Below are 115,343 nucleotides of genomic sequence, written 5' to 3' on the forward strand. Positions count from 1 at the left end.
GACATTCTGATCCCGCGCAACGAAGTGGATGGCGTCAACCTTGATGACCCCATGGAAATGATCATCGAACGCCTGATCATTTCACGGCACACGCGCCTGCCGGTCTATCACAACGACATCAATCAGGTGCAAGGCGTCATCAATACCCGTGACATCAGCCACCTGCTGCCCAAGGGCACGTTGACCAAGGAGCAGTTGCTGGCGGTCTGCTACGAGCCTTATTTCGTGCCGGAAAGCACCCCGTTGCAGTTGCAGTTGCTGAACTTCCACAAACAGCAACGGCGTCTCGGCGTGGTGGTGGATGAATACGGGGAAGTACTGGGCATCGTCACCCTCGAGGATATTCTCGAGGAAATTGTCGGCGAGTTCGAAAGCGAACAGCGACTGGATAACCCGCACGTCAAACAACAGGACGACGGGCGCCTGGAAGTCGAAGGCGCAGCGTCCATTCGCGACTTGAACAAGAGCCTTGGCTGGCACCTGCCTTCAGACGGCCCGAAAACTGTCAACGGGTTGGTTACCGAGGCACTGGAAACCATCCCGGACGCTCCAGTGTGCTTGAAGATAGGGCCTTACCGACTGGAAATCCTCGAGACCGAGGACAACCGCGTCAAGCGAGTCGCCATGTGGCAGAACACGCTGGTCCGCACCTTCAAATAGATATCTGCTTTCAAATAGATCCCCGCTCTACCCTTGCCTCTCGACCCATTCGGGTTACTCTGCTCGACGCTGCACCCACAATCACAATAAATGCATGCTTGCCGGAATACGGTCGTTGCCGACCGGCAAGTCGACTGTCAGGGAATCCGCATGACCAGCACCCCGCTCTCTCGCGAAGATCACGACGCGCCCGCAAAGCCGGTGAATTCAACGACCCGCGTCGCTACGGCCAGCTTCATCGGCACAGCCATCGAGTTCTACGACTTTTACGTTTATGCCACCGCCGCCGCTCTGGTGATCGGCCCGGTATTTTTCCCGCAGACCTCGGGCACCGCCCAGATGCTGTCGTCATTTCTGACCTTCGGCATCGCCTTTCTCGCTCGCCCTCTGGGGTCGGCGCTGTTCGGTCACTTCGGCGACCGGATCGGGCGCAAGTCGACGCTGGTGGCCTCGCTGCTGTTGATGGGGATCTGCACCACACTGATCGGCGTATTGCCTGGTTACGCGACGATCGGGGCATGGGCGCCGATTCTGCTATGTGTGCTGCGCTTCGGTCAGGGGCTTGGCCTGGGTGGCGAATGGGGTGGCGCGGCGCTGCTGGCGACCGAGAATGCCCCGAAAGGCAAGCGCGCCTGGTTCGGCATGTTTCCGCAACTGGGCCCTTCGATCGGCTTTCTCGCCGCCAACGGCCTGTTTCTGGCGCTGGCCATGACCCTGGATGACGAGCAGTTCCGCTCATGGGGCTGGCGGATTCCATTTCTGCTCAGTGCCGTACTGGTCATGGTCGGGCTGTACGTGCGACTGAAGCTGGAAGAGACGCCCGTCTTCGCCAAGGCCATGGCTCGCCACCAACGGGTCAGCCTGCCAATCGTGGAAACCTTCAGCCAGCACTGGAAACCCATGCTGCTCGGTGCAGCGTCGATGGTGGTCTGCTACGCGCTGTTTTATATCTCGACGGTGTTTTCGTTGAGCTACGGCGTGGCCACTCTGGGCTATACCCGTGAGACATTCCTGGGGCTGCTGTGCTTTGCCGTGCTTTTCATGGCGGCGGCCACACCACTGGCCGCATTGGCGAGCGATCGCTTCGGGCGCAAGCCGGTGTTGATTGCGGGTGGCGTGCTGGCGATCCTGTCAGGTTTCACCATGGAGCCGCTGTTGACCCACGGCAGCACCTGGGCTGTGGCGCTGTTTCTGTGCATCGAACTGTTTCTGATGGGCATCACGTTCGCGCCGATGGGCGCGCTGCTACCGGAGCTGTTCCCGACACAGGTTCGCTACACCGGGGCATCGGCGGCCTACAACCTGGGAGGAATCGTCGGAGCGTCGGTCGCCCCCTTCTTCGCCCAGAAACTGGTGGCGATGGGCGGCCTGAGCTGGGTGGGCGGGTATGTGTCTGCAGCAGCGCTGATCAGCGTGCTGGCGGTGTTGAGCCTGAAGGAGACGAGAGATAGGGAGCTTTGAGCTGCAAGCTGCAAGCTGCAAGCCTCAAGAAAAAGCGTGGTGCTCTTTCTTGTAGCTTGAGGCTTGCAGCTACCAACCTACAACTCGACGACTACCGCACTGGATGCCCGGGTCGCCTTGGCACGAGCGGCTTCGATGGACTCGTCACGCGCCAGGGCAACGCCCATGCGCCGCTGACCGTTGACTTCCGGCTTGCCGAACAGACGCAATGCAGTATCAGGCTCGGCCAGTGCAGCGCCGAGGTTGGCGAAAGCGGTTTGCGTGGACTGGCCTTCGACCAGAATCACTGCCGAAGCCGAAGGGCCGAACTGACGGATCAACGGAATGGGCAGGCCAAGAATCGCCCGCGCGTGCAGGGCAAACTGCGACAGGTCCTGAGAAATCAGCGTCACCAGACCGGTGTCGTGCGGGCGCGGCGAGACTTCGCTGAACCACACCTGATCACCCTTGATGAAAAGTTCGACGCCAAACATCCCGCGCCCACCCAATGCCTCGGTCACCGCCTTGGCAACACGCTCGGACTCTGCCAGCGCAACCGGGCTCATGGCCTGCGGCTGCCAGGATTCCTGATAGTCGCCCTTTTCCTGACGATGCCCAACCGGCGCGCAGAACGTGGTGCCACCGATGTGACGCACGGTCAGCAGGGTAATTTCGTAATCGAAGTCGATGAACCCTTCAACGATGACGCGCCCCTTGCCAGCACGACCGCCCTCTTGCGCGTAATCCCAGGCTTTCTGTACGTCATCGGTGCTCTTGAGCAGGCTCTGCCCTTTGCCCGAAGAACTCATGACCGGCTTGACCACGCAAGGGAAACCGAGGTCTTCGACCGCCTTGCTGTACGCCTCGAAAGTGTCGGCAAAGTGGTAATGCGAGGTCGGCAGCTTCAGCTCTTCGGCTGCCAGACGACGAATGCCTTCGCGGTTCATGGTCAGTTGCGCGGCGCGTGCAGTCGGGATCACGGTGAAGCCTTCGGCCTCAAGCTCGACCAGCGTCGCGGTGGCGATGGCTTCGATTTCCGGAACGATGAAATGCGGCTTTTCGGCCTCGATGACTGCGCGCAGTGCCGCACCGTCGAGCATGTTGATAACATGGCTGCGATGCGCGACCTGCATGGCCGGCGCGTTCTCGTAACGGTCAACAGCGATCACTTCAACGCCAAGGCGCTGCAGCTCGATCACGACTTCCTTGCCCAGTTCGCCGCTGCCGCAGAACAGTACGCGCGTCGCAGTGGGCGACAGTGGAGTTCCGATTTGAGTCATCTCAGGTCCTCGTGAAGCAGATGTCGAGGGCTGCCCGCCGTATGCAAGCAACCGCTGTGGAGAAAGGCGCGCAATTTACCACGAAGCCCCGGCAAATGGGCGCTCAGCCTGGACACGCACTGTTGCGCGCCCGCCAGGCCATGATCATCCAGACAATGGTAACGCCGGCGAACTTCGATGCCAGCGCGGTGAGCACGACCGGTGCCGTCAGGGCGTCGATCATGCCGAAGAAGATAAAGGTATCCAGCGGAATGCTGAGTGCCGAGCTGATCCACAACCGGTCACGTAACGGGCGCCTGGTAATGCTGAACACCAGCCAGTCAATGCATTCGGAAACCGCAAACGCCGTGGCGCTGGCCAGGGCGATGGTGGGGTCGCTGGTGACATAGGACAGGACCAGCGCCACCAGCATGGCAATGATCGCGCCGTGGCCAAAGCGAATCTGCACCATGTCCCGCAACACGAACACCAACCCGCCCCAGGCAGACCAGATCATGTCCAGATGCGGCGCACTGGAAAAGGCGAAGTTGATCAGCACGACACTGCTGATGTAGGCGATCAGGAAAAGCATGGAGGGTTTGGGCCTGTGCAAGCGAGCGGCAATGATAGCAAACGCGGACAAGAGCCGCGCCCAAGCGAAAACGAAAGCATTATTTCTGACGCAGGAAATGCATCGACTGCACCGCCCTCTTCGTTAACAAGTTCGCTCCTACAAAAGCTCGCGGATAACCTGTAGGAGCGAACTTGTTCGCGAAAGCGCTATTCCTGACGCAGGAAATGCATCGACTGCACCGCCCTCTTCGCGAACAAGTTCGCTCCTACAAAAGCTCGCGGATAACCTGCAGGAGCGAACTTGTTCGCTGCTACAAGGCCATCGGAACATCAGCGTGCTTCGCCCACTGTCCACATCAGGCCGCTGGCTCGAGCGCGCTCGTCGCACAGGCCGAGCACCACGCGGCGCTCGTCGTTGCTCATGCGGCTCCAGCGGGTGATCTCGGTGACGGTTCGCTGGCAACCGGTGCATATATCCTGCTCATCCAGTGCACAAATACTCACACACGGGGAACGGACCGGTTTTTCGATCGGGGTATCAGTACTCATCAATCTTCCTGCACCGCCAGGTCACGGGCGTAACGCTGGGCATTGTGTACGTAATGGGCTGCGCTGGCTTCCAGCATCTTCTTCTGCACATCGGTGAGTTCGCGCACCACTTTACCCGGTGACCCCATGACCAGCGAGCCATCAGGAATGACCTTGTTTTCTCCGATCAGCGAATTGGCGCCGATGATGCAGTATTTGCCGATCTTCGCGCCGTTGAGGATGACCGCATTGATGCCGATCAGGCTGTAATCGTCAACGCTGCAGCCATGCAGCATGGCGTTGTGGCCGATGGTCACGCCCTTGCCGATACTCAGCGGCGACCCCATATCGGTGTGCATCACCGTACCGTCCTGCACATTACTGTTTTCACCGATGTGAATCAGCTCGTTGTCGCCCCGCAATACCGCGTTGAACCACACACTTGCCCCCGCCTCGAGCCTGACATTGCCGATCAGCGTTGCATTGGGAGCCACCCAGCTCTGCGGATCGGTCTGGACACGGGATTCTCCCAGGCGAAATTTCATGCAGCCTCCTCGGGCGGGTCGTACTCATGGGGACGAACTATAAACAGTGACGCTTCAGGTGCCAGCGACTCAGATCGTCGACCGTTCAGGCGGATGATGCAGGCTGATTCTGGTGTCGTACAGCACGTTGACCAGCTCGACGATCATGATCGCGGTAAGCCCCCAGATCTTGTACTCGCCATAACGGTAACTGGGCACGTACCAGCTGCGGCCTTCGTAATCAATGCGGTGAGTGTGCTCACGCGTGTCCTGACGAAAGAATTCCAGCGGCACGCTGAACACTGCAGCAATCTCGCCGTCATTGGGCTGGTATTCGACGAAGTCAGGTATCACCCCTACATAAGGCGTGACCTTGATACCGTGCTTGGAGATCAGCGGGCTTAACGGCCCGATCACCTCGACCAGCCCGGGAGGCAGGCCGATTTCCTCCTCGGCTTCGCGCAACGCAGTAAAAATCAGATCGGGGTCGCCGGGGTCGCGCCGGCCACCCGGAAATGCCACCTCACCGCCATGCGTCGACAGGCCACTGGCGCGCAGGGTCAGAATCAGCTCGGGTTGCTCGCTGCGGGTAATCGGCACCAGAACAGCCGCCTCGGGGAATTGTCGATCCGAGTCGAGGGTTTCTGGCGTGTGCCTGACTACACGGCGAAGTAGCTCATCCAGCATGGGAAATCTCGATCTGTTGCCTGTCTGGCATCATGCACCAAAGCAACGCTGCGCCCAAGCCCTTGTAGGACAACTCCTGTCACACAGAGGGTTGCCGAGCCGCTGCACGACAGGCCAAGATAGCGACTGCGTTCACTATCGACTGATCCCATGAAATTTTGCAGCCAGTGCGGCAACCCTGTTATCCAGCGCATTCCCGAAGGCGACAGCCGTTTGCGCTATGTCTGCGAGCATTGCCACACCGTTCATTACCAGAACCCGAACATCGTTGCGGGCTGCCTGGTGACGCTGGGCGGCAAAGTGCTGCTGTGCCGAAGGGCCATCGAGCCGCGCCTGGGTTTCTGGACGCTGCCGGCCGGTTTCATGGAAAACGGCGAAACCATCGAGCAGGCTGCACGACGCGAAACCATGGAGGAAGCCTGCGCCACCCTGAGCGAACTGCATCTGTACACCTTGATCGACGTGCCGCATATCAATCAGGTGCATGTGTTCTATCGTGGGGAGATGGCGAATGAGGCATTCGCCGCAGGCACCGAGAGCCTGGAAGTGCAGTTATTCGACGAAGCAGACATTCCATGGTCGGACCTGGCTTTCATGACAGTCGGGCGTACCCTAGAATACTTCTTTGCGGATCGGCTTCGGCAGGCCTACCCGGTTCATACCAGCGCCCTTCCCCCGTCACGTCCGTTGCTGGACACCTGAACGCCAGGGTCGCACACAACATCGGCGCTTTTGTTAAAGAAGTATCTTCAGGGAAATCGTAATGCGCTGGTTGCTCGCACTCTTTTGCATGTCGTTCATGCCGCTTTCGCAGGCCGCATTTACTCAGACCATCGTGCCCAAGGGCAGCGAACAGAAAATCATCAATAACAAGGTCATCAATACCGAGAGTATCGCCAGCAAGCCGATCGATAAGGTGCTGGTGCTCAAGTCAGCGCGCCAATTGCAGCTGATCAGCGGTGGCGAGGCCTTGAAGACCTACCGAATCTCGCTGGGCAAGAACCCCAAGGGCACCAAGCTGCAGGAAGGCGACCAACGCACGCCGGAAGGTTTCTACTGGATCGACTGGCGTAAACCCAGCAATAACTACAACCTGTCGATGCACATTTCCTACCCGAATGTCTCGGACTCGGCACGCGCACGCTCCGAGGGCGTGAAACCGGGCAGCATGATCATGCTTCATGGCACACCGGTGGATGAAGAGTATCCGGAATGGTATTTCCACACGCTGGACTGGACCAACGGCTGCATTGCGCTGAAGAACAACGACATGCGGGAAATATGGGATCTGGTGAAAGACGGGACGATGATCGAAATTCGACCTTGAATGTGCGGCGTTGCGCATTCGCGAGCAAGCTCGCTCCCACGAGATACTCTGAACGATGTTTATCGTCCCCACGCTCCAGCGTGGTGACGCATTTCCGGACGCTCTGCGTCCGACTTCAGAACTCTGCCAGCCGCCATACTTCGTAAGCAGGCGTTTCGTAAGGATGGCTCTGCTTGAGCGCCACCACCACGTGCTGAATCAGCTCGTCAGCGACGACAAGCTCGACCTTCCACTCTTCCACCGACTCGACCACACCGCTCTGCCCGATAAATGGCTGACTGCCATCCAGCGGGCGGAACTGACCCTGGCCGAGCACTTGCCACGAGCAGTGATCGTAAGCGCCGATTCGCCCTGCACCAGCAGCGAATACGGCGTTCTTGACCTCGTCCACATGGCTCGATGGAACAAAGAAGGCGAGCTTGTACACGCGCCTTAGTTAACCCAGGCCCGCGCGTTGCGGAACATGCGCATCCAGGCACCGTCCTCGTTCCAGTCCTCGGGACGCCACGAGTTCTGCACGGCACGGAATACACGCTCCGGGTGCGGCATCATGATGGTCACACGACCGTCGAGGGTGGTCATGCCGCCGATACCGCGTGGCGAGCCATTCGGGTTGGCCGGGTAGGTTTCAGTGACCTTGCCGTGGTTATCGACAAAGCGCAGTGCCACGGTGCCGGACACGTCCGCCTCGAGCAGTGCGTCGTCATTGCGGAACTCCGCGTGCCCTTCGCCATGCGCGATAGCGATTGGCATGCGCGAACCGGCCATGCCCTGCAGGAAAATCGACGCCGACTCCTGAACCTGAACCATGGCCACGCGCGCTTCGAACTGCTCGGAGCGGTTACGCACGAAATGCGGCCAGAACTCGCTGCCCGGAATCAGCTCGTGCAGGTTGGACAGCATCTGGCAACCGTTGCACACGCCAAGCGTGAAGCTGTCGGAACGCTCGAAGAAGCCCTGGAACGCATCACGCGCACGGCTGTTGAACAATGCCGACTTGGCCCAGCCTTCGCCGGCGCCCAGTACGTCACCGTAAGAGAAGCCACCGCAGGCGACCATACCCTTGAAGTCGTTCAGGTCGACACGACCGGCCAGGATATCGCTCATGTGCACGTCGATTGCGTTGAAGCCGGCACGATCAAAGGCTGCCGCCATCTCGACCTGACCGTTGACACCCTGCTCGCGCAAAACGGCAACCTGAGGACGAACACCCGTCTTGATGTACGGCGCGGCTATATCTTCGTTGACGTCGAAGCCCAGCTTGACGGTCAGGCCCGGGTTGTCTTCTTCCAGCAGCGCATCGAATTCCTGATCCGCGCATTCGGCGTTGTCACGCAGGCGCTGGATCTGATAGCTGGTCTCGGCCCACTGACGTTGCAACAGACGGCGCTGGCCAGTGAATACCGGCTCGCCATGGAAGCTGATCGACACTTCATCGTTGTTGATCGGCTGACCGATCACCGCCACGCAGTCTTCCAGACCGGCCGCGCTGAATTGCGCCAGCACCAGTGGAGTAGCGTCCTGACGTACCTGAATGACCGCGCCCAGCTCTTCGTTGAAGAGGATCGCGCTCAGTTCGGAGACGTTGTCGGCCACACCGTCGAGGTGCAGGTTCAGACCGCAGTGACCGGCGAAAGCCATTTCCAGCGTGCTGACCAGCAAACCACCGTCGGAACGGTCGTGATAGGACAGGATATGACCGTCGGAATTGAGGCCCTGAATCACGGCGAAGAAGGCCTTGAGGTCTTCAGCATCGTCGACGTCCGGAGCGACGCGGCCGAGCTTGCCGTGAGTCTGCGCAAGAATCGAGGCGCCCATGCGGTTCTGGCCACGCCCCAGATCGATCAGAATCAGGTCGGTGATGCCCTTGTCCATGCGCAGCTCGGGCGTCAGGGTCTGACGGATGTCGACCACTGGCGCAAAGCCCGTCACGATCAATGACAGCGGCGAGGTCACGCTCTTTTCGGTGCCCTCGTCGCTCCAGCGGGTCTTCATGGACATCGAGTCCTTGCCCACTGGAATGGTGATCCCCAGTTCCGGACACAGCTCCATGCCGACCGCTTTCACGGTGTCATAAAGACGCGCGTCTTCTCCAGGGTGACCAGCCGCCGACATCCAGTTGGCCGACAGTTTGATGTCAGAAAGCTTTTCAATACGCGAGGCCGCGATGTTGGTCAGCGTTTCGCCGATCGCCATACGGCCCGACGCCGGAGCATCCAGCAACGCCAGCGGAGTCCGCTCGCCCATCGCCATGGCTTCGCCGGTGTTGACGTCGAAGCTGGTGGCGGTCACGGCGCAGTCAGCCACAGGCACCTGCCATGGACCGACCATCTGATCGCGAGCGACCAGGCCGGTAATGCTGCGGTCACCGATGGTGATCAGGAAGCTTTTGCTGGCAACTGCAGGGTGGCGTAATACGCGCTGGACACTTTCTTCGATGTCCAGTGTGCTCGGGTCGAAATCATCGCCGATCTCTTCTTCGCGTGCGACCGAACGGTGCATGCGCGGCGCCTTGCCCAGCAGGACTTCCAGCGGCATGTCTACCGGACTGTTACCGAAATGGCTGTCGGTGACGGTCAGTTGCGGCTCTGCTGTGGCTTCGCCGACAACCGCAAACGGGCAGCGCTCGCGCTCGCAGATAGCCTTGAAGCGCTCGAAATCCTCGACGCCCACGGCCAGCACGTAACGTTCCTGGGATTCGTTACTCCAGATTTCCAGCGGGGCCATGCCCGGCTCGTCATTGGGTACGTTACGCAGTTCGAAACGTCCACCGCGATCGCCATCGTTGACCAGTTCAGGGAAGGCGTTGGACAGACCACCGGCGCCGACGTCGTGGATGAAGCTGATCGGGTTACGATCGCCCAACTGCCAGCAGCGGTCGATGACTTCCTGGCAACGACGCTCCATCTCGGGGTTTTCACGCTGAACCGAAGCGAAATCCAGGTCTGCAGAGCTGGTGCCGGTCGCCATCGAGGAAGCCGCGCCGCCGCCCAGGCCGATCAGCATCGCCGGGCCACCCAGTACGATCAGCTTGGAACCTACAGTGATCTCGCCCTTCTGGACGTGATCTTCGCGGATGTTGCCCATACCCCCCGCGAGCATGATCGGTTTGTGGTAACCACGCACCTCGTCACCGTGCGGTGTGGTGATGGATTGCTCGAAGGTACGGAAATAGCCGGTCAGCGCCGGGCGACCGAACTCGTTGTTGAACGCCGCGCCACCCAGCGGGCCTTCAATCATGATGTCCAGCGCAGTCACGATGCGCTCGGGCTTGCCGTACGGCACTTCCCAAGGCTGCACGAAACCGGGGATCTGCAGGTTGGAGACGGTGAAACCGGTCAGCCCGGCCTTGGGCTTGGCACCGCGACCGGTTGCACCTTCGTCGCGAATCTCGCCGCCGGAGCCGGTCGCTGCACCAGGAAACGGCGCAATGGCGGTCGGGTGGTTGTGCGTCTCGACCTTCATCAGAATGTGCACCGGCTCCTGAACCGCGCCGTACTGACGGGTTTCAGGGTCCGGGAAGAAGCGACCGGCGACGTTGCCGACGATCACCGAAGCGTTGTCCTTGTAAGCGGACAGGACGCCTTCGCTGTGCATCTGGTAGGTGTTCTTGATCATGCCGAACAGGCTTTTTTCCTGGCTCTGGCCGTCGATGTCCCAACTTGCGTTGAAGATCTTGTGGCGGCAGTGCTCGGAGTTCGCCTGGGCAAACATCATCAGCTCGATGTCGTGCGGGTTGCGCCCCAGACCGTTAAAGCTGGTGATCAGGTAATCGATTTCATCTTCGGCGAGGGCCAGGCCCAGCTCGACGTTGGCTTTTTCCAGCGCCGCGCGGCCACCACCCAGAATGTCCACGGCGGTCAGCGGCTTGGGCTGAGCGTGGCTGAACAGGTTGGCAGCCTGCTGGAGGTCGCCCAATACCAGTTGCGTCATGCGGTCGTGCAGGCTGTCGGCTATTGCCTGGGCCTCGGTCTCGCTGAACTGGCCTTCTACATAGAAGGCAATCCCGCGCTCGAGGCGCTGGATTTTGCTCAGGCCGCAATTGCGAGCGATGTCGCTGGCCTTGCTCGACCAGGGTGAAATGGTGCCAAAACGCGGCAACACCAGAAACAGACGGCCGCTCGGCTCTTGAACCGGCACGCTGGGGCCGTATTTCAGGAGACGGTCGAGAACCTGCTGTTCTTCGCTGGTCAGAACGTCGTTGACGTCAGCGAAGTGGGCGAATTCGGCGTACAAGCCACTGACAGCTGAAACTTTTTGTTTCAGTTGTTCTAGTAATTTGCTGTGGCGGAAAGCAGAAAGGGCAGGAGCACCGCGCAGGATCAACATCTTCGGGACAGCCTCGAGAAGGGGGTGTGCTTTGAGGCCGCATATTCTAGCCTAAACCGGGCATTTGATCACCCAAAACGGCGTCATCCGCTGCGCCCGAATGTCGCCCCACGCAAAAAAACTCCGGAAATGCCGGTAAAAGCCACTCGCCTATCAGACGCAAGCTTCACTGTCGAGATATGGCGCCCGGTGCGCTTTGCGTATACTGCACCGATGTTCTTCAAACCAGATTTCCGCCCACGTTGCGCCAAATGGCTCATCGCAACCGGACTCTTCCTGATGCTCGGCGCCTGTGTGGAAAAACCCACCACACTGGAGCGAGTCAAGGAGGACGGCGTACTGCGGGTGATCACCCGCAACAGCCCGGCGACTTATTTCCAGGATCGCAACGGTGAAACCGGCTTCGAATACGAGCTGGTCAAGCGCTTTGCCGAGGACCTGGGCGTCGAATTGAAGATAGAAACGGCTGACAATCTGGACGATCTTTTCGACCAGATGAACAAACCGGGCGGTCCGGTACTCGGTGCCGCCGGCCTGATCGAGACGCCAAAGCGCAAATTGCAGGCGCGTTTCTCGCATTCCTATCTGGAAGTCACCCCTCAGGTGGTCTATCGCAACGGCCAGTCGCGGCCGACCGATCCCGGCGATCTGGTGGGCAAGCGCATCGTGGTGCTCAAAGGCAGCGCGCATGCCGAGCAACTGGCGGCGCTCAAAGCGCAGAATCCCCGCATTGAATATGAAGAATCTGACGCGGTCGAGGTCGTTGATCTCCTGCGCATGGTCGACGAAGGCCAGATCGACCTGACCCTGGTCGACTCCAATGAGCTGGCAATGAACCAGGTCTACTTCCCCAACGTGCGCGTCGCCTTCGACCTGGGCGAAGCCCGTGCACAGCGCTGGGCCGTCGCGCCGGGTGAAGACAACAGCCTGCTCAACGAAATCAACGCCTACCTCGACAAGGTCGAAAAGAACGGCACGCTGCAACGCCTGAAGGACCGTTACTACGGCCACGTCGACGTACTCGGCTATGTGGGTGCCTATACCTTTGCCCAGCACCTTCAGGAACGCCTGCCCAAATACGAGAAGCACTTCCAGACATCGGCCAAGAAAGAACAGGTCGACTGGAGACTGCTGGCCGCCATCGGCTATCAGGAATCGATGTGGCAGCCGACCGTGACCTCGAAAACCGGCGTGCGCGGCCTGATGATGCTCACCCAGAACACCGCGCAAGCCATGGGCGTATCCAACAGGCTGGACGCGCGCCAAAGCATTCAGGGCGGGGCAAAGTATTTTGCCTACATCAAGGATCAGATGGACGACTCGATTAAAGAGCCGGATCGTACGTGGCTCGCTCTCGCTTCCTACAACATTGGCAGCGGCCACCTCGAAGATGCGCGCAAATTGGCCCAGAACGAGGGGCTGAATCCTGACAAATGGCTCGACGTGAAAAAAATGCTGCCGCGTCTGGCACAGAAGAAGTGGTACAGCAAAACGCGTTACGGCTATGCCCGGGGCGGTGAGCCGGTGCATTTCGTGGCCAACATTCGCCGTTATTACGACATTCTGACCTGGGTGACGCAGCCCCAGCTTGAAGGGAGTCAGGTCGCCGATGGCAATCTGCATGTTCCTGGTGTCGACAAGACTCAACCGCCCGTCCCGCCAGCTTCTCCCGTCCCCTCGTCCAGCAGCGGCACGGACGAATCTGCGCTCTAAACGTTGCCTTGGCCTTTGCCAGCGTCCTTGGCTGCCCGTCGCATTCTGAAAAACTCGCTCAACATCATCCCGCACTCCTCGCCCAGCACGCCGCCTTCGAACAGCACGCGGTGATTGAGAAATGCCTGACTGAAAAACTGCCCCTGGCTCTGTACGATGCCCGCCTTGGGCTCGAGCGCACCGTAGACCACACGCGCCACCCGTGAGTGCACGATCAGCCCCGCGCACATGCTGCACGGCTCCAGCGTTACGTAAAGCGTGCTGCCCGGCAGGCGATAATTGTCCAGCGCCTTGGCGGCGTCACGAATCGCGACCATTTCGGCATGCGCGCTGGGGTCGCTGCCGCTGATCGGGCAGTTGTAACCACGACCAATGATCTCGCCGTTCTGCACCACCACTGCCCCGACGGGCACCTCACCCAACAGCGCGCCTTGCGCGGCGAGCGCCAGCGCCTCGCGCATGAAGTGCTGATCCTTGCTGCGGTCGATGATCTGCGGTTGCCGCATCATGCCACCTCGATGGCGGCCATCAGGCCGGTTTCCATGTGATCGATCACGTGGCAATGGAACATCCATACACCGGGGTTATCGGCAACCAATGCAACCCGCGCCCGCTCGTTACGACCCAGCAAGAAGGTGTCGGTAAAGTACGGGATGATCTTGCGCCGGTTGGAGGCGATCACCTTGAAACTCATGCCGTGCAGGTGAATGGGGTGCTGATATTGAGTCATGTTCTTCAGCTCGAAGATATAGCTCTTGCCCAGCTTCAACCTGGCGATAGGCCGATCAGCGCAGGTCTTGTCGGTAATGTCCCAGGCTTCGCCATTGATCTGCCACAGGCTGGGCGGCTTGCCATTGTCGGTGTTGACCGACATCGAGCCCACCCACTCGAAGTTGAAATTGATCTTCTCGGCGTTATTCATATCAGGCTCGGCCACCGGATTGGCCGGCAGCTCGGGCGGCCACTGGCCGGGCGCGTCGTTATTGACGACTGAGCGAAACGTACCCAGGCGCACCGGACCGTTACGCAGCGAGATCTCCTCGCCCGCCGGCGGAGCCTTGATCGCCAGACAAATGCGCATGCCCGGCCCCAGCCAGTATTCGTCGCCGAAGGGACGCGGTTTCACCGGGTTGCCATCCAGCGCGTAGATCTGCGCCTCGGCGTCCGGCAGGTTGAGTCGATAGGTCACGGTATTGTCGAGATTGAGCAAGCGCACGCGAGTGATCTGCCCGGCAGGCAACTCAATTACCGCCTGCGGAATGCCGTTCAACGTTGAAAGACGCCCCGCCGTGCCCTCACGTGCCGCTTCACGCAGCACACTGAACTCGGTGAACGCACCCACTTCGTCCACATGCCAGCTTTTCAGGCTGACCGTGCGCTCATGGGCAAAACCGGTCGGCTCGCGCTCTTCGACAATCAGCGGCCCGACCAGCCCGCGGCCCAGCTCTTCGCTGCTGCTGACGTGCGGGTGATACCAGTAGCTACCCGCGTCCGGCACACGGAATTTGTAATCGAAGTATTCGCCTGGCTTGACCGGCAACTGCGACACGTAAGGCACGCCGTCCATCTCCAGCGGCAAGCGAATGCCATGCCAGTGAATGGTCGTCTCGACCGGCAACTGATTGATGAAACGCAGCCGCAGCCACTCGCCTTGGCGCACGCGCAATTCCGTGCCCGGCGCAGAACCGCCAAAGGCCCAGGCAGGCGTCTTGTGGCCAGGCACCAGTTCCACATCCAGCGGCGCGGCGATCAGCACAAAGTCCGTACCCGCTTCAGACTCGCGACGCCCCATCCAGTAACGCGAAGCCCCACCGGCGCCAAGGCCGACTACGGCCAGACCGGCGATGCCTGTAAGGATTTGACGACGGGTAAAGGACATGAACGGCGCAACCTCGAAAACGACGACTGAGCGCATCTGCGAGCAAATGCGAGGGGCGAATACGATACACCTGCATTTGCGTAAAGATAAGGGTGGATACCACGAACTGAAGCCGAGGCGTAAAAAAGCCGGGCAAGGCAGTGACGCCCGCTCCGGCTTTTTGTATCCATCAACCGCTATGCCTGACTAACCCGCGCCAGCCATTCGATATAGGCCGGCTCTGCATCAAGCAGTAGATTGGCGCGCTAATCCTCCAGCTCTGCCTGCACGCCAAACACCTTTCACACCAACGGTGCCAGGCGCGATGCAGGGCTGTTCCCGGCAGTATTTCGGCGGTGGGCTGCTGGTAAAAAGCATCAGTGGCTGCTCACACAGGCACTTCCAACGAATATTCAGACTCACCTGCAGGACTATGACAACGCCACTATCGCACTGGGCGTTATCACAACGTTTCACAACTTTTCACAACGATTTGCAGGTGATCGCAGTAAGAATCGCAGAACTCCTTTTTTCGCTTTCTTGCGGCCTTACCTTTCAAGGCTCGCCTTAACTGACGAGGCGCTCATGAACATCACGCCCAAAAACGACACGCTCCCCCGCGAAGGTCTTGCAGATTTCGAGTCGAGGCTTAAGCGCAGCATTGTCTCCGCCAAAGGCGATGAGCAGAAAAAGCCAGACCGCACCGCGACCGACAATGAGCAATGGCCGCCGATTGAGGGCACCACTGTTTCGGTCACGGACAAAGGTGACATGCGTTACGAGCGTGATGGGCAAGGTGTTGTCGTGGCGGCGTCGACCAATCCGAAGTTGTATCAGTTTCTCAAACAACTCGATGACCTGAGCCAGTCTCCGACACAAAAATCTCAGGTCGAAAAAGCCATCGCCGACGGGACCCCTATCGCAGATCGAAACACCGAGCTACCTGCTTGGGGCGATATCAAGAATTTCGAATGGCAAGGTCAGCTGGAAACAGCCGAGGTGGTCACTTACGTCAAACAGGATGGCGAGAAGGTCACTGTTTCAAAAGCACTCACACCGGAATTGTTCACTGCGGCGCAGCAAATGGGCCTCTCGCGCGTTACCGTGGAAAACCGCGTCAATAACAACGGGCGCGAAGTGGCAGATGAGAATGTCTATGTCGCGGATCACGACATCATCAAAGCCGGCACCAAGGACGAACTGGGTAACGGCGTGATCGAGTTCGAGAGCCGCGATGGCAAGCAATACGTGGTCTCCGAATATCAGAACAAGGAACTGTATGACCGGGTTGCCGACAAGAGCAGTTCCGGGGTTCAGGGCGACGTGCAGAAGATCCGTGACGAACACGGCCTGGGCAATCTCGATGAACTGGATATTCTCAGTAAACCCACAGGCGTGAAGTCCGACGAAAAAGACAAGGACTCCGAAGACCTGACCGTGGTCGAGCTGGCCACCAAAAACCTGATGGACAAGTATCAGAAGCTGGTCGATGACAAGAAAGTCGACAAAGACAGCGACGTCTACAAACTGGTCATGGCGATCCAGGCCAAGGCCGGGATGGAAAGTGGACGCACCATCACGCCTTATATCGAAGAACCCCGCGGCGCCGAGTCCTGGCGCAGGTTCGACAGCGAAGGCGAAACCCTGACAAGCGCCGATATGCAGGACATCCTCGACGGCAATAACATCGATAAAGCGTTGACGGAGCTGTTTGCCAATGGCAATGGCGAGAAGGACAAGATCGGCAAGGAATACCAGGCCGAGATGGACTCGGCCATCGAGAAAGTCAGCGGTGGCGATAAGGAAGCGTTGGCCAAGGACCTGCACGACAAGTTGGTCAGCAGGGAGTTTGTCGACTACCTCTCTGATCTGGATAAAGCCGGTAAAAAGTCCGAAGGACAATCCGATGTAGCCCGCCTGCTTTCCAGTCTGGAACTGCTCGATCCGCAATTGGCAAAAGACGCCCAGAATGAACTGCAGAAAAACAGCGTCATGGCCGAAGTCGACAAGTTGATGGCCGACCCTGGCGGCATCCCGGATGAATATAAAGAACTGGCGCTGAAGGACATTTTCTCTGCACTTAAGCAGGGAATCAAAGGTATGGCGGATATACCCCGCCGTACTCAGGAGACGATCGAGAAATTCATCAACGAGTTGCTACAAGACAAAACCAAACTCAGCGATTTTTCGGACCAGATGGTCAAGGTCAAATCAGGCGAAATGACTCAGGCGCAGCTCGAGGAAAACCTGGCAGGTAAATACGTGGGTGCCGAAGACAAGGAAGGCTTCAAGAAAGCCATCGGCAAGCTTAATCAGAGCGGCGTATTCGGCACCGCTGCGGGCTTTACCTCTCTCGGTGGCGCTATCTATATGCTGACGGCCAAGAACGGCCAACTTGCTGATGATCCACTGGAACGCCTGGCTATCGCCAAGGACTTCATCACCTTCCTGGGCTCCGGTGCGCAGTTTGAAAAGACTGGCATCTTTGATTTGATGACCCACACCAAAACTGCGGATTTGCTCGGGTTGAGCAAGAGCATCCCGGAGATCTGGGGCAAGGAAGGTTTGTGGGGCAAAAAGATTGAAACGGCGCAGGCTGCCAATAACGTGCCAGACGTTGCGGACGGTCTGGAGAACCGGCTGGCCAGCGTTTATGAGCTGGACAGCATCAGAGCAGGTAGCAGTATCGGCGACGTAATGGATCAGATTGGCCTGATCAATGAGGTCAACGACGCCGGTTCGCTTTCCGAGGACGTCAGTCGCGAACTGCTGGACGAGATCGTGACACGATCTGGCGGCACTCCACCCGCAGATTATTCGAAGTACGGCAATCTGAACGAACTGGCCGAAGATCTGAGGCTGAATATCGATCAGGATGCGGTGGTGCAGAGCATCAATTCTCAGCGCGCATCAGTCGACCTCCCCGCCCTGGATGCTGAAAGCCTGAACAATATGGCCGTCGAGGTGGAGCGTGCTGCCAGCACGCCGGTTCCGGACTCTGCTTCCGGCTCCGGTTACGCCAGCTACAGCGACTCGTTGTACGAACTCTACGACGATGCCGTGCAGCGCTTCGTCGCACAAGACATCACCCCGCCAAGCCGTGAAGCGTTTGCTGCCGGCATTGAGGACCAGCTGGAGCGCAACGGTCAGCCGGTCCCGGCGGAAAACGATCGGGTCAACCTGAGTGAAATGCTTGGCAGCGACGAGATCGATCGCGAGTCGATCAACGTGATGCTCGAAGCCGATAATCAACCAATCCCGGCTGATGACATCGTCGATAACATGCGCAACTCGGTCGGCCAGGCCGTGGCGGGTAATGCAGGGGGGGCGGGCCTGGTAGACCCACAATCTGTTGCACAAGGCGTTCAAAGTGCCGCACCGGAAGGAGCGGACAAAGTGGTGTCCGGCGTCTCTGCGCGCATTGCCGGTTCAGTGGTCAAGGTACTCGGCGTAGCACCGGACATCATGAGCATCGCCGACATCGTCATGGGCGGGATTGCCATCAAGGATGGCATCAAGTCCGGCAGCGATCTGGCAATTGCCAATGGCAGCCTGCAAATTGTTTCAGGTGTGGCGGGCACAGCCGCCGCCGGGATCGGGATCGCCGGTTTGCTCGGCCCTATTGGAGCGATCGCAGGTGCAACCGCGCCGCTATTTCTGGTGACGGCGGGCCTGGGGATCATTACCGGCATCATCAGCGTGTTCGTCGATCATCAGAAGAAACAAAAGGCCACCGACAAGGAAGGCCAGTGGTTCAAGGATCAGGCCGAACTGGGCTTCGCGCAGGACGACTGGGGCGACAAGCTTGAATACGGGCGCTACAGCTTCTACGAATACGAAGGCCGGGATGCACCCGACGATCAAAGCATATTCGACTACCAGACCGAAGAGTGGAAACACTTCCAGGAAACCCCGCAGGATCAGGGCTCGTCAATGATTCGTCTGGACGAAAGCTCGCACAAGGATAAAAACGGCATCGTCGGCGAGAACACCAACGGCTTGCCGATGGACGTTTACAACAAGGCGTACTACGACGCGCACAAGGAAGAGATCGAAACCATCCGCGAGAAGTGGGACGAATGGAACGGCAAGGACGATATCGTCAGCAAAAAGGACTTCGAGAAGATTCTGAGTGGCGGCGACGAGAAGGAAAAAGCTGCGGCCGAGTTTATTCTCAGTGACCAAGGCTTCTTCGACTTGCTGGATAACCTCTGGAAGAAAGACAAGCGCGATACGAAGATCAGCACGGATGATCTGGATACCTGGCTCAAGCTGATTGATGTGATGGATCGAACACCGGGTGAGACGGTGTTTTATGAGAAGCCCAAGTCGACTGTTTTTCCGGGCAGATGAGTTATTGATTGATGGGATGGATGTGGTGTCGCTTCTGCGGGATAAATGACTGGCCGGTGGAGGCAGTGGCTGAGACTTTCTGAAAAGACAGTCTCAGCCATGTCACGATGCAGGCGACTGTGCACTCCTCCGTATGCTCGCGGGCGCGAAAATCATGCCCTTCCAAGGCCTCACAGGTTCGTGTCATCGGCGGCAGCGTGACCTGCCCTTGATCAGTCTCGCACCAGCTTCAGCAGTCCGCCGTCATACCAGGAAAGAGCTAACGACCCGTCCTGTGCCAGGAAAAATGCCGGCGTTTCTTTATCAAAAGGACCCCAGCTTCCAGATTTGCATTCAACGCTATAGCGCACAGCTCTTTCGATGCCAAGCTTGTGGAGTTGCGGCTCCAGTTCAGCTCCAGTCATCGCCGGAAGCTTATGAAAAACAGGCCCCTTACACACATCTTCCGTAGAGTCTGTGGACGCTTTCCATGCAAGCTGGTCGTGATTGAAGTTGAGACGTCGCCCCATAAAACTCGGATCATCATCCCCCAGTGCCTGCACGCCCGAGTCTGATACCGCTACGCCTGCAACATGCCAACTGCCGTAAAGCGCGCTCTCTCCAGACTGATCGTGCTTTGGAGCATCCATATTCGCTGCGCATCCTGTCAGCGACAACAGGATCAGAAAAGATGAACTGAGAGAAAATCGGGTTTTCATGAACGGGGGTCCTTGGTTTTTGGGGATGTGAATATCGAATCTTTTTGCTGGGCGACCCCTGCGTCGATGTTGGGGCTTGGGGTGCCTTTGAGCGGATTTTCCTCGAACTTCAAGCCAGTTTCAAATGAGGTGCTTTGCGGTCGGCAAGGAGCTGAGACGTCCGTCACGACGGCAGCCTCTTACGCGAAAGTGCTCATTGGGACGTATCACCAGCGGGTAAAGTAGCGCTGATTCCTTTGCGTTCTCGGGCCGTTTGATAGATCACATAAGCCCCAACCCTGATTGATTTTTGCCCAGCATCTAGCGTGAAGTTCGAGGTGGTGATTGGCGGAAGTTCCGTTATAGCTCACCTGTTAGAAATTGAGCGCGCCCCAGACCGAAACTCCAGTCTTCGTCACTGTTGATCACTATCGAAACCATGACGTCCTCTGCTGCGATGCCACAGTTGCGCTCCAATCCTTCTGCTATCAGGGCATAAAACCGCTTTTTCATCTCTGCTGGACGCGGCCTGCTAATGGCGGTGATGACAACGACTTTGTCGGACCGCGTAAATCCAAGCCCCGTATCCTGAATGATCAGTCGATTTCTTTTGTGTTCATTCAACACCTGGTATCGGTCACGTTCAGGAACCTGGAATGCGTTCACCATCGCGTCGTGGATCGCATCCAGCAACGTCTCGATTTCCTGATCCGAACGGCCCTCTATTACATCAATTTTCAGCAATGGCATTGATTGTCTCTCTACAGGAAGGTTGTGGATTTAGACGCTGAACGCATCTCTTCCACCAGGGTTTTGATCAATTCTGCTGCAGGGAGTGCGCGTGCGAGCGGCGCCCCTTGCCCGGCCCATTGAGCGGCAAAATCATGACAGCCTTTTAGAACAGCGGCGGCGTGCAGTGCTTTGGTCACATCATAAGCCAAGGGATATTCGGCTGGGACAGGGATCTGCTGTCCAGTGCTTTCCAGGTACAAACGATTCGCCAAGCCACGGGCAGGACGGCCGGATACATAGCTGGTTACTCGAGTTTCATGGGCTCTTGCGGAGATAAGCGCTGCGCGATGCTCGGGCGTAGCTGAGGACTCCGGACACAGGATAAAGGCGGTTCCCATTTGTACCCCTGCGGCCCCTAGTGCCAATGCTGCATTAATGCTTGCGCCGTCCATGATCCCACCGGCTGCGATCACCGGTAAGCGTATGTGCGTTGTCAGCATGCGGGTCAATGGGAACAACCCAAGCTCGTTGTCCTGATTGGGCGCATCGTCGAATACGCCACGGTGCCCTCCTGCCTCATAGCCTTGCGCGACAATGGCATCTACGCCGGCCTTCTGAAGCATTTGTGCTTCTTTAAGCGTGGTGGCACAACCCAGCGTAACAATGCCAGCCTCTCGCAGCTCAGCTACCCAGGCCGAGCCGGGTGTGCCGAAGTGGAAGCTGACTACGGCGGGCCGCTCGGCTAACAGCACTTCAAGCATCACCCGGTCACTCAGAAAACTTTTATAAATTTCGCGTATTTCTTGAGGAGGCGCTGCATCGAATTCTGAAAACCATTTTGCAATATAAGCCAGCCAGGTATCGTTCTGCGTTTGGTTAAAACGGGCAGGTCTGTGGCAGAACATGTTCACGTTGAACGGTTGGTCAGTCAGTTCGCGCGTCTGTTTTATAAGGGCTCGTGCCTGATCCGGGGTGCTGGCGCCAAGGCCGATCGATCCCAGGGCTCCTGCGTTACTAACCTCGGCAGCAAGTACTGGAGTTGAAACGCCAACCATCGGCGCCTGAATAATGGGTAGTCGAACCCCTATGCTGGACCAGAAATTAGTGGTGTTCATTTAACTACCTGTCTGTCTGGAGTGGGGAAGGAAGTCGAACGGTCAGCAGTGTTGAGAGCAATAGGCCAACGCCTGCGGCGATCAGCGAAGTGTTAAACGAGCCGCTGTATGCGAACAGGCAGCTCGCTAATAACGGTCCAATGATTTGACCTATGCCGTAGGCTGCCGTCATGACAGCGATAAGATTGTGCTTAATCGTGTGTGAAACGCGTTTTGCGGCGGGCATGGCTATGGTTACGGTGCCCATGAATGTTCCGCCGACAATTATCGCGCTGCCCACGTATCCCACCACGGTAGGGGATATGACTGGCAGAATGACGCCGAACGCTTGAAGCAGAAGGTTTGCACGGAGCGCAACGTGAGTGCCAAATCTCAGGTGAAGTGTGTGCCAGAGGTAGCAGGAGGGCGCGGCTCCAAGACCGAAAATAGCCCAGATGTGAACGGGGTTCATATCTCCAAAGGCGCTTTTCACCAGCATCGGAAGGTACGTCGCCGTAATAATGTAGCCAAAACCCGCCAACCCATAGGCCGCAATTAAAGGCCACGCGCCTAACACCATATGACGCCCAGGAGCCTCACTGGCTGATGGGGCTATTAAATGGGTGGAGCGCTTATCCAGTTTCTTTATGGCAATGCCGCTTAGTACGGCGCTGCTCGCGCCCAGCGTAAGCCACAGACTATAACTGTTAAGTCCGACGCCTTGAGCAATGGCCAGAATTTCTGCTGACAAGAAGATTCCTATGCCCACACCTGAAAAGAGTATGGGGGCTCCCTCATGATGCCCCTTGTGCTGCAACAACCACTGCGATGCGGCGATCATGGACAGCGCACTGAAGAGCCCTGCCACGCCTCGAATGCTGATAATTAGCCAAGGCAGTGCGGTATAGGCCAGCGCAATCAGGCACGCCACGCTGGCGAGGATAGAGACCACTATCCACCTGCGTGAATGACCGCTTGATAAGCGCGCAGCCAGTAAAGCGCCTAACAAGTATCCGGCATAATTGGCTGATGCAGCCAAAGTGCCGTCATGCAGGCTCACTATGCCCTCGTGAACCATCACAGGATAGACGCCGGTATAAGCAAAACGTCCAAAGCCCATGCCAATGGCCATTACCATGGCCGCAGCGACCGCAGACCATAGCAAGTTCTGGTTTTGATTATTTCGTGCAGGTAACGCCTGGTTATGCATCACTCTGATCTCATTTATTGTCTTTGAGCCGAATCTGCCAAAGCAAATACGAACTCTTTAGCCACTGCCCTAGAGTTGCCTTGCAACCTCACGCCAAGGCTTGCGCGGGACCGAAAAACTCATACCGGGCCTGCTTCTCTGGTACTCCCAGATCCTTTAAGGCCCGTTTCATGAATGCCATGAATGGTTTGGGTCCCAGGAAATAAACGTCGACATCGCGGTCGGCCGGCAGCCATTGTTCAAGGTGAGTGATTAAGGGAAAGCCAATGGCGTCTGGCGTGTAGACCTCATGATCGGCTCGCTCTGCATAAACGACATGAGCCCTGAACAGCGGATAGCGTTGTTGCCAGTCTCGCAGGAGGTCTGAGAACGCATGCACCTGACCATTACGTGCATAGTGAATGAAGGTTACTGGTCGCTCCCCGGACTCCAGCGCTTGCTCGGCCATTGCCAACGTTGGCGTGATACCGACGCCGCCGCTGATAAGTATCAGTGGCTTGATATGGTCGTTAAGCGTGAAATCCCCGGAGGGAGGAAACACATCGAGGGTGCTTCCCTCTTCCACATAATCATTCAGATAAGTAGACGCGAGTCCCCCCAGCTCACGCTTGACGCTGATTCGATATCGAACACCGTTAGCCTGCTCACTCAAAGAGTAGTTACGCCGCACCTCCTTACCATCGATCATGAGCCGTACGCCGATGTACTGGCCGGCTTTATGCCGGATAACGGGCTGATGATCAGCGGGCGCAAGATAAAATGACGTAATTTCAGCGCTTTCGGCCACCTTTCTCAGGACTGTGAATGGGCGGGCACCCCGCCATCCGCCCGGTGCTGCAGCAATGGCGTCATAGGCACTCTGCTCACCGGCGATGAGGATATCTGCAAGCTGTTGATAGGCTGCGGCCCACGCTGCGATGACTTCATCTGTCGCGATTTCTGCGCCCAGCACCTCGCGGATAGCCTGCAAAAGGCAGGAGCCGACAATAGGGTAATGCTCGGGAAGGATCTGCAGCGCCACATGCTTGTTGATTATCTGGCTCGCCAACCCGCCCAGGTTTTCGAGCCTGTCGATGTTCCTGGCATACATCAGCACGCCATTGGCAAGCGCGCGGGGCTGCGACCCGTTAACTTGATGCGCTTGATTGAACAACGGACGCACTTCAGGGTGCGTGTCGAGCATGAGTTTATAAAAATAAGTGATCAACGCTTCCCCTCCGGTTTCAAGCAGAGGCACAGTTGCTTTGATGATGTCGCGCTGGGCTGAGGTCAGCATGGTGGGCTCCAGAGGGAAGGAATCTATACCCTGGTTAGAGCAACCGCCGTGCCAGGCATAAAAGCCTTGTAAAACAACAAACCGAAGGCGTATAGAGTCTTTATGACTGTGTTATTAAGACCTGATCTATGAAAAAAGATGTCATTTCGACTCATCAATTGAAGGCGTTGCATGCCCTTCTTCCGCTCTTGGGGGATTTAGCAGTAGAGCTGCCTGCCGAGCATCGTTACTACCGCGTTCTGGACGCGTTACGAGAGCTGGTCCCCTCGGATGCTGTGGCATTACTGCGCTTGGAGCAGGGCGAACTTATTCCTGTTGCCGCGCATGGCTTGGCCGGTGACGCAATGGCCCGACGCTACCGTGTCGCAAACCATCCTCGACTGAAGGCAATCATTGAAGCGCAGGGGGCCATTCTATTCCCCACAAACTGTGATTTCCCGGATCCCTATGACGGCCTGATCGGTTCAAGCGCCTTGCCCGTGCACGACTGCATGGGCTGCTCGTTGCGGATCAATGACAAAACCTGGGGGGTTCTGACCCTGGACGCCTTGACCGTGGGGCAGTTCTCCGAGCAGGATCTTCAAACCGTCGAGACCTTTGCCATGTTCGCTGCGGCGACCGTCGTAGCGGCATCCCGATTTGATGATCTATTGCGCACCGTTGCCGGAGAACGGAAACGAGCAGAAGCCTATCGACTCTCTGCACGCAGGCCCAAGCCTGAAATGATTGGGAACAGCGACAGTTTCAGGCAACTCCTCTCTGAAATCGATCTGGTCGCTTCAAGCGACCTCACGGTTTTGATTACCGGCGAAACCGGAGTAGGTAAGGAACTGGTTGCCCAGCGGTTGCACGATCTCTCGGCGCGAGCGGACAAACCGTTCATAACGGTCAATTGCGCCGCCCTTCCTGAGCACCTGATTGAAAGCGAGCTTTTCGGACACGTCAAAGGCGCCTTTTCGGGAGCCATCGAAAATCGGCTGGGTAAATTTGAAGTGGCCAGCACTGGCACACTATTTCTGGATGAGATCGGCGAGCTGCCGTTGGCCGCACAAGCCACCCTGCTTAGAGTACTTCAGGGCGGCCAGCTTCAGCGGGTCGGTTCCGACAAGCTCCATGTCGTCGATATTCGTTTGATTGCCGCCACCAACCGAGACCTGATTGAGGAAGTGCGTGCGGGTCGCTTTCGAGCAGACTTGTATCACCGACTAAGCGTCTACCCATTACGCGTCCCCTCTTTGAAAGAACGTCGGGACGACATCATGTTGCTGGCCGGAGCTTTCGCGGAAGAAAACCGCTGGAGGGTCGGCGTACCTTCGTTGCGATTTTCCGACTCTGCCCGCCAAGCATTAGTCGGCTACTCGTGGCCAGGGAATATTCGGGAGCTGGAACACCTGATGGCACGGGCGGCGCTGAAAGCAAAAAAACGGGCGGCGTCTTTGAAAAGGCAGAGTGTATTGTCGCTGGAGTTGCAGGACCTTGACCTCCTGGAATCGCCCTCCGAGAGGGTTGCGGAAAAGTCAGGCTCTATCCTTGCACAGCAGCTCCCGTCTCACGATTTCAAATCATCTGTCGACGGATACAAGAAAGCGATATTGGAAGAGGCTCTCAGGCTTTCAGAAGGCAATGTTTCTGCTGCAGCTAGAGGTCTTAATCTGGATCGCGCGAACCTGACTCGGCTCGCAGGTAGGCTGGGGGTGAGCATATTGCGTGAAAAGTAATCACATCATTCTCAAAAAGAGATCGGCCAGACCCAAAAAGCCCGCAATTAAGCGGGCTCCATGGCATTTCTTGCTAGTGGGTGCCGGACAATGCCGGACGTCCAATCATTCCCACTCAATCGTAGCCGGCGGCTTGCTCGACACGTCATAAGTAACCCGCGAGATCCCTTCGATCTCATTGATGATCCGGCCGCTCACCGTCTCCAGCAGCTCATAAGGCAGGTGCGCCCAACGAGCAGTCATGAAGTCGATGGTTTCCACCGCACGCAGCGCCACAACCCAGGCGTAACGGCGGCCGTCGCCGACGACGCCGACTGATTTGACCGGCTGGAACACGACGAACGCCTGGCTGACCTTGTGGTACCAGTCGGCCTTGCGCAGTTCTTCGATGAAGATGTGGTCGGCACGACGCAGGATGTCGGCGTATTCCTTCTTCACTTCGCCGAGGATGCGCACGCCCAGGCCTGGGCCTGGGAATGGGTGGCGGTAGACCATGTCGTAGGGCAGGCCGAGTTCGAGGCCCAGGCGGCGGACTTCGTCCTTGAACAGCTCGCGCAGTGGCTCGACCAGCTTGAGGTTCATTTCTTCCGGCAGGCCGCCCACGTTGTGGTGCGACTTGATGACGTGGGCCTTGCCGCTTTTCGCGCCAGCCGACTCGATGACGTCCGGGTAGATGGTGCCTTGCGCCAGGTACTTGATGTTGTCCAGCTTGCAGGACTCGGCATCGAACACGTCGATGAAGGTGCGGCCGATGATCTTGCGCTTCTTCTCTGGATCGCTCTCGCCTGCCAGGTTGTTCAGGAACTGCTCTTCGGCGTTGGCGCGGATTACCTTGACGCCCATGTTCTCGGCGAACATGGCCATCACTTGCTCGCCTTCATGCAGGCGCAGCAGGCCGTTGTCGACGAATACGCAGGTCAGTTGATCGCCGATGGCCTTGTGCAGCAGCGCCGCAACCACGGAGGAGTCAACGCCGCCGGACAGGCCCAGCAACACGTTGTCAGTACCGACCTGAGCGCGAACCTGAGCGATAGCGTCTTCAGCAATCTTCGATGGGGTCCACAGTGCTTCACAGCCGCAGATGTCGAGGATGAAGCGCGACAGGATGCGACCGCCCTGCTTGGTGTGGGTCACTTCCGGGTGGAACTGCACACCGTAGTAACCGCGAGCGTCGTCAGCCATACCGGCAATCGGGCAGCTCGGGGTGCTGGCCAGAATGTGGAAGTCTTCCGGCAGTTTGGTGACCTTGTCACCGTGACTCATCCATACGTCGAGGCCAAACAGGCCGTCGGCGTCGATATGGTCTTCGATACCATCAAGCAGACGGCTTTTGCCGACTACGTCAACGCGAGCGTAGCCGAACTCGCGCAGCTCGGAACCGGCAACCTTGCCGCCCAACTGCTCGGCCATGGTCTGCATGCCGTAGCAGATACCGAAAACCGGCACACCCAGGTCAAATACCGCTTGCGGGCAGCGCGGGCTGTCGGCTTCGTGTACGGACTCGGGGCCGCCGGCGAGGATCACGCCTTTTGGAGCGAATTCGCGGATCGCTTCGTCGTCCATGTCAAACGGATGCAGCTCGCAATACACGCCGATTTCGCGCACGCGGCGGGCGATCAGCTGGGTGTACTGGGAACCGAAGTCGAGGATCAGGATACGGTGGGCGTGAATGTCGAGGGCCATGGAAACTCTCTGAGCAGCTGCAAGCTATACGCTGCAAGCGGCAAGTTGTCGGAATCAATGCGGTAGTTACACTTGCGTAACTACCGCTTGTAGCTGATTGCTTGGGGCTTGAAGCTGGAGGCTTTAGCCGACGCGATAGTTCGGCGCTTCCTTGGTGATCTGCACGTCATGGACGTGGGACTCAGCCATACCGGCGCCAGTAATGCGAACGAACTCGGGCTTGGTGCGCATCTGCTCGATATCGGCACTGCCGGTGTAACCCATGGAGGAACGCAGGCCGCCCATCAACTGATGGATGATGGCCGACAACGGACCTTTATAGGCCACACGGCCTTCGATACCTTCCGGCACCAGCTTCTCGGCACCTGCGGACGAATCCTGGAAGTAGCGATCGGACGAGCCTTGCGCCTGGGACATCGCACCCAGCGAGCCCATGCCACGATAGGCCTTGTAGGAACGGCCCTGGAACAGTTCGATCTCGCCTGGCGCTTCTTCAGTACCGGCGAACATCGAGCCCATCATCACGCAGGAGGCGCCAGCCACGATGGCCTTGGACAGGTCACCGGAGAAGCGGATACCGCCGTCGGCGATCATCGGCACGCCAGTGCCTTCAAGGGCAGCGGAGACGTTGGCGATGGCGCTGATCTGCGGCACGCCGACACCGGCAACGATACGCGTGGTGCAGATGGAGCCCGGGCCGATACCGACCTTGACTGCATCGGCGCCTGCGGCAACCAGTGCCCTGGCCGCTTCGCCAGTGGCGATGTTGCCGCCGATGACCTGCACCTGAGGGAAGTTTTCCTTGACCCAGCGGACGCGGTCGATCACGCCTTTGGAGTGGCCGTGAGCGGTATCGACGACCACGACGTCAACGCCAGCCGCGACCAGTGCGGTGACACGTTCGCCGGTGTCCTTGCCAGTACCGACTGCAGCGCCGACACGCAGGCGAGCCTGATCGTCCTTGCTGGCCAGCGGGTAAGCCTTGGCTTTCTCGATGTCCTTGACGGTCATCATGCCCTTGAGCGCGAAATTGGCATCCACGATCAGGACTTTTTCAAGGCGGTGCTTGTGCAGCAGTTCGCGGACTTCGTTCTTGTCGGCGCCTTCACGCACGGTGACCAGACGCTCTTTGGGCGTCATCACTTCGCGAACAGGGACATCAAGACGGTTTTCGAAGCGTACGTCGCGGGACGTCACGATGCCGACCAAGTCACCATTGTGCAGGACCGGTACGCCGGAAATGTTGTGCATGCGGGTGAGTTCGAACAGATCGCGAACAGTGGCGTCGGCTTCGATCGTGATCGGGTCCTTGACGACACCGGCCTCGAACTTCTTGACCTTGCGCACTTCGGCAGCTTGCTGCTCGATGGTCATGTTCTTGTGGATGATACCGATACCGCCTTCCTGGGCCATGGCAATTGCCAGACGGGCCTCGGTGACTGTATCCATTGCAGCAGAGACCAAAGGTATATTCAGCTCGATGCCACGGGTCAAACGGGTTTTCAGACTGACTTCGTTAGGGAGTACCTCGGAATAACCGGGCACAAGGAGAATGTCGTCGAATGTAAGGGCTTCTTGACTGATACGCAGCATCGCGGGGGCTCCCGGGCGGGAAATTGGAAGCGCGCCATTATACCCACAGACCCCGCCCGGCTCAATGTAAACCTCAGCCTATTATCAAAGCTGTTTATAGACGCACATTAACGCAGGAGACCGGGCGATCCAGACGTTCGGCGAAGTCATCCAGAAAGGTCTGCGTGAACGACGCATCCAGCCAGTTGTTGAAGATGAAGCCGAGGTTGGAAAACCCGCAGGCGTCGAGAAAAAGAAAGCCGTTGATGTCATCTTCGTGGCGGCATTCAGGGCAAGTGAAGTTATCAGTGTGACCGGGCATCCAGTCTTCCAGGCTGTCGAACAGCGCCTCCCCCACTTCGCGGCGACACTCCGGGCAACCGGCCTCTTCGGCAAAGTCGTTCAGCGGGTTATAGATGCAGCGCTTGGTGACGATTTCCAGGCCGTTGACGACCTGCCCGAACGGCAGCGCGTCGGGATTCTTCACCACTCGCTTCGCGCCCGGTGCCACCGCGTAGGCCATCTTGTTATAGGTACGTCCGCACGTGGTCAGCTCTGGCTCGACCACATCGAGCTTGACCAGCCAGCGCAGGATCAGCCGCGCCTTGGCCTCGTGCCCGGGAAAGGTGGAGATTTGCGGGACGATGATGCTTTGGGTGTTCATAACGGAGCGTCGCTTAAAGCTGTTCGAGGCCGCAGCTTAATGGGCTGGCCATTCAGGTCAAGAAGCAATCCTGCCTTTACCGACGAGACAGACCTGTGCGCCAGACCGGCATTGCCATTATGATGCCCGACATGATCAAAGACCCTTTCGCAAGACTCGGCCTCGACCGGGAAGTCCTTACTGTCAGCCAGCTCAACGGCCGCGCCCGCGTGCTGCTGGAAGACGTGTTCAGCAGCATCTGGGTCGAGGGCGAGATCTCCAACCTCTCGCGCCCGGCATCGGGCCATGTGTACTTCACGCTGAAGGACTCTGGCGCGCAGGTACGCTGCGCGTTGTTCCGGCAGAGCGCAGCGCGGGTGCGTCAGGCGCTCAAGGACGGCTTGCAGGTCAAGGTGCGCGGCAAGGTTTCGCTGTTTGAAGGCCGTGGCGACTATCAACTGATTCTCGACACCGTGGAACCTGCCGGTGATGGTGCGTTGCGCCTGGCGTTCGATGCGCTGAAAGCCAAGCTCAGCGACGAAGGCCTGTTCAGCGCCGAGCGCAAGGTCGCTTTGCCACTGCACCCGCAACGTATCGGGATCATCAGTTCTCCGACCGGTGCGGTGATCCGCGACATCATCAGCGTGTTCCGCCGTCGCGCGCCGCGGGTCGAGCTGACCTTGATTCCCACAGCCGTTCAGGGTCGCGAGGCGATCAACCAGATTGTCCGCGCACTGAAGCTAGCCGACAGCAGGGGCTTCGATGCGCTGATCCTGGCCCGTGGCGGCGGCTCGCTGGAGGACCTGTGGTGCTTTAACGAAGAAGCCGTCGCCCGTGCCATCGACGCGTGCGTGACGCCGATCGTCAGCGCTGTCGGGCATGAAACCGATGTGTCCATCAGCGATTTTGTCGCCGACGTACGCGCACCGACGCCCTCCGCTGCCGCCGAACTGCTCGCTCCGGATTCCAGCGACCTGCATCGACGCGTCGACAACCTGCACCGGCGACTGGTCAGCCGCATGCAGGACCGCCTGATGCGCGAGCGGCTGCGTCTTGAGGGTATTTCCCGGCGTCTGCGTCACCCCGGCGAGCGCTTGCGTCAGCAGTCGCAACGGCTGGACGACCTGGACATGCGCCTGCGCCGCGCCTTCGAACAGAACATGCATCAACGTCAGCTGCGTCTGGCGCACATGCAGAGCCGCCTTGCTGCCCAGCACCCAGGCCGGACCCTGGCCTTTTTGCGCCAGCGTCTGGATGCCCTGGCCGAGCGTCTGCCGAGGGCCATTCGTGAACAGATCAAGGCACGCAAGCTACAACTGCAAAGTCAGGTGCAGACCCTAAACGTGGTCAGCCCGCTTGCCACACTGGGACGCGGTTACAGCATCCTGCTCGACGAGCGCGGCCACGCGATCCGTAACGCTGCACAGACGCAAACGGGCCAACGGCTTACCGCCAGGCTCGGCGAAGGCGAACTGCACGTGCGCGTCGAAGACAATCACCTCACACCTGTGACCCTCTCCCTTCTGGACTGACTGCCTGATGCTACGTTTTATCGCCCCGCTGTTCGCCCTGCTGTTCTGCCTCCCGGCCCACGCCGACAGTTTCATCACTCGCGCACTCGACAAGCCGGTGCCCGGCGGCGTGGCGGTTATCGATCTGGGCACCGGCGCTCAGGCACCGACCGCCACCTATCAAGGCAAACCGGTGCTGGTGGTCAAGGAACAGGGCACGCGCTGGCTGGCCATCGTCGGCATTCCGCTGACCGTCAAACCCGGCACTCAGCAAGTGACGTCCGGCGGGCGTACGCTCAACTTCACCGTTGGCAGCAAGAAATACCCGGAGCAGCACATCACGCTCAAGAACAAACGTCAGGTCAATCCCAACCCTGAAGACAACAAACGCATCGAGGGCGAACTGGCGGAGCAACTGCGCGCCTACCGCAGTTTCAGCCCAGGCACGCCAAGCAACCTGATTCTGGACAAGCCGGTCAACGGCCCGCTGTCGAGCAAGTTCGGCGTACGTCGCTTCTTCAATGGCGAAGAGCGCAACCCGCATTCGGGCCTCGACTTCGCTGTGCCGGCCGGTACGCCGATCAAATCCCCGGCAGCGGGCAAGGTCATCCTGACCGGCAATTACTTCTTCAATGGCAACACGGTATTCGTCGATCACGGGCAAGGCTTCATCAGCATGTTTTGCCACATGTCGAAGATCGACGTGAAGGTCGGCGACCTCGTCCCGCGTGGCGGAGTGGTCGGCAAAGTCGGCGCCACCGGTCGCGCAACCGGGCCGCACATGCACTGGAACGTCAGCCTCAACGATGCGCGCGTAGACCCGGCGATCTTCATCGGCGCTTTTCAACCGTAAGCCTGTTGGTGAGCGAGCGTTACGGCGCTCGCTCACCTGCCCCCTCATTGCGCACATCGCTTTCGCCCAACAACAACAACCCGCACATAAAGCTTCATATTTCGCTATAAAAAATCGCTAAAGACGCCTTTTCGAGAATTTATTCCAATCTTTTTCAAATGCTTGCCATCATCCATGCCAATGGTTACGGTTGGCCTCATGAAAACCTCTCAAACCCTTATTCTGTTGCGCCAACACCGGTGCCTCAGCCTGGTCAGCGCCCGACTGCCTGGCTAGCATGCTGTGCCTCGTCCCTGTGTTCGCAACTCCCTGTGCTATTTATCCAGAACGGCAGGCCGCCCAACCCCGGCCCCGTGAATACAAAAGGATTTCCTGATGACCATGCTCAAAGACCCGTCGAAGAAGTACCGCGCGTTCCCGACCATCGATCTGCCTGACCGCACCTGGCCTTCGAAGACCATCGATGCAGCGCCGATCTGGTGCAGCTCCGACCTGCGCGACGGCAACCAGTCGCTGATCGAGCCGATGGACGCGGCCAAGAAGCTGCGCTTCTGGAAAACCCTGGTCAGCGTTGGCGTCAAGGAAATCGAAGCATCCTTTCCATCGGCTTCGCAGACTGACTTCGACTTCGTGCGTACCCTGATCGAAGACGGCCACATCCCGGATGACACCACCATCCAGGTACTGACCCAGGCTCGCGAAGACCTGATCGCCCGCACCTTCGAATCACTGCGCGGCGCCAAAAAAGCCATCGTTCACCTGTATAACGCGACCTGCCCGTCGTTCCGCCGCATTGTCTTCAATCAGGACAAGGCCGGGGTGAAAGAGATCGCGGTCAACGCGGCCAAGCTGTTCGTCAAATATGCAGCACAACAGCCTGAAACCCAGTGGACCTTCGAGTACTCGCCGGAAACCTTCAGTGCGACCGAGCTGGAATTCGCCAAGGAAGTCTGCGATGCGGTAATCGAGGTGTGGAACCCGACGCCCGAGAACAAGGTAATCCTTAACCTCCCGGCCACCGTGGAAGTGGCGACACCCAACATTTACGCTGACCAGATCGAATGGTTCGGCCGCAACATTACCCGCCGCGACAGCGTGCTGATCAGCCTGCACACCCACAACGACCGTGGCACTGGCGTGGCCGCTACCGAACTGGGCCTGATGGCCGGCGCGGATCGTGTCGAAGGTTGCCTGTTCGGCAATGGCGAGCGGACCGGCAACGTTGATCTGGTCACCGTGGCGCTGAACCTCTACACCCAGGGCATCAATCCAGAGCTGGACTTCTCGGACATCGACGGCGTGCGCAAGGTCGTCGAAGAGTGCAACCAGATTCCTGTGCACCCACGTCATCCGTACGTTGGCGACCTGGTTCACACCGCGTTCTCCGGCTCGCACCAGGATGCGATCCGCAAGGGTTTCACCCAGCAGAAGGAAGGCGAGTTGTGGGAAGTGCCCTACCTGCCGATTGACCCGGCCGACATCGGTCGCAGCTACGAGGCGGTGATTCGCGTCAACAGCCAGTCGGGCAAAGGTGGTATCGCTTACCTGCTGGAACAGGAATATGGCATTTCCCTGCCACGCCGCATGCAGATCGAGTTCAGCCAGGTGGTCCAAGGTGAAACCGATCGTCTGGGCCTGGAGATGACGGCCGAGCAGATTCACTCGCTGTTGCGTCGTGAATACCTGCAAGCCAACGTTCCTTATGCGCTGATCAGCCATAAGTTGCAGGAAGAGAACGGCAACAGCTCGGTGGATGCCGAGGTGCATGTCGACGGTGAAACCCAGCACTGGCGTGGCAAGGGCAAGGGCGCCCTGGAAGCACTGGTCGCCGGTCTGCCATTGGCCGTGGAAATCATGGACTACAACGAGCATGCGATCGGTTCGGGTACCACCGCCAAGGCGGCCGCCTACATCGAGCTGCGCGTGAATGGCGAACGCGCCGTGCATGGTGTGGGCATCGATGAAAACATCACCACAGCGAGCTTCCGTGCCCTGTTCAGTGCCCTGAATCGTTCACTCAGCCAGACCCAGGCCAAAGCTGCCTGATTCGATAGCCGGATGGCGGACGCAGGTCCGCCATCCGCATCGTCCTCTTCCCTCCCCGCCTTACGCTGCACCAGCCTCTTGCATTCCGCGCATGACCCTGCCTGTTTCGGCATAATCTTTTTCATTTATGCTGTGGTAGCATGCTGCCCTTACTCCAGAGCGCGCCCAATCCAACAGCAATTCATATGCTGACGATGCCTGCTCGGACTTACCTGCCAGCTGCACCTTTCCTATAAAACCAAGACGACTATTGCATTGATTTCCGGACGAAAAGAATGCTCGGGCAGACCCACCGTGCATTGAAATTACCATCGGCCTCGGTACGCTGAGCTGATCCAATCACATTTGGAGCGATTATGCCCAAGGCTTCCCATCAAGATTTGCGCCGCAGCTTCCGTGCGCTCACCTCGTCGAACGCTTGCTTTCACACAGCCTCGGTGTTCGACCCCATGTCAGCGCGAATCGCAGCGGATCTGGGCTTTGAAGTAGGCATCCTCGGCGGCTCCGTGGCGTCGCTGCAAGTCCTGGCAGCCCCTGACTTCGCCCTGATCACCCTGAGCGAATTCGTTGAACAGGCCACGCGCATCGGCCGTGTCGCACAGCTCCCGGTCATCGCGGACGCAGACCATGGTTATGGCAATGCCCTTAACGTCATGCGCACCGTTGTCGAACTGGAACGTGCCGGTATTTCTGCACTGACGATCGAAGATACCCTGCTGCCGGCGCAGTTCGGACGCAAATCCACTGATCTGATTTCCACTGCAGAAGGTGTTGGCAAGATCCGCGCAGCGCTGGAAGCGCGTGTCGATCCGGAGATGTCGATTTTCGCTCGTACCAACGCGGCGATCATTCCGGTTCAGGAAGCCATCAGCCGGGTTCAGCAGTACCAGGCTGCCGGGGCTGACGGCATTACCATCGTCGGCATTCGTGACTTCGATCACCTGGCGCAGATATCCGAAGGCGTGACCGTGCCGCTGATGCTGGTGACGTACGGCAACCCGGAACTGCACGACAACGCGCGTCTTGCCGAGATGGGCGTAAGGGTCTGCGTACATGGTCACGCGGCATACTTCGCGGCGATCAAGGCCACCTATGACTGCCTGCGCGAGCAGCGTCAGATCCTGGGCAGCGAATCGAACATGAGCGCGACCGAACTGACCCACACCTATACGCAGCCTGAAGACTACGTAGAGTGGGCCCGCAAGTTCATGAACGTCAACGAGTGACAGGCAACGCTGGACGCTGCGCCGCCTGATCAGGGGCGCAAGCAGCTGAATGCCCACGCAACACTGTGCGTGGGCATGATGAGCGTCACTTCGGGCGCTCGGCAGGAGATATCACGCAGTGGTATTCACGCCACCTTCAGTCTCTAGTTGCAACAACGACGCTTGCAAGGTCTGCAAGTTGGCGCTGGTGGACGCTATCTGGCCCTGAATCGCCATGGATTTCTGCGCCTTCTCTTCCGCTGAGCCTTTACCGCTTTGAGCAGCAGCCAACTGCGCCTTCTGCTCGGCGAGTTGCTTCTGAGCATCCTTGATCTGCTGCTTTATCTGTTCGATGGTCTGATTGAGCGACGATTCGCTGGAGCCACCCACGCTGCCGCCACCACCCGCCGCACCGGCCTTGCCACCTTCGGTGGACGCCTGATCAGAGCTTTTCTCTGTTTCAGTAGTCGTGGTGGCAGCAGCAGTCGCGGCCTTGGCTGTTTCAGCCTCGGTAGGTTTGATCGCTAAGGTCAACGAGCTCGAGTAACTGTTCAGTGTGGATGTATTGATGGTAGTCATGGCGGTCTCCAGGAATTCTGGAGAGGCTATCGGCCGATCAGAAACATTCTGAAGTACTTTTACTCAATATTAAACGAATCAGCATCCAGCCCGGCTGGAAACCGTGTGCGGTAGGCATGCAAGTCTGCCGCGCCAAGCGTCGCCTTGAACACCCCGTCCGCTTCGCCCACGCTCAACAGGCTCTCGCCCTGGAAATCCAGAACCTGACTGTCACCGGTGTACGCAAAGCCCTTGCCGTCCGACCCAACGCGATTGACTGCCGCCACATAGCACAGGTTTTCAATGGCTCTGGCAGGCAGCAAGCGGTTCCAGTGCAGACGCCGCGCACCCGGCCAGTTGGCGGTGTACAGCAACAGGTCGGTGTCCTGAGCGTCACGGCTCCAGACCGGAAAGCGCAGGTCGTAGCAGATCAGCGGGCGCACGCGCCAGCCTTTGAGTTCGAACATCACCTGGCGATCACCCGGCGTGTAATGCTCGTGCTCACCGGCCATGCGAAACAGGTGGCGCTTGTCGTAATGCAGCAGCTCACCATCCGGTCGCGCCCACAGCAGGCGATTGCGATGACTGCCATCGGCAGCGCGCATCATGACGCTGCCGGTCACCACAGCGTCGATACGCTTGGCCTGAGCCAATAGCCATACCGATGTAGGCCCGGCCTCCGGCTCTGACAGGGCCTCGGACTCCATCGAGAATCCGGTGGTGAACATCTCTGGCAGGATTACCAGATCCGCGCCGCGCGCCTGATCCAGTAATGGCTCGAAATGCTCGAGATTGGCCTCGCGATCATGCCACGCCAGCGTGGTCTGGATCAGCGCGAGGTTGAGGTTCGGCAGCCCGCTTATATCGCGCATAGTTTCTCCGCCGCCAGACGTAGCGTCTCTTCCTGTTTGGCGAAGCACAGGCGGATCAGGCGCTGCCCTGCTGGCGGGCTCTGGTAGAACACAGAAATCGGAATGCTCGCCACACCATGCTCGCGGGTCATCCACAAGGCCATGTCGACGTCGTTGAGGTCGGGCCTGATCTGCGAGTAGTCGACCAACTGGAAATAAGTCCCGCCCACCGGCCGGAAGCTGAAACGCGACTCGGCCAGATGACCACAGAAAAAGTCACGCTTGGCCTGATAGAAGCCTGGCAGCTCGTCGACATGTTCCGGGTGTTCGGCCATGAAGTCGGCCAATGCGTACTGCAACGGCGTGACACCGCAGAAGCTCACATATTGGTGCACCTTGCGCAGCTCGGACGTCAGCGCAGGCGGCGCGACCACGTAACCGGTTTTCCAGCCAGTAACGTGATACGTCTTGCCGAACGAGCTGACGACGAAGGCGCGCTGATACAACGCTTCGTGGTCAAGCACACTGACATGGCGTGCGCCGTCGAACACCAGGTGTTCATAGACTTCGTCGCTGAGCAGGTAGATGTCGCGATCGGCGATCAGCGCGGCCAGCCGATCGAGCTCTGCACGGCTGATCAACGCGCCGCTGGGGTTGTGCGGGCTGTTGATGACGATCATGCGGGTACGCGGGCTCAGCGCATCGCTCAGCTTTTGCCAGTCGATGGAGAAGTCATCCAGCCCCAGTTGCACATGAACGCAGCGCCCACCGGCCAGTTCGACGGCAGGCTCGTAACTGTCATAGCAAGGGTCGAAAATGATCACTTCGTCGCCGGCGCGAATCACGCTGTGGATCGCGCAGAAAATCGCCTGCGTGGCACCCGGCGTGATGGTGATTTCGCTGTCCGGATTGACCGTACGCCCATAGCTGCGGGCGATCTTTGCCGCAACTTGCTGACGAAGCGCAGGCAGCCCGGTCATCGGTGAGTATTGGTTATGGCCTTGAGTGACGTGTCGGCAGACCGCATCACGCAGCGCCTGCGGCCCGTCGAAATCGGGAAACCCCTGGGACAGGTTGATAGCCCCGGTTTCGGCGGCCAGCTGTGACATGACGGTGAAGATAGTGGTGCCCACGTTGGGCAACTTGCTGTCGATCATGGAACCCTTTCCCTGCAATCTCCCGGCACCGGGCGGCACGGGTCAAGCAGGATAGCCCATTAAACGGCCACAAAAAAAGGCGCCGAAGCGCCTTTTTCCCGATGCTGACTCAGCGCTTGTCGCGGCGCTTCTTGTCGGCCTTCTTGTGGTGCGACATCATCCGACGCTTCTTGTTGACCTGACGGTCAGTGAGCGTGTTCTTGTTGCCTTCATATGGGTTCTCGCCGCCCTTGAACTCGATACGGATCGGCGTACCGACCAGCTTGAGCACACGCCGATAGGTGTTTTCCAGATAACGGACGTAGGACTTGGGTACCTTCTCGACCTGGTTACCGTGGATCACGATCAGCGGCGGGTTGGCACCACCCAAGTGGGCGTAGCGCAGCTTGATGCGGCGGCTGCCGACCATCGGTGGCGCATGCTCGCTGACCGCATCTTCGAGAATCTGCGTCAGGCGGCTGGTTGGCCAGCGTGTGACCGCGGACTTGAACGAGTTCTGTACCGACTGATACAGGTTGCCCACGCCCGTGCCGTGCAGCGCGGAGATGAAGTGGATGTCGGCGAAGTCGACGAAGAACAAGCGGCGCTCCAGCTCGATCTTCACGAAATCGCGTTCGCCCGGCGTCATGCCGTCCCACTTGTTCAGCGCGATGACCAGCGCACGACCCGCTTCAAGGGCGAAGCCCAGCAGGTTCAGGTCGTGGTCGACCACACCTTCGCGGGCGTCCATCACAAAGATCACCACGTTGGCGTCCTTGATGGCCTGCAGCGTCTTGACCACCGAGAACTTTTCGACTTCCTCGTGGATCTTGCCGCGCTTGCGCACACCGGCGGTGTCGATCAGCGTGTACTTCTCTTCGTTACGCTCGAAGGGAATGTAGATACTGTCACGCGTGGTGCCTGGCTCGTCATAGACGATAACCCGGTCTTCACCCAGCATACGGTTGACCAGCGTCGACTTGCCGACGTTGGGACGACCGATGATGGCGATCTTGATGCCGTCTTTCTCGCTCGGGCCGGGGATGCGCTTGGCTTCCTGACCTTCGGCGACTTCCTCGACCTCAGCGCCCTCTTCAGGCTCGTCCTCGTCCCTGGGGAATTCCCGCAGGGCGATTTCGAGCATCTGCGAGATGCCACGGCCGTGGGCACCGGCCACCGGAATGGCGTCGCCCAGACCCATCGGGCTGAACTCGGCACGCGCCAGGTTCTCGTCGATGTTGTCGATCTTGTTGGCAACCACATAGGAACGCTTGTTGCGCTTGCGCAGGTGCTCACCAATCATCTGATCAGCAGCGGTGTAGCCCGCACGGGCGTCCACCAGAAACAGCACCACATCGGCTTCTTCAATGGCCAGCAGCGACTGCTCGGCCATCTTTTCGTCCATGCCATGCTCGTCACCGGAGATACCGCCGGTGTCGATCAGAATATAGGAGCGCCCTTGCCACTTCGCCTCTCCGTATTGGCGATCACGGGTAAGACCGGACAAATCGCCGACAATGGCGTCGCGAGTCCTGGTCAGGCGGTTGAACATGGTGGACTTGCCGACGTTCGGTCGACCCACCAGGGCGATTACGGGAACCATGCGGCTCTCCACTTCGTTATTTCAGAAAATACAAAAGCCGCTGCAGGGCAGCGGCCGGAGTTCGGGGCGATGCCACAAAGGCACCGCAGCCTTGCCGAAGCAAGGGCACCCGGGGCCATTGGCCCCGGGCATGGACACTTATTGCTTGATGGTCAGGGCTTCCAGTTTGCCGCTGTTGCCATACACGTAAATCATGTCCCCAACCACCAGCGGACGCGCACGCAGGCCGTCGCTGTCGATACGTTCGCGACCGACAAAACGACCGTCCACCTGGCTCAACAGGTGCAGGTAGCCTTCCATGTCACCGACCGCTACGTAGCTGGAATACACTTCCGGCGCGCCGAGCTGGCGGCGAGCCAGTGATTCGTTGCTCCACAGTGCAGAGGACGAACGCTCGTCGATACCTTCGACAGTGCCGGAGGCCAGAGTGGCGTAGACGCTGCCAAAGCCTTGGGCGACACCCGAGTAGCTCGAAGCATCACGCTGCCAGAGCACACGACCGCTTTCCAGATCGAGACCGGCGACGCGACCCTGATAGGTAGCGACGTACAGCGTACCGCCGGACAGCAGCAGGCCGCCGTCGATATCGACGACACGATCCAGTTCCGAGCGACCTTGCGGGATGGCAACGCGCTGTTCCCAGACCGGCACGCCGTTGGTGATATCCAGCGCGACGACCTTGCCGGTCGACAGACCCGCTACGGCAAGACGGTTGGTTGCCAGTGGAGCACCGGTGCCGCGCAGGGTCAGCACCGCTGGGGTACTTTCGTAGATCCAGAGCTGCGAACCGGTCGAAGCGTCAAAACCGACGATGCGGTCATCCTGAGTCTGGACAACGACCACAGAACCGTTGGTGGCAGGCGGAGCCAGCACTTCGCTGGTGACACGAGCGCGCCACTTTTCCTCACCGGACGTGGCGTCCATGGCAATCACTTCACCCTTGAGGGTGCCGATCATTACCAGGCCGTAACCCACGCCGACTGCGCCGGAAACGGGCAGATCGAGATCTTTCTTCCAGATCACGTCGCCGGTCAGACGGTCCAGCGACACGACTTCGCCCGTGACGTCAGCCGCATAGATGCGGTCGCCATCAATGGCCGGCACGAGCATGTTATAAGTCTTGCCCTGACCGTCGCCAACGGAACGGCTCCACTGCTTGTGCAAAACCACTTCTTCTTTGAAGTCGGTCAGCTCGGCCGGAGGCAATTCCTTTTTGCTGTTGCTGCTGCAACCCGCGGCCAGAATGGCCAGAGCCAGCAATGCTGCATGTTTCCAACGAATCACGTCACGCATCCCCTTTCGCCAGATCGTCGAGCTTCATTTGCAGGCCACCCACTGCTGCGTCTTCGGACAGAGCAGATTTGGCCTTTTGGTATGCAGCATACGCCTCGTCGGTACGACCCAGCTGTACCAGCAGGTCACCCTTGAGTTCTTCACGACTGGCGAGGAAAGCCTTGTCGGCATCGCCGTCGAGCAGCTTCAGCGCGTCATCGGTCTTGTTCTGCGCAGCCAGCACGCGTGCCAGACGCTGACGGGCAATCTCGCCCAGCGTGTCGTTGGCAGGTTTGTCGGCCACGGGTTTCAGCTCGGCTGCAGCATCATCCAGCTTGCCGGCATCGACCGCCACCTTGGCGACGAACAGGCTACCGAACTGTGCGTAGGTAGTGCCACCGAATTCGCTTTTCAGTTTGCCGGAGATCTCGGCGACACGTGCAGTGTCTGCCTGGCCACTGGGCGTCAGTGCGGTTTCCAGCAATTGCTGATAAAGCATCGAGGCGCCTTGCGACTGGCTGGCCTGATACCTGTGCCAGAACTGCCAACCCAGAACCACGACCAGCGCAAGCAGACCGCCGGTCAACAGAGGTTTGCCGTTGCGCTGCCACCAGTCCTTCATTACCGCCAGCTCTTCATCTTCGGTACCCGACACCCCAATACTCCTATTCGCTAAACGGCTGTTAAATCAGCTTCAACCCTGCACGACGCAGGAGGCCAGGTGCTCTGACAGAGCATCCCAGGCAATATTTTGTTGTTCACCCTGGCCACGCAGGGGTTTGACGCCAATGACCTTGGCCGCCAGTTCTTCTTCGCCGAGGATCAGCGCGTACAGCGCACCGCTCTTGTCGGCTTTCTTGAACTGGCTCTTGAAGCTGCCGGCACCGGCGTTGACTTGCAACCGCAGAGTCGGCAGCTGATCACGGACCTTTTCGGTCAGTGCCAGTGCCGCCAGTTCGGCCGCTTCGCCAAATGCGCACAGGTAGACATCGACCTGACGGGCAATCTCTTCCGGGACCTGCTCAAGGGTTTCGAGCAGCAGAACCAGTCGCTCGATGCCCATCGCGAAACCGACGCCTGCAGTAGGCTTGCCGCCCATCTGCTCGACCAGACCGTCGTAACGACCGCCCGCACAGACCGTACCCTGGGCACCGAGCTGATCGGTGACCCATTCGAAAACGGTCTTGCTGTAGTAATCCAGGCCACGCACCAGCTTGGGATTGATCACATAAGGAATGCCAGCGGCGTCCAGACGGGCCTTCAGGCCTTCGAAGTGAACGCGGGATTCGTCATCCAGGTAGTCCGCCAGCTTCGGCGCATCGACCAGCACAGCCTGGGTTTCAGGGTGCTTGGTGTCCAGCACGCGCAGCGGGTTGGTTTTCAGGCGGCGCTGGCTGTCTTCGTCCAGTTGGTCGAGACGTGCCGAGAGGTATTCGACCAGCGCCTCGCGATAACGCGCACGCGCCTCGCTGGTGCCCAGGCTGTTCAGCTCGAGCTTGACGGCGTTGCGAATGCCCAGCAGGCCCCACAGGCGCCAGGTCATGACGATCAGTTCGGCGTCGATATCCGGACCGTCGAGGTTGAAAACCTCGACACCGATCTGGTGAAACTGACGATAACGGCCTTTCTGTGGACGCTCGTGACGGAACATCGGACCGATGTACCACAGTTTCTGAACCTGGCCGCCGCCAGTGATGCCGTGCTCGAGGACCGCACGCACGCACGCGGCAGTGCCTTCAGGGCGCAGGGTCAGAGAGTCGCCGTTGCGGTCGGCGAAGGTGTACATCTCTTTCTCGACGATATCGGTCACTTCACCGATGGAGCGCTTGAACAGCTCGGTGAATTCGACGATAGGCATACGAATCTGCCGGTAACCGTAGTTATCCAGCAGACGGGCAACAGTGCCTTCGAAGTGACGCCACAGCGGCGTCTGCTCGGGCAGGATGTCGTTCATGCCACGAATGGCTTGTAGAGACTTACTCACAGAAAATCCTTAGCAATCCGGGTTAGCCGCGCACGATGACCGAGGCGTCGGCTTCGGCTTTTTCAGCCGCTTTCTCGCGAATCAAGCGTTCCAGCTCATTCACGAGATTGTCATTGGTCAGTTTCTGCGCGGGTTTGCCGTCGATGTAGATCAGGTTCGGCGTGCCACCGGTCAGGCCGATATGCGCCTCTTTGGCTTCGCCCGGACCGTTGACCACACAACCGATAACCGCGACATCGAGCGGAACCAGCAAATCCTCGAGTCGACCTTCCAGCTCGTTCATGGTCTTGACCACATCGAAGTTCTGCCGCGAGCAGCTCGGGCAGGCGATGAAGTTGATTCCACGCGAACGAAGGCGCAACGATTTGAGAATGTCGTACCCGACCTTCACTTCCTCGACCGGGTCAGCCGCCAGCGAGATGCGGATAGTATCGCCAATTCCTTCGGCAAGCAGCATACCGAGACCGACAGCCGATTTCACCGTACCCGAACGCAAGCCACCGGCTTCGGTGATGCCCAGGTGCAGCGGCTGAACGATCTCCTTGGCCAGCAGCCGATAAGCAGCGACCGCCATGAACACATCGGAAGCCTTGACGCTGACCTTGAAGTCCTGAAAGTTCAGGCGTTCCAGGTGCTCGACATGGCGCAGCGCAGACTCTACCAGGGCCTCTGGCGTAGGCTCGCCGTACTTCTTCTGCAGGTCTTTTTCCAGCGAACCGGCATTGACGCCGATACGGATCGGGATGCCGCGATCACGCGCAGCATCGACGACCGCCCGCACACGGTCTTCACGACCGATATTGCCCGGGTTGATGCGCAGACAATCGACGCCCAGCTCCGCCACACGCAAGGCGATGCGGTGATCGAAGTGAATGTCGGCGACCAGCGGCACCTTGACCAGCTGCTTGATGCGGCCGAAGGCTTCGGCAGCGTCCATGTCCGGCACCGAAACACGCACGATGTCGACACCTGCCGCTTCGAGACGATTGATCTGTGCCACGGTAGCGGCGACATCGTTGGTATCACTGTTGGTCATGCTCTGCACCGCGATCGGCGCATCACCGCCGACAGGTACGGAACCGACCCATATTTTCCGGGATTCGCGACGCTTGATTGGAGATTCGCCGTGCATGACTTATTGCCCTAGCTTCAGGCGAGCAGTTTCGCCGCTGGTAAAAGGTGCTACATCCACAGGCTGACCGTTGTAGCTGACCTGCGCACCACGCGCGTAACCCAGACGCAGGGTCAACGGCGGCTTGCCGTTGACATCCAGACTCTCGCCCTTGCGCTTGAGGCCGCTGACCAGCACCTTGCCGTTCCCGTCAGTGACCTGGGTCCAGCAGTCGGCAACGAACTGTACGGTCACCTGACCGGCACCCGCCACGACAGGCGCTGGCTGCTCGGCAGGTGCAGTCGGCATCGACGGTACGTTCGGCGCAGCAACGGGGGCTTGAGGCGCGCTCGCCGGCGGCGTAGCGGCAGCAGGTGTCTGCGGTTGTGCGGTTGCGTGACCTGTGACGCTGGAAGCCGGGGCCGCAGGCGGAGCAGCTGGCGCCTCACTGGCAGGCGCACCGGTATTCAACGGCAAGGAAGTTTGTCCGGAGGCAGGCGTTTCAGCCACAGCAGGCTCTTCCGGCTCGTCGAGCGGGTGAATCTGCGTGGTGCCGTCGGCGCTTTCGACTTCGACGTGCTCCATGTTCAGCCCGGACTGATCCTTGCCGCGCAAGGTCGCCTGATCCTGCCACCAGAAGAAACCACCACCGACCAGGATCACCAGCAACAGCAGGCTGACGATACGCAGAATGTTGTGCGACAGCCTGACCGGCTCTTCGATACGGCCCAGCGCGTGAACCGAACTGCCCTTACCGTCAGTGCCGGTGAACTGGTCGAACTGTTCGACCAGCGCCGCCTGATCGAGGTCAAGCAGTTTGGCGTAGGCACGCACGTAGCCCCGGGCAAACGTATGCCCAGGCAGCTTTTCAAACTGGCCGTTCTCCAGATTGGTCAGGGAGGTCACGGTGAGATTGAGTCTCAAGGCCACATCTGGCAGCGACCAGCTCCTGCTCTCGCGGGCCTGGCGCAGGGTTTCTCCAGGATTCACGCGATTGGTTGCTACAACTTCGGGATGCGCCGCTTTCATCATTGCTCCGACAGGTATTGCTGATATTCCGGCGTACCGGGATAGAGTCTTTTCAACAGCAGGCCAAAGCTGGCCGCCTTGTTACGATCATCATATATCTTCGCCAGCCGTGTACCGAGCAATAGACTACGTGCATTTTGCTCGCTGAGTTGGCTAAAACGGTCGTAATAGTCACGCGCCGGCACATATTGCTTGTCTTCGTAGGACAGCTGAGCCATTTCCAGCAAGGATAACGGCAACTGACGGTCCAGGCGCAATGCCTTGGTAAAATGCTCGCGAGCCTGCTCGCGGTTGCCCAGCTTCAGCGAGGTCATGCCCAGGCTTTCAAAAACCCGTGACCGCTCAGGATACAGGTTGTCGGCAGCCGCCTGTTCAAAACGCTCGTAGGCTTCCTTGTAACGCTTTTGTTCGAACAGAAAACTGCCGTAATTGTTGACGATACGTGTTTCGTTATTGCTGGCGGCCAACGCCTTGCGAAAGTACTGCTCTGCCAGCTCCGGCTCCATCTCTGTCTGGAACACCAGGGCCAGCGCGGCGTTGGCCTGCGCATCGGAACTGTCGAGTTCAAGCGCCTTTTTCAGCGGAACCTTGGCTCGCTCGGTCTGGCCCTGCTGAAAATAACCCAGCCCCAGTTGCACGTAAGCCTTGCGCGCTTCCTCGCGCCCCTGGGCCGTCGTCAGCGGGTTGACGTTGCCGGTGGACACGCACGCTGTCAGCAAAACGACAACACAGAGCAGCAGCGAGGCACGCACAGGCATGGAGTCTCTCTCGATCAGGTTCGCAGTCAGGTTCGAGTCACCGCGACAGGGGCCGCATCGGCCTCGGCGCTCAACTCACGCACGGCTATATAGCGTTCGCTACGACGTGTGCGGTCCATCACCTGCCCGACCAATTGGCCGCATGCAGCATCGATGTCTTCACCACGCGTGGTGCGCACAGTGACGTTATAACCGGCCTGATGCAACAGGTCCTGAAAACGACGGATTGCGTTATTGCTGGGACGCTCGTAACCGGAGTGCGGAAACGGGTTGAACGGGATCAGGTTGATCTTGCAAGGCGTGTCCTTGAGCAGTTCGATCATCTCGACCGCGTGCTCTACCTTGTCGTTGATGTCCTTGAGCATGGTGTACTCGATGGTGAGCACACGCTTTTCGCCCAGACTGGACATGTAGCGACGGCAGGACTCGAGAAGCACTTTCAACGGGTATTTCTTGTTGAGCGGCACCAGCTGGTTGCGCAGCGCATCGTTCGGCGCGTGCAGCGACAAGGCCAGGGATACGTCGATGTGCTTGGAAAGCTCATCGATCATCGGTACCACACCGGAAGTGGACAAGGTCACCCGGCGTTTGGAAATGCCATACCCCAGGTCATCCATCATCAGATGCATGGCGGCAATGACATTGTCGAAATTCAGCAGCGGCTCACCCATGCCCATCATCACCACGTTGGTGATGGCACGGTCGACGGTCGCCGGGACGCTGCCAAAGGATTTGTTGGCAATCCACACCTGACCGATGACTTCGGCGGCGGTGAGGTTGCTATTGAAGCCTTGCTTGCCCGTGGAGCAGAAACTGCAATCCAGAGCACAGCCCGCTTGGGACGAAACACACAAGGTGCCACGCTTGCCCTGCGGAATATAGACGGTCTCGACACAGCTGCCGGACTCTACGCGCACCACCCATTTACGGGTGCCGTCGCTGGAGATGTCCTCGCTGACCACTTCAGGACCGCGAACTTCAGCACAGGCCTTGAGCTTTTCGCGCAGGGCCTTGCTGACGTTCGTCATTGCGTCGAAATCGTCGACGCCGAAGTGGTGAATCCACTTCATGACCTGACCGGCACGGAAGCGCTTCTCCCCGATAGAGTCGAAGAATTTCTCCATTTCCTGTTGAGTCAGCCCCAGCAGGTTGGTTTTACCAGTCGATGCAATCATGAATTCACCCTTCACTCGTCAGTCAAAAATGACTTAGCGAGCGGTTACTTCGGTAGCTGCGAAGAAGTACGAGATTTCGCGAGCGGCGGCTGCTTCGGAATCGGAGCCGTGAACAGCGTTGGCGTCGATGGAATCAGCGAAGTCAGCACGGATGGTGCCGGCAGCAGCTTCTTTAGGGTTGGTAGCGCCCATCAGCTCACGGTTCAGAGCGATAGCGTTTTCGCCTTCCAGAACCTGAACGACAACCGGACCGGAGATCATGAAAGCAACCAGGTCGCCGAAGAAACCGCGAGCGCTGTGCTCAGCGTAGAAACCTTCAGCTTCGGCCTTGGACAGCTGCTTCAGCTTGGAAGCGACAACGCGCAGACCGGCTTTTTCGAAACGAGTGGTGATCTCGCCGATTACGTTCTTGGCAACGGCGTCAGGCTTGATGATGGAGAAAGTACGTTGAACAGCCATGGTGAAACTCCAGAAGCAGTGATTGAAGCGAAAAATTAAACCCGCGAATTATACGCGGGTTCTGGTGTATTGCCTAACTGCGCGCGTTACTGAACGTCAATCCAGCTCTTCGATCCACAATGTCTGGATCGCTTCCAGGACCTTTTCCCCGCTACGGTCCGGATGGTCATCGAATTCAGGCAAGGCCATGACCAGACCACGTAACCTGGGGAAGCTCACGGTGAGCGGATTTACTTCCGGGTGGCTTTCAGCCAGCTGGATGGCGATTTCCTGCACATCAACCCATTTGAGACTCATGAGCAATCCTTGAATCAGTGCGGCGCTTCAGCGGCGTGGTTGAGCGAATACTTGGGTATTTCGACCGTGAGGTCTTCGTTGCCGACAATGGCCTGACAGGACAGACGCGACTGCGGCTCCAGCCCCCACGCCTTGTCGAGCATGTCTTCTTCCAGCTCATCGGCTTCATTCAGCGAATTGAACCCTTCGCGAATGACGCAATGGCAGGTGGTGCAGGCACACACGCCACCACAGGCGCTTTCAATCTCGATGTGGTGCTCGTGGGCAATCTCGAGAATAGACGTGCCGGGCTCCACTTCTACAACCAGCCCGTCCGGGCAATGCTCGGCGTGGGGCAGAAAAATCACCTGCGGCATCAGTTATTCCTCAATTTCATTCAAGTTGCGCCCGGCCAGTGCGGCTTTTACCGTCGAATCGAGGCGTCGGGCAGCAAATGCATCGGTCACCTGCGACAGACGCTTGGTCTGCTGCTCGATGGCATAACCATCGGTGCCTTGCATCAGTTCACGGAGTTCGTCCATCTGCAGGTTGATGACCAGGCGCTCTTCTTCGTCGAGAAGACGCTCGCCATCGGCATCCAGGGCACCCTGAACAGCTTCGAGCAGGCGCTCGGCATCAACCTGATGCTCACGCAGCACACGAGCAACCTTGTCGTCGCCGGCATACTCGAAGGAATCCTTGAGCATGCGAGTGACCTCGTCATCGGTCAGCCCGTAGGACGGCTTTACCTGGATGCTCGACTCGATACCCGAGCCCATTTCACGCGCCGAAACGCTGAGCAGACCGTCTGCATCGACCTGGAAGGTGACACGAATCTTTGCCGCACCCGCGACCATCGGCGGGATGCCACGCAGCTCGAAGCGCGCCAGAGAACGACAGTCGCTGATCAATTCACGCTCGCCCTGCAGGACATGAATCTTCATGGCCGTCTGGCCATCCTTGTACGTGGTGAATTCCTGACCACGCGCCACAGGAATGGTGGTGTTGCGCGGAATGACTTTCTCCATCAGCCCGCCCATGGTTTCCAGCCCCAGCGAGAGCGGAATCACATCGAGGAGCAGCAGTTCGCCACCGTCGCGCTTGTTGCCGGCCAGCGTATCGGCCTGGATCGCAGCCCCGATGGCCACCACCTGATCCGGGTCGATCTCGGTCAGCGGCTGACGACCGAACAGCTCGGCCACCGCTTCGCGCACGCGTGGAACACGGGTCGAACCGCCGACCATGACCACCGCCTCGACTTCTTCAAGCTCGATGCCGGTGTCACGCACCGCTCGGCGGCAGGCCTTGAGGCTGCGCGCAATCATAGGTTCGATCAGCGCATTGAGCGACTCGCGCGTCAGCGTGCCGCGCCACTCACCGTAGGCGACCTCGACAGACTCGGCGTCAGTCAGCGCTTCCTTGGCCGAGCAGGCGGCCTGCAGCAGGCTGCGCTGCGCGGAAGGGTCGATATCGGCAGACAGACCGGCATCGGTGACAATCCAGCTGGCTATCGCATGATCGAAGTCATCGCCGCCCAGAGCGGTATCGCCGCCTGTGGCCAGTACCTCAAACACACCACCGGTCAGGCGCAGGATCGAGATATCGAAGGTCCCGCCGCCCAGGTCGTAGATGGCAACCACGCCTTCGGCCTTTTGATCCAGGCCGTAGGCGACCGCCGCAGCCGTAGGCTCATTGAGCAAACGCAGTACGTTGAGGCCCGCCAGTCTGGCCGCGTCCTTGGTCGCCTGACGCTGAGCATCATCGAAGTAGGCAGGAACGGTGATCACCGCGCCTACCAGCTCGCCACCTAGCGAGGCTTCTGCGCGCTGGCGCAGGACCTTGAGGATGTCGGCAGACACTTCGACCGGGCTTTTCGGCCCCTGCACGGTGTCGATGAACGGCATGTGCGACTCACCGCCAACAAACCGGTACGGCAGTTGCTCGCCCAGTTGCTTGACGTCGGTCAGACCACGACCCATGAGACGCTTGACCGAAAGAACGGTATTGAACGGGTCCTGGGAGGCGGCGATCTTCGCTGACTGCCCTACTTCGACACGATCAGCGTGATAGCGCACGGCAGACGGCAGAATGACCTGCCCCTCTGCATCGGCCAGCGGTTCGGACAGGCCGCTGCGTACTGCAGCAACCAGAGAATTGGTAGTGCCCAGGTCGATACCCACAGCCAGACGACGCTGGTGCGGTTGAGGACTCAGGCCGGGTTCGGCGATCTGCAGTAAAGCCATGCTGTTCAGAATAATCACTGGCGCGCGGCAGAAGCCGCGCGGGGTTAATCGTCGAGGCGCTCTTCTAACTGGCGCACTTCGTGAGAGAGCTTGTCGAGAAACTGCATACGCCGCATCAGCTTTTCAGCGTGCTCGCGTTGTGCAGCATCATTCCAACAGGCTGCGAAGCTCTGGTTCAGTTCGTCCTGAGCGATCTTGAGCTGACGCTTGAAGGTCGCAACGCCGGCCAGATCAGCCTCGTCCTGCAAGTCCTCGAGGTCTTCGCGCAATTGCATCTGCTGCAGAAGAAACTCGGGATCATGCACCGTGACTTCGAGCGGCACTTCGTTGCCGTTCATGGCCAGCAGATAACGCGCCCTTTTCGGCGGGCTTTTCAGGGTCTGATAGGCCTCGTTGAGGCTGGCCGAGCGCTCCAGCGCCACACGCTGTTCACGCTCGGGCGCATCCGCAAAACGATCCGGATGCACGTTGCGCGCAAGCTCACGGTAGCGCGTGGCCAGCTGGTCAAGATCAAGCTGAAACTCGGGCTTGAGGTCGAACAGGGCGAAGTGACAGGGAGTACCCACAATAAAAGCCTCAGACGTTGAAGCTTTCGCCACAGCCGCACTCACCGCGCGAGTTGGGATTGTTGAACTTGAAGCCTTCGTTCAACCCTTCGCGCACGAAGTCGAGTTCGGTGCCATCCAGATAGACCAGACTCTTCGGGTCAATGATCACCTTGACGCCGTGCAGTTCAAACACGGTGTCTTCGCTGGCCGCCTCATCGACGAACTCGAGCACATAGGCAAGACCTGAACAGCCTGTGGTGCGAACACCCAGACGAACGCCGTCACCCTTGCCGCGCCCCTCGAGGGAACGTCGTACGTGGTTAGCGGCAGCTTCTGTCATGCTGATAGCCATCGGAACTCCTTAGCCTGTTGCATTAGCCTGTTGCAGTTAACTCTGTCGCAAGCTTCTGTAGAAAAGCCTGCTTACAGCAGACCTTTCTTCTGCTTGTAATCGCGAACGGCTGCCTTGATGGCGTCTTCAGCGAGTACCGAGCAGTGAATCTTCACTGGCGGCAGTGCCAGCTCTTCAGCCAGCTGAGTGTTCTTGATGGTCTCTGCTTCATCCAGAGTCTTGCCTTTCATCCACTCGGTCGCCAGAGAGCTGGACGCAATGGCCGAACCACAGCCATAGGTCTTGAACTTGGCGTCTTCGATAACGCCCTGCTCGTTGACCTTGATCTGCAGGCGCATCACGTCGCCGCACGCAGGAGCGCCGACCATGCCGGTGCCCACATCAGGATCTTCCGCGTTCATCTTGCCGACGTTACGTGGATTTTCGTAGTGGTCGATGACCTTTTCGCTGTAAGCCATGATTCTATTCCTCTCACATCAGGGAGCCGCTCTGCAGGTCACGCGCAATTGCCCATGACCTGTCTTGGAGGCGACTTTAAATTAGTGCGCCGCCCACTCGATCTTGGAAATGTCGACGCCGTCTTTGAACATGTCCCACAGCGGCGACAGTGTGCGCAGCCGGGTAACAGCCTCGCAAACCTTCTGCGCGGCGTAATCGATTTCTTCTTCGGTGCTGAAGCGGCCGAAGGTGAAACGAATCGAGCTGTGTGCCAGCTCATCGTTGCGACCCAGGGCACGCAGCACGTACGAAGGCTCAAGCGACGCCGAGGTACAGGCCGAACCGGACGATACCGCCAGATCCTTGAGCGCCATGATCAGCGACTCGCCTTCGACGTAGTTGAAGCTCAGGTTCAGGTTGTGCGGTACGCGGGCAGTCAGGCTGCCGTTGACGTACAGCTCTTCCAGATTTTCGACCTGTTTGAAGAAACGATCGCTGAGTGCCTTGATGCGCACGTTTTCAGCAGCCATTTCTTCTTTGGCGATACGGAATGCTTCGCCCATGCCGACGATCTGGTGAGTCGCCAGGGTGCCGGAACGCATGCCCCGCTCATGACCACCGCCGTGCATGGTCGCTTCAAGGCGAACACGTGGCTTGCGGCTGACGTAGAGTGCGCCGATGCCTTTAGGGCCGTAGGTCTTGTGTGCAGAGAACGACATCAGGTCAACCTTGAGGCTGGCCAGATCGATTTCAACCTTGCCGGTCGACTGCGCGCCATCGACGTGGAACAGTACACCGCGCGAGCGGGTCAGTTCACCGATCGCGGCGATATCGTTGATGGTGCCGATCTCGTTGTTCACATGCATGATCGAAACCAGAATGGTGTCGTCGCGCAGTGCCGCCTCAATCATGGAAGGCGTGATCAGACCGTCTTCACCTGGCTCGATGTAGGTCACTTCGAAACCTTCGCGTTCCAGCTGGCGAGTGGTGTCGAGAACAGCCTTGTGTTCAACCTTGGAGGTGATCAGGTGCTTGCCTTTGCTGGCGTAGAAATGCGCAACACCCTTGATAGCCAGGTTGTTGGATTCGGTAGCACCCGAGGTCCAGACGATTTCGCGCGGATCGGCGCTGACCAGATCAGCGACCTGACGACGGGCGTTCTCGACCGCTTCTTCGGCTTTCCAGCCAAAGACGTGGGAGCGCGAGGCCGGGTTGCCGAAGTTTCCTTCGACGGTCAGGCAATCGATCATTTTCTGCGCGACACGCGGATCGACCGGGGTCGTCGCGGAGTAGTCGAGGTAAATTGGCAATTTCATTGAAGCTCTCCTATCAGGCAGGCGCACCGCTCATTCATCTGCGTTCATTCGACGGCGGACGTTTCGATCTTACCCAGTTGCGACATGTGGTTATGACCACGGCGCATATCCTGGCGCTGAGCGACTTCTTGTACCTCACGGCGAGTGACAAGATCCGCCAAGCTGATACCGCTTAGAAATTCGTGAATCTGCTGGCTCAGGTCACACCACAAGTGATGGGTCAGGCAGGTATCGCCGGCGTGGCAATCGCCCAGACCCTGACACCGCGTGGCATCAACCGATTCATTGACTGCATCGACAACCTGAGCAACCTGGATGCCTTTCATGTCGCGCGACAGCTGATAACCACCACCCGGACCACGAACACTGGAAACCAGATTGCCGCGACGCAGCTTGGCGAACAGCTGCTCGAGGTAGGACAGGGAAATACCCTGCCGCTCGGAGATGTCGGCCAGAGACACTGGCCCGTTCTGCGCATGCAACGCCAGGTCAAGCATGGCTGTTACAGCGTATCGGCCTTTAGTAGTCAGTCGCATGGCGTATACCGCAGAGGTTCGGAATGAGAGCGAGTATGCTATTCCCGAGTAAAAGAGTCAACTATTAGACCAAGCAAAACAGTCGGGATTAGCAAAAAGTGCGGCTGCATCATAGCAAAGGTGCGGCGCAATGGCACGCACCCTGCCCGTCGTGAGCGCTAGCCGACCTTGCCTTCCTGGCAGTCCTTGACGCAGTCGAAAACCTCGTCGCGCAACTCCGGCAGTTCCTTGGCGCGGTAGTCGCTGCCAAGCCTGCCGAGCGCATCGCACATGCCTTCAAGACGACCGTCGACAGCCTGCAAATGGTCAAGCAACTGGCCAATGGCGCGCGCGACCGGATCAGGCATATCTGCACTGACACCGTAGGCATCAAAGCCGAGCTTCTCGGCCATGGCTTTGCGCCTGGCCTCAACCTCGTCGTCCGACTTGACGATGATCCGCCCCGGGATGCCCACTGCGGTTGCGCCCGCAGGCACAGCCTTGGTGACCACTGCGTTGGAGCCGATCTTGGCACCCGCCCCTACCGTGAAAGGCCCGAGCACCTTGGCCCCCGCCCCGACCACTACACCATCTTCCAGCGTCGGATGGCGCTTGCCGGCATTCCAACTGGTGCCGCCCAGGGTCACGCCCTGGTAGAGGGTGACGTCATTGCCGATCTCGGCGGTTTCACCGATCACGATGCCCATGCCGTGATCGATAAAAAAACGGCGACCGATGCGCGCACCCGGATGGATCTCGATACCAGTCATCCAGCGGCCGAAGTTCGACACCACCCGGGCCGGCCATTTCCAGCCGGTGCGCCACAGAATATGGGCGAAGCGGTGCAGCCAGATGGCGTGCATTCCTGGATAGCAGGTCAGGACTTCAAAGGCGTTGCGCGCCGCAGGATCGCGGTGGAACACGCTTTGAATGTCTTCTCGCAGACGCTCGAACATTACTGATCCTTTCGCTTGTAGGGTTCACCACGTGCGGCTTTCTGGGTTTCGGTGAGCACACCGCGCAGGATACTCAGCTCGGATCGCTCGACTTCGCTACGCCCGTACAGCCTGCGCAGCCGGGCCATCAGATGCCGTGGCTTTTCCGGATCAAGAAAGCCGATGGCCACAAGCGTGGTCTCAAGATGGGCGTAGAAACCTTCCATTTCGTCCATCGTCGCCAGCTCGGCATTGTGCGCCGACGCAGGTCTGGAAGCCTCGCCCTGCTCCGTGGCAGCCAGCCAGGCCACGCGCACCTCATAACTGAGTACCTGTACGGCAGCCGCCAGATTGAGCGAGCTGAACGCAGGGTCTGACGGGATGTGCACATGGAAGTGGCAGCGCTGCAGCTCTTCGTTGGTCAGGCCCGCATGTTCGCGACCGAACACCAGCGCCACTTCGGCACCCTCGCCGGCCTGCTCGATGACTTTTTCACCCGAGGCACGGGGATCCAGCATAGGCCATGGCAGACTTCGATCCCGAGCACTGGTGCCCAGCACCAGACGGCAGCCGACCAGTGCGTCTTCAAGGGTCGCCACCACCTGCGCGCCCTCGAGAATGTCGGTAGCGCCGGACGCACGTGCATCGGCATCGGGCGAAGGGAAAATGCGCGGATCGACCAGCACCAGACGCGAAAGCCCCATGTTTTTCATGGCGCGAGCAGCCCCGCCGATATTTCCGGGATGGGTAGTGCCGACCAGGACAACACGAATGTTCTGCAACAAAGCGAACGCTCACTGATACGAATTAGGGGGGCAAATCTTACAGAAACGGCTCGGCTAACGCTATGAAGCTGTACGGAGCGCAACCGCAGAAGCGACCGCGCCGGACGCAAAAAAACACACACGAACCCGACAACCGTAACAACGCAAGGCTGGAAATAATTCGATTCAGCCCATAGAATGCCCGGCTCTCTTTAACAACCTTAGGTGAATTATCCATGCAGCCCATGCTGAATATCGCGCTGCGCGCCGCCCGCAGCGCCAGCGAATTGATTTTCCGCTCCATCGAGCGCCTGGATACCATCAAGGTTGACGAAAAAGAAGCCAAAGACTACGTCACAGAGATCGACCGCGCTGCTGAGCAAAGCATCATCACCGCTCTGCGCAAGGCCTACCCGACTCACGGCATTCTCGGCGAAGAAAGCGGCCTGCACGAAGGTAGCGGCGAAGGCACCGACTACCTGTGGATCATCGACCCACTGGACGGCACCACCAACTTCGTTCGCGGCATCCCGCACTTTGCCGTCAGCATCGCCTGCAAATACCGCGGCCGCCTTGAGCACGCCGTGGTTCTCGACCCGGTCCGCCAGGAAGAATTCACCGCCAGCCGTGGTCGTGGCGCTGCCCTGAACGGTCGCCGTCTGCGCGTCAGCCAGCGCAAGAGCCTGGAAGGCGCCTTGCTCGGCACCGGCTTCCCGTTTCGTGACAACCAGATGGACAACATCGAGAACTACCTGGGCATGTTCCGCAGCCTGGTAGGCCAGACCGCCGGCATCCGCCGTGCAGGCGCTGCCAGCCTCGACCTGGCTTACGTCGCTGCCGGCCGCTTCGATGCGTTCTGGGAGTCGGGCCTGTCCGAGTGGGACATGGCCGCAGGCGCCCTGCTGATTCAGGAAGCAGGCGGTCTGGTCAGCGATTTCACCGGTGGTCACGACTTCCTCGAGAAAGGCCACATCGTTGCTGGCAACACCAAGTGCTTCAAGGCGGTACTGACCGCGATCGCACCGCACCTGCCAGCTTCACTCAAGCGTTAAGCCGCAGGCATAAAAAAACCGGCGCAAGCCGGTTTTTTTATGTCTTGTGAAGCCCAGCGGCTGGCGTTACTGCGCCTGACCCAATATCAGCTGACCGTTCTTGTCGACCGGAATCTGGCTACCCGGATCACGCTCCATACGAACCTGACCCACCTTCTCGTTCAACTTGTACTTGACGTTGTAGCCCACAACCTTGTCGCTTACATCGTTGACCGTCGTGCAGCGGTTCTGCGTAGTGGTGTAGGTGTCACGCTCCTGCATGCCTTCCTGAACCTTGTTACCCGCATAACCACCACCTACCGCGCCCGCGACTGTAGCGATCTTCTTGCCGTTACCGCCACCGATCTGGTTACCCAGCAAGCCACCGGCAACCGCGCCAATTACGCTACCGACGATCTGATGCTGGTCCTTGACCGGCGCCTGACGGGTAACGGTTACGTCCTTGCAAACTTCACGGGGGGTTTTGATCTGCTGATTGATCGGCTCTACCGCCAATACATCCGCATACTCAGGACCACCCTTGACCAAGCTATAGGTGGCAACGGCGCCGCCAGCAGTCACGACAGCAGCACCTAACACAGCACCAACAAGCATAGACTTGTTCACTTGAACCTCCTGACCAATCGAAACGCAGCATGGCTGCGCAATGCCTAGCCTTGGAGCATAAAAAAAGGCGCGAGTTCAGCACTCGCGCCTTTTTTATGATGGCCGGACCTACGGGAGGTCGTCAGCCTTCTCGACGACCACTGGAGGAATCAGATCCTCGGTGGTCAGGTTCAGCCAGATCAGCACCACGTTGGCGATGTAGATGGACGAGTAGGTACCCGCCAATACACCGATGAACAACGCGATGGAGAAGCCTTCCAGGCTGTCGCCGCCAAACACCCACAATGCCACGATCGCCAACAGGGTCGAAACCGAGGTGGCAATGGTACGCAGCAGCGTCTGCGTGGTAGAGATGTTGATGTTCTCGATCAGCGAAGCCTTGCGCAGCAGGCGGAAGTTTTCGCGTACCCGGTCGAAGACCACAATGGTGTCGTTCAGCGAGTAACCGATGATCGCCAGCACCGCCGCCAGCACCGTCAGGTCGAAGGTGATCTGGAAGAACGACAGGATACCCATCGTCACCACCACGTCGTGAATCAGCGAGACGATCGCACCGACTGCGAATTTCCACTGGAAGCGGAATGCCAGGTAGATCAGAACACCGCCCAGCGCCATCAGCATGCCGAGGCCGCCCTGATCGCGCAGTTCTTCACCGACCTGCGGGCCGACGAACTCGACACGCTTGACCACTGCCGGGTTATCGGCACCGGCCTTGCGCAGAGCCTCGGCAACCTGAGTACCCAGTTGCGGGTCTTCACCCGGCATGCGCACCAAAAGGTCAGTGGTGGCGCCAAAGCTCTGTACAACGGCTTCGTGATAGCCCGCCGAAACCAGCTCCTGACGGACCTTGCCGAGGTCGGCGGGACGTTCGTAGGTCAGCTCGATGAGCGTACCGCCGGTAAAGTCCAGACCAAAGTTGAGCCCTTTATGGAACCAGCTGAACAACGCCAGTGCGGTAAGGAGCATCGTGATGGCGAACGCAACATTGCGAACGCCCATGAAGTTGATGGTACGTAACATGGCAGCCCCTTAAATCCACAACTTCTTGAAGTCACGACCGCCGTAGATCAGGTTGACCATAGCGCGGGTCACCATGATGGCCGTGAACATCGAGGTAAAGATCCCGAGCGACATGGTCACCGCAAACCCTTTGACCGGGCCGGTGCCCATCGCAAAGAGAATGCCGCCGACCAGCAGCGTCGTCAGGTTGGCGTCGAGGATCGCCGTGTAGGCACGATCGAAACCTTCGTTGATAGCACGCTGAACCGTCATGCCGTTGGCGATCTCTTCACGAATCCGCGAGAAGATCAGCACGTTGGCGTCCACCGCCATACCCATGGTCAACACGATACCGGCGATACCCGGCAGGGTCAGTGTGGCACCCAGCAAGGACATCAGTGCCAGCAGCATGACCATGTTCAGGGCCAGTGCCACGGTCGCGATCAGACCGAAGAAGCGGTAGATCGCCATGATGAACAGCGAGACGAACAGCATGCCCCACAGGGATGCATCAATACCCTTGGTGATGTTGTCGGCACCCAGGCTAGGACCGATGGTGCGCTCTTCAGCGAAGTACATCGGTGCCGCCAGACCACCGGCACGCAACAGCAGCGCCAGCTCGGAAGACTCACCCTGACCGTTCAGACCGGTAATCCGGAACTGACTGCCCAGTGGCGACTGAATGGTCGCCAGGCTGATGATTTTCTTGTCTTCCTTGAAGGTCTGCACCGGCACGTCTTTTTCGACGCCGTTGACCATCTGTTTGGTGTAGGTGGTGGTCGGACGCTGTTCGATGAAGATCACCGCCATGCTGCGGCCCACATTGCTGCGGGTTGCACGGCTCATCAGTTCGCCACCGTGACCATCGAGGTTGATGTTCACCTGTGGACGGCCATGCTCGTCGAAGCTGGCCTTGGCGTCAGTCACCTGGTCACCGGTAATGATCAGACCACGCTCCACCGCCGCTGCCGGACGACCGCCTTCGCGGAATTCGAACATCTCGGTGGTGCCTTTCGAATCATCCGGGCCTGCACCCAGACGGAATTCGAGGTTGGCGGTCTTGCCCAGAATACGCTTGGCTTCGGCCGTGTCCTGCACACCCGGCAACTCGACCACGATGCGGTTGGCACCCTGGCGCTGAACCAGCGGCTCGGCAACACCCAGCTCGTTGACCCGGTTACGCACGGTGGTCAGGTTCTGCTTGATCGAGTATTCGCGAATCTCGGCCAGCTTGGCCGGCGTCAACGCCATGCGCAGCACCGGAATACCGTTCAGCTCGGCAGGCGTGATTTCGAAATCGGTAAAGGTCTTGCGTACCAGTGCACGCGCCTGCTCACGCTCTGCATCGTCGGTGAAGCCCAGCTGAATCACATTGCCCAGCTGCGGCAGGCTGCGATAACGCACCTTTTCCTTGCGCAACAGGGATTTGACTTCGCCTTCGTAAACTTTCAGACGTGCATCGATCGCCTTGTCCATGTCGACTTCCAGCAGGAAGTGCACACCGCCGGACAGGTCGAGACCAAGCTTCATCGGGCTTGCACCCAGGTTACGCAACCAGGTCGGCGTGGTACGCGCCAGGTTCAGTGCAACGACATAGTCGTCACCCAACGCCTTGCGCACGACATCCTTGGCTGGCAACTGGTCTTCCTGCTTGCTCAGACGCAACAAACCGCCCTTGCCATTCTCGGCCAGAGAAGAAGCCTTGACCGAGATGCCGGCATCGGCAAGCGCCTTGGCTGCACGATCCACGTCCGCCTGATTGACTTGCAGCGCAGTGCTTGCGCCGCTGATCTGGATGGCAGAATCATCAGGGTAGAGATTGGGTGCGGAATAAATAAAACCGACCACCAGCACCGCCAGGATCAGTACGTATTTCCACAGAGGGTATTTGTTCAGCATCACGCCGCCCGCTTAAAACGCGGGGCGCCTTGCGCGCCCCGTCGATGGGTAAAAAGTTGTTGCTCAGATCGCTTTCAGGGTGCCTTTAGGCAGAGTGGCCGCGATGGCGCCCTTCTGGATTTTCAGCTCAACGGTGTCAGACACTTCGATGACCACGAAGTCATCGGTCACTTTGTTGATCTTGCCCGCGATACCGCCACTGGTGACAACTTCGTCGCCTTTCTGCAGGTTGCCCAGCAGGTTTTTCTGCTCTTTGGCGCGCTTGGCCTGTGGACGCCAGATCATCAGGTAGAAGATGACCAGGAAGCCGACCAGGAAGATCCACTCGAAACCACTGCCCGCAGGACCGGCAGCCGGTGCAGCAGCATCCGCAAAAGCGGGAGAGATGAAAAAGCTCATTTGTCGCTCCAGTTACATAATTAGTATAAAAAGCAGGAAAAACTCGTTCTGTTTCAACCCAGAGGCGGCGTTGGGAGGCCGCGTTTGGCATAGAAGGCATCGACGAAGGCGGCCAATGTACCCTGTTGAATAGCCTCGCGCAAACCAGCCATAAGCAGCTGGTAGTGCCGCAAATTGTGGATTGTATTGAGCATGCTCCCCAGCATTTCCCCGCACTTGTCCAGGTGATGCAGATAAGCGCGCGAGAAGTTCTGGCAGGTGTAGCAATCGCAGGTCGGATCCAGCGGCGTATTGTCGTGGCGATGGAACGCGTTACGGATTTTCAATACACCGGTATCGGTGAACAGATGGCCATTGCGGGCATTGCGGGTCGGCATCACGCAGTCGAACATGTCGACGCCACGGCGCACACCTTCGACCAGATCTTCCGGCTTGCCTACACCCATCAGGTAACGAGGTTTGTCTGCCGGCATGAGGCCTGGCAGGTAGTCCAGCACCTTGATCATCTCGTGCTTGGGTTCGCCCACCGACAGACCGCCAATCGCCAGACCGTCGAAACCGATTTCGTCCAGACCCTCCAGCGAGCGCTTGCGCAGGTTCTCGTGCATGCCACCCTGAACGATGCCGAACAGCGCGGCGGTGTTTTCGCCGTGGGCGATCTTGGAACGCTTGGCCCAGCGCAGCGACAGCTCCATGGAGACACGCGCCACATCTTCGTCGGCCGGGTACGGTGTGCATTCGTCGAAGATCATCACAACGTCTGACCCCAGATCACGCTGGACCTGCATCGACTCTTCCGGCCCCATGAACACCTTGGCACCATCGACCGGCGAAGCGAACGTCACGCCCTCTTCCTTGATCTTGCGCATGGCGCCCAGGCTGAACACCTGAAAGCCGCCGGAGTCGGTCAGAATCGGCCCCTTCCACTGCATGAAATCGTGCAGGTCGCCGTGGCCCTTGATGACCTCGGTACCCGGACGCAGCCACAGGTGAAACGTATTGCCCAGAATCATCTGTGCACCGGTCGCCTCGATATCACGGGGCAGCATGCCCTTGACCGTGCCATAGGTGCCCACCGGCATGAACGCCGGGGTTTCCACCACACCACGCGGGAAGGTCAGCCGACCACGACGGGCCTTGCCATCGGTGGCCAACAACTCGAAAGACATACGACAGGTGCGACTCATGCGTGATCCTCTGGTGCCGATTCCTGTGGGGCCGTCGGCGCGGGATTGCGGGTGATGAACATCGCATCACCGTAACTGAAGAAGCGGTAGCCGTGCTCGATGGCCGCCGCGTAGGCCGCCATCGTCTCGGGATAACCGGCGAACGCCGAAACCAGCATCAACAGCGTGGATTCAGGCAAATGAAAATTGGTCACCAGGGCATCGACCACGTGAAACGGCCGGCCTGGATAGATGAAGATGTCGGTATCGCCACTGAACGGCTTCAGTTCGCCATCACGCGCGGCACTCTCCAGCGAGCGCACGCTGGTGGTCCCGACCGCAATCACCCGCCCGCCCCGTGCACGGCACGCGGCCACGGCGTCGACCACATTCTGGCCAACTTCCAGCCATTCGCTGTGCATGTGGTGATCTTCGATCTGCTCGACGCGCACCGGCTGGAACGTCCCTGCGCCAACATGCAGGGTGACGAACGCGGTTTCCACACCCTTGGCGGCAATCGCCTCGAGCAGCGGCTGATCGAAATGCAGGCCGGCAGTCGGCGCAGCCACCGCACCGGCACGCTGCGCGTAAACGGTCTGATAGCGCTCGCGATCCGCACCTTCATCCGGACGGTCTATATAAGGAGGCAACGGCATATGGCCGACACGCTCCAGCAACGGCAGCACTTCTTCGGCAAAGCGCAGCTCGAACAGCGCATCGTGCCGCGCCACCATCTCGGCCTCGCCACCGCCATCGATCAGAATCGACGACCCAGGCTTGGGCGACTTGCTCGAGCGAACATGCGCCAGCACACGATGGCTGTCCAGCACGCGCTCGACCAGAATCTCCAGCTTGCCGCCGGAAGCTTTCTGCCCGAACAGGCGTGCGGGAATGACCCGGGTATTGTTGAACACCATCAAATCGCCCGGGCGCAAATGCTCGAGCAAATCGGTGAATTGACGATGTGCCAGCGCGCCCGTCGGCCCATCGAGGGTCAACAGACGACTGCTGCGACGCTCGGCCAGCGGGTGGCGAGCAATCAGGGAATCGGGGAGTTCGAAGGTAAAGTCAGCGACGCGCATGATCGGGTTCGTTTAGCAGGGCCGGGAAGTTTATCCGGTTTGACGGCATTAGTAAAAAACCTGCGTAAATCCCTGTTGACCAACAGAAAACTCATCCTTATACTTCGCCGCCATTGAGCCCTGATGGCGGAATTGGTAGACGCGGCGGATTCAAAATCCGTTTTCGAAAGAAGTGGGAGTTCGATTCTCCCTCGGGGCACCACCTTTAAAAAAGACCTTGAATTTCAAGGTCTTTTTTTTCGTCTGGTGGAAAGTGGGCTGACTGAATCCGCGATCTGCCCACCTGCCCGGAATCGGCCGCAGAACACCCAGAGCCCCTTTCCGGCGCAGAATGTGGGAACGGAGTCACACAACCAGGGATAACGCCATGAACAAGATCGTCTACGTAAAAGCTTACTTCAAACCCGTTGGAGAAGAGGTCACGGTTAAAGTGCCTACCGGCGAAATCAAACAAGGCTTTTTCGGCGAAAAAGAAGTCATGAGAAAAGAGACCCGATGGCAGCAAACCGGGTGGTCTGATTGTCAGATAGACGGTGAACGACTATCGAAAGACGTCGAAGACGCAGTGGCGCGACTCAACGCTGACGGTTATGAGATTCAAACGGTATTGCCTATATTGTCCGGGGCTTATGGTTATGCGCTCAAATATCGTTACGAAATGCGTCACGATAGAACTGACCTGGACTCAAGAGACCTGTCATATGTCTTCGGCTATGGCTACAGCTTCACCGAAGGCGTGACTCTGGTGGCGAAAAAATTTCAGTTATCTGCAAGCTGAATGAATAATAGCGAACTCGTTTCACGGACGCCGCTCTGCCCTCTGATACGAAAACGCTTGACTCAACAAGAGGCAAGCGTGCTCACGGGCAAAAGACCTGCCCGTATCAGCAAGCGAAAGACGCTCACTTCCACGAAATAACACGATAGGTCGCGTTGCTACTTTTTAGCGGCAGAGGACGCGCCACCGTCGTATTTGTCGGTGTTGTTGTCGTTATCAAGATCGCGGTCATTTCCACCAAACGCCGCATCAGTGTGGTGGTCATTGTCCATATCCTTGTCGTTACCACCAAACGCCGCATCCGTGTGGTTGTCGTTGTCCAGGTCCTTGTCGTTGCCACCAAACGCCGCATCCGTGTGATGGTCATTGTCCATATCCTTGTCATTGCCGCCAAATGCAGCGTCAGTGACGTTGTCGTTATCCAGGTCCTTGTCGTTACCACCACACGTAGCATCAGTACTGTTGTCGTTGTCCATGTCACAATCGTTTACAGCATACGTAGGTAACGAAGTACCCACATGGTCAACGCCAGAAGCAGGCCGCCGATCTTTGCAGTCAGAGTTTTATACGCACGCATCAATGTTTATTCCTAAAGGTCGAGGAAAAATACGAGGGTGATTGAATACCGTGGTTCGTCAGTCAGACCGTCTGGCTCTACTTCATTTACCAGACGCTCCGAGCCCGTCCAATCCCGAACGCTTGCGCAGTGCAGCTTTACAGTACCTGGCTCTATGACCTGCGTTCTTGAAAATGAGTCATACCCAGAGCGATGAGTTTTTTATTGCTTAACGTGCGAATCGATACATTATCATCGTCCGTCAGAAGAACGGACTTTCGCCGGGTCAGCCCATTAAACAATCACGAAGTGATGAAAAATGCTGTCGCGTCCTGCCGCGCGTACTTTCCGTATGCCTTGACCACCAGGCAGACTCAACCGATTTTCAGGTTGCTCGCGGAGACATACCTTTAGCAGATGCGACGCCTCTGGCTTGCCTGACCACCTTTGGCGCCTGTTGGACGACCGTCTTGATGTCTTGGGCACCCAGCGACATTGCGACTCCGGACGCCTCGATTTCCACCTGCAATGCACGCCGTGGATCGGCATTGTTCAACGTATCACTGACTCGTCGGGCGAACGCATCATCAAGCACCGAGTTTTCTTGTCGATAGCGACCACCTTCAACCGGCGAGACTTGCGCCTGCTGATCAGCAAGACGTTTCTGCAAACGGCTGGTTGCCTGTGTCAGCGCCTTCTCGGCTGTCTCTCGGGTAATCTTGCCTGCTTCGGCTGCCGTTGAAAGCGTGAACGAATCCGTTCGCTCTACCGCGCTCCTGTGTTTGGCAAACCGACTGTCCTCTGCAAAAACGGCAGGACCGTTTGACCAGGGGTCCATGACAATAGGCGAAGAGCCAGCGCTGGAATCGTCCGTTTCAGCCCAGACATGATCTTCCCCGCTCTGCGCAGCCAGATGAATATTTTCATCGCCAGTCCGTCCTTTCTCCTGAGCCAGTGCACCGTAGGCAAAGCTCGCTATACGCGCATGTTCGCCACAGTTGCCCGCACCGAACACCTGACCCGACATGGCAACCAGCACATGCCAGTTCATGTCTTCGTTCTCGGGCATCGGCTCATGACCCGCCGCCTCGGCGTCTTTTCTCAGGCGCCTTGCCGCGAGTGTGCGGGCTCCGCTTTGCAGATGGGTGCGTTGCGCATCCACATCAATATTGCCCCTGCCGAAGGGCAACGCGCGGCGCGCTTCGCCCACTGCTTCATCAGCAGGAATAAGCCCCTTTATTGCGTCCTGGTCCAGCTGACGACGATCAAGCCGACGTAACAGCAGGTAGCCAGGCAATGAAGAGGGTGTCTCAGACAGCGACTGCCCTGCAGACGCAACAGGGGGTAACCGTGTTTTGACTGACGAATAAGGGTAGTTCGGGCGTGCCTCACAGGAGCGGGATTCAGGATGTTCTGATGGACCGCTGTGAGACGCTTCATTCTGCGCTTGGGCCGATGATTGCACGGCCTTTTCAACGGTTTCTGCAGAGGACACTGGTGCGCAGATGCCATGACCAGAACTGTGAATTCTCATTATTACCTCACTGCACTCGTCGTACCTGGAAAAAGCTTACTCAAACCAATCACTGCCAACTTTCCACACAAATGGAAAGTTGGCCCGCCTCATTAAAAACAGCGCAGTACGTTACTGACAGATTTAAAAAGCCAATAACACTGCAACGATCAGTTATTTTCGAAGAATCCTTGGTAACTTTTCACAAAGTCTTTCAAAGGCATCGTAAGCGCTTCCAGATCCGGCACGATGCCGAGTCTCATCGGCGGCAGGTCCATGCCCCTTGCCTGGGCAATCGAGCGCACGCAGAGCTCAGCCTTAGCTGCACTTCCACGAAAGTCGGGAACAGCTTGTACCGTCCACCAATGTATCTCTGCGAGTTTTTTCAGCGCATTGGCATCGGACAATGCAGCATCCGTAGCGGCCTTATAAAGATGCTCCACATGTTGCATAATTTTGGGTACATACTCGGCTTGGGTGTGCAACATCACGTTAGGCTCACCCACATCGTTCATGCCTTGGTTGCGCAACCTTTGGTAAGGATCCTTTGTTCTGTCGGCATGACGATCAGAACTTATCGAGATCCAGGTGAGAGGAAGTCGCTCACCGTCAATTTTCCCATGAAACCTAAACGTATTGCTGTGTGGGAGAAAATCCAGCATCTTATGCTTTTCTCCATCTTTACGGTTTGCGAATCTATCTTTTAAAAATTCGTAGGGTCCAGTTATAGGCGTAACAAACGCCCGTGAAGAGTTGGGATCACGCGATGAACTAAAAAGTCGAGCATCTTGGCCTGCTCTGGAAGCTCTCCAATCACGAGCTTCACTCCAGAGCTCCTGAAACGTTTCTATCTCTCCATTGGCGACCGACGCACCAAGCTCTCGGCTTTTATGGTAGAACGATTCTCCATACTCCATCTGGTGGGGCGCATCGTCCCTGTTAAAATGCGGATCAGGCCATCGGGCCACACCTACTAACGCCTGCTGGTAAGGCATCAATCTGCTCACTTGGGGCCCCTGAAGCTCACCGCACCTTGGCGTCCTGGCTCGTTGATGGACAGAGGATACCTCTGGAGAGCTTGTATATGATGCGCGAAAACTGTCCGAAGAAATGACAGATGCTTTTGACGATACGCAACCCATCGAGCTCACCTTTTAACTATTTAATTTAATGTCAGGCCTGACAAAAGTCCGATATTTGTCAAATAGCCTCGTTTTTTTTGCGTCTAGCGCTAACGCTGTCCATAAACTTTCATGCGGCCGATTAAACAGCTCACACGGATCTGTAAAAATGAAGGCTCAGCATTCAAGGCGTCTGAGCCGATTCAATTCAATCAATGCGCCCTGTCAATCCCGAACTGATCCAGCACCGGGTCAACGTTATGATCAAACGCCTTCTGCGCCTTGTGCTTTTTGACTGCGTCAATAATCGCCGAAATACCAAAACCCAACGCCATGGCGCCGTCGATGGCCCAGCCGATGACCGGGATTGCAGCACCCAGCGCTGCGCCTGCGGCAAGCCCTGTGGCTTCACCGGCAACCAGACCGACGGCACGGCCGATCATCTGGCCGCCCAGACGACCAAGGCCGGCGGACGCCTCGCGGCCCATCATTTTCGCGCCGGTGTCGATGCCGCCCTTGATTGCCTCCGCGCCCAACCTGGAGCTGTCGATGATGCCCTGAGCAGCGCCCAGCTTGTCACCGCTGGCGAGCCTGTCAGACACTGACGCGAAGCCCATGACCGAGTTGAATGCCTTGCCTCCGATACCTTGCTCGGCGAGCTGCGCGGCCAGCGAAGGGCCGCCCTCTTCATCGGTCTTGCCCTCCAGCAACTTGCGGCCTTTTTTGGAGTTCTGCAGCTCGGACAAGGTGCTGGCGGTGTAGCTCTCACGCTCACCATTAACGAAATCAGCGGGCAGCACACTTTCATACGCCGCTTTCTGATTATCTGCGGTTTGCAGAGACTCACCGGCGTCAGATTTTTTCTGGCCAAGCAGTTGTTTCAGAGCCCCCCCTTCGCTGAAGTTGCGCACGTAGGAGTCGGCGATCTTCGTTTGCAGTTCATCAGGCTGGTTGTTGAAGACTTGCTGGGCAGTGGGCACCTGGGCATCCGGAAACAGGTCTTTTTGCAGTTGCAGTTGGGCCGACAAGCCGGTGATGGCGCCGCTGTAATCGGGGTTGGGGTTGTGTTTGTCGACGGCCTTGTCTGCGGTTGCCATGTCGGTTTGCAAGGCCTTTCCGCTGTTGACGTTTTGAGCCTGCTCAGTCACGGCCTTCTGCAGCGCCGAATCGCTGCGAACCAGGCTGCGCTCCTGTTCGGGAATGCTTTTGTTAAGGTACTCCTGAACGTCGGGATCGGCTTGCAACTGAGCGATTCGCTCGTTAAGGCCCGCCTCGGTCTTCTCGGTGTTGCGCAAATCCCGCCCGGCTATCACGCTCTGCTGAGTCTGCTGCAACTTGATCATCACAGCGGCCTTCTGCGCGCCGGTGTAAGCCTTGGGCTTCTCGAAAACCTGGGCGTTGAGTTTGCTGATATCGATACCGGCTACCGAATTCAACGTCGCGGCATCGCTGAGCATGCTGGCGAACTGGCCACCATTTTTGGGGGCGCTCTTTCTGATCCACTCGCTCATATTGGACGCATCGAACACCTGGTCGGGGCTGTGCGCAGCCTTCTTGCGCCCGGTCAGACCGGCTTCATCCACTTGGCTGAGGAAGCCCGCCTGCGACCACATGTTGGACGACTGTTTGAGCGTACCTGACAAGCCGGGGTTACTTTTAATCAGCGCTTTCAGACCCTCGGCGCTGACATTGCCATCGACATCGGTCTTGTCCGCCGCCCCGACGGCATGATGAGGGTCGGCTGCCGTCGCCAACGGCATATTGGCGCGCATCACCGCTGCGCTGCGTACCATTTCAAGGGATTGAGGATCGGCGCCGGGGTTATCTTCCATGTACTTGGCCACGTCCTTGTCGGCATTGTCGGCCGCCTTCTCCATGTTTTTGGCGAACGCCTTGAGGTCTTTGTTGGTGATTTTGCCATCCGCATTACCGCCATCCTTGCCGACGTCCACCGCCGTCTTCAACGCAGGGTTGGCATTGATGAACGCCATCGCCTTTTCGGCATTGGGACCATCCTCTCTGGCCATCAACGCTGCGGCGATGGGCCGGTTGAGTTCTTTGGCCGCCTGCTCGCGCTCTTCGGGCGGCAGGTTGGCAACCATCGGCTCCCAGCGCTTGAGCGCCTCGGGCGAAGAATATTCGGAGTTATCGAGAAACGCTGCATCGGTAGCGCCTGGGGCATTCGCCGGGCTGGAGGCCGCCGTGGATACCGAGCTCGCTGTGGCCGAGACCGATGTCATCGGGGACACCTGATCACTGTCCTGATCGACGCTGGAGGTGCTTTCACTGCTGCTGCTGCGAGTCAGCAGACTCATCAGCGATGAGCCGCTTTGCTCGGTTCCCGAAAAGGAAGAGGGGCTGTCGTTGGCCTGGCCGAACTGCACAAAAGCCTGACCACCACCTGCGCTGCCCTGCGTAAGCGAGGCTTTGGCCAATGGCGTCTCAGCAGCCAGTTCGCCAGAGGTGGGTTGATTCACGATGCTGCCGAGGGCAGGACTGGGAGAACTGGATATACGCATGGTTGCCATCCAAGTGGTGAGGGATGGCAACTGTGTGGTTTTGCGCGCAAGTTGGTTCCAGACAGATGTTCACTCAGGCGAACGGGTCTATCTGTTGCTTGAGCTGCACCCGTGCCCGGGACAGTCGGGAGCGGACGGTGCCGATAGGAACACCGAGCATGTTGGCGGTTTCCTGATAATTGCCATCCATTTCCAGCGAAACTTCCAGGACCTTCTGCATGTTCGTCGGCAGGCAATCGATGGCTTCTATAACCCGTGCCAGCTGTCGGTGCCCGTCTACCTGATGGGTGATATCGCCGTTCCACTCCAGATCGGTATGGACCTCGTCTTCCCAGCTTTCCTGATAGGGCTGGCGATACATTTTGCGAAAATGATTGCGGATCAGATTCAGCGCAATGCCACACAACCAGGTTTGCGGTTTGCTGGCGTGCTGAAACTTGTGCTCATTGCGTAACGCCTCGAGAAACACGCATTGCAGGATGTCATCCACATCATCGGCGTTCTTCACCCGCTTCTGGATGAACGCCCTGAGCATCTGGACCTGATCGGCCGTCAATTGCCGGATACCGGCGGACGACGATGGTTTGCGTGGTTCGGTTGCATCAAGGATCACAAGATTCGGGAGCATGGGCTTGCCTCAATTGATGGAGTGCAAGTCCTATAGCGATAACCATGCCAGTCCAAAAATAATCATAACCACATGATTTATATAAATATTTTAAAATGTGAAATTCTTTGTAATACATTTTTTTGCGCAACACGATTTTTAGCTCTGCAGCTTTTGGCACAAACGCATGAGCCTTCGGCACCAGGGAACCGAACCGGGCCAACGACCCACTCAGCGGTCACACCAGGCCCAGAATCGTCCTATGAAAATTGTCGCCCCGCCTACATTGCCCATTCGTCCGGTAGCGCCAATCCGCGCCATCACACCGGCTGTGCGAGCGATTCCCGGCGGCGGGTTGCCTGATGAAAAAGGCACCTCGTCACTGCAGGTTTCGCGCTTCGCCGCAGCCTTGGTGCAGCACAGCCGGATACTGCGTGAGCGAGAACTGATCGCGAGCAGGAACGCGTTGCAGTCGCGGGCCGTCAAGCTTGGCGAGCTTTATCAACTGCTGATGAGCGCCAGCGACACCGGGCTGGATAACGCCGCCAGACTGCTGCGCAAAAAACTGCTGCAGGACAACGACGCCGATCTGGAACAGGTTCTGGAATTCGCTGACGGCGACGCTGCCAAGGCTCACGTGGTGTTGCAGGCAGCTCGCAAACAGGCAGAAGACGATGGGGCTGAAGCAGAATATGCAGCGCTGACCCAGACGCTCAAACATCTGCGCCGCCGATTCGGCCCGCGTGCGCGCGCCGGTATCAATACCGCAAGAGCCTTCGGGCGTCAGAATATCGATAACAAGCGCCGCACGGCCTTGCGCAATCTGTATGGCGTAGCGGTTTCCGGACAACCCAACGTCACGGGCTTGATCGAAGCCTTGATTGGCGAGCAACAGGAACCCGGCGAGTTCGACCTGAACCTGCGCGACATGCGCATCGCCATCGCCGACGATCTTTCGGCGATTACCCCGTCGGCTTCCCATGAACAACTGCGCACGCTGATGCATGGCCTGACCACCGCGCGCCATGTCACTACGCTGTTGCGCGGCTGCGAACACCTGCTGGGGCGCATGCGCAAAAAGAATCCGAAACTGACGGTGGACCCACCGGCCTTCCTCAAGCACATGCTGACCCTGACGGCCAATGGCATGAATGTAAATCAGACCTTGCAACTGACCCAGCACATCGGGGGCAACAGGCTCGAACACCAGCTGGCGTTTCTCAATGGCCTGCGGCCGATGCTGATGCAGTTACCGATCCTGCTCTGGCGGGACCTGAAAAGCCGTCAGGCCGCGCTGAATAATCTACTCACGCTGATGGCCGAGCTTACGCATAAGGAACAGAAGCAACTATACGAGGGGCTTGCCTGATGAACCGGGTCATCAACTTTCTGAACATGGTCGCGCTGTCGGCCATGCGCCGCTCGGAACTGGTCGGTGCGTTTTTTGTGATCGCCATCGTGTTCATGATGATCACGCCGCTGCCCACCGGGTTGATCGACGTGCTGATCGCCGTGAACATCTGTATTTCCTGCCTGCTGATCATGCTGGCGATGCACCTGCCCAGGCCACTGGCGTTCTCCACCTTCCCTGCCGTGCTGCTGCTGACCACGATGTTTCGCCTGGCCTTGTCGGTCTCCACGACGCGGCTGATTCTGCTCAACCAGGACGCCGGGCACATCGTCGAGGCGTTCGGGCAGTTCGTGGTGGGCGGCAACCTGGCGGTGGGTCTGGTGATCTTCCTGATCCTGACGGTGGTCAACTTTCTGGTGATCACCAAAGGCTCGGAACGGGTCGCCGAAGTCGGTGCGCGTTTTACTCTGGACGCGATGCCCGGCAAGCAGATGTCCATCGACAGTGACCTGCGCGCCAACCTGATCACCGTCCACGAGGCCCGCAAACGACGCGCCGAACTGAACAAGGAAAGCCAGTTGTTCGGTGCGATGGACGGCGCCATGAAGTTCGTCAACGGCGATGCGATCGCCAGTCTGATCATTGTGGCCATCAACATGATCGGCGGCATTTCCATCGGCGTGCTGCAGCACAACATGGCGGCGGGCGACGCCTTGCAGCTGTATACCGTGCTGACCATCGGTGACGGCCTGATCGCCCAGATTCCTGCGCTGCTTATCTCCGTCACCAGCGGCATGATCATCACCCGCGTGCCCAACACCGAGGCAGGTGTGGAAGCCAACATCGGCCGCGAGATCGCCGAGCAGATTACCAGTCAGCCCAAGGCCTGGATCATCGCTTCGGTGGCCATGCTCGGCTTCGCTGCCCTGCCGGGAATGCCGACCGGTGTTTTCATCACCATCGCGATCATCTGCGGTGCCGGTGGACTGCTGCAGTTGCAACGGGCAAAACCCAAGGCCGATGAGCAACGTACAGCCACTGTGGCACCAGAAATGAACGGCAAGGAGGACCTGCGTACCTTTTCGCCCAGCCGCCAGTTTGTGCTGCAATTCCACCCCGGTCAGGACAGCACGCAGATCGAAGCGCTGGTCAGCGAAATACGCAAGCGCCGCAACCGTCTGGTGGTGCAGTACGGCCTGACCCTGCCTTCGTTCATCATCGAGCATGTCGATGACATTGCCCCGGACGAGTTTCGCTTCACCGTCTATGACGTACCGATGCTCAAGGCCACCTTCACGCAGAGCCATGTCGCCGTGGAAGCGCGCCAGCTGGAAGGCGAAAACCTTCCGGCGGCCATCCCGGGCAATACCGACCGCCAGGAAGATCAATGGGTCTGGCTGCCTGCCGAGCAGTCCGGCGAATTGAACCCGGTCAGTTCCACGACCCTGATCATCGAACGCATGGAGCGCACATTGCAGTCCTGCGCGCCGCAGTTCATCGGCTTGCAGGAAACCAAAGCCATCCTCGGCTGGCTGGAGTCCGAGCAACCGGAACTCGCTCAGGAAATGCAGCGGGTCCTCACCCTGACGCGCTTCTCGGCCGTCCTGCAACGCCTGGCCTCGGAGCGTGTGCCGCTGCGGGCGATCCGGGTCATTGCCGAAACCCTGATCGAGCACTGTCAGCATGAACGCGATACCAATGTGCTGACCGACTACGTACGCATTGCGCTCAAGTCGCAGATCTACCACCAGTACTGCGGTGCCGAAGGCCTGCAAGTGTGGCTGCTGACGCCGGAAAGCGAGGGGTTGTTGCGTGATGGCCTGCGCCAGACGCAAACCGAAACATTCTTCGCGCTGAGCAACGAGATCAGCCAGATGCTCGTGCAACAACTGCACATTGCCTTCCCGGTACGAGCTCCCGAACAGGCGGTTCTGCTGGTGGCACAGGATCTGCGCAGCCCTCTGCGTACCTTGTTGAGGGAGGAGTTCTACCATGTACCCGTACTATCTTTCGCGGAAATCAGCAATGCGGCCAAGGTCAAGGTCATGGGTCGATTCGACCTTGAGGACGATCTCGAGCCGCTGGACAACGAGCACGCTGCCTGAGCCTGCAAGGCCTGAACGCACGGAGACTTTCAGATGTTTGAATTACGCGTACTGAACGGCCAGCACCAAGGCGCGGCATTACCGCTGATCGGTGAGCAATGGTCGATTGGCTCTGCCGGACAACACGATCTGGCGCTGGACGATGCGGGCGTGGAAAGCCTGCATTGCCGCCTGCAACGTGCCGACGACAACTGGACACTGAACGCTGAACAAGGCGCGGTCTGCGACGAACAGGGCAACGCCCGGCCGAGTATCGACCTGACGCTCAATAATGCCTTCATGCTGGGTTCGGTGTGGCTGTGCGTTTCGCCTGCGGGCGATGAGTGGCCCTCCGTGCCCATCGTTATCCCCAAGCAGCCCGAGGCCGAATCCGGGCCGGCACACAACGACGTGCCGCTGGAGAAGGTCAAGTCCCGCTCGCAATTTCTCAACCGCACCACGGGCATCATCGCCGGGCTGCTGGTGGGCGTCATCGGCAGCGCCTGGAGCCTGACCCGCCCGCCCGCTATTGCAATGGATCAGAGCCCGACACACCTGGCGGCCGCCGCGACAGAGGCCTCGCCCGATACCCCCAAGGCGCCAGCCAGGGCTGCAAACCCTGTGACCGACAAACGCATACGCCTGAGCAGCGCAGATGCCGTCCGCCACCAGTTGAGCACCATGCTCAGCGACCGCCTGCTGACTGACGTCAGCGTAGAAGAGACGCCCGACGGGCTGGTCCTAAACGGCGATCTGAAAGAAGAATCGCTGCTGGTCTACCAGCGCATGCTTCAGCGCTTCAAGACCCTGTACGACTCGCCGGTAACCGTTCTGGACAACGTGGGCAGCAATCGCAACACCCTGCCCTTTGTGGTGGTTCAGATCATGACCGGGCCGCATGCGCATCTGGTGACTGCCGACGGTCGACGGGTTTACGTAGGTGACGAAGTGGATGGCCTGCGCCTCACCCGAATCGATAATCAGCGCCTGCAATTCGACGGTAATCGCCATATCGAGGTGAACTGGTGAATGCAGCACTGAACCTGTGGAAAGACGCGCACGCCAAGCGTTTGAGCCAGTACTGCGCGGTGCGCGTCACTGGCCGGGTCAGCGCCGTGCGCGGGATTCTGCTGGAGTGCAGGATTCCATCGGCCAAGGTCGGCGATCTGTGTGAAGTGAGCAAAGCCGACGGCTCGTTGCTGCTGGCCGAAATCGTCGGTTTCACCCAGGAATGCACGCTGCTCAGTGCCTTGGGCCCACCCGACGGTATTCAGGTCGGTGCGCCGATCCGCCCGCTGGGCGTGGCACACCGGATCGGCGTCGATGACAGCCTGCTCGGCTGTGTACTGGACGGTTTCGGGCGCCCGCTGATGGGCGATTGCCTCGGCGCTTTCGCTGGCCCCGAGGACCGCCGCACGACTCTGCCGGTGATCGCCGACGCCCTGCCGCCGACCCAGCGACCGCGTATCACACGGGCTTTACCCACCGGGATACGCGCCATCGACAGCGCGATTCTGCTTGGCGAGGGCCAGCGTGTCGGGCTGTTCGCCGGTGCGGGCTGCGGCAAGACCACACTGATGGCCGAACTGGCGCGCAACATGGATTGTGACGTCATCGTTTTCGGCCTGATCGGCGAACGGGGCCGCGAGTTGCGCGAGTTTCTCGACCACGAACTGGACGAAACCCTGCGCCGCCGCTCGGTGCTGGTCTGTGCAACATCCGATCGTTCCAGCATGGAGCGCGCCCGCGCTGCGTTCACCGCGACCGCCATCGCCGAAGCCTTTCGCGCCCGAGGCCAGAAAGTGCTGTTGCTGCTCGACTCGCTGACCCGCTTCGCCCGCGCGCAACGGGAAATCGGCATTGCTTCGGGCGAGCCGCTGGGGCGCGGCGGTCTGCCGCCCTCGGTGTACACCCTGCTGCCACGCCTGGTGGAACGCGCCGGGATGAGCGAGAACGGTTCGATTACTGCGCTTTACACGGTGCTGATCGAACAGGACTCGATGAACGATCCGGTCGCCGACGAAGTACGCTCGCTGCTCGACGGGCACATCGTACTGTCGCGCAAACTGGCCGAGCGCGGACACTACCCGGCAATCGATGTGTCAGCCAGCATCAGCCGGATCCTGAGCAACGTCACCGGTCGCGAACATCAACGGGCGAACAATCGTCTGCGCCAGTTGCTGGCCGCCTATAAACAAGTGGAAATGCTCCTGCGCCTGGGTGAGTACCAGGCCGGGGCCGACCCGGTTACCGACTGTGCCGTGCAACTGAACGAGGCCATAAATGCCTTCCTGCGCCAGGACCTGCGTGAGCCCGTGCCGCTGCAGGAAACCCTGGACAGGCTGCTGCAACTCACCTCTCAACTGCCGGAGTAGCCATGGACGAACCACTGGAAGACGACCCGCAACAGGTCGCTCTGCAGCAGGTGATCGGTCTGCTCACGCCACTGCGCCAACATCGTCAGGCCAGTGCCGAGCGAGCCCATCGCCAGGCGCAGTTGGAACTGAAATCGATGCTCGACCACTTAGCAGAGACAAGGGCGTCGCTGAATCAGGAACGCGACAACCACAAGCGCCGCCGCGAGAGTCTGTCCCATGCGCATTTGCAAAAGACGCTCAGCCTGACTGATGTCGACGGCTGGCACGAAAAGGAAAGAACCATGCTCGACCGCCTGGCTTACATCCGCCAGGACGTGCAGCAACAGCAAATGCGAGTAGCTGAACAACAGGCGTTGCTTGAACAGAAACGGCTGCAAGCCAAGGCGTCTCAGCGCGCGGTCGAGAAACTCGCCTGCATGGAGGAGACGCTCAACGAAGAAGGTTAAGTGACGATGACCGCACCGATCAAAACCCCTGCCAAAGCGCCACCCGCGCCGAGCGCCCCGCCAGCCACCTCGCGCCCCCTGCCTTCGCTGCGTCAGCCCGCCAGGTCCGATGACCAGCCACCAGCCTTTACCGGAGCACCACGGGGCGATGTGCAGAAGGTTCGTTTCGCGCTGAACCGTTCAGTGACCGACAGCCCGATGAGCGCCGACGGCATGTTCTTCTCGCAACTGCTGATACCGCAGGTAGGCGAAGAGCCGGATCAGCAGGGCTTCGGAGGCAGCGGTGTGGCCTTCTCTGCACAGTCCGAAAACGTCCCGACGCAGTTGATCGACGAGCTGGCGCAGCGTCTGCCCGATCAGCCGGACGGTCCGCTGGCGTTCAGCCTGCTCATGCCCAATCTGGGCAGCGTGCGGGTCAACGCCAGCAAATCCGAAAACCGCTGGAGCATTCAACTGGGCTTTGGCCGGCGTGACGTTCTCAAGCGCTTGCAGGGCCAGGCCGGCGCATGCCGGGAATCGCTGGCACAGGCACTTGGTCAGGACGTCGAGCTGGACATGCATGAAGACTTCACAGCATGAGCGCCCTGCGTCTGCGCAAGGTCGACGCTCTGCTGGCGCAAGCCACACGCGCACTTGGCGCCGGACGACGCCTGGGCTTCAGCGCCCGCGGTCAGCACGCCGAACTGAGCCTGCTGCCGCAGCACGAAGACGCGCGGATACCGGCAGACGGTGTCTGGTTGAGTACTGCGGTGGGCCCCTTGTTGCTGAGCGAGGCCGAAGCGTTGCTCAGCCTGCTGGGCGAAGTGCCCTTCACGCTCGGCGGCGAGCCCCAGGCCTGGTACTGGCAGTTATTCAACCAGCGCCTGAGCCCGGTGATCGCCGATCTGCTGGCGCCTGTTGCGCCGTTTTCCGACGCCCCGACCGAGCCGGCCATCGGCTGCCGGGTTCACGTGCGGCTGGGCAGCGAACGACTCGATGCCCACCTGCACGCCGCACCCGCCACCCTGCTCAGGCTTCTGGGTTCGGCTGACTGGCAAGTCTTGAATCGTAACGTGGACCAATCCTGGTCGGTGGCGACACCGCTGATCGTCGGCGAACTGTCACTGACCCTGGAACAAATCGCCTCGTTACGCCCCGGTGATGTGGTGCTGCCTGCCCGCTGCCGGTTCGACAGCGCCGGACAAGGATCCGTGACACTCGCTGGACGTCAATGGGCGGCCCGCACTGACCAACAGGCCCAGCATCTTTTTCTGCAGCTCAGTCATGAGGAGCACAGTCACCATGAGTACTGAAGATCTGTATCAGGACGACGTCGAGATGCTCGACGACTATGAAGAACCGGTGCCTGAACAGGCTGATCAGCAACTGCGTGACGACGAGCACGCCGAGCAGGCATTCGGCTATGCGGACAGCGAAGCGGAGCATGAAGAGCAGTCGGGAGACCACAACGAGTCGCCGATGCTCGACTCACTGGAGCTGGCCCTGACCTTGCGCTGCGGCGAGCTCAGATTGACCCTTGCCGAACTGCGCCGACTGGACGCCGGAACCATTCTCGAAGTCAGCGGCATCGCGCCAGGCTACGCCACGCTGTGCCATGGCGAGCAGGTGGTTGCCGAAGGCGAACTGGTCGACGTCGAAGGCCGCCTCGGTTTGCAGATTACCCGGCTGGTGGCGCGCTCATGATCATGGAGGGCGTCAACCCGATCATGCTGGCGCTGTTTCTCGGCTCGCTGTCGCTGATCCCGTTCCTGTTGATCGTCTGCACCGCCTTTCTGAAGATCGCCATGACGCTGCTGATCACCCGCAACGCGATCGGCGTTCAGCAAGTGCCGCCGAACATGGCGTTGTATGGCATCGCCCTGGCCGCGACGATGTTCGTCATGGCCCCGGTGGCGCACGACATACAGCAGCGGGTTCATGAACACCCGCTGGAACTGAGCAACGCCGACAAACTGCAGAGCAGCCTCAAAGTCGTCATCGAGCCGCTGCAGCGCTTCATGACACGCAACACCGATCCGGACGTCGTCGCCCACCTGCTGGAAAATACCCAGCGCATGTGGCCCAAGGAAATGGCCGATCAGGCCAATAAAAACGATCTTCTGCTGGCGATCCCGGCCTTTGTGCTGTCGGAGCTGCAGGCCGGTTTCGAGATCGGTTTTCTGATCTATATCCCCTTCATCGTCATTGACCTGATTGTCTCCAACCTGTTGCTGGCACTGGGCATGCAGATGGTCTCGCCGATGACACTGTCGCTGCCGCTCAAACTGCTGCTATTCGTGCTCGTATCGGGCTGGTCGCGTCTGCTCGACAGCCTGTTCTATTCCTACATGTGAGGCGGTCATGGAAGCGTTGGCGTTGTTCAAGCAAGGCATGTTTCTGGTCGTCATCCTGACCGCCCCGCCGCTGGCCGTTGCGGTGCTGGTGGGTGTGGTCACCTCGCTGCTGCAGGCACTCATGCAGATTCAGGATCAGACATTGCCCTTCGGCATCAAACTGGGGGCCGTCGGACTGACCCTGGCCATGACCGGCCGCTGGATCGGCGTCGAGCTGATCCAGTTCATCAATATGGCCTTCGACCTGATTGCCCGCTCCGGGGTCAGCCACTAAATGCCCTTCGACGCGCACAGCGCCTTTCAATTCATGCTGGGCATGGGACTGGCAATGGCAAGGCTGATGCCCTGCATGCTGCTGGTGCCAGCCTTTTGCTTCAAATACCTAAAGGGCCCGTTGCGTTATGCCGTCGTGGCGGTGATGGCGATGATCCCGGCACCGGCCATCAGCAAGGCTCTGGAATCCCTCGACGACAACTGGTTCGCAATCGGCGGCCTGCTGATCAAGGAAGCGGTACTCGGCACGCTACTGGGGCTGTTGCTGTATGCGCCATTCTGGATGTTCGCCTCGGTGGGCGCGCTGCTCGACAGCCAGCGCGGTGCGCTCAGCGGCGGCCAGTTGAACCCGGCGTTGGGCCCTGACGCCACGCCACTGGGCGAACTGTTTCAAGAAACCCTGATCATGCTGGTAATCCTCACCGGGGGGCTTTCGCTGATGACTCAGATCATCTGGGACAGCTACAGCGTCTGGCCTCCGACGGCCTGGATGCCGGGCATGAACGCTGGCGGCCTGGATGTCTTTCTGGAGCAGTTGAACCAGACGATGCAGCACATGCTGCTGTACGCCGCGCCCTTCATCGCGCTGCTGCTGTTGATCGAAGCGGCGTTCGCGATCATTGGCCTGTATGCGCAACAGCTGAACGTTTCGATCCTTGCCATGCCGGCCAAGAGTATGGCCGGCCTCGCTTTTCTGCTGATCTATCTGCCGACGCTGCTGGAACTGGGCACAGGTCAATTGTTGAAGCTGGTTGATCTGAAGTCGCTGCTGACGCTTCTGGTGCAAGTGCCGTGAGCGAAAAAACCGAAAAGGCCACGCCCAAGCAACTGCGCGACGCGCGGGAAAAGGGTCAGGTCGGGCAGAGTCAGGACCTCGGCAAACTGCTGGTGTTGATGGCCGTCAGTGAAATCACTCTGGCCCTGGCTGATGAAAGCGTCAGCCGACTGGAGGCGCTATTGTCGCTGTCCTTTAAAGGCATCGACCGCAGCTTTGCCGCATCGGTCGAGCTGATCGCCAGCGAAGGATTCACCGTACTGCTCAGCTTTACCTTGTGCAGCGTCGGCATAGCGATGCTCATGCGTCTGATCAGCAGCTGGATGCAGATCGGCTTTCTGTTCGCGCCCAAGGCGCTGAAAATCGATCCCAACAAGATCAACCCGTTCTCCCACGCCAAACAGATGTTTTCCGGGCAAAACCTGCTCAACCTGCTGCTCAGTGTGCTCAAGGCCATTGCCATCGGCGCGACGCTGTATGTGCAAGTTAAACCTGTGCTGGGCACCCTGGTGTTGCTGGCCAACAGCGATCTGACGACCTACTGGCATGCCCTGGTCGAGCTGTTCAGGCATATTTTGCGAGTGATACTGGGGCTGCTGCTGGCGATCGCCATGATCGACTTCGCCATGCAGAAATACTTCCATGCGAAGAAACTGCGCATGAGCCACGAAGACATCAAGAAAGAGTACAAGCAGTCGGAAGGCGACCCCCACGTCAAAGGCCATCGTCGGCAACTTGCCCAGGAGATCCTCAATCAGGAGCCCAGCGCTGCGCCCAAGCCGGTGGAAGACGCCGACATGCTGCTGGTCAACCCGACCCACTACGCGGTGGCCCTGTATTACCGACCAGGCGAAACGCCTCTGCCGCTGATTCATTGCAAAGGTGAAGACGAGGAAGCCCTGGCATTGATTGCCCGCGCCAAAAAAGCCGGCATCCCGGTGGTGCAGAGCATCTGGCTGACCCGGACGCTGTACCGCTCCAAGGTCGGCAAATACATCCCCCGCCCCACCCTGCAGGCTGTCGGCCACATCTACAAAGTGGTTCGGCAACTGGACGAAGTCACCGATGAGGTGATTCAGGTTGAAGTCGAGCTGTGATGGCTTATTGTCCACTGACGAACCAAAATGCAGCTGTACTTGTTTACGGCATGTTCGAGCATCTCTGCCATGCCACTGTCCATTAAGCTATCCAGATCCATGAGCATCCCCTCGAGGAGGCCTTCATGACTGACCTCCGCGAAGAACAGGTGTCGCTGACGAATCAAGGAGAAGTGTGGCCAGGTCCATGTATCGGTAAATTGTTGTATTAGGACTAAGCCCCTCGGGAGCTGTGTATGCCATGAAAGTGCCTTGAATGATTGACAGTGGCTATCCATACCAGGTGTCGGCGGTGGCTCAGTTGACGCTTGCACAGAGACTCAACCTGGATGATAAAGCGTCGTTCTAATTGAGCTGGACGATGGGCGGATAGTAAAGGGGTTGTTTGAATACCATTGCGCGCTATGCTGAGAGGTCAGTATAGTCGGCGATGTGGCACCCGCTTGATGCATTGCAAAGGGCGTGCAGTGGAACATTGCCAAGCGTAGGCTGTTTTAAAGTAGTTGGGAAATTTTTTAAAAGGACTTATGCATGCCAGGGACAGAGTTTTACTTTTCAACCGCATTTGACATTGACAACATTGATGGCATCCATCTACTGCAAGATCACATTGGCACCTATTATTCCAAGGCCTGGGATGACTTTGGTTATATCGTCACCTTTCAGGTCTATCATGTAGAGCATGGCAGGCGCGAGTCCTTGGGGCGCACCAAGTTACTTGCGAAGGGTTATGATGACTCTTCGATTTATTTTTTAACATCCCATGATAAAGTCGGAGAAAGCGTTCGTATTACGAAACTGTTGGATCATAAAAAGGTGGTCTCGCTATCATCCGACATTGATTATTATCGTAGGATCCACGCGCTCATTCCTCAGAGGGCAGAAGACTACCTGCGTCAGATTTGTGACGGGAGTTATAATCTGCATGCGTACGGAGATTTTTCAAACTGGGAGGGTTTCGAGCTGTCCCTGTTCAGAGATCGCCTTGCTAAGGCCATCTTAAAAAAAGGCTATCAGATAGCGCTAGGCAGCTATGAAGCGCAGGAACAGTTCTCGTTCAAGCTGGAGGGACTTCCGGATAACTTTGACGCTGTCGAATTTAATTTTGACAACGCCAGGCAGTTAGGTCGTACCAATATCAACTTACTCATTGGCCGGAACGGTGTCGGAAAAAGCCACGTCCTCCGCCACTTGATAGATTTGGTTACGGGAGTGGAAAAACATGCTGAGAGCTGGCCCTTCTTCCATAAAGTCATTGTGGCAGCCTATTCACCCTTTGAGTCGTTCAAAACCGAGGTTGAGCTGTCAAATGCCTTGCCAAACCAAGCCATGGCCCAGACTGACGACAGTCACGAAAGTGATCTGACAGCTAAAGATGAGCAGGAACGGCGCAGGCGACTGGTCAATGAATATGTCTACATTGGTTTCCGTGACCCTGAGGGTAAGTTTTCCCTGACGTGGCCTAAAGAAAGTAGCGCTCGAGCACTCCATCGTATTGTTCAATATGATGCAGATAACGAATGGACTGGCGGTAGCCGTTTCGAGCTGCTGTTTGATACGTTGTCCCACTCCATTGATTTTGATGCAGTTCAAGTTTTCAATTCAGATGATTCGTCGATCGTGCTTAGCCGCACCACGGAAGCGGTACGGCTGAGTCTCGCTACGCGTAAGGATTTTAATTACGCGGCGGGTATCGAATTCCTAAAAGGAGGTAGAACGGTTCCTCTGAGTTCCGGGCAGACCATCTATTCCTACCTGCTGCCGAACTTGGTCGCCGAAGTGGACGAGGAGAGCCTACTCATCCTTGACGAGCCAGAACTGTATCTCCACCCGTCAATGGAGGTCGGGCTCCTGGATATGCTGAAGCAGTTGCTTGCCGCGACAAAATCCAACGCGATCATTGCTACGCATTCGACGATATTAGCGCGAGAGGTGGAGCGGTCTGCGATTTCGGTGCTGCGAAAGGTAGAGGATAGGACAGATGTTTCGAGACCCAATTTTGAAACATTTGGTCAGACTGTGGAAGTCATCATGGGACTGGCGTTTGATGACTATCAGACGCGCAAGCCCTACGAAGACTCAATTGACGAAGCTGTCGCCGATTGCGCGAGTCCGGAGGAGGCCCTCGAGAAGCTAGGTCCCAAGGTAGGAGACGAGGCACTGGCTTATTTGAGCGGTAAACTTAGCGCGGGTGAGAATGATGTGGATCCTGATATTGAGCGGAGGCCGAAATGAAGGACCTTTCACATCTTCGCACTGGACCGGGTTGCTTCTGGTTTGAATTGGCTATTGGCTCCGCTAAAAAAAATACCGCCATACTTGGATTTATTAAGTATGCCGTTCGCGAGCGCTATGAAGAATTTGACGGATTTATTGAGGACTATCAAACAGCGCCACGAAAAAGCGGGATCTCACTTTCCGGCCACGTACTGATAGACGTTTATGAGCGCCCTCCAGCTGCGTTAAAGACACTGTTAGAGGCTCGCCGTCATGATCATACGCTGGATGAGTGCCCCTATTGTGGATTTCCTCGAGCGCCGGAAACGCTCGACCATTTCTTACCGAAAGAGAGTTGGCCGGAATACTCGATTTTTTCTGATAATCTTGTGCCTCAATGCCGTGACTGCGCTCCAATAAAAGGGGTGAAATATTTTTGTGAACATGAAAATCAGCCGTTCTTTCTTCATCCTATTTATAGCCCTGCGTTGTCGACACTGAGGTTTAAGATTGAGGTAACGATCGTGAAGGGAAAGCCTGTTTTCTCACCGGCCTTCAGTATTCCAGAAAGTATTACAGATGCTGATGAGAAGAGAATAAGTTTCCACTTAAAAAACCTGCATATCAAGCAGCGAATCGTGGAGTACTGCGATGAACAATACCGCCATTGGATCAGGATTGCTCAGAGCAAGCCCTGCGATATAAAATCTATATTTGAGTCCAGGCTCAGCGAGCGAGAATGCGATCCATACCCGAATAATTGGGCTACGGCCTTCTATCAAGGTGTTCTTAAAAACCAAAATGCTGTGCGGGAACTCCAACGGCACGTTGTGAGCAAACCGCTGAGGTCCAATGGAGCGCATCGGCTCATCTAGCCCCCCACTGGGAGCCTGTCATGTCATTTGCGCAATGGATTAGATCATGCAATGGCTGACGGGCTTACCGTCAGCCCGAAAAATAGCCCGCGTATGTTGTGGATGTTAGTTCGGTAGGGAGTTGATCGCTCATATTTCAGGTCAATCAAATACTGTTCATTAAAGTGGATATGAAATCAGGTCCCGAACTGCTTCGAGGGGTTCATACCACTTTGCAATCTTGACCTACTGAATTTAGGCTCTGTACGAAAACCCGGCGAGCGAAGGTCAGGCGAGGCAAAAACAGGCGAGGAACGGCCGGGGCCGCGTTCGACTTTACGTGTTGTAAATGAGCGTTCCGATCGGACTCGCGCTCGAGCCTGTTTTTAACGCAGCATCACCGAGCGAAGCCACTTTACGTACAGAGCCTGGTGCTTGCTTATGCACCAGCCCTCTCCCATTCCCTGCGTATTATCTCCTGCTACTGACTGCGTCCTGCAAGATTCCCCAATACTGCTTGAGGCTTGCCGCTCGCAGCTTTCAGCTGCCCCAAAAAAAAGACCGCCCCCTCTGCACTGGGGCGGTCTTCGTTTCACGCGGTTGTTATCTCCTAAGCCAGATGATCCAGGCCTGCCAGTATCAGTTCGTTTCGGCGGATATCATCCAGGTTGGTGACAGCATGGGGGGCGTCGCTCACCGCATGCCACACCACGAAATCACGCCGCATATCCAGGAACAGAAAGTAGTCATTGAATCGTTCGGCTTCTGAAAACCTCAGTTGCAGCGCCTCTCTGAGTTGTTCGGGACGCAGCGCTCGACCCTCGATGTGCAACGCAATGCCCCAGTCGTGATGCTCGCGGCGGCTGACGAAGGAGACTCCGTTTGCCACCGGCCAGACCGCGGGACTCTGCGCCGCAACGTTGTAGTAGAACGCTGTTTTCTCCTCGACCTCGATCATGTCTAGTCCCTTAACTTCACGACGGTGTAATCGCGCTCGTGGTCCTGATCGTCAAGACCGTCACGCATGTCCGGGGGCCACCAGATGACCAGTTCGCGGCTGGTGGAGTCCGGACGTTTGCAGGCAGTGCCCGAACAACCGTGGGTGGCGCACCCGGTCAGGGTAGCGAACACCACCAACACGACTGCAACGCTGCTGATCTTCATGGCTTTGCCCCCCGGAGCAGTGATGGCCGGCTCTCTTTGGCCATTTTCGATATCTGTGGCTGACGTACCGCGATATACACTTCGCTCTCCTCGCCTGGTTGCAGCCATGCGTGAGGCCAGGCGGCGACGCCGATGACCCAGCGACCACCGCAGCGACTCTCGTCGATGCGTACCGGTTTGTCGGTATTGTTGCGCGCTACCACGACAGCCACACCCCAGTCCTTGCGTGCATACCATTGCGAGCGCTGGCCATCGAGGGTCAGGCCCTGGCCCGGGTCACACAGGCTGTCGGTTTCAAAGGGCAGTGTTTCGCCATCATGCATGCCCTCTGGCGCAGCGCCATCGACCATCTGCGTGAAGACTTTCTGGATGTCGCCGCGGGTAGGCAGCTCACCGCCGTCACGCCGTTCCTTGATCTTTTTCATCTGGTCATCGACATCGTGAGGGTTGCCGTTCTGCACATAGCGAGCCGGGTTGACCTGGTCGCCAATCAGTCTAGGCGTCAGGATAAACAGGCGCTCGCGCTGGCTCAGTTCACGGCTGCGGGACTGGAACAGCAGCTTGCCGATGTAGGGAATGTCGCCCAGCAACGGAACCTTGTGGATCTTGTCGTTGGCTTCAAGGCCATGGAAACCGCCGATGACCAGTGAACCGTGTTCGGCTATGACGGCCTGGGTACTGACATTGCCTTTGCGCACACTTGGCTGCGTGTCATTGATGTCGGAGATGTCGATCTGACCATCCTCGATATCGACGATCAGTTGCACCTGAGGCTTGCCATCGTGATCCAGCGAGCGCGGAGTCACCTGCAGACTGGTGCCAGCGGTGATGGGCTCGATATTGGCCACGCGTTCCGAGGTCGCGGTGAGGTATTCGGTGCGACTGAAGTCGATCACGGCCGGCTGGTTTTCAAGGGTAAGAATGGACGGGTTGCCGATCACCGAGGCTGAGCCGTTACCTTCCAGCGCATGCAGTTCGGCAGCGAACTTGCCGGCGTTCTGAATGAACAGGGTGGAGCTGGTGCCAGCGTCGAACATGTTGGCGCCCCCGTTGACACTCCCGGCATTGAAGTTCCAGCGGCTGGACAGTTCTGCCAGCTCGTTGCGATCGATGTCGAGAATCACGGCGTCGATTTCGATCAGGTTGCGCGAAACATCCAGCTCTTTGATGAGCTTTTCGTACATGGCCTTGCGTGAGGGCAAGTCATAGATCAGCACAGCATTGTTACGGACATCGGCCGTTACGCGGATGTTGGCCCGACCGCCAGAACGGCTTTTTCCACTGCTTTTGCTGCCACCGCCGCCATAGTGCAGTACCTGATCGAGGCCCTGCTCCAACGCATTGGTATCGAGACCGCTGGAGCTCATTGGCAGACTCGGAGCGTCCGGGCTGCCACCGCCCGCCAGACCGTTACCGCGACCGCCTCGCCCCAGCAGATCCATACCATTGATGGACCCGCCATGAGAACGGGTATCCAGCAAATCCTGGAGAATGCTGGCGACACCGGCGACCACCAGTTGTTGATCACGATAGCGAATGGTGCGGTCAGCAGCGCTGGCGTACTTGAGCGGGAATACGATGATGTCCTGCTTGTCGCCCTTTTCCGGCGCTTCGACTTTCTTGCTGTAATCGCGCACCAGTTCCACATATTTTGCCGGGCCGCGAACCAGAACCACGCCTTCGTTCGGCAGTACACCCCAACCGAAGCGCTTGTCCAGCAGCCCCACATCGGTCAAGGCAGTCTGCAGGTCATCTACCGCGTCGGAGGACACTTCGATGCGTGCCGAGGTGTGCTCGCTGGAGGGGCTGACGTACAACGTGTCGTTATACACAAACCACTGAAAGTGATATTCCTGGCCCAGACGGTCGAGAAACTCTTCCGGACTCTGAGCGCGTATCCGGTCATCAAGGACCCCGGGAATGGGCGGCATATCCAGCGCCATGCCGAATTCTTTGGCGAAGTCGGCCAGCGCTGTCGCCAGCTCGGTCTGCCGGGCATCGTAGGCGTAAGCCGTATGTTTCCAGGCTTCGGGGGTCACCGCCCACGTGGCGGGGGACAGCCCGATCAACAATAAAGGCAACCACATCAAGGCCTTGCGCATTTCAAACTCCCGGTTGCCGGTGATTGAGGGTCGTGCGCCCGGCTAAGGCGGGCACAGAATTGACCAGAGTGGTGTGCATCAGGCTGAGCAAGGCCGCGCGCTGATTGGCCAGGCTTTCCAGACGGTTCAGCAGATCGGCAAGGCCGCAGGGGCCAGGCATCCAGCTGACCAGCACCATGCAGCGCGTTTGCGGATCGATGGCGAACGCGCCGTCACAGGCACACGCCAGGCTGGCACCGCCATGACTGAGCAATGCTTCGATACGCTGAGGGTCGTTGGCGTCATAGGGGTCGAGTAATTCGATGCTGCAACGGACTCCGCCACCCACCATTTCCAGCCGTGCGTTGGCGTCGTCGACCCAGCAGTCGAGCGGGCTCGCCGGACGCTGATCACGCCACAGGCCGACGACCTCCTCGAACTCACTGAAATCCATCGATGACATTTTTGGTCATTTTATAACCAGCCTGCTGGCATTGATCAGCAATGTTGGAGCTGACCGCAGCCTGCTGGCTCGCCTCACTGAAGGCATCGATGTCGTCGGCGGTGAAATGCCCATTGCCCCCGTCCAGCACGTCATCCACGTCGGACAACGCGCGAGTGAGCGTGGAATCGAGGTTATTTTGCAGGGATTTGAAATTTATCATGTCCTGATGCTCCAGCAGAAAGGTTCAAACCTTGAGTGGAGCAAACAGGTGGAGCGGTTCCATTTTCGCCGCAAGAGTCTGTTTCAGGCAGCCGGCTCCGCGCCTGCCAGCCCATTGCGCAGCGTTGCCCAATCGATTTCGAAAGCGCCGTTAGCGTCGCTCAGGCGCAGGCTTTCAGTGGCCAGCGTCGCATCACGTTTGAGCTCCCAGTGCTCGGCAAAACGGCTCTCTGCCAACCATTCGGCGACCGGCTCGGCCATCTCCGGATTAACGCTGAGCGTGGCCACGGCTTCGTTGAGCTGACTGGCTGCGAGGTTCCTGACCAGTGCCCGAGCGCGCTCGGCAAGGGTCGTTTCATCGAGCAACTGGCGCAATGCCTCAGTCAACAGCTCCTCGACAGCAGTCATGGCCTGCTGCTGCAAGGCTTCGCGCTGGACGTGCAGCTCGTCCAGAAAGGCATTGGCGCGCTCCCAGAACTGCGCAAGCGCTTCCTGATGCCGACGATCGGCTTTAGCCTGCTCAAGTGCCAGCATCTGCTCCGCCTGACGTTGCGCGTCCGTCAGAATATCGCGAGCCAGCAGGCTGTTGGCGATGTCTTCACGGCGCAATACCGGCTCGGGCAGCACCGCGTCGGCAGTCAGGGTAATACTGCGTTTGGCAAGCATCGGGGAATTCCTGGTGCAGAGGGAAGCGGATATTCAGGTCGCGGTGACACGCCATAGAACAGCCTGCCACAGCGTCTGAAGTTTATTTTCGGGGGCCGAGCAAGGGCTACCGGCGACCTCATCGGGCGCCCAGGCCAGACGCAATCGCGGCCAATACTCAGGCCCGAGCCAGGCACCCAACAGCAAGCGCGCATCTTCATGTTCCAGATCCAGCCAGACACCAGGGCGCAACGCCTTGGTCAGGGCCCAGCACCACGGCCCGTCATGGCCGTCGCTTTCGTTACGGGAAAAACAGATGCGTTGCGCCAGATCCAGCGCCTGATTACGCTGCTCGGGAGTCAGTGCCAGCCAGTTCAACACCGGCGCTGCAGGCATCGGCGGTTGACTTGGCGTGATGCCGACACTCTGCAGGAACACGCTGTGACGGCTGACCATCAGGGCCTCACAGTCGCTGACGGTCAGTCCGCAGCGCTCGGCGAACCGGCTTTGCCAGCCCGGATGCGCCCATGGCCAGGGATTGCACCACCACTGAGTCCAATAGTCCTCGGCGGTCAGGTCCATCACGCGCGCGCCGGTACGGTCGAGCGGCTACGGCCGGCAAAGCCGATCCGCCGAAGCACTGAGGCGCGCCAGTCACTGCGCAACAGCAGCGCGATGATCAGCAGCAACACCGTCAGGCCAACCGGCACCAGCCAGAGCGTCAGGTTCCAGAACGGCAGATTGGCGCTGTCCAGCTTGAACGGTCCGAAACTGACCCACTGTGTGGTTTCCTGAAACTCGGTAGCCGGTACGAACACGATGGAAAACTTTTTCGATTCTGCCGCTTGCGTCGACATGCCGGGGATACTGCTGGCGACCATCTGCTGAATGCGTCCGCGCACGCTGTCCGGGTCAAGCGCTGCGGAGTGTTTGATGAACACCGCAGCAGACGCAGGTTGCACTGGTTCGCCCGGTGCGATGCGTTCCGGAAGTACCACGTGCACCCTGGCCACGATGACGCCGTCTATCTGCGAAAGCGTCGCTTCGAGTTCCTGAGACAGGGCATAGATGTAGCGGGCGCGCTCTTCGAGCGGGGTCGAAATGACCCCTTCTTTCTTGAAGATATCCCCCAGACTGGCGCGAGACTGGCGTGGCAGACCGGCAGCGTTGAGCACCCTGACGGCGCGGTTCATGTCGCTGGTGGCGACGGTGACGACAACGCCGGTTTTTTCCAGGCGTTTGCGCGCGTCGATATGCTGATCGGCAAGACGGGCAACGACCTCATTGGAGTCCTGCTCGGACAAGCCGGTGAACAGATCGGTTTCATCACTGCAGCCGCCGAGCAACACCATGCAAATCAGCAGCAGCCCTGCGCTCAGAAATTTCACGGAAACCTCTACTGCAAGTTAGTCAGCTTGTCGAGCGCCTGCGCAGTCTTGCTCACCACCTTGGTCGTGAGCGCAGTCTGCAACGAGCATTGCGACAGGGTCCTGGTCATCGCGGCGATATCCAGCGCGTCTCCCGTGCCGGAAGCTTTTTTCATCGACCGCATCGCTTGCTGAGACATTTTTTCGGTTTCGCCCAGACCGCCGGAAATTGCGCTGGCGATATGTTCGGAAAGCGGCGCTCCGCTCGAAACGCCGTCCGGCTGCGTGGCAGCGGTGAAGATGTCGACATCCGCCTGGGCCGGTTCTGAAACGAGCCCCTGTGGCACATCCTGCCCGAGTTCCGGCGAGATGCTTTTAACATTACCAAGGTGGGAAATGGTCACGTGAGTTCTCCGTCAGGCGGTTGTCGGTCAGGCTGCAGCCTGATTGCGGGTGCCTTGCAGCAGCGTACTGACCAGCAAGGTGGCGATTTGCGCAGCGCTCGACTGCACGTCGGTAGCGGTTTGACCGGCATCCTTGAGCGTCGCTTCAAGGCCCTTGAGCAGCAAGCCGCCCAGCAACTGGTCAAGATCCTGAGCAGACTGTCCGCCATTCGCCGCCGTGCCGGTCTGCGGGGTGTTTACGGGTGTGCCCAGTCCACCACCGGCCAATACCGATTGCAGGCCGCGGTCGATAAGCTCGCCGATCAGTTGCCCCGCTTCACCACTGGTAGTGCCGCTGTCACCGGGACCGGTATTGGCGTCGATCAGCGGATCACCCGTCACGGACGAGTTGTTGGAAAAACTGCTCGGAGTGCCCAGACCTCCACCCGTCCCCGCCAGACCGCCAGCGCCACTCTGCTGATTACCCAGTTGCTGGCCAATGATGTCGAGTGCCGAGCGGAATGCAGCCGTTTCGTCGCCATCAAGGAAGTTGTCTTCCTTGAGTTCGTTCACCCAGGAACCCGAGTCCGGCTTGGGAAACTGTGCGGGATTGTCATCCATGAACTGCGCGATCTTGTTCAGCATCGGCATATCGTCTTCGGAGAAGCTTGTCCCGCCATCCTGCTTGGTCAGAAGATCATCGAGCATCGACTTGGCCAGGCCACTGAGCACCTGAGTCATCAGGTCCTGCTGTCCGGTACCCGAGGCGTTGTCCGCAGACGCGCCGAAGTTGTCACCCAGCTTTTCATGGATCAGCTTGTCCAGCGCAGCGATGACATCCTCGATACCGCCGCCCGCCTTGCCATCCGCGGCCATCGACTTGGCCAGCAGTTTGCCCAATGGCGAGCTGTCGTCGAGTTGACCATTGCGCATCAGTTCCTCGGCCAGCTTCACGACAACTTCCTGAAGCGCCTTGCTCGACGAACTGGCGCCAGTCGTCTCGGTTTCAGGACGTACCAGAACAAGGGCCATTGCCGGGGTTTGCAGCGAGCTGCTGTTAAGACTGAGACTCTGCATCACAACCTCCTCAAAGTAGCAGCCCCCTCAGGTACGAAGGGGCTTCAAGAAATCAGAACTGGACGACCGAGTTCCGGATCTTGCTTGCGACGATCTGGTTGGAAAGCGCCTCTTTCTTGTCCTCAAAGCCCGCCAGCATGCTCGACTCGCGCAGCAGCCCGTTCTCTTCGTTCGCGGTGCCGTCAAGCTCGGCACTTTTTGCATCGCCTTTGCTGATGCTGGAGCGAGTAGCGTCGATGCTGTCAGTGCTACCGGTGTTGCTCACCAGTGCAGCATTACGGTCGGCGCTGCTCTTTACGCTGTTGATGCCCTGAGCGGCACCACCGATCGTGTTGACGACACCGCGACCTGCACCCGCCAGAGAACTCATGATAGTCATAACGTCATACCCCTTCGTCTGTACCAGCGTAATTGCTAGGTACAGCTAGGTGGCATGCGTCCGCGAATCGGTTCCAGAACTTCTGCAAAAAATCAGATGCTCAATTCCTTGATGCGGCGGTAGAGCGTACGACGTGGAATATCGAGCTCCAGGCTGGCCGCGTCGATGCAATTGCGGTGGCGCTTGAGCGCTTGCTGAATCAAGGCCTTTTCAATCGCCCGCAGCTGAAACTTGAGCCCGCACGCCAGGTGCTCTTCGGTCTGCGAGTCAGCCCCCAGCAAGGGGAAGCCCAACACATGGCGCTTTGCAGCGGCCTTGAGCTCGCGGATATTGCCGGGCCAGCGATGCCCCGTCAGTACCTGCTGAAGCAACGGACACACATCGGGAATCGCGAGGTTAAGTTCTTTGGCCGACGCCGCCACAAATCGGGTGAACAACGGCAGGATACGCTCGGGCTGATCGCGCAGCGGCGGCAGTTTGAGGGTCAGCACGTTCAGGCGAAAGTACAGGTCGCGCCGAAACTTGCCTTCTTCGACGGCATCGTCCAGAGAGGCCTGGGCCGAGGCAATCACACAGATATCCAGGTTGATCGTGGAGGTCGAGCCCAGACGCTCCAGTGCACGGGTCTCAAGCACCCTCAGCAGCTTGGCCTGGAGGGCGAGCGGCATGCTATCGATCTCATCCAGGTACAAGGTTCCGCCCTGCGCCGCCTCGATGTAGCCCATTCGGGAACGGTCGGCACCGGTGTAGGCCCCACTCACCACCCCGAACAGCTCGCTCTCGGCGAGCGATTCCGGAATGGCCGCGCAGTTCATCGGGACGAAGCGGCCCTGGCGCCCGGACATGTTGTGAATGCGCCGGGCAATGGTGTCTTTACCGGTACCGGTCTCGCCCGACAGCAAGACATCGATGCCGAGCTGCGAAATACTTTCGGCGACGATCCCCAGATTGGGTACGCGCTCCGCATCCAGGTCATCGTCAAACTCATCGTCGAGATTCATTTCATGACTCCAATGGCATCAGCGTTGCGCGAGCGCAGCAGCGATTCAGGACTCGGCTACCAGGTCGGTATGCGAAGCAACCCCCAGCTCTTTCATGCGGTGGTAGAGGGTGCGCCGAGGCAGTTCGAGCTCCTCGAGCACAGCGTCGAAATTGTGCCGATGCCGCTTCAAGGCATCCTGGATGAGCATTTTCTCGATGACGCGCATCTGCATGCGCAGTCCTGTTACCGGGTCATGCGCTTCGACCGGCTCGGCGCCCAGCAACGGCAACCCCAGCACAAATCGCTTGGCAGCGGATTTCAGTTCGCGCACGTTGCCGGGCCAGTCATGACTCAACAGGATCTGTACACGCCCGTTGTCGAGCATCGGCACGGAACGGCCGGATTCTGCGGCGATGTCCTGGGTGAACTGGTCGAACAATGGCAAAATCTGCTCGCGACGCTTGCGCAAGGCTGGCAACTGCAGTGTCAGCACATTGAGCCTGAAAAACAGGTCACGACGAAAAAGTCCTTGTTCCACCAGTTCATCCAGCGGACGCTGGGCCGAAGCAATCACTCGCAAATCCAGTGGTATGAAGTCGGTCGAGCCTAGCCGCTCGACGCCCCTGCTTTCCAGCACCCGCAGGAGCTTGGCCTGAAGGCTCAACGGCATGCTGTCGATTTCATCCAGGTAGAGGGTGCCGCCGTTGGAGGCCTCGATGTAGCCCTCGCGAGCGCGACACACGCCGGTGAACGCACCATTGACCACGCCGAACAACTGACTCTCTGCCAACGATTCGGGGATAGCCGCGCAGTTCATGCCGACAAAGGGCCCGGTCCTGCTCGACAGCTCGTGAATCCGGCAGGCCAGGGTGTCTTTGCCGGTGCCGGTTTCCCCGCAAAGAAGCAAGTCCATATCCAGTAGCGCGCTGTTCATTGCAATTTGATGACCAGCCGATAATGCAGTTACGTTCCAACACGTTCGAACGTCGTTATCAATGTCTGTGCTCATCGATCACTCTCATAGCGGGAGGGAGGCGGGATATTAATACCACGTCTTACAAGGCACACATATAGCCATTTAGTTCCCCAGCGGCTGTGAAAAATTTCACAAATTCGAGAATCACTATCAAGTAGCGACAGCCCCTTAAGACCCACTCGGTATAGCGCAAGCGCTGTGAAATGACTGTATTAATATATACTTATTCCAAAATTATCATAGACTTACGCTGACCAATAGTCACTGCAGCCCCCGTGGCTGCGGGGGTATCCAGCCGTATGCCCGATCACGGGCCATAATGAAATCGAAAAATTTGTAACTTGCCAATCGCAGAAAAAACAGATAGCCACTCCGCGAGCCGGATGACGCACTTAATAGGCGCCGCAGCACCTTAGTTGTGTACAGCAATAAAACCCTATCAGACCAAGAGCGTCAGCCACACGAACTTACTGCATTAACTTTAATAACATACACAACTAACGAACTTAAACAAACACCTATCAAAGTTAAACTTATTCCACACATCTGAACAGGGAGTGCCGGTTGTAATACAGTACCCAACCACCGGGCTGATATAAACAATACTTCAGTCGGATTTCCGAACGATTTCGCATCTCTGAGTTGGTTGGATCCAGAAATCTCCCATTTTTTGGGCTCATTTCGCGATAGCTTTTTGCCACCTACGCATTCGGCAATCCGAACGCGCCGCCTTTTCAGAATGCGGATTTGCAGATTTTGAAAATAGCTAACTAGCTGAAAGGATTCACTGTAGGACAATCTGGCAATCCACGCTTATAGCGCTGTGAAGGCCTACCACCATAAGCAGCGCTGATACCCCATCATCACTGAGATTGTTTCTAAATATGTGTAAGTATTTCCTTACAATTCTTTACAAAGTTTGCATGATTCACTGAGAAACATACTTGCTGCAGCTCGGTCGGCCACACTTTTTGCGCCCTATAACGGCAAAAAAAGGAATGAAAATTTTTATTCGAAGGTTTCCAGCACGCGCTGAAAACGCGAAAAAGCACTAAAAAAGGTCAATTTTCAGGTGCTTTAAGGGCTCAGGAGAAAAAAATCGAGAGGTTATTGGCGTGGATCGCTTGCGTACACCACGACACGAGGACCGTTTGGCAGCTCACGCGGCTCATCGCGGTACGCGATCTCGTCGCGCTTGCGTGGCGACGAACGGTCATCGATGTACAGCCTCTTTTGTATTCGACGGTCCAGCAGCAAACGCTCGTTTGTAGCCTGCGGTGGCGCCTGACGCGCTGGCTGGATGGATTCGGACACAGTCACCTGTTCGGCAGCCTGAACGGGTTGCGCTGGGCCGGGCAAGGGCTCCTGCCTGGCAACCTGTACGACCTTCGGTTGCGGTTCACGCCTGACCGGTTGCACCGATTCCGGTGCAGGCTCGCGCTCAAGCACCTGCCTCAGGCCTGCCGTCTGCTCGCGCCCTGCTGCTTGCAACGGTCCAGGCACCGGAGCGCGCTCGGCCACCTGTAACGCTGGCTGACGCTCGATCACACGCTTTCCGGGGCTTGCCGGGATGACAGCAGTTGTCGGCGACTCTCCGGTGATCCGCTCGATACCTGCCGTCAAGACCTGCGTGTGGGTCTTGGGAATCAGCAAACGTCCAGGCCCATCCGGGGTCTTTTTTCGCAGGAATGCCGGGTTGAGGCGCAACAGCTGCGCCTCGTCTACCCCGGTTGTGGCGGCGAGCTGAGCCAGGTCTACCGTGTGGTTGAGCTCAACCACATCGAAATACGGCATGTTGGCGACCGGCGTCAGTTGCACGCCGTAGGCGCCTGGATTGCGCACCACCAGCGAGAGTGCCAGCAGGCGCGGAACGTAATCCTGGGTTTCACGGGGTAGATTCAAATGCCAGTAGTCGACAGGCATGCCACGCCGCCGGTTGGCATCGATCGCTCGTGCAACCGTACCCTCGCCTGCGTTATAGGCCGCCAGTGCCAACAGCCAGTCGTTATTGAACTGATCATGCAGGCGAGTCAGATAGTCCATCGCCGCCTTGCTTGACGCGACGACATCGCGGCGGGCGTCGTAGGTAGCGCTCTGGTTCAAGTTGAACTGGCGACCGGTAGACGGGATGAACTGCCAGAGGCCCGCTGCCGCCGCCGGGGAGTTGGCCAAAGGGTTGTAGGAGCTCTCGATCATGGGCAGCAGCGCCAGTTCCAATGGCATGTTGCGTTCATCGAGACGTTCGACAATGAAATGCAGGTAAGGCGTGGCGCGCTTGCTGGCCCCGGTCAGGAAGCCGCGATTGTTCAGCAGCCAGTCACGCTGGCGAGCGATACGTTCATTGACGCCCTGCCCGTCCACCAGCCGGCATCGCTGCGCCACCCGTTGCCAAACGTCCTCGCCGTTGTAGACGGGCAAATCGGCAACAGTCGTTGCAGCTCGAGGGTCCGCCTGCGTGTCGTCAGAGCGATGCCCCAGCCCCGCAACCAGTCGCGGCAAGCGGTCCAGGCGCGGCTGTGAATAATCGGCTGACTGGCAGCCCACACACAGTGCCCCCAGGGCCAGAACGGCGATCTGTACCGAACGAGCCAGCAAGCGAGGAGACGAAACGTGGAGGGCAACGGCGGCCATGTGCGGAATGTCCTGAACGTGTCCCCCTACGTGGCACGCCCGCCTTTCCAGTTCCCTGCCAGGCGTATTTCGCTTGCGTAAGCACGAGCCTGAAACGTTTCAGCCAGCTGTTTTTCTTTGGAACCGGTGCCTTTCCGATGCCACACAGGAACGGAAGGACTTTTCAAAGGGTTACACAATCGCCGTCGTCGGGCGGCAAATGGAAAGGGAGATGCACCGTGCAGGCACCAACGGTCAACCGCAATACCGGAAACGTCATTGCGCCAGAAGCAACAGCAAGAGCCGACAACCCTTCAAATCTGCGGCAGCAAACCGAACAGCCGACCCAGCGCTCCTCACATTCCCTGGGGAGCATGGGAAAACGGCTGCTGAAAAGTGTCGGCAAGGTTTTCCAGAAATCCAGGGCACCCCGGCAGTCGGCCGCCAGATCGCCCAGTACACAAACACCCTCAAGCTCAGCGCCGCGCTCCAGCCGCGAGGCCGGCAAAAATACCGGTCGTGACACTCGTTTGCCGGATAACCCGTCGCCGCGCAGCGATCATCTCCCCAAGTCCATTCTGCGCACCCGTGCGGACAGGGCGAACGCTTCAGGAACGACGGCGCATGAAATAGAAGAAGAATCGACGCGGACAGACACTGCCCCCCGTAACAATCGCCGTGTCACGTTCAATCTTCCACAGGATCAGCTCACGCGCAGCGCTTCGGAGCAGTTAGCCGCAGAGCCCATGACTGACGAAGAGGCCGTCGCCAGCGCTATGCGCGAACGCCGTAACCCCGGCAGCCGCCTGCAAGGCTCAGATGGCACACGCCAGTCAATGCAGCCTGTCGACCCGAACGCGGCAAGCGGTTCCGGCACCAAGGCGGACGATTCAGAGGGACCACCCACCGCTCGCAGTCCGGGTCTGGAGCGCAGCAGCGGCGGTCGTTTCGAGTTCAAGAACGAGCAACTGATGCGCAGCGTGCAATCACAGGGCGCTGTAGGCTTGAGTGCCGACGGCAAGCCGGATTTCTCTTCGTTCAAGACGCCCGGCATGGCCGCGTTGCTGAACGACATACTCGCCAAGCCCGGACAAACCTATCTGGCGCAGCAGAGTGAGCAAGGCGCGCAGGGCCACCAACTACTGCAAGCCAACGGGCATCTGCTGCATCTGGCGCAGGGCGACGCCTCGCTGGCCGTCATCCGCAGCAGCCAGCCAACACTGCCGGTAGCAGGCGGAAAACCTCCGCCGGTGAGCATGCAGCGTGAAGAAAACCACATTCATCTCGACACCCTTGAAGGGCGGCGCAGCCAGGAGTTGCCGGGCAAGGCCCATATCGCTCACCTCACCGACGTCCATCAGACCACCAGCGGCGACCGCCTGCGCGTACATGAAGACCGGCTGTACCAGTTCGAACCGCTCGCCGCTCGCTGGAAGCCGGTGGATGAAATCGAGAACATCGCTTTCAACCGCCTGATAACCGGAGGCAACGGCTCGGTCTACGCCAAAAGTGACGATGTCGTCGTCGATCTCTCCAGCCCGTTCATGCCGCACGCCGAGTTCAACGACCTGAAGTCATTTTCGGTCGCGCCTGACGATAGCGCGGCACTGCTCAGTGGCTCGGATGTACAGACCGTCCTGCTGACCGACATGAGTCCGGTGATTGGTGGGCTGACCCCGAAAAAAACCAAAACCCTGGAGCTCGACGGCGGTCAGGCACAGGCCGCCGAAGTCGCCCTGAGCAACAACAGGCTATTCATTGCCGACACGCAGGGCAGGCTTTACAGCACTGATCGCAGCGCCTTCGAAAGCAACGACGCAACGTTGCGCCTGATGCCCGACCGAGCCGGCTACAGGCTGGACGATCAACCAATGGGCGGCCACAACAGCGTCAGCGGATTCATCAGTGGCGATGACGGTCGCGTGCACGCACTGATCAGGAATCGTCAGGGCGAGGTGCACTCCCATGCGCTCGACGAGCAGGGTGCGAAGCTGGAAAGCGGCTGGAACCTGACCAATGCGCTGGTCCTGGACAACACACGCGGCCTGACGGTTATGCCAGCGCCCGTCGGGGCCGACCGCCTGCACCTCGACCGTGCCGGTCTGGTCGGTTTGAGCGCCGGTCGCATCCAGCGTTGGGACGCGACGCCGCAGTGCTGGAAAGACGCAGGCATCAAGGATGTCGATCGCTTGCAACGCGGTGCGGACAGCAACGCCTACGTGTTGAAAGGTGGCACGTTGCTCAGGCTCGACGTGGCCCCTAAACACCCCAATGTCGCCTTCGACCACAATACGGCACTGGCCCAGATAGCGCGCTCGACCAAGGTGGCGATGGGCAAGGAAATCGCAGGGCTGGAGAATCGGGTCGTGACCGCTTTTGCCATGGTCAGCGACAAGCGCTTTGTCGCGCTCGATGATCAGAACAGGCTGACGGCCCATAGCAAGGACCACAAACCCATCGATCTGGATACGTCCGCAATTGACGGTGACATCAAGGAACTGGCGCTGGACGAAAAGCACAATCTTTACGCTCTGAGCAGCACGGGCAAGTTGTATTGCATGCCCCGAGAGGCATGGCAGGCAACCCGATTCGGAGGCCAGCTGGCGGCCAAATGGACGCCGCTCACAGCGCCTGACGGTCAACCGGTCAAAGCGCTGTACAGCAATGATGACAATCGCTTGAGCGTTCAGGTCGAGGACGCCGCCGGTCAAGGCCTGATGCAACTCAAAGAGGGGCAGTGGCAAGCGTTCGAACAGCGTCCCGTGGAAAAAAACGGCTTGAATGACGTTTACAACCGCATCACGCGCGCGCACAAGACCTGGCGGATTCCAGGCACCGGGTTGACAGCAAAGCTGGACATCAATGCATTCGGGCGCAGCGGCATGGAGAAAAGCAATCGCCCCACCGCCAGCGAGGCCATTCGCGCCAACGTTTACAAGCCCACGCTGGAACCGCCTCGCTGGATGAAGAACGTCGGCAACAACATCCAGCATCGCTATCACGGTCGCGAGGGCCTGAAGGAGCTCTACAAGAAAGAGCTGATCGCGTTCAAACAACTTGAACTGATTCATGAAGCCGGCGGCACACCCCCGAGTCCGGGCAACGATCTGAAAGCGCGAATTGCGCGCCTGCAGCTTGGCCCTGAAGGCGCTGAGCTGGCAAAAGAACTCGAGGTCTTCCGCGACGAACTGGAAAAGCACGCCAGAACTGCGTTGGAGAACATTGGCAAGGACTACGGCAAGCTCAAAAACCTCAGGCAGAACGACGGTGTGCTCAACCAGCACAGCGCAGTGGCAAAGTCGTCGAAACGCACTCAGCTCGGCAAGAAGCTGGCTGAACTGGGGTCGATGCTCAACTTCAAAAGCTCCGGCCATGATTTCGTCAATGAGCTGGATAACGCCCTGACCCAGGTCGCCCCGTCCGCAGAAAACCCGACGGCCACAACGCTCAAGCTGCTGAAAGACAACGGAGTGAAGCTTTCTCACACCAAAACCGATATCGGTCTGGGCCAACGCCGCGATGCCAACGAAGATCACGGGCTGAGCAAGGCCCGCCTGGCGCTGGATCTGGTCACCCTGAAAGACCTCGGTGCGCTGATCGGCAAGGTTGAGCTGCTGGCACGCAGCAGCGACCTGCCCGGGCTGCAAGCGGAATTGACCTCGTTACGCGATGTGACCTATGGCGAGAATCCGCTCAAACAGGTCACCGACATGGGCTTTACCGATAACGCAGCACTGGAAGGCGCATATGACGCAGTCAAGGCGTTCTCGAACGCACTCAAGAAATCCGACCACGCTGTCAGCGTCAATATGCGCGCGGCAACCGGCAGCCAGGATCAGTCCGAACTGGCCGACACGCTCAAGGCCATGCTCAAAAACCTGGAACACGGCGACGATGAAATCGGTGTGCAACGCAGTTACGGGCTGAACCTCACAAGCCCGTTCGCCGTACTGGCCGACAGGTCGACGGGCCCGTGGCCGACCGCCGGCGCTACCGGCAATCGCAACTACCTCTTCAGTGCCGAACGTTGCGAAGGCGGCGTGACCCTCTACCTGATGAGAGAAGCGGCCGGCAATATCAGCGGCGGGGTGGGCGGCGGCAAGGACTACTGGCCGGGGTTCTTCGACGACAACCACCCTGCCCGCAGCGTCGATATCGGTAACAACCGCAAGATGACGCCGAACTTCCGTCTTGGCGCAGACGTGACCGCAACCGCTGCCGCCAGCCAGCGGGCCGGGGTGATCTTCAATGTGGCGGACGACGAAATCGACGGGTTCGTCGACGACCTGTTCGAAGGCAAGCTCAACCCCTTGCAGCTGTTGAACAAGGTCAAGGACCACGAAACCTATGAAGCGCGGCGCTTCAATTTCGATATCACAACAGGCTTCAGCGCTGATATGCGCGTCGGCTTTGGTCTGTCGGAGGCCGACAGCGCGCCGCTTTCCGCAGTTGCGCGTCTGGGTGTGGCGGCGAATGTCACGGTCAACCTGCTGAGCTACACCGATTACTCCCTGACCCAGAAGAACGACAAGACAGAGCTGCGCGAAGGCGGCAAGAACCGGCCGCGCTTTTTCAACAGCCTGATCTTCGGCGGGCAGGCTCGCGGGCAGATCGGTGGTACGCACACCAACGCCACAGCAACCCCGGCCTCCGCTGCCGGGCCGACGCCAGCGACTCAATCGGCGGCCAATAATCTGGGGGTGTCGGCCAACGTGACCATTGATGACAAAACCGTCAAACGGGTCAAGTTCCGCTTTAACGTAGCGACCCCGATGAGCACCGAGAGCCTGGACAAACTGTCGAAAAGTCTCGGTGCGGCCTTCAAGGACAAAGCCACGACCGCCCGCCTTGCAGACCTGAAGGATCCGCTGAACGCTCTTTACGCCGACATGAACCCTGAGCAGGCCATTCAGGCACGACTTGACGGGCTCAAAGCGCTGTTTGCCGACAAACCGTCGCAGAACGACACGCAATACAAGGCGCTTCGAGACCTGAAACGGGCGGGCGTGCAACACGAAGCGTCGATCAACAATCACAGTGTGCTGGACAATGCCCGCTTCGAAACCAGCAAGACCAGCCTGTCAGGCCTGAGCAAGGAAAGCATCCTCACCAGAATCATGGGGTCGATACGCGAAGCCAGTGCGCCCGGCAACGCGGCCAGGGTCGCCGAGTACATGCGTCAGGACCCGACGCTCAGCGCCATGGTCAAGCAGCTTGAAAACAGCCAGGGCACCCTCGCCAGGGTACGCCTTGAACCAAAAGACTCGCTGATCGACGACATTGACGAAGGCAGCCGCAGGGGTACGCTGACGCAGACCCAACTCTCCGGCCTTCTGGAAAATCGCAATAACATGAGGATCAAAAGGCTGGTGGTGTTCCATGCCCCACCGCAGACCGAGAATTTCACGTCACCCACGCCACTGATCAGCTACAACAGCGGCGCATCGTTGAGCGTGAACAAGACCCTCGGGCGGATCAATTTCATCTATGGCGAAGACCAGGACAAACCCATCGGCTACACGTTCGACGGGGAGCTGTCGCGGCCCTCGGCGTCGTTGAAAGAGGCGGCAGGCGAGTTGAAACTGTCGGGCTTCGAAGTCAAAAGCTGATAGCTGAAACAACGCAAAAGCGCCGCATGGAAGCGGCGCTTTTGCGTGCAACCCCGCCTGTTCAGGCGTGCAGAAATGCGCGGGCTTCGCGTGCCTGAGCAATAAAGCCACGCGTTACGTCGCAAAAGGCTGGCTCATCGAGCGACACCAGCTCACGTTGCGCACACAAGCGTACATCGCCCTGATCGACGGCAAACCAGCAACCGTGCAAGCGGGCGACGTCGAAGTTCAGGCTCAACAAGTGCTGCAAATCGGCAGAGCGTTCAGGGCAGCGCCCGACACGGCAATGAAAGATGACCATCTCACTGTGCTCGGGCAACTCGATGACGGCGGCTTCGTTGTCCTGGCCGTCATACAGCGCGCATACCCCGTTCTGCCAGGTAAGCGAAGTGCCAAGCTGGGCACCCAGCGCAGTGATGAAACGGGAAAACTCATGTTGCGAGGTATTCATCGTCATAGTCCTTTAAGAAAAGCCTGAGCTGACCAGGCAGTGAGTGGCTGCCTGGCGCTGTCGGTTCCACAAAAAGGGGCCGCCCGGGACACAGCCCCCCGTGTGTTTATCAGCCTCGACGGCCCTCCTCCATCGAACTCAGTTCGACATCGACGGGGTCAGCGTTGTCCGCAGGCAAAGGTGTCTCTGGCGCGTTGCGTGAATTGCGCAAGGCCGAAACACTTTTCGATACGCCGTCCTCCACCCCGCGGAATGTATCCACCACCAGTTGGGTCGGTAATTGCAACGCCCCTCTGCCCATGTGATAAGCGCTTTCCACGGCTCTGGGGACGCCACCCAGGGTATCCGGCTGGAACGTATGCGGCAGTGAAGCTCTGTCCGGATGGCGAATAGTGTTCCAGGCGCTTTCAGTACGCGGCAGCATCGGCATTGCGCCGCCCATGCCCGCCTCTTTCAAGGCCTTGGCCTCGGCCGTGACCGACTGGTTGGCATACAGGGTCGACAGGTAAGACACCGAACCGGTTGCCGCCAGCGCCATGTTGCGCAGGATATTCCTCGCGCTGAGCGTGCCGGATGCGCCTTGGGGCTGGACGGCAACCGCTGGCAGCGCGCCGTTCAGCGCTGCGCTCTGCACACCTGAAACAGCCTTGCTGTAGAACGCGGTGCGTACCGCCGGTTCGCGAAGGTCCAGGCCTTTGGCCAGGTCCTTGCCCAAATCGGCATTGGCGCGTTCCGGGGTGAAGACCGGGATCTTGCGCCCGCGCGGATCGACATAGGTCGAGTTCAGTTGTGCAATGGTCTGGGTGGTGGCTGATATGGCCCCGGCGATCCCGGAAGTCACCGCTCTGGCCGACAGGGTCTGGCCATTGAGCAGATTGAAATCATTCAGCATCTGGCGTACCGCCTGCCCGCCACCAAAGGCGCCGTAGGGGATCATCTCACCCAGTGGATGGGTAGACGAAACCTGAACCTTTTTCTGATTCAAAACCGCTCGCTCGCTTTCGACGAAGGCTTTGTCCTCAGCGGCTTCCTCAGGCGTTTTTCTGACCAGTGCGCCGTTGTTGTTCTTCAACTCGAAAGGGTCGGGAATCACCGAGTCGGTATCAATCCCCTTGAGCGGTACCATATTCAGCCGCTCGTTGAGGCCGGCTTTCTGAAACCCGGCCTGAACCATCGGCTTCAACAGGTTGGTAACGCCCTCGTGAGCCACCCCGGCAGTCAGCCCTACGGCCAGGGCCCTCTTCATGCTGGCGTCGGCGCTTTTTTCGGGAACGGCATCTTTCATCGCGTCACCGGTGGCCGTGCGGATATACCCCAAGTGGAGCATGGACACCATAAACTGCGGCACCGCTGCCGCAACGATCGGACCGAACCCCTTCCAGCCGCCGACCGAGTTGCGATCAACGTTCAGCTTGTCGATCAGAGCATCCATTTGCGTGTGAGCGGCAACGGCATTCAACCGCTTGGCTTCAGGCGACTTGCAGAAGTCGGCGTGCAGGTCGCTCAGCATCGCCCTGGCCGTCTCCAGCGCCTGCCGGTCCATCAGCAGACCCGGTCTGCTGTCCTCAGTGGCGCCCTCCAACTGGCTGTCCAGCGCGGCGATGCGTTCGTCCAGCACCGCAAGACTGTGGTTCAGCCCCGCTTCGATGGACTTACTGGCCCGACCGGCGTATTCGCCAAGCGCCGCCTGACTGACCGCCAGCGTGTTGCGGTCGCGCAGCCCTCCTGGGCCGAATGCATCAGCCGTCGCGTCATGCATGAGCTGGAAGTGTTCCAGCTGGTCTGCGAGCGACCGGGCAAAGCCCTTGATCAGTTGTTCGGTCTCGGCCTTGCCTGGCTCATGCCCTGGCTCAGCGAATCGTCCGAGCGCTTGCTGCAGGTCGGAGCCGTGAAACTGTTGCAACGCATAACGCTCAGGCGACAAACGGGCGGCCATGACCTCGAAGGGCAGTTTTTCAGACTGCAACAAACTGCCGATCAGCAGGGCCGCGTTAGCGCTGATGGTCGGCGTGGAGGTGCCCTTTACGGTAGGCTGTTCGGCACGAAACTTCTCCAATGTCGGCAGATGTCGCGGCGCGACTGGCAGGCGAGCGGCACCGGCCGCCGAGCTTTCCGGCGCTTGCGCGGCCGACTGGCTGGCGGTCAGCGGCGGGTTGCTGCCCGGGCTTACCGCGTATGGATGAGCCTGGGCGACAGCGGCAGACGGCTGCGGCTGGTTCGCCTGAACGATTTCGGTACTGCCTGATCCGCCGACTCGTATGCCAGTCATTGGAACCTCCCGGAACCCGTAGGCGTATCACGCATGGTTGCCTTGGAGGCAGGCGTATTGACCGGGGCGCTCGCAGTACCCACCGGTCCCATGAAACCGTGCTCGCGCCACTCTCTGGCCAGGTCGGCAAAGGACTTCATCAGCAGCAGCACGCCCTCGGCTGTCGCTCGTTCAAGGCCTATCGAGCCCATCAGCAGCACTCGGCCGGTCTGGGCATTCCAGGAGAAAGCCGGGCTGTGGGCACCCGCAAACATATGAAAGTTGATGTCCATCAACGCCAGCAAGGCGCTGTCACGATTGCGCGCGGGCAGCGCGCCCATATCCCCGTAGATCAGAATCGCACGCCCCTCGTCGCGGTCCTGATAGTGAAGGGTGAAGTCGACGTCGCTGATTTTGAAATTGGCTGACTCGTAAAAACGTTCGGGTTCGGAGATCAGACTGAGCGTGCAAATCTCATTGATAAGCGTCTGATATTCATCATTTTTGTTCATTTAACAGCCTCTCGGTGCGCTGTGGGTCCACACCATTTTTTTGCTGGCGTGTGCGCACTGAGTCGGAGGGCAAGGCGTTTTGGTTCCTTGGCGCGAGCCGGCCTCTCCAGCCCGGTACATCGGAGTCAGCGCCAGTCAACGCACACAAACGGGAACCCATCCCCCCGTGCTGCCACTCACTTCGGGCAACGCCAAGGCAGAGTCCTCATCGACCTATAGAACCCGACAAGGACGCGGCGATCAACGCCGGTAACTCCGGAAGACGACGCTGGTTCATATGTCCATCCCATCGAGGTAAAGCACCATGAGCATCGGTATCAACTCCTCCACCTCCTACCAACCCGCTTCAACCCAGCTGGACTTCTCGGCGCTGAGCGGCAAAAGCCCGCAGACCAATACGTTCAGCGAGGAGAGCACTGCACAGGCCGTCGACCCGAGTGCCCTGCTGTTCGACACTGCCAGCCAGAAAGACGTCAGTTTCGGAAAACCCGACAATACGGTTCAAAGCCCCACCGACAGCAGTGCTGCAACTGACCCTCAATCCAATGTCGTCAAGCTGCTCAGCGCGCTCGTCACATCGCTGCTGCAAATGCTCATGAACCTCAATAAAAAACAGGACACGGGTCAGGACGCCAACGAGTGGCAAGACCCGTTTCAAAACAATGGCGGACTCGGTACGCCATCGACCGAAGGCGGTGGCGGTGGTACTGAGGCGGCTTCAGGCGGGGACGACGGCGGAGGCGGTACTGAGGCGACTTCAGGCGGTGACGACGGCGGCGGCGGTACAACCGCAGCGTCGGGTGGTGGCGATGATGGCGGTACATCCCCAACCACTGAAGGTGACGGCGGCGGCAGCTATGCGTCCACCGGCACAGAGGGCAGCGGCACGCCTTCGACCGACAACGGAAGCGACAGCGGTGATGGCGTAACGCCTCAAGTCACCCCACAACTGGCCAACCCTGGCCGCAACTCGGGCAACAGCACGGTTTCGGATACAACGGGCTCTCTTGAGCAATCCGGCGAAGTCAATGTCGTGAAAGACACCATCAAAGTCGGTCCTGGCCAGGTGTATGACGGCCACGGTGCAACCTTTACCGCCGACAAGTCGATGGGCACCGGCGACCAGGACGAACATCAGAAGCCCCTGTTCGAACTGGCCGAAGGCGCGGTGCTGAAAAACGTGAACCTGGGTGAGAACGAAGCCGACGGCATCCACGTGAATGCCAGAAATTCGGAGCAAGTCACCATTGATAACGTGCACGCCCAGAACGTCGGTGAGGACATGATCACCGTCAAGGGTGAAGGAGGCGCAAAGGTCACCAATCTGAACATCACTAACAGCAGCGCCAACGGTGCCGATGACAAGGTCATTCAGCTCAATGCCGATACCCACCTGAAAGTCGACGGTTTCAAGGCCACCGATTTCGGCACGCTGGTCCGTACCAATGGTGGCAAGCAGTTTGATGACATGAGTGTCGAGCTCAATGGCGTGGACGCGACCCATGGCAAGTTCGCACTCGTCAAAAGCGACAGTGACGATCTGAAACTGGCCACTGGCGACATCGCCATGACCGACGTCAAGCACGCCTATGACAAGACCAAGGCGTCTACCCAGCACACCGAGCTCTGATACGACGCATACATGAGGAACAAGCAAAGGGGCGCATTCCGTAGAGGGCGCCCCTTTCCTTTACCGGCTATGGTTGGAGACGCTTATGAGCGCCCTGGCTGGAACGGCACCGCGCTCGGTGAACCCGCGGCAATGCCACCCTCTTCGATGTCCGGCTCACGAGCATTGCGACGACGCAATGTGTCACGCAAGGATGCCCCCGTCGCAGCAATCGCCTCACCACTCGCGTCAATGCCCGCCCTGGCCAGCTTGACAGTCTGGTCGGCTACGTAGCTGGTCGAACTCGACGCCGCCGATTTGACCGTATCCTGCAAGAACGACTCGGCTTTTTTTACTGCGGGATCGGTTGCGACCGCTGCGGTGGTCCAGGCCGCAAAAACGCCTGCCGAGCCGGCCATATTGGTCAGTTGGCTGACCGCCGCCTTGGTGGCCGGGTCAGTGATATTTTTGGTCGCCATCTCCTGCAATTTGCCCACGCCGGCAAAGCCGCCTGCCAGGGCCAGCCCGTTTTGCGCAAGACCGGTGGCCGACACCAGGCTTCTCACTGCTTTCAGGCCGTCGGTGGCGACGTCCAGCGGCAGACCCGCCACCCGCTTGCCGGCGTTCAGCGCCGCGCCGGCGTAGCTGGCTGACTTGATCGCATTGTAGGCATCGAGCCAGTCGGTCTCCTCACTCAAGTCTGCCTTGGGTTGCTTGTCCTTGATGCCCAGCACGAATGCACCGCCGCGCAAGTGATCACGCGCCTGCACACTGAGCATTCGATTGCCGAACCCCGCGTTGGCCACCAGGCCGCCTGCCGCCGACACGCTGATGTCGACCGCACCCTGCACGGCGGGTCTGGATGCCAGTGCTGGCGCCAGTACGGTACGCACCGCATTACGCGCGCTGTAAGTCTGAACGGCAATGCCCAGATCGACCGCCTGACGCATGACACCCGGCGAATGACGCTTCACGGAAGCCGCCATCGCATCATGCAGTTTCTCAGGCGGGGTACTCAGGTAGTGCAGGTTGCCCGTGGCGCGATTCATGACCGTGGTGCCGACCTGATCCATGATCCCGGACAACGCTCCGGACACAAATGGCGTCAGGGGTTTGAGCGGCGTCGGCAGCCAGTCGCCCTTGTTGATGGCAGGCTGCATGTATTGCAGCACCGACGCAGCGGCAAACGGCGTGGCGCGCAGCGCGGTCGAAGCGGTGGTTGCCATCCTGTCGAACTTCTCCGCCTTGGCGAAGGTGTCGGCAATAGTGGCAGGCGTTTCGCCCTCGTCCAGCAAACGTCTGGCGCGAGTATCGATGATGTTGTCGATCTGCTCGTTGTGCGCATGAACGGCGTCCTGGTCAACGGCCAACTCACTCAACGGCAGTTTGTGCGCAGCGAACACATGATCTTTCAGGTAATCGGTAATGGAATCCAACATGGTCTGCTCGGCAGGGCTGAGCTCGCGCACGGAACTGGAGGCCAATGATTGCGATGCGGAATAAAAGCGCTCCAGCTCGATGCTGGGCTGCGGGCTGCCGGTTCGATTGATGTGCATTGAAACTCCCTCTCTATTGCGTAAGTTGCGTAGCAACGCGACGAGACGGGTCTGGCCGGACGACTGGCCTGCGAACAGGCAAGGCAATGGGGCGTCGGTCCGAGAGTGGTAACAATTGCAAACGTCCGGGAGCCCGTCAGCGAAGAGGACCGACAAGGCTGTGTGGTCGCAAGGGTGCCGGGGGTTCCAGCTGTTGAAATGGTCAAGACAGGCGTAACTGTTTCGCCACCATGGAGAATTAAGCGAGCTTTAAGCCTCGGTCAGTAAGTTTGCAGCGTGGCGTGTTGATTGACCGCGCCAAACCTCTTCCAACCCAGCAAAGGAGTGCCGCAATGCCTGGTCCTTTTGAAAAAAAATGGCTGTGCATCAGCAGAACGGTCACCTACGTTGGCTGGTCACTGTTCTGGCTTCTGCTCTGGGACGTGGCCGTGACCATGGACTTCATGTTGGTCCAGGGTGCGGGGATAGATCTCCCCCTGATGCCGCTTACGTTGTTGTGCTCGGCGCTTATCGTGCTGATCAGCTTCCGCAATTCCAGCGCCTACAACCGCTGGTGGGAAGCACGCACGTTATGGGGCGCGATGGTCAACAGCTCGCGCAGCTATGGCCGCCAGGTGCTGACCTTGATTGAAGGCAATGCCAACGAGCGTGGCAACCCGGTGAAAGAAGTATTGTTCAATCGTCACGTGGCTTACCTGCGGGCACTGCGCGCTCATTTGAAAGGCGATGTCAGCACAGCAAAACTCGAAGGGCTGTTACCGGTTTCCGAGATTCAGCGCGCAAAGGAGAGCAACAACTTTCCCAATGACATCCTCAATGGTTCGGCGGCCATGATCTCCGAAGAGTTTGCCGGAGGGCGAATCGACAGTATCCGTCTGGCGCGACTGGAGTCGACCATGGTCGAACTGTCCAACTGCCAGGGCGGCATGGAGCGTATCGCCAATACGCCGCTGCCTTACCCGTATGTCTATTTCCCCAGACTGTTCAGCACGCTGTTCTGCATCATCATGCCGCTGAGCATGGTGACCACTCTGGGCTGGTTCACCCCGACGATATCCACGGTGGTCGGCTGCATGCTGCTGGCAATGGACCGCATCGGCACTGACCTGCAAGCTCCGTTCGGCGCCAGCCAGCACCGGATCCGCATGGAAGACCTGTGCAACACCATCGAAAAGAACCTGCGCTCGATGTTTGACGCACCGGCAAGGCAAAGTCTGGTGATTGACGCGCAAGACCAGCAGGGCAGCGCCTGGCAACCGCATCGGCTGGTGGTTTAGAAGCGCTTGGCTGGCGTGCCGATATTCAACGTTGGCACGCCATCCGGGACATTGAGCATCCCATTGCCAGACCGCAGGCAGCACGGTTCAAAACACAAATCCCTGCCCCAGTTCGTTTTCCATCCATTCAAGAAATCGCCTGACTCTGGGGAAGCTGGAGTGCGCCTTGGGGAATACCAGATGGTGCGCGGCGACCGGTGCGGTCAGGGCTTGAGGGGCAACTTCGATCAGTTCGCCCGTGGCCAGGTATTTTTGCGCCAGCAACGTACTTTCCAGCGCAAACCCCAGCCCGTGGCTGGCCGCTTCGAGTGTCATGTATGAGCGGTCGAAACTCAGCGCGTAGGGCTTTTCCGGACGAGCCAGACCATGCCGGGCAAACCATTCAGGCCATTTCAGCAGTGTGGCCTCGGAGAGAATCAGTTCGCGGTCGAGCAAGCCTGCGGCGCTCTCCACCGGACGGCGCGCCAATAATTGCGGAGACGCCAGCACAGCGAACTTCTCGTCACGCAAGGTGCGCACTTCATAACTCGGCCAGTTCGGCCTGCCATGGCGGATATCCACGTCGATCTTGTCCCTGCTGAAATGCAGCGACTCGTAAGAACACGACAGGTTGATCTGAATGTCCGGGTGGCTTACCCGAAAGGCTTCCAGCCTCGGCATCAGCCACAGCAGCCCGAAACTGGGCGCAGAATGCAGACGCAGACAATCGAGGCTGACATCGCTGGCAGCACGCTCGGTGGCGACGACGAGGCTGTGCAGCACTCCAGAGACATCTTTCAGATACTGCTCACCCACCGGCGTAAGGGTCACACCACGGGCGGCCCGAACGAACAGCTGGCGACCAATCAAGGCCTCCAGACGAGCCAGTTGGTGGCTGACTGCCGACGGCGTCAGGTCCAGCACTTCGGCGGCTCTGGCCAGATTGCCAAAACGCGCCGTCTGCTCGAAGGCCTGAAGCGCTTTCAGCGGTGGCAGGCTCAGAGGTGCCTCGTCATCAGGCCGCATGGATGCTCCGCTGTGTCCGATTATTTGAATTTCGTTCATTCAACCACTCACCTGCCGAATTGACGAGAGGTGAATTTTTTTCAGCATCCAGTGATTCTTGCGGCATTGCTCAGGGCCGGCACCGGGAACACTCTGAAGTCATCGATCACCCGAATCGAACCCATAACAATAATCAGAGGTAACCCTCATGCTTCTTCAAGGCAAAATTGCAGTGATCACCGGTGCGGCATCGGCGCGCGGTATCGGTCGCGCAACCGCGATCACCTTCGCCAACCATGGCGCACGTGTGGTGATCATCGATCTCGACGAGTCCGCAGCACGCGATGCCGCCGCCGCACTGGGCGAAGGTCATCTGGGCCTGGCAGCCAACGTCGCCGACGAACACCAGGTTCACGAGGCCGTCAGCAAAATCATCGCGCACTACGGTCGCATTGACATTCTGGTGAATAATGCCGGTATCACACAGCCCATCAAGACCCTGGACATCCGCCCTTCTGATTACGACAAGGTACTCGACGTCAGCCTGCGCGGCACCTTGCTCATGTCGCAAGCGGTGATCCCGACCATGCGTGCCCAGTCCTCGGGCAGTATCGTGTGTATGTCTTCGGTTTCCGCCCAGCGCGGCGGCGGCATTTTCGGCGGACCTCATTACAGCGCAGCGAAAGCCGGCGTGCTGGGACTTGGCAAGGCAATGGCGCGGGAATTCGGACCCGATCAGGTACGTGTCAACTCCATCGCCCCCGGCCTGATCCATACCGATATCACCGGCGGCCTGATGCAGGACGAGCGACGTCACGCGATCATCGATGGCATCCCGCTGGGTCGTCTGGGCGCGGCGCAGGACGTGGCCAATGCTGCACTGTTTCTGGCCAGCGACCTGTCGTCCTACCTCACCGGTATCACGCTGGATGTGAACGGCGGCATGCTGATTCACTGACCGCGAGTGGACGGGCTGGCAAACAGCCTGTGTTTGTTCTGGATCGACGATACGCCAGGCGGTTGCCTGGCGGTCTATAAAAACAAGAGATCAGACCATCATGATAACCACCATGACCCTCGACGCGGTGTCGACCACGCGCGCCAATGCCTACCGCAAGACCGCCTGGCGACTGATGCCGTTCCTGATGCTGTGCTACCTGTGCGCGTACCTGGATCGGGTCAATGTCGGCTTCGCCAAGCTGCAGATGATGAACGACCTGGCCTTCAGCGAAACCGTCTACGGGCTGGGTGCAGGCATGTTTTTCATCGGCTATTTCCTCTGTGAGGTGCCCAGCAACCTGATCCTTCACCGGGTCGGTGCCAGACGCTGGATCGCCCGCATCATGATCTCCTGGGGGATCATTTCCGCGCTCTTTGCCTTTGTCGAAACTGCCTGGCAGTTCTACGCCCTGCGCTTTCTGCTCGGGGTGGCGGAAGCCGGTCTGGCACCCGGCCTGCTGCTGTACCTGACGTACTGGTTCCCCTCTTATCGCCGCGCGCGCATGACCGTGCTGTGGTTTATCGCCATCCCGCTGTCCGGGATGATCGGCGGCCCGCTGTCGGGCTACATCATGACCCGCTTCGCAGGCGTTCATGGCTGGGCCGGCTGGCAATGGATGTTCGTCCTCGAAGCGATCCCGACGGTGATCGTCGGCTTGCTGGTACTCAGCTATCTGAAGGATGGCGTGCATCAGGCGACATGGTTGTCCGCTGAAGAAAAGGAACTGGTCAACAAAGAGCTGCAAGAGGACAACAGCCAGAAAGTGGTACACGCGTCGGTAGGCGCCTTCATTCGCGACAAGCGTCTATGGCTGCTGGCGTGCATCTACTTCTGCGTGGTGATGGGCCAGTACGCGATCACCTTCTGGCTGCCGACGCTGATTCGCAATGCAGGCGTTTCCGACCCGCTGCATATCGGTCTGATGACCAGCCTTCCCTACCTGTGCGCAATCGTCGTGATGCTGTTGATGGGGCGCAGCGGCGACAAGCATCGAGAACGCCGCTGGCACCTGGTCGGCCCGATGATCGCAGGCGCGCTCGGGCTGAGTCTGGCGGCGCTGTTCGGCGGCAATCTGCTGCTGTCGGTGCTCAGCCTGTGCCTCGCCGCAGCGGGCATTCTCTCGGCATCATCAATGTTCTGGATGCTGCCCACCACACTGCTGGGCGGGGTATCGGCGGCCGCCGGGATCGCCGGAATCAACAGCTTCGCCAATCTCGCGGGCTTCTGTTCGCCCTATCTGATCGGCTGGATCACCACCACGACCGGCTCAAGCGCCATCGGTATGTACCTGATTACCGGCGTGCTGTTCATCGGCGCGTATCTGGTGCTGCGCATCCCTGCCGCCTCGGTCAATCGTTGAGTCAACGGAGTAATCACCATGACAGCCACTACTTTATCTGCGCCTTCCACCTCGCTGGCGCAGCGCGCTCATAACATTCGCCGGCACGCATTACGCATGGGCCAGGTTCAGGGCCAGGGTTATGTCGGACAGGCGCTGGGCGCTGCGGACCTGCTCGCCGTGTCCTATTTTCACGCGCTGAACTATCGCCCTGAAGACCCTGAATGGGAACAGCGCGACCGCTTTTATCTGTCGATCGGCCACTACGCCATTGCGCTGTACGCGGCGTTGATCGAGGCGGAAATCATTCCGTTCGATGAGCTGGAAACCTACGGCTCGGACGACAGCCGATTGCCCATGTCCGGCATGGCCACCTACACCCCCGGCATGGAAATCACCGGTGGCTCACTGGGTCATGGGCTGGGCATTGCGGTGGGGGCCTGCCTGGGCTTGAAGCGCAAGAACTCCAGTGCCTTCGTCTACAACCTGCTGTCGGACGGCGAACTGAACGAAGGCTCCACCTGGGAAGCGGCGATGTCCGCCGCGCACTGGAAGCTGGACAACCTGATCGCGATCATCGATGTGAACAACCAGCAGGCCGATGGCCACTCCAGTGAAGTACTGGCGTTTGAACCCGTTGTCGATCGCTGGCAGGCGTTTGGCTGGTTTACCCAACGGGTCGACGGCAACGATCTGGACGCGCTCGTCGCCGCCTTCGACAACGCGCGCCAGCACGACGGCGCGCAGCCCAGGGTCATCATCTGCGACACCAAAATGGGCAAGGGCGTAGCGTTTCTGGAAACCCGCGAAAAGACCCACTTCATCCGCGTGGATGAGCACGAATGGGACATCGCACTGAATAACCTCGACGAGGGGAAAACTGTATGAGCTCTGCCAATCACACACCGGCTCCGTCCGGCGCCACGAAGAAAAAACTGACCACCTCGGCGATGATCGCGTCTATCGCGTCCGAGGGTCAGGCCACTCGACCGGCTCCGTTCGGCCATGCATTGGCGGCGCTCGCTGAGCAACGTCAGGACATCGTCGGACTGTCGGCTGACCTGTCGAAATACACAGACCTGCACATCTTCGCCAAGGCGCATCCCGAACGTTTCTATCAAATGGGCATGGCCGAACAGTTGCTGATGAGCGCAGCAGCCGGCATGGCCAGGGAGGGTTTTGTACCGTTCGCGACCACTTATGCGGTATTCGCCTCCCGACGCGCGTATGACTTCATTTGTATGGCGATTGCCGAAGACAACCTCAATGTCAAAATCGTCTGCGGCCTGCCGGGCCTGACCACCGGTTACGGGCCCAGCCATCAGGCCACCGACGACCTGGCGATTTTTCGCGCCATGCCCAATCTGATGATCGTCGACCCCTGTGATGCACTGGAAATCGAACAGGCCGTACCGGCGATCGCAGCGCATCAAGGCCCGGTTTACATGCGCCTGCTGCGCGGTAACGTGCCCTTGGTGCTGGACGAGTACGGCTACACGTTCGAGATCGGCAAAGCCAAGACACTGCGCACTGGCAACGACGTGCTGATCATTGCAACCGGCCTGATGACCATGCGTGCACTGGAAGCTGCCAAGCAGCTGCAGGCTGACGGTATCGACGTGGCAGTGCTGCACGTCCCCACCATCAAACCGCTGGACGAGCAGACCATACTCGCTGAAGCCAGAAAACCGGGCCGGCTGGTGGTGACGGCCGAAAACCATTCGGTCATTGGCGGGCTGGGCGAGGCAGTGGCGACGGTGCTGCTGCGCAATGGCGTGACGCCCACGTTCAGGCAGATCGCCCTGCCGGACGCTTTTCTCGACGCTGGCGCGCTGCCTACACTGCATGACCGTTATGGCATTTCCACGCCCGCCGTCTGTACGCAAATCAAGGCGTGGCTTTAAGCACTGGCCGGCGCAGGGGCTGATCTCCCTGCGCCTCGGGAGCACGTATTGAACGCCAATGAATTACTGGACCCGGCCTATCGTTGGTTCATGGACGAGCCGTCGAGCAACTGGACGCTGCACACCCTTGCCGACATCAGGGCTCGCGTCAGCGCCACCTGGGCCACCGCCGCCACAGCGCGCGGCGAGCAACACTGGACCTCCTCCGATTCGGACAATGGCATCAGGCTATGTCTTTATCGCCCGGACCTTTTACACCCTCACACCGACCTCCCGGTCATTTTGTATATCCATGGCGGCGGCTTTGTACTGGGCAGCCCGGAGATGGCCGATGATGACCTGGCCAAGCTGGCCGTCGAGCTCCAGGCAATCGTCATTGCCGTCGATTACCGGCTTGCCCCCGAGCATCCGTTCCCGATCCCGCTGGAGGACTGTTACGCAGCGCTGGAATGGATATTCTGCAACGGAGCGGCGCAGGGCATGAACACCAGCAATCTGGTGATCATGGGCCACAGCGCCGGCGGCGGGCTTGCTGCCGCGCTCGCCCTGCTGGCCAGAGACAGAGGTCTGCGGACCATCGCTGGCCTGGTGCTGATCTACCCGATGCTGGATCACCGCACAGGCACACCCGACGCTCCGCCAGCCAACCCGACTACCGGCACTTTCAGCTGGTCGCGTCAGGCCAATCATTTTTGCTGGGAATGCCTGCGCGGCGCCTACGCAGTGGACGATGATCGCAAGGCCCTGTTCTCCCCTGCACTGGCCACCGACCTGAGCGATCTACCGCCCACTTTCATCTGCGTCGGCGCACTCGATCTGTTTCTGGAAGAGGACCTGTCATTCGGGCTGGCCCTGTCGCGCTCGGGGGTGCCTGTGGAATTGCATGTCTACCCAGGCGTGCCGCATATGTTCGATCAGTTGCCAGGCGAGCAGACCGCGCAGGCTGCGCAAGATATTGCCCGCGCCATGCGCAGGATGATCGCCGCAGGGTTATGCGACTAGAATGACGCACATGTTGCATCAATCCGGAAACAAGGGAATGTATGTTCAAGCAATGCCTGTTACTCGCTACGGCCATCTCACTGAGCGGCTGCTGGAGCCTGATGTATCACCTCGATGGTGAGCGCTGCGTCTATCCCGGCACACGGCACGGCTGGGCATGGGGTACTAAAGATGTGACATCGACCTGGCCATGGCTGATAGACGTGCCGTTCTCTCTGGCGCTGGATACGCTGTTTTTGCCCTACGACCTCACCGCTTTCCTGCCGGAAAACCTTGGCGGTGATGATCGCGAGTGCCATTTCAATGATGGGCTGAATGTGCTTGGTTGACAGGCACCCATAGAGTAAGGACACGTTGATGCTCGCCACCAGACTTCACCTCCTGTGCGGCAAGATCGCATCCGGTAAATCGACACTGGCAAAATCAATCGCGACCGAACATTCAGCGATCCTGCTGAGTGAAGATCAATGGCTCTCTCGGCTCTACCCTGACGAGATCACATCAGTGGCGGACTACGTGCGCCTGGCCCATCGGATCCGCGACATCATCGGCCCTCTGGTCATCGACATGCTGAATTCGGGCATGTGCGTGGTTCTGGATTTCCCTGCCAATACGCTCGCCGACC

At 58.8% G+C, this 115,343-nt stretch carries 105 protein-coding genes, 1 tRNA gene and 2 pseudogenes (2 of these 108 running past the window's edge); 39 read left to right on the forward strand and 69 right to left on the reverse strand.

The annotated features are described in order from the left end of the window. Both LIX91_RS04275 and LIX91_RS04280 read left to right on the forward strand, forming a co-directional pair. Window positions 1–660 carry the 3' portion of a CNNM domain-containing protein gene (locus LIX91_RS04275; protein ID WP_003415462.1) on the forward strand. The gene continues 588 nt to the left of window position 1, outside the view, so the window shows 660 of its 1,248 coding nt (coding positions 589–1,248); its start codon lies off the left edge, out of view; the stop codon is at window positions 658–660. 150 nt (window positions 661–810) lie between these two features. After that, entirely contained in the window at window positions 811–2,121 is a 1,311-nt protein-coding gene (locus LIX91_RS04280; protein WP_003415460.1) for an MFS transporter, read from the forward strand. Window positions 2,122–2,198: 77 nt separating this feature from the next. Here LIX91_RS04280 and purT read toward each other — a convergent pair whose 3' ends face one another. The 5 genes from purT to LIX91_RS04305 form a co-directional block, all read right to left on the reverse strand. Continuing rightward, window positions 2,199–3,380 (reverse strand): formate-dependent phosphoribosylglycinamide formyltransferase, encoded by a 1,182-nt coding sequence (purT, locus tag LIX91_RS04285; protein WP_226488017.1) that lies wholly within the window; start codon window positions 3,378–3,380, stop codon window positions 2,199–2,201. A gap of 103 nt (window positions 3,381–3,483) precedes the next feature. Further along, a complete protein-coding gene (locus LIX91_RS04290; protein WP_003391204.1) occupies window positions 3,484–3,951 on the reverse strand; it encodes a preQ0 transporter in 468 nt (155 codons plus the stop codon). Window positions 3,952–4,262: 311 nt separating this feature from the next. Further along, entirely contained in the window at window positions 4,263–4,481 is a 219-nt protein-coding gene (locus tag LIX91_RS04295; protein ID WP_003415455.1) for a DUF1289 domain-containing protein, read from the reverse strand. Then, the gene (locus tag LIX91_RS04300) at window positions 4,481–5,005 is read right to left on the reverse strand and encodes a gamma carbonic anhydrase family protein (RefSeq protein ID WP_003339683.1); all 525 of its coding nucleotides are present in this window, start codon (window positions 5,003–5,005) and stop codon (window positions 4,481–4,483) included. Before LIX91_RS04300 ends, LIX91_RS04295 begins: the two co-directional genes overlap by 1 nt. 69 nt (window positions 5,006–5,074) lie before the next feature. Next, entirely contained in the window at window positions 5,075–5,671 is a 597-nt protein-coding gene (locus tag LIX91_RS04305) for a CoA pyrophosphatase (RefSeq protein WP_003339685.1), read from the reverse strand. A 150-nt stretch (window positions 5,672–5,821) separates the two neighbouring features. On the opposite strand from LIX91_RS04305, the gene LIX91_RS04310 reads away from it, so the two are divergent. Both LIX91_RS04310 and LIX91_RS04315 read left to right on the forward strand, forming a co-directional pair. Further along, window positions 5,822–6,373 carry an NUDIX hydrolase gene (locus LIX91_RS04310; RefSeq protein WP_003409158.1) on the forward strand — a complete coding sequence of 184 codons (552 nt, stop codon included), beginning with the start codon at window positions 5,822–5,824 and terminating at the stop codon, window positions 6,371–6,373. 202 nt (window positions 6,374–6,575) lie between these two features. Further along, window positions 6,576–6,998: pseudogene (locus LIX91_RS04315) on the forward strand (L,D-transpeptidase family protein); the annotation flags it as partial. 115 nt (window positions 6,999–7,113) lie between these two features. On the opposite strand, the gene LIX91_RS04320 reads toward LIX91_RS04315, so the two are convergent. After that, window positions 7,114–7,425 carry a YqfO family protein gene (locus LIX91_RS04320; protein ID WP_032702676.1) on the reverse strand — a complete coding sequence of 104 codons (312 nt, stop codon included), beginning with the start codon at window positions 7,423–7,425 and terminating at the stop codon, window positions 7,114–7,116. Between the two features lie 5 nt (window positions 7,426–7,430). Further along, window positions 7,431–11,327: a phosphoribosylformylglycinamidine synthase gene (purL, locus tag LIX91_RS04325; RefSeq protein WP_226488018.1), complete on the reverse strand. Its 3,897-nt coding sequence runs from the start codon at window positions 11,325–11,327 to the stop codon at window positions 7,431–7,433. A 213-nt stretch (window positions 11,328–11,540) separates the two neighbouring features. Between purL and mltF the strand changes: the two genes are divergently transcribed. Further along, the gene (gene mltF / locus LIX91_RS04330; protein WP_226488019.1) at window positions 11,541–13,040 is read left to right on the forward strand and encodes a membrane-bound lytic murein transglycosylase MltF; all 1,500 of its coding nucleotides are present in this window, start codon (window positions 11,541–11,543) and stop codon (window positions 13,038–13,040) included. Here mltF and tadA read toward each other — a convergent pair. Together tadA and LIX91_RS04340 are read right to left on the reverse strand one after the other, a co-directional pair. Next, window positions 13,037–13,546 carry a tRNA adenosine(34) deaminase TadA gene (tadA, locus tag LIX91_RS04335; RefSeq protein ID WP_226488061.1) on the reverse strand — a complete coding sequence of 170 codons (510 nt, stop codon included), beginning with the start codon at window positions 13,544–13,546 and terminating at the stop codon, window positions 13,037–13,039. The two genes, mltF and tadA, sit on opposite strands and share 4 nt — an antisense overlap. Continuing rightward, window positions 13,546–14,919: a multicopper oxidase family protein gene (locus tag LIX91_RS04340; RefSeq protein WP_226488020.1), complete on the reverse strand. Its 1,374-nt coding sequence runs from the start codon at window positions 14,917–14,919 to the stop codon at window positions 13,546–13,548. The genes tadA and LIX91_RS04340 overlap by 1 nt, the downstream gene beginning before the upstream one ends. A 564-nt stretch (window positions 14,920–15,483) precedes the next feature. Between LIX91_RS04340 and LIX91_RS04345 the strand changes: the two genes are divergently transcribed. After that, a complete protein-coding gene (locus LIX91_RS04345) occupies window positions 15,484–19,251 on the forward strand; it encodes a hypothetical protein (protein ID WP_226488021.1) in 3,768 nt (1,255 codons plus the stop codon). A gap of 212 nt (window positions 19,252–19,463) precedes the next feature. On the opposite strand, the gene LIX91_RS04350 is transcribed toward LIX91_RS04345, so the two are convergent. From LIX91_RS04350 to hmpA, 5 genes are all read right to left on the reverse strand, one after another. Further along, window positions 19,464–19,949, reverse strand: a complete 486-nt coding sequence (locus LIX91_RS04350; RefSeq protein ID WP_032702675.1) for a hypothetical protein — start codon at window positions 19,947–19,949, stop codon at window positions 19,464–19,466. 339 nt (window positions 19,950–20,288) lie between these two features. Beyond that, the gene (locus LIX91_RS04355; RefSeq protein ID WP_003409144.1) at window positions 20,289–20,678 is read right to left on the reverse strand and encodes a tautomerase family protein; all 390 of its coding nucleotides are present in this window, start codon (window positions 20,676–20,678) and stop codon (window positions 20,289–20,291) included. 11 nt (window positions 20,679–20,689) lie between these two features. Further along, window positions 20,690–21,775, reverse strand: a complete 1,086-nt coding sequence (locus LIX91_RS04360; RefSeq protein WP_003409142.1) for an NAD(P)H-dependent flavin oxidoreductase — start codon at window positions 21,773–21,775, stop codon at window positions 20,690–20,692. Window positions 21,776–21,779: 4 nt separating this feature from the next. Next, the gene (locus tag LIX91_RS04365; RefSeq protein ID WP_003409140.1) at window positions 21,780–22,964 is read right to left on the reverse strand and encodes a YbfB/YjiJ family MFS transporter; all 1,185 of its coding nucleotides are present in this window, start codon (window positions 22,962–22,964) and stop codon (window positions 21,780–21,782) included. A gap of 88 nt (window positions 22,965–23,052) precedes the next feature. Then, on the reverse strand, window positions 23,053–24,240 hold the full coding sequence (gene hmpA / locus LIX91_RS04370) for an NO-inducible flavohemoprotein (RefSeq protein WP_226488022.1): 1,188 nt from the start codon (window positions 24,238–24,240) through the stop codon (window positions 23,053–23,055). Window positions 24,241–24,368: 128 nt separating this feature from the next. Here hmpA and norR point away from each other — a divergent pair, with 128 nt between their 5' ends. Next, window positions 24,369–25,958, forward strand: a complete 1,590-nt coding sequence (norR, locus tag LIX91_RS04375) for a nitric oxide reductase transcriptional regulator NorR (RefSeq protein WP_003409135.1) — start codon at window positions 24,369–24,371, stop codon at window positions 25,956–25,958. A 105-nt stretch (window positions 25,959–26,063) separates the two neighbouring features. On the opposite strand, the gene guaA is transcribed toward norR, so the two are convergent. From guaA to LIX91_RS04390, 3 genes are all read right to left on the reverse strand, one after another. Further along, window positions 26,064–27,641 (reverse strand): glutamine-hydrolyzing GMP synthase, encoded by a 1,578-nt coding sequence (gene guaA / locus LIX91_RS04380; protein ID WP_003409133.1) that lies wholly within the window; start codon window positions 27,639–27,641, stop codon window positions 26,064–26,066. A 123-nt stretch (window positions 27,642–27,764) separates the two neighbouring features. After that, window positions 27,765–29,234 carry an IMP dehydrogenase gene (guaB, locus tag LIX91_RS04385; RefSeq protein WP_003314194.1) on the reverse strand — a complete coding sequence of 490 codons (1,470 nt, stop codon included), beginning with the start codon at window positions 29,232–29,234 and terminating at the stop codon, window positions 27,765–27,767. 94 nt (window positions 29,235–29,328) lie between these two features. Continuing rightward, window positions 29,329–29,877 (reverse strand): sugar ABC transporter ATPase, encoded by a 549-nt coding sequence (locus tag LIX91_RS04390; protein ID WP_226488023.1) that lies wholly within the window; start codon window positions 29,875–29,877, stop codon window positions 29,329–29,331. A 131-nt stretch (window positions 29,878–30,008) separates the two neighbouring features. Between LIX91_RS04390 and xseA the strand changes: the two genes are divergently transcribed. The 4 genes from xseA (at window position 30,009) to LIX91_RS04410 (ending at window position 35,492) form a co-directional block, all read left to right on the forward strand. After that, the gene (gene xseA, locus LIX91_RS04395) at window positions 30,009–31,388 is read left to right on the forward strand and encodes an exodeoxyribonuclease VII large subunit (protein WP_003421936.1); all 1,380 of its coding nucleotides are present in this window, start codon (window positions 30,009–30,011) and stop codon (window positions 31,386–31,388) included. A gap of 7 nt (window positions 31,389–31,395) precedes the next feature. Beyond that, on the forward strand, window positions 31,396–32,220 hold the full coding sequence (locus LIX91_RS04400) for a M23 family metallopeptidase (protein WP_226488024.1): 825 nt from the start codon (window positions 31,396–31,398) through the stop codon (window positions 32,218–32,220). Window positions 32,221–32,595: 375 nt separating this feature from the next. Further along, complete coding sequence (gene leuA, locus LIX91_RS04405; protein WP_003415422.1) at window positions 32,596–34,266, forward strand: 2-isopropylmalate synthase; 1,671 nt, start codon at window positions 32,596–32,598, stop codon at window positions 34,264–34,266. A gap of 356 nt (window positions 34,267–34,622) precedes the next feature. Further along, window positions 34,623–35,492: an oxaloacetate decarboxylase gene (locus LIX91_RS04410; RefSeq protein ID WP_003314188.1), complete on the forward strand. Its 870-nt coding sequence runs from the start codon at window positions 34,623–34,625 to the stop codon at window positions 35,490–35,492. 111 nt (window positions 35,493–35,603) lie between these two features. Here LIX91_RS04410 and LIX91_RS04415 read toward each other — a convergent pair whose 3' ends face one another. The 22 genes from LIX91_RS04415 to trmJ form a co-directional block, all read right to left on the reverse strand. Further along, a complete protein-coding gene (locus LIX91_RS04415; protein ID WP_003415421.1) occupies window positions 35,604–36,050 on the reverse strand; it encodes a FlxA-like family protein in 447 nt (148 codons plus the stop codon). Between the two features lie 59 nt (window positions 36,051–36,109). Beyond that, a complete protein-coding gene (locus LIX91_RS04420) occupies window positions 36,110–36,901 on the reverse strand; it encodes an amidohydrolase (protein ID WP_046236680.1) in 792 nt (263 codons plus the stop codon). After that, window positions 36,889–38,037 carry a pyridoxal phosphate-dependent aminotransferase gene (locus tag LIX91_RS04425; protein WP_046236679.1) on the reverse strand — a complete coding sequence of 383 codons (1,149 nt, stop codon included), beginning with the start codon at window positions 38,035–38,037 and terminating at the stop codon, window positions 36,889–36,891. The genes LIX91_RS04420 and LIX91_RS04425 overlap by 13 nt, the downstream gene beginning before the upstream one ends. A gap of 109 nt (window positions 38,038–38,146) precedes the next feature. Continuing rightward, window positions 38,147–39,619 carry a ribosome biogenesis GTPase Der gene (gene der, locus LIX91_RS04430; protein WP_024664416.1) on the reverse strand — a complete coding sequence of 491 codons (1,473 nt, stop codon included), beginning with the start codon at window positions 39,617–39,619 and terminating at the stop codon, window positions 38,147–38,149. 138 nt (window positions 39,620–39,757) lie between these two features. Continuing rightward, on the reverse strand, window positions 39,758–40,912 hold the full coding sequence (gene bamB, locus LIX91_RS04435) for an outer membrane protein assembly factor BamB (protein ID WP_003409122.1): 1,155 nt from the start codon (window positions 40,910–40,912) through the stop codon (window positions 39,758–39,760). Beyond that, window positions 40,905–41,546, reverse strand: coding sequence for a YfgM family protein (locus tag LIX91_RS04440; RefSeq protein ID WP_003409121.1), 642 nt, complete (start codon window positions 41,544–41,546; stop codon window positions 40,905–40,907). Before LIX91_RS04440 ends, bamB begins: the two co-directional genes overlap by 8 nt. Before the next feature lie 39 nt (window positions 41,547–41,585). Continuing rightward, window positions 41,586–42,875, reverse strand: a complete 1,290-nt coding sequence (gene hisS, locus LIX91_RS04445) for a histidine--tRNA ligase (RefSeq protein WP_003409119.1) — start codon at window positions 42,873–42,875, stop codon at window positions 41,586–41,588. A 22-nt stretch (window positions 42,876–42,897) separates the two neighbouring features. Then, on the reverse strand, window positions 42,898–44,007 hold the full coding sequence (ispG, locus tag LIX91_RS04450; RefSeq protein WP_003339743.1) for a flavodoxin-dependent (E)-4-hydroxy-3-methylbut-2-enyl-diphosphate synthase: 1,110 nt from the start codon (window positions 44,005–44,007) through the stop codon (window positions 42,898–42,900). A gap of 3 nt (window positions 44,008–44,010) precedes the next feature. Next, window positions 44,011–45,015 carry a helix-turn-helix domain-containing protein gene (locus LIX91_RS04455; RefSeq protein WP_226488025.1) on the reverse strand — a complete coding sequence of 335 codons (1,005 nt, stop codon included), beginning with the start codon at window positions 45,013–45,015 and terminating at the stop codon, window positions 44,011–44,013. Continuing rightward, window positions 45,015–45,773: a type IV pilus biogenesis/stability protein PilW gene (pilW, locus tag LIX91_RS04460; RefSeq protein WP_003409116.1), complete on the reverse strand. Its 759-nt coding sequence runs from the start codon at window positions 45,771–45,773 to the stop codon at window positions 45,015–45,017. Before pilW ends, LIX91_RS04455 begins: the two co-directional genes overlap by 1 nt. Before the next feature lie 26 nt (window positions 45,774–45,799). After that, window positions 45,800–46,948 (reverse strand): 23S rRNA (adenine(2503)-C(2))-methyltransferase RlmN, encoded by a 1,149-nt coding sequence (rlmN, locus tag LIX91_RS04465; protein WP_003314177.1) that lies wholly within the window; start codon window positions 46,946–46,948, stop codon window positions 45,800–45,802. Between the two features lie 33 nt (window positions 46,949–46,981). Continuing rightward, window positions 46,982–47,407 carry a nucleoside-diphosphate kinase gene (ndk, locus tag LIX91_RS04470; RefSeq protein WP_002552482.1) on the reverse strand — a complete coding sequence of 142 codons (426 nt, stop codon included), beginning with the start codon at window positions 47,405–47,407 and terminating at the stop codon, window positions 46,982–46,984. Between the two features lie 96 nt (window positions 47,408–47,503). Then, complete coding sequence (gene iscX / locus LIX91_RS04475) at window positions 47,504–47,704, reverse strand: Fe-S cluster assembly protein IscX (protein ID WP_003415412.1); 201 nt, start codon at window positions 47,702–47,704, stop codon at window positions 47,504–47,506. 14 nt (window positions 47,705–47,718) lie between these two features. Further along, the gene (gene fdx, locus LIX91_RS04480) at window positions 47,719–48,060 is read right to left on the reverse strand and encodes an ISC system 2Fe-2S type ferredoxin (protein WP_003409114.1); all 342 of its coding nucleotides are present in this window, start codon (window positions 48,058–48,060) and stop codon (window positions 47,719–47,721) included. 3 nt (window positions 48,061–48,063) lie between these two features. Further along, the gene (hscA, locus tag LIX91_RS04485) at window positions 48,064–49,926 is read right to left on the reverse strand and encodes a Fe-S protein assembly chaperone HscA (protein ID WP_226488026.1); all 1,863 of its coding nucleotides are present in this window, start codon (window positions 49,924–49,926) and stop codon (window positions 48,064–48,066) included. Window positions 49,927–49,970: 44 nt separating this feature from the next. Next, on the reverse strand, window positions 49,971–50,492 hold the full coding sequence (gene hscB, locus LIX91_RS04490) for a co-chaperone HscB (protein WP_003339753.1): 522 nt from the start codon (window positions 50,490–50,492) through the stop codon (window positions 49,971–49,973). Window positions 50,493–50,502: 10 nt separating this feature from the next. Then, complete coding sequence (iscA, locus tag LIX91_RS04495; RefSeq protein ID WP_003314173.1) at window positions 50,503–50,826, reverse strand: iron-sulfur cluster assembly protein IscA; 324 nt, start codon at window positions 50,824–50,826, stop codon at window positions 50,503–50,505. Window positions 50,827–50,897: 71 nt separating this feature from the next. After that, window positions 50,898–51,284 carry a Fe-S cluster assembly scaffold IscU gene (gene iscU / locus LIX91_RS04500; protein ID WP_002552476.1) on the reverse strand — a complete coding sequence of 129 codons (387 nt, stop codon included), beginning with the start codon at window positions 51,282–51,284 and terminating at the stop codon, window positions 50,898–50,900. 81 nt (window positions 51,285–51,365) lie between these two features. After that, entirely contained in the window at window positions 51,366–52,580 is a 1,215-nt protein-coding gene (locus LIX91_RS04505) for an IscS subfamily cysteine desulfurase (RefSeq protein ID WP_003409112.1), read from the reverse strand. 44 nt (window positions 52,581–52,624) lie between these two features. After that, window positions 52,625–53,116, reverse strand: coding sequence for a Fe-S cluster assembly transcriptional regulator IscR (iscR, locus tag LIX91_RS04510; protein ID WP_002552474.1), 492 nt, complete (start codon window positions 53,114–53,116; stop codon window positions 52,625–52,627). A gap of 158 nt (window positions 53,117–53,274) precedes the next feature. Beyond that, the gene (gene cysE, locus LIX91_RS04515; protein ID WP_063313510.1) at window positions 53,275–54,051 is read right to left on the reverse strand and encodes a serine O-acetyltransferase; all 777 of its coding nucleotides are present in this window, start codon (window positions 54,049–54,051) and stop codon (window positions 53,275–53,277) included. Next, window positions 54,051–54,815 carry a tRNA (cytosine(32)/uridine(32)-2'-O)-methyltransferase TrmJ gene (gene trmJ / locus LIX91_RS04520; protein WP_226488027.1) on the reverse strand — a complete coding sequence of 255 codons (765 nt, stop codon included), beginning with the start codon at window positions 54,813–54,815 and terminating at the stop codon, window positions 54,051–54,053. Before trmJ ends, cysE begins: the two co-directional genes overlap by 1 nt. 215 nt (window positions 54,816–55,030) lie before the next feature. Between trmJ and suhB the strand changes: the two genes are divergently transcribed. Beyond that, window positions 55,031–55,846 carry an inositol-phosphate phosphatase gene (gene suhB, locus LIX91_RS04525; RefSeq protein ID WP_003314166.1) on the forward strand — a complete coding sequence of 272 codons (816 nt, stop codon included), beginning with the start codon at window positions 55,031–55,033 and terminating at the stop codon, window positions 55,844–55,846. A 66-nt stretch (window positions 55,847–55,912) separates the two neighbouring features. On the opposite strand, the gene LIX91_RS04530 is transcribed toward suhB, so the two are convergent. From LIX91_RS04530 to queA, 6 genes are all read right to left on the reverse strand, one after another. Continuing rightward, entirely contained in the window at window positions 55,913–56,452 is a 540-nt protein-coding gene (locus LIX91_RS04530) for a glycine zipper 2TM domain-containing protein (RefSeq protein WP_002552471.1), read from the reverse strand. Between the two features lie 108 nt (window positions 56,453–56,560). Next, the gene (secF, locus tag LIX91_RS04535) at window positions 56,561–57,472 is read right to left on the reverse strand and encodes a protein translocase subunit SecF (RefSeq protein ID WP_003415403.1); all 912 of its coding nucleotides are present in this window, start codon (window positions 57,470–57,472) and stop codon (window positions 56,561–56,563) included. 9 nt (window positions 57,473–57,481) lie between these two features. Further along, window positions 57,482–59,350: a protein translocase subunit SecD gene (gene secD, locus LIX91_RS04540; RefSeq protein WP_003409102.1), complete on the reverse strand. Its 1,869-nt coding sequence runs from the start codon at window positions 59,348–59,350 to the stop codon at window positions 57,482–57,484. A 63-nt stretch (window positions 59,351–59,413) separates the two neighbouring features. Continuing rightward, window positions 59,414–59,749 (reverse strand): preprotein translocase subunit YajC, encoded by a 336-nt coding sequence (gene yajC, locus LIX91_RS04545; protein ID WP_002552468.1) that lies wholly within the window; start codon window positions 59,747–59,749, stop codon window positions 59,414–59,416. 53 nt (window positions 59,750–59,802) lie between these two features. Further along, window positions 59,803–60,918: a tRNA guanosine(34) transglycosylase Tgt gene (gene tgt / locus LIX91_RS04550; RefSeq protein ID WP_003314162.1), complete on the reverse strand. Its 1,116-nt coding sequence runs from the start codon at window positions 60,916–60,918 to the stop codon at window positions 59,803–59,805. A gap of 14 nt (window positions 60,919–60,932) precedes the next feature. Next, the gene (queA, locus tag LIX91_RS04555; RefSeq protein ID WP_003415400.1) at window positions 60,933–61,997 is read right to left on the reverse strand and encodes a tRNA preQ1(34) S-adenosylmethionine ribosyltransferase-isomerase QueA; all 1,065 of its coding nucleotides are present in this window, start codon (window positions 61,995–61,997) and stop codon (window positions 60,933–60,935) included. A gap of 117 nt (window positions 61,998–62,114) precedes the next feature. On the opposite strand from queA, the gene LIX91_RS04560 reads away from it, so the two are divergent. After that, window positions 62,115–62,199, forward strand: a tRNA-Leu gene (locus LIX91_RS04560). A gap of 165 nt (window positions 62,200–62,364) precedes the next feature. Beyond that, on the forward strand, window positions 62,365–62,775 hold the full coding sequence (locus LIX91_RS04565) for a hypothetical protein (protein ID WP_003409097.1): 411 nt from the start codon (window positions 62,365–62,367) through the stop codon (window positions 62,773–62,775). Between the two features lie 158 nt (window positions 62,776–62,933). On the opposite strand, the pseudogene LIX91_RS04570 reads toward LIX91_RS04565, so the two are convergent. From LIX91_RS04570 to hrpL, 5 genes and pseudogenes are all read right to left on the reverse strand, one after another. Further along, window positions 62,934–63,352, reverse strand: a pseudogene (locus LIX91_RS04570) (ethanolamine utilization protein). Between the two features lie 364 nt (window positions 63,353–63,716). Then, window positions 63,717–64,865 (reverse strand): hypothetical protein, encoded by a 1,149-nt coding sequence (locus LIX91_RS04575; protein ID WP_003409095.1) that lies wholly within the window; start codon window positions 64,863–64,865, stop codon window positions 63,717–63,719. Window positions 64,866–65,014: 149 nt separating this feature from the next. Beyond that, the gene (gene xopAH, locus LIX91_RS04580; RefSeq protein ID WP_003409094.1) at window positions 65,015–65,986 is read right to left on the reverse strand and encodes a XopAH/AvrB family type III secretion system effector; all 972 of its coding nucleotides are present in this window, start codon (window positions 65,984–65,986) and stop codon (window positions 65,015–65,017) included. A 191-nt stretch (window positions 65,987–66,177) separates the two neighbouring features. Continuing rightward, window positions 66,178–68,484, reverse strand: coding sequence for a type III effector HrpK domain-containing protein (locus tag LIX91_RS04585; protein WP_226488028.1), 2,307 nt, complete (start codon window positions 68,482–68,484; stop codon window positions 66,178–66,180). 73 nt (window positions 68,485–68,557) lie between these two features. Further along, window positions 68,558–69,112: an RNA polymerase sigma factor HrpL gene (hrpL, locus tag LIX91_RS04590; protein ID WP_074952610.1), complete on the reverse strand. Its 555-nt coding sequence runs from the start codon at window positions 69,110–69,112 to the stop codon at window positions 68,558–68,560. 241 nt (window positions 69,113–69,353) lie between these two features. On the opposite strand from hrpL, the gene sctW reads away from it, so the two are divergent. From sctW to LIX91_RS04660, 14 genes are all read left to right on the forward strand, one after another. Next, the gene (gene sctW / locus LIX91_RS04595; protein WP_003409091.1) at window positions 69,354–70,460 is read left to right on the forward strand and encodes a type III secretion system gatekeeper subunit SctW; all 1,107 of its coding nucleotides are present in this window, start codon (window positions 69,354–69,356) and stop codon (window positions 70,458–70,460) included. Then, window positions 70,460–72,547, forward strand: a complete 2,088-nt coding sequence (sctV, locus tag LIX91_RS04600; RefSeq protein ID WP_044311864.1) for a type III secretion system export apparatus subunit SctV — start codon at window positions 70,460–70,462, stop codon at window positions 72,545–72,547. Before sctW ends, sctV begins: the two co-directional genes overlap by 1 nt. 33 nt (window positions 72,548–72,580) lie before the next feature. Further along, entirely contained in the window at window positions 72,581–73,555 is a 975-nt protein-coding gene (gene sctD, locus LIX91_RS04605; RefSeq protein ID WP_003415391.1) for a type III secretion system inner membrane ring subunit SctD, read from the forward strand. Next, window positions 73,552–74,901, forward strand: coding sequence for a type III secretion system ATPase HrcN (gene hrcN / locus LIX91_RS04610; RefSeq protein ID WP_226488029.1), 1,350 nt, complete (start codon window positions 73,552–73,554; stop codon window positions 74,899–74,901). Before sctD ends, hrcN begins: the two co-directional genes overlap by 4 nt. Window positions 74,902–74,903: 2 nt before the next feature. Beyond that, window positions 74,904–75,350, forward strand: a complete 447-nt coding sequence (locus tag LIX91_RS04615) for a hypothetical protein (RefSeq protein ID WP_003339800.1) — start codon at window positions 74,904–74,906, stop codon at window positions 75,348–75,350. A 6-nt stretch (window positions 75,351–75,356) separates the two neighbouring features. Further along, window positions 75,357–75,929 carry a type III secretion system protein HrpP gene (hrpP, locus tag LIX91_RS04620; RefSeq protein WP_198722070.1) on the forward strand — a complete coding sequence of 191 codons (573 nt, stop codon included), beginning with the start codon at window positions 75,357–75,359 and terminating at the stop codon, window positions 75,927–75,929. Further along, the gene (locus tag LIX91_RS04625) at window positions 75,926–76,642 is read left to right on the forward strand and encodes a hypothetical protein (RefSeq protein WP_003415386.1); all 717 of its coding nucleotides are present in this window, start codon (window positions 75,926–75,928) and stop codon (window positions 76,640–76,642) included. The genes hrpP and LIX91_RS04625 overlap by 4 nt, the downstream gene beginning before the upstream one ends. Continuing rightward, on the forward strand, window positions 76,632–77,033 hold the full coding sequence (locus LIX91_RS04630) for a FliM/FliN family flagellar motor switch protein (RefSeq protein WP_003415384.1): 402 nt from the start codon (window positions 76,632–76,634) through the stop codon (window positions 77,031–77,033). Before LIX91_RS04625 ends, LIX91_RS04630 begins: the two co-directional genes overlap by 11 nt. Then, entirely contained in the window at window positions 77,030–77,683 is a 654-nt protein-coding gene (gene sctR, locus LIX91_RS04635) for a type III secretion system export apparatus subunit SctR (RefSeq protein ID WP_003409078.1), read from the forward strand. The genes LIX91_RS04630 and sctR overlap by 4 nt, the downstream gene beginning before the upstream one ends. Before the next feature lie 7 nt (window positions 77,684–77,690). After that, complete coding sequence (sctS, locus tag LIX91_RS04640; protein WP_003339811.1) at window positions 77,691–77,957, forward strand: type III secretion system export apparatus subunit SctS; 267 nt, start codon at window positions 77,691–77,693, stop codon at window positions 77,955–77,957. Beyond that, window positions 77,958–78,752, forward strand: a complete 795-nt coding sequence (sctT, locus tag LIX91_RS04645; RefSeq protein WP_003339813.1) for a type III secretion system export apparatus subunit SctT — start codon at window positions 77,958–77,960, stop codon at window positions 78,750–78,752. After that, complete coding sequence (gene sctU, locus LIX91_RS04650) at window positions 78,749–79,828, forward strand: type III secretion system export apparatus subunit SctU (RefSeq protein WP_003409076.1); 1,080 nt, start codon at window positions 78,749–78,751, stop codon at window positions 79,826–79,828. Before sctT ends, sctU begins: the two co-directional genes overlap by 4 nt. A 531-nt stretch (window positions 79,829–80,359) precedes the next feature. Then, entirely contained in the window at window positions 80,360–82,063 is a 1,704-nt protein-coding gene (locus tag LIX91_RS04655; protein ID WP_003415382.1) for an AAA family ATPase, read from the forward strand. Further along, complete coding sequence (locus tag LIX91_RS04660; RefSeq protein WP_226488030.1) at window positions 82,060–82,920, forward strand: HNH endonuclease; 861 nt, start codon at window positions 82,060–82,062, stop codon at window positions 82,918–82,920. Before LIX91_RS04655 ends, LIX91_RS04660 begins: the two co-directional genes overlap by 4 nt. A 589-nt stretch (window positions 82,921–83,509) precedes the next feature. On the opposite strand, the gene LIX91_RS04665 is transcribed toward LIX91_RS04660, so the two are convergent. The 14 genes from LIX91_RS04665 to LIX91_RS04730 all read right to left on the reverse strand — a co-directional run bounded on the left by LIX91_RS04665 (window position 83,510) and on the right by LIX91_RS04730 (window position 95,248). Then, the gene (locus LIX91_RS04665) at window positions 83,510–83,857 is read right to left on the reverse strand and encodes a negative regulator of hrp expression HrpV (protein ID WP_003339817.1); all 348 of its coding nucleotides are present in this window, start codon (window positions 83,855–83,857) and stop codon (window positions 83,510–83,512) included. A 2-nt stretch (window positions 83,858–83,859) separates the two neighbouring features. After that, window positions 83,860–84,063 (reverse strand): HrpT family type III secretion system protein, encoded by a 204-nt coding sequence (gene hrpT / locus LIX91_RS04670; RefSeq protein WP_003314144.1) that lies wholly within the window; start codon window positions 84,061–84,063, stop codon window positions 83,860–83,862. Beyond that, window positions 84,060–86,165 carry a type III secretion system outer membrane ring subunit SctC gene (gene sctC, locus LIX91_RS04675; RefSeq protein WP_226488031.1) on the reverse strand — a complete coding sequence of 702 codons (2,106 nt, stop codon included), beginning with the start codon at window positions 86,163–86,165 and terminating at the stop codon, window positions 84,060–84,062. Before sctC ends, hrpT begins: the two co-directional genes overlap by 4 nt. Before the next feature lies 1 nt (window position 86,166). Continuing rightward, window positions 86,167–86,607, reverse strand: a complete 441-nt coding sequence (locus LIX91_RS04680; protein WP_003415377.1) for a type III secretion system protein HrpG — start codon at window positions 86,605–86,607, stop codon at window positions 86,167–86,169. Further along, window positions 86,585–86,809 carry a type III secretion protein gene (locus LIX91_RS04685; protein ID WP_003314139.1) on the reverse strand — a complete coding sequence of 75 codons (225 nt, stop codon included), beginning with the start codon at window positions 86,807–86,809 and terminating at the stop codon, window positions 86,585–86,587. The genes LIX91_RS04680 and LIX91_RS04685 overlap by 23 nt, the downstream gene beginning before the upstream one ends. Before the next feature lie 83 nt (window positions 86,810–86,892). Continuing rightward, window positions 86,893–87,474: a type III secretion system stator protein SctL gene (gene sctL, locus LIX91_RS04690; RefSeq protein WP_226488032.1), complete on the reverse strand. Its 582-nt coding sequence runs from the start codon at window positions 87,472–87,474 to the stop codon at window positions 86,893–86,895. A gap of 33 nt (window positions 87,475–87,507) precedes the next feature. Next, window positions 87,508–88,035: a type III secretion protein gene (locus LIX91_RS04695; RefSeq protein WP_226488033.1), complete on the reverse strand. Its 528-nt coding sequence runs from the start codon at window positions 88,033–88,035 to the stop codon at window positions 87,508–87,510. Further along, a complete protein-coding gene (sctJ, locus tag LIX91_RS04700) occupies window positions 88,035–88,841 on the reverse strand; it encodes a type III secretion system inner membrane ring lipoprotein SctJ (RefSeq protein WP_226488034.1) in 807 nt (268 codons plus the stop codon). The genes LIX91_RS04695 and sctJ overlap by 1 nt, the downstream gene beginning before the upstream one ends. 8 nt (window positions 88,842–88,849) lie before the next feature. Further along, complete coding sequence (gene sctI, locus LIX91_RS04705) at window positions 88,850–89,224, reverse strand: type III secretion system inner rod subunit SctI (protein WP_003314135.1); 375 nt, start codon at window positions 89,222–89,224, stop codon at window positions 88,850–88,852. Between the two features lie 27 nt (window positions 89,225–89,251). Further along, complete coding sequence (gene hrpZ, locus LIX91_RS04710) at window positions 89,252–90,280, reverse strand: type III secretion system effector HrpZ (RefSeq protein ID WP_100072223.1); 1,029 nt, start codon at window positions 90,278–90,280, stop codon at window positions 89,252–89,254. Window positions 90,281–90,332: 52 nt separating this feature from the next. Continuing rightward, window positions 90,333–90,659 (reverse strand): Hrp pili protein HrpA, encoded by a 327-nt coding sequence (locus tag LIX91_RS04715; protein WP_003314134.1) that lies wholly within the window; start codon window positions 90,657–90,659, stop codon window positions 90,333–90,335. Window positions 90,660–90,751: 92 nt separating this feature from the next. Continuing rightward, complete coding sequence (hrpS, locus tag LIX91_RS04720; protein ID WP_003415370.1) at window positions 90,752–91,660, reverse strand: transcriptional regulator HrpS; 909 nt, start codon at window positions 91,658–91,660, stop codon at window positions 90,752–90,754. Between the two features lie 45 nt (window positions 91,661–91,705). Continuing rightward, on the reverse strand, window positions 91,706–92,650 hold the full coding sequence (gene hrpR, locus LIX91_RS04725) for a transcriptional regulator HrpR (protein WP_080052482.1): 945 nt from the start codon (window positions 92,648–92,650) through the stop codon (window positions 91,706–91,708). Between the two features lie 1,074 nt (window positions 92,651–93,724). Then, window positions 93,725–95,248 (reverse strand): lytic transglycosylase domain-containing protein, encoded by a 1,524-nt coding sequence (locus LIX91_RS04730; protein ID WP_226488035.1) that lies wholly within the window; start codon window positions 95,246–95,248, stop codon window positions 93,725–93,727. A 73-nt stretch (window positions 95,249–95,321) separates the two neighbouring features. Between LIX91_RS04730 and LIX91_RS25610 the strand changes: the two genes are divergently transcribed. Both LIX91_RS25610 and LIX91_RS04735 read left to right on the forward strand, forming a co-directional pair. Then, window positions 95,322–95,750: a hypothetical protein gene (locus LIX91_RS25610; protein WP_317135429.1), complete on the forward strand. Its 429-nt coding sequence runs from the start codon at window positions 95,322–95,324 to the stop codon at window positions 95,748–95,750. Between the two features lie 223 nt (window positions 95,751–95,973). Further along, on the forward strand, window positions 95,974–100,836 hold the full coding sequence (locus LIX91_RS04735; protein WP_317135430.1) for an AvrE-family type 3 secretion system effector: 4,863 nt from the start codon (window positions 95,974–95,976) through the stop codon (window positions 100,834–100,836). A gap of 61 nt (window positions 100,837–100,897) precedes the next feature. Here LIX91_RS04735 and LIX91_RS04740 read toward each other — a convergent pair whose 3' ends face one another. From LIX91_RS04740 to LIX91_RS04750, 3 genes are all read right to left on the reverse strand, one after another. Further along, window positions 100,898–101,287, reverse strand: a complete 390-nt coding sequence (locus LIX91_RS04740; RefSeq protein WP_003314129.1) for a type III secretion system chaperone — start codon at window positions 101,285–101,287, stop codon at window positions 100,898–100,900. A 109-nt stretch (window positions 101,288–101,396) separates the two neighbouring features. Further along, window positions 101,397–103,556 (reverse strand): restriction endonuclease, encoded by a 2,160-nt coding sequence (locus LIX91_RS04745; protein ID WP_226488037.1) that lies wholly within the window; start codon window positions 103,554–103,556, stop codon window positions 101,397–101,399. Beyond that, complete coding sequence (locus LIX91_RS04750; protein WP_116817047.1) at window positions 103,553–104,047, reverse strand: CesT family type III secretion system chaperone; 495 nt, start codon at window positions 104,045–104,047, stop codon at window positions 103,553–103,555. The genes LIX91_RS04745 and LIX91_RS04750 overlap by 4 nt, the downstream gene beginning before the upstream one ends. Before the next feature lie 304 nt (window positions 104,048–104,351). Here LIX91_RS04750 and LIX91_RS04755 point away from each other — a divergent pair, with 304 nt between their 5' ends. Beyond that, the gene (locus LIX91_RS04755; protein ID WP_226488038.1) at window positions 104,352–105,677 is read left to right on the forward strand and encodes a pectate lyase; all 1,326 of its coding nucleotides are present in this window, start codon (window positions 104,352–104,354) and stop codon (window positions 105,675–105,677) included. A gap of 83 nt (window positions 105,678–105,760) precedes the next feature. Here LIX91_RS04755 and LIX91_RS04760 read toward each other — a convergent pair whose 3' ends face one another. After that, window positions 105,761–107,212 carry a type III effector gene (locus tag LIX91_RS04760; protein ID WP_226488039.1) on the reverse strand — a complete coding sequence of 484 codons (1,452 nt, stop codon included), beginning with the start codon at window positions 107,210–107,212 and terminating at the stop codon, window positions 105,761–105,763. Between the two features lie 332 nt (window positions 107,213–107,544). On the opposite strand from LIX91_RS04760, the gene LIX91_RS04765 reads away from it, so the two are divergent. Next, window positions 107,545–108,489, forward strand: coding sequence for a bestrophin family protein (locus LIX91_RS04765; protein ID WP_226488040.1), 945 nt, complete (start codon window positions 107,545–107,547; stop codon window positions 108,487–108,489). An 87-nt stretch (window positions 108,490–108,576) separates the two neighbouring features. On the opposite strand, the gene LIX91_RS04770 is transcribed toward LIX91_RS04765, so the two are convergent. Continuing rightward, window positions 108,577–109,494 carry a LysR substrate-binding domain-containing protein gene (locus LIX91_RS04770; RefSeq protein ID WP_003415358.1) on the reverse strand — a complete coding sequence of 306 codons (918 nt, stop codon included), beginning with the start codon at window positions 109,492–109,494 and terminating at the stop codon, window positions 108,577–108,579. Window positions 109,495–109,681: 187 nt separating this feature from the next. Here LIX91_RS04770 and LIX91_RS04775 point away from each other — a divergent pair, with 187 nt between their 5' ends. The 7 genes from LIX91_RS04775 to LIX91_RS04805 form a co-directional block, all read left to right on the forward strand. Beyond that, window positions 109,682–110,431: an SDR family NAD(P)-dependent oxidoreductase gene (locus tag LIX91_RS04775; protein WP_003415356.1), complete on the forward strand. Its 750-nt coding sequence runs from the start codon at window positions 109,682–109,684 to the stop codon at window positions 110,429–110,431. A gap of 100 nt (window positions 110,432–110,531) precedes the next feature. Further along, window positions 110,532–111,833: an MFS transporter gene (locus LIX91_RS04780; protein WP_003409041.1), complete on the forward strand. Its 1,302-nt coding sequence runs from the start codon at window positions 110,532–110,534 to the stop codon at window positions 111,831–111,833. Between the two features lie 18 nt (window positions 111,834–111,851). Then, a complete protein-coding gene (locus LIX91_RS04785) occupies window positions 111,852–112,700 on the forward strand; it encodes a transketolase (protein ID WP_103695976.1) in 849 nt (282 codons plus the stop codon). Further along, window positions 112,697–113,716, forward strand: coding sequence for a transketolase family protein (locus tag LIX91_RS04790; protein ID WP_003339860.1), 1,020 nt, complete (start codon window positions 112,697–112,699; stop codon window positions 113,714–113,716). The genes LIX91_RS04785 and LIX91_RS04790 overlap by 4 nt, the downstream gene beginning before the upstream one ends. 48 nt (window positions 113,717–113,764) lie before the next feature. Further along, window positions 113,765–114,718 (forward strand): alpha/beta hydrolase, encoded by a 954-nt coding sequence (locus tag LIX91_RS04795; protein ID WP_103689225.1) that lies wholly within the window; start codon window positions 113,765–113,767, stop codon window positions 114,716–114,718. 41 nt (window positions 114,719–114,759) lie between these two features. Continuing rightward, complete coding sequence (locus LIX91_RS04800) at window positions 114,760–115,047, forward strand: YceK/YidQ family lipoprotein (protein WP_003314115.1); 288 nt, start codon at window positions 114,760–114,762, stop codon at window positions 115,045–115,047. A 28-nt stretch (window positions 115,048–115,075) separates the two neighbouring features. Further along, window positions 115,076–115,343, forward strand: the 5' portion of a protein-coding gene (locus LIX91_RS04805) for an AAA family ATPase (RefSeq protein WP_003415349.1). Its footprint extends 218 nt past the window's final position; the window shows 268 of its 486 coding nt (coding positions 1–268); its start codon is at window positions 115,076–115,078; its stop codon lies beyond the right edge, outside the window.

The organism is Pseudomonas sp. B20 (genome assembly GCF_020515755.1).
Lineage (GTDB): Bacteria > Pseudomonadota > Gammaproteobacteria > Pseudomonadales > Pseudomonadaceae > Aquipseudomonas > Aquipseudomonas syringae.

Bases quoted from the DNA above. Each gene is read 5' to 3' on its own strand.
- LIX91_RS04305 (WP_003339685.1), bottom strand. From the start codon at position 5,671: ATGCTGGATGAGCTACTTCGCCGTGTAGTCAGGCACACGCCAGAAACC.
- pilW (WP_003409116.1), bottom strand. From the start codon at position 45,773: ATGCCTGTGCGTGCCTCGCTGCTGCTCTGTGTTGTCGTTTTGCTGACA.
- rlmN (WP_003314177.1), bottom strand. From the start codon at position 46,948: ATGATTGCATCGACTGGTAAAACCAACCTGCTGGGGCTGACTCAACAG.
- LIX91_RS04760 (WP_226488039.1), bottom strand. From the start codon at position 107,212: ATGCACATCAATCGAACCGGCAGCCCGCAGCCCAGCATCGAGCTGGAG.
- LIX91_RS04625 (WP_003415386.1), top strand. From the start codon at position 75,926: ATGAGCGCCCTGCGTCTGCGCAAGGTCGACGCTCTGCTGGCGCAAGCC.
- sctS (WP_003339811.1), top strand. From the start codon at position 77,691: ATGGAAGCGTTGGCGTTGTTCAAGCAAGGCATGTTTCTGGTCGTCATC.
- LIX91_RS04365 (WP_003409140.1), bottom strand. From the start codon at position 22,964: ATGCATAACCAGGCGTTACCTGCACGAAATAATCAAAACCAGAACTTG.
- LIX91_RS04350 (WP_032702675.1), bottom strand. From the start codon at position 19,949: ATGAAAACCCGATTTTCTCTCAGTTCATCTTTTCTGATCCTGTTGTCG.
- LIX91_RS04755 (WP_226488038.1), top strand. From the start codon at position 104,352: ATGAGCATCGGTATCAACTCCTCCACCTCCTACCAACCCGCTTCAACC.
- purL (WP_226488018.1), bottom strand. From the start codon at position 11,327: ATGTTGATCCTGCGCGGTGCTCCTGCCCTTTCTGCTTTCCGCCACAGC.
- LIX91_RS04615 (WP_003339800.1), top strand. From the start codon at position 74,904: ATGGACGAACCACTGGAAGACGACCCGCAACAGGTCGCTCTGCAGCAG.
- LIX91_RS04455 (WP_226488025.1), bottom strand. From the start codon at position 45,015: ATGAAAGCGGCGCATCCCGAAGTTGTAGCAACCAATCGCGTGAATCCT.
- LIX91_RS04800 (WP_003314115.1), top strand. From the start codon at position 114,760: ATGTTCAAGCAATGCCTGTTACTCGCTACGGCCATCTCACTGAGCGGC.
- LIX91_RS04400 (WP_226488024.1), top strand. From the start codon at position 31,396: ATGCTACGTTTTATCGCCCCGCTGTTCGCCCTGCTGTTCTGCCTCCCG.
- LIX91_RS04410 (WP_003314188.1), top strand. From the start codon at position 34,623: ATGCCCAAGGCTTCCCATCAAGATTTGCGCCGCAGCTTCCGTGCGCTC.
- xopAH (WP_003409094.1), bottom strand. From the start codon at position 65,986: ATGGGTTGCGTATCGTCAAAAGCATCTGTCATTTCTTCGGACAGTTTT.
- der (WP_024664416.1), bottom strand. From the start codon at position 39,619: ATGGTTCCCGTAATCGCCCTGGTGGGTCGACCGAACGTCGGCAAGTCC.
- leuA (WP_003415422.1), top strand. From the start codon at position 32,596: ATGACCATGCTCAAAGACCCGTCGAAGAAGTACCGCGCGTTCCCGACC.
- iscR (WP_002552474.1), bottom strand. From the start codon at position 53,116: ATGCGACTGACTACTAAAGGCCGATACGCTGTAACAGCCATGCTTGAC.
- LIX91_RS04290 (WP_003391204.1), bottom strand. From the start codon at position 3,951: ATGCTTTTCCTGATCGCCTACATCAGCAGTGTCGTGCTGATCAACTTC.
- LIX91_RS04730 (WP_226488035.1), bottom strand. From the start codon at position 95,248: ATGGCCGCCGTTGCCCTCCACGTTTCGTCTCCTCGCTTGCTGGCTCGT.
- xseA (WP_003421936.1), top strand. From the start codon at position 30,009: ATGATCAAAGACCCTTTCGCAAGACTCGGCCTCGACCGGGAAGTCCTT.
- secF (WP_003415403.1), bottom strand. From the start codon at position 57,472: ATGTTACGTACCATCAACTTCATGGGCGTTCGCAATGTTGCGTTCGCC.
- LIX91_RS04340 (WP_226488020.1), bottom strand. From the start codon at position 14,919: ATGTCCTTTACCCGTCGTCAAATCCTTACAGGCATCGCCGGTCTGGCC.
- hrpZ (WP_100072223.1), bottom strand. From the start codon at position 90,280: ATGCAGAGTCTCAGTCTTAACAGCAGCTCGCTGCAAACCCCGGCAATG.
- LIX91_RS04295 (WP_003415455.1), bottom strand. From the start codon at position 4,481: ATGAGTACTGATACCCCGATCGAAAAACCGGTCCGTTCCCCGTGTGTG.
- LIX91_RS04565 (WP_003409097.1), top strand. From the start codon at position 62,365: ATGAACAAGATCGTCTACGTAAAAGCTTACTTCAAACCCGTTGGAGAA.
- sctL (WP_226488032.1), bottom strand. From the start codon at position 87,474: ATGCTTGCCAAACGCAGTATTACCCTGACTGCCGACGCGGTGCTGCCC.
- hrpL (WP_074952610.1), bottom strand. From the start codon at position 69,112: ATGCTCCCGAATCTTGTGATCCTTGATGCAACCGAACCACGCAAACCA.
- LIX91_RS04770 (WP_003415358.1), bottom strand. From the start codon at position 109,494: ATGCGGCCTGATGACGAGGCACCTCTGAGCCTGCCACCGCTGAAAGCG.
- LIX91_RS04425 (WP_046236679.1), bottom strand. From the start codon at position 38,037: ATGATCGACAGCAAGTTGCCCAACGTGGGCACCACTATCTTCACCGTC.
- norR (WP_003409135.1), top strand. From the start codon at position 24,369: ATGAAAAAAGATGTCATTTCGACTCATCAATTGAAGGCGTTGCATGCC.
- sctR (WP_003409078.1), top strand. From the start codon at position 77,030: ATGATCATGGAGGGCGTCAACCCGATCATGCTGGCGCTGTTTCTCGGC.
- LIX91_RS04750 (WP_116817047.1), bottom strand. From the start codon at position 104,047: ATGAACAAAAATGATGAATATCAGACGCTTATCAATGAGATTTGCACG.
- guaB (WP_003314194.1), bottom strand. From the start codon at position 29,234: ATGCTGCGTATCAGTCAAGAAGCCCTTACATTCGACGACATTCTCCTT.
- sctC (WP_226488031.1), bottom strand. From the start codon at position 86,165: ATGCGCAAGGCCTTGATGTGGTTGCCTTTATTGTTGATCGGGCTGTCC.
- LIX91_RS04785 (WP_103695976.1), top strand. From the start codon at position 111,852: ATGACAGCCACTACTTTATCTGCGCCTTCCACCTCGCTGGCGCAGCGC.
- sctD (WP_003415391.1), top strand. From the start codon at position 72,581: ATGTTTGAATTACGCGTACTGAACGGCCAGCACCAAGGCGCGGCATTA.
- LIX91_RS04575 (WP_003409095.1), bottom strand. From the start codon at position 64,865: ATGAGAATTCACAGTTCTGGTCATGGCATCTGCGCACCAGTGTCCTCT.
- guaA (WP_003409133.1), bottom strand. From the start codon at position 27,641: ATGGCCCTCGACATTCACGCCCACCGTATCCTGATCCTCGACTTCGGT.
- sctW (WP_003409091.1), top strand. From the start codon at position 69,354: ATGAAAATTGTCGCCCCGCCTACATTGCCCATTCGTCCGGTAGCGCCA.
- hrpP (WP_198722070.1), top strand. From the start codon at position 75,357: ATGACCGCACCGATCAAAACCCCTGCCAAAGCGCCACCCGCGCCGAGC.
- LIX91_RS04360 (WP_003409142.1), bottom strand. From the start codon at position 21,775: ATGAACACCACTAATTTCTGGTCCAGCATAGGGGTTCGACTACCCATT.
- LIX91_RS04685 (WP_003314139.1), bottom strand. From the start codon at position 86,809: ATGATAAATTTCAAATCCCTGCAAAATAACCTCGATTCCACGCTCACT.
- hmpA (WP_226488022.1), bottom strand. From the start codon at position 24,240: ATGCTGACCTCAGCCCAGCGCGACATCATCAAAGCAACTGTGCCTCTG.
- iscA (WP_003314173.1), bottom strand. From the start codon at position 50,826: ATGGCTATCAGCATGACAGAAGCTGCCGCTAACCACGTACGACGTTCC.
- queA (WP_003415400.1), bottom strand. From the start codon at position 61,997: ATGCGCGTCGCTGACTTTACCTTCGAACTCCCCGATTCCCTGATTGCT.
- LIX91_RS04310 (WP_003409158.1), top strand. From the start codon at position 5,822: ATGAAATTTTGCAGCCAGTGCGGCAACCCTGTTATCCAGCGCATTCCC.
- tadA (WP_226488061.1), bottom strand. From the start codon at position 13,546: ATGCGGCAACCGCAGATCATCGACCGCAGCAAGGATCAGCACTTCATG.
- LIX91_RS04280 (WP_003415460.1), top strand. From the start codon at position 811: ATGACCAGCACCCCGCTCTCTCGCGAAGATCACGACGCGCCCGCAAAG.
- LIX91_RS04415 (WP_003415421.1), bottom strand. From the start codon at position 36,050: ATGACTACCATCAATACATCCACACTGAACAGTTACTCGAGCTCGTTG.
- ispG (WP_003339743.1), bottom strand. From the start codon at position 44,007: ATGCACGGCGAATCTCCAATCAAGCGTCGCGAATCCCGGAAAATATGG.
- LIX91_RS04745 (WP_226488037.1), bottom strand. From the start codon at position 103,556: ATGACTGGCATACGAGTCGGCGGATCAGGCAGTACCGAAATCGTTCAG.
- iscX (WP_003415412.1), bottom strand. From the start codon at position 47,704: ATGAGTCTCAAATGGGTTGATGTGCAGGAAATCGCCATCCAGCTGGCT.
- LIX91_RS04390 (WP_226488023.1), bottom strand. From the start codon at position 29,877: ATGAACACCCAAAGCATCATCGTCCCGCAAATCTCCACCTTTCCCGGG.
- LIX91_RS04765 (WP_226488040.1), top strand. From the start codon at position 107,545: ATGCCTGGTCCTTTTGAAAAAAAATGGCTGTGCATCAGCAGAACGGTC.
- yajC (WP_002552468.1), bottom strand. From the start codon at position 59,749: ATGAGCTTTTTCATCTCTCCCGCTTTTGCGGATGCTGCTGCACCGGCT.
- ndk (WP_002552482.1), bottom strand. From the start codon at position 47,407: ATGGCTGTTCAACGTACTTTCTCCATCATCAAGCCTGACGCCGTTGCC.
- sctT (WP_003339813.1), top strand. From the start codon at position 77,958: ATGCCCTTCGACGCGCACAGCGCCTTTCAATTCATGCTGGGCATGGGA.
- bamB (WP_003409122.1), bottom strand. From the start codon at position 40,912: ATGCGTGACGTGATTCGTTGGAAACATGCAGCATTGCTGGCTCTGGCC.
- LIX91_RS04740 (WP_003314129.1), bottom strand. From the start codon at position 101,287: ATGAATACCTCGCAACATGAGTTTTCCCGTTTCATCACTGCGCTGGGT.
- LIX91_RS04630 (WP_003415384.1), top strand. From the start codon at position 76,632: ATGAGTACTGAAGATCTGTATCAGGACGACGTCGAGATGCTCGACGAC.
- hrpR (WP_080052482.1), bottom strand. From the start codon at position 92,650: ATGAGCACAGACATTGATAACGACGTTCGAACGTGTTGGAACGTAACT.
- mltF (WP_226488019.1), top strand. From the start codon at position 11,541: ATGTTCTTCAAACCAGATTTCCGCCCACGTTGCGCCAAATGGCTCATC.
- hrpS (WP_003415370.1), bottom strand. From the start codon at position 91,660: ATGAATCTCGACGATGAGTTTGACGATGACCTGGATGCGGAGCGCGTA.
- LIX91_RS04655 (WP_003415382.1), top strand. From the start codon at position 80,360: ATGCCAGGGACAGAGTTTTACTTTTCAACCGCATTTGACATTGACAAC.
- LIX91_RS04735 (WP_317135430.1), top strand. From the start codon at position 95,974: ATGACTGACGAAGAGGCCGTCGCCAGCGCTATGCGCGAACGCCGTAAC.
- hrpT (WP_003314144.1), bottom strand. From the start codon at position 84,063: ATGAAGATCAGCAGCGTTGCAGTCGTGTTGGTGGTGTTCGCTACCCTG.
- LIX91_RS04505 (WP_003409112.1), bottom strand. From the start codon at position 52,580: ATGAAATTGCCAATTTACCTCGACTACTCCGCGACGACCCCGGTCGAT.
- LIX91_RS04775 (WP_003415356.1), top strand. From the start codon at position 109,682: ATGCTTCTTCAAGGCAAAATTGCAGTGATCACCGGTGCGGCATCGGCG.
- purT (WP_226488017.1), bottom strand. From the start codon at position 3,380: ATGACTCAAATCGGAACTCCACTGTCGCCCACTGCGACGCGCGTACTG.
- secD (WP_003409102.1), bottom strand. From the start codon at position 59,350: ATGCTGAACAAATACCCTCTGTGGAAATACGTACTGATCCTGGCGGTG.
- LIX91_RS04300 (WP_003339683.1), bottom strand. From the start codon at position 5,005: ATGAAATTTCGCCTGGGAGAATCCCGTGTCCAGACCGATCCGCAGAGC.
- cysE (WP_063313510.1), bottom strand. From the start codon at position 54,051: ATGTTCGAGCGTCTGCGAGAAGACATTCAAAGCGTGTTCCACCGCGAT.
- LIX91_RS04790 (WP_003339860.1), top strand. From the start codon at position 112,697: ATGAGCTCTGCCAATCACACACCGGCTCCGTCCGGCGCCACGAAGAAA.
- LIX91_RS04420 (WP_046236680.1), bottom strand. From the start codon at position 36,901: ATGCGCGATATAAGCGGGCTGCCGAACCTCAACCTCGCGCTGATCCAG.
- LIX91_RS04680 (WP_003415377.1), bottom strand. From the start codon at position 86,607: ATGTCATCGATGGATTTCAGTGAGTTCGAGGAGGTCGTCGGCCTGTGG.
- sctV (WP_044311864.1), top strand. From the start codon at position 70,460: ATGAACCGGGTCATCAACTTTCTGAACATGGTCGCGCTGTCGGCCATG.
- LIX91_RS04355 (WP_003409144.1), bottom strand. From the start codon at position 20,678: ATGCCATTGCTGAAAATTGATGTAATAGAGGGCCGTTCGGATCAGGAA.
- fdx (WP_003409114.1), bottom strand. From the start codon at position 48,060: ATGCCGCAGGTGATTTTTCTGCCCCACGCCGAGCATTGCCCGGACGGG.
- suhB (WP_003314166.1), top strand. From the start codon at position 55,031: ATGCAGCCCATGCTGAATATCGCGCTGCGCGCCGCCCGCAGCGCCAGC.
- LIX91_RS04695 (WP_226488033.1), bottom strand. From the start codon at position 88,035: ATGGACCTGACCGCCGAGGACTATTGGACTCAGTGGTGGTGCAATCCC.
- LIX91_RS04780 (WP_003409041.1), top strand. From the start codon at position 110,532: ATGATAACCACCATGACCCTCGACGCGGTGTCGACCACGCGCGCCAAT.
- LIX91_RS04715 (WP_003314134.1), bottom strand. From the start codon at position 90,659: ATGACTATCATGAGTTCTCTGGCGGGTGCAGGTCGCGGTGTCGTCAAC.
- hscA (WP_226488026.1), bottom strand. From the start codon at position 49,926: ATGGCTTTACTGCAGATCGCCGAACCCGGCCTGAGTCCTCAACCGCAC.
- tgt (WP_003314162.1), bottom strand. From the start codon at position 60,918: ATGTCTTTCGAGTTGTTGGCCACCGATGGCAAGGCCCGTCGTGGTCGG.
- iscU (WP_002552476.1), bottom strand. From the start codon at position 51,284: ATGGCTTACAGCGAAAAGGTCATCGACCACTACGAAAATCCACGTAAC.
- LIX91_RS04665 (WP_003339817.1), bottom strand. From the start codon at position 83,857: ATGATCGAGGTCGAGGAGAAAACAGCGTTCTACTACAACGTTGCGGCG.
- LIX91_RS04585 (WP_226488028.1), bottom strand. From the start codon at position 68,484: ATGCGTATATCCAGTTCTCCCAGTCCTGCCCTCGGCAGCATCGTGAAT.
- LIX91_RS04660 (WP_226488030.1), top strand. From the start codon at position 82,060: ATGAAGGACCTTTCACATCTTCGCACTGGACCGGGTTGCTTCTGGTTT.
- LIX91_RS04345 (WP_226488021.1), top strand. From the start codon at position 15,484: ATGAACATCACGCCCAAAAACGACACGCTCCCCCGCGAAGGTCTTGCA.